Genomic DNA, 112,980 nt, shown 5'->3' with positions numbered 1-112,980 from the left:
TGTTCAAACCCAAAGCACGACACTCTCTGTGAAAGCCTTCGATGCCGCACAAGATGCCCTCCGCTCCGCACGCCTCCACCCTTTGTGATGCCCATGCTCTGCGCGAGGGCCGGATGGACCGACGAGAGTTCCTGAGCCGCGCGACCGCGCTTGGTCTCAGCGCAAGTGCCGCATATGCGCTGGGCGATCTTGCACGACCCGCCTTTGCCCAACCTGCCATCGCTCAGGGCGGCACGCTGCGCATTCAGCAAAATGTCAAACCGCTCACCGATCCGCGCAGTTATGACTGGAGCGAGCTTGGCAATCAGACCCGAGGCTTTCTTGAATACCTCGTCGAGTATCAAGGGGATGGTACATTTTCCGGAATGCTTCTGGACCACTGGGAGGTCAACGAGGACGCCACGAACTACCTCTTGTACCTGCGCGCGGGCGTGCGCTGGAACAACGGCGATGCCTTCACCGCACAAGATGTGGCGCACAATATAGCGCGGTGGTGTGACACTTCTGCTTTGGGCAATTCCATGGCCGGACGCTTTGCCGGGCTGATCGACCCCGACACCGGACAGGCCCGCACCGGGGCGATCACCGTGCGTGACAATCTCACTTTGGTGCTCAACCTGTCGCAACCCGATATCTCGGTGATCGCCAATATGGCGGATTATCCCGCCGCCATGGTGCATCAGAGCTATGAGGGCGGAGATCCGTTTCTGCACGGTATCGGCACCGGCCCGTTTCGCCCCGTCAGCCTCGTTCCGGGCGAGCATTGTATCCTCGAACGCCATCCTGATCACCACTGGTGGGGGACTGAGATTTTTGGCGGGCCGTGGCTCGACCGGGTAGAGTTCATCGACTTTGGCACCAACCCATCGGGCTGGCTGAGCGCGGCTGACCGTGGCGAGATTGATCTTTTATACGAAACCGTTGGCGATTTCGTTGATGCCATGGACGCCATCGGCTGGACGGGCACCCGCACTGAAACCGCGGCGACCACTGTAATCCGCGCCTCGCAAACCGCCCGCATGGTGGGCACCAATCCCTATCTCAACCGCACCATACGCCGGGCAATGGCACTGGCTGTTGACAATGAAATCTGCCTTGAACTGGGCTATGGCGGGCGCGGCACGGTCGCGGCCAATCACCATGTCAGCCCGATTCACCCCGCCTATGCCGACATCGGCCCCGCCCCCTATGATCCCGCCCGCGCCCGCGCGGATATTGAGGCCGCGGGCCTTTTGGGCTTTGAACACGAACTGGTCACTGTCGATGATGAGTGGCAGCGCAACACCGGGGATGCGGTGGCGGCACAGCTGCGCGACGCGGGCCTCAATGTGCGCCGCCGTATTCTTCCGGGGCCCGAGTTCTGGGCAAACTGGCGCGAGTTTCCCTTTTCAGCAACCCAGTGGAACCATCGCCCGCTTGATGTGCAAGTGCTTAGCCTTGCCTATCGCTCGAATGCCGCATGGAACGAAAGCGGGTTTGAAAACGAAGAATTCGACAAGCTGCTGGACGAGGCCAACCGCCTCAATGATCCCGACGGGCGCCGCGCTATCATGGCGCAACTGGAAACCATCCTGCGCGACGAGGGCGTGATCATTCAGCCCTATTGGCGCGCGCTCTACAATCATCACAATGGCACGCTGGTGAATGCCGAAAAACATCCCGCCAATGAAATCCATCTCTACAAGATCGGGTTCAAAGCCTGAGAACAGAACACTCAGCTTCCCAGAATGACCTTTACATAATTTCGGGTTTCGGTGAAGGGCGGTACGCCGCCGTATTTCTGCACCGCGCCCGGTCCCGCATTATAGGCCGCCAAGGCCAACCGCCACGACCCAAAGGTGCGATACTGCTCTGCCAGATAACGCGCGCCGCCCTCCAGGTTATCCTGCGGATCATGCGGATTGACACCCAGAGTCCGGGCCGTGTGCGGCATCAACTGAGCAAGACCAATCGCCCCCTTGTGCGACCGCGCATCAGCCCGCCATCCCGATTCCTGCTGAACCAGCCGCAGGAACAGATCCTCGGGCACCTGATAGCGCCGCGCCGCCTGCTTGGCCATATCAAGATAAGGACCGCGATAGACACCTCGAAAATCTGGCACCAGACCATCCCACATCGTAGGAGTCTTGACCTTCTGCGGCTGAAGACGCACCGAATTGTTGTATTGCTGCCGCGCCCGGGTATCCAGAACACTGGTTTGCGACTTGAAGAGGCTAACCCGGTTTTTGCTCGAGAGAACGTCCGCCTCCGCCATAACAGGCAAAATAAGGCCCAAGGCCACAAGCGCGCTTGCGATCCACTGCATCCCGGTACTGCCCCCATCCATGTCTCTGCAGCTGATTATATGGGGAATTATCGCAGATTTCGAGACCTTCTTTTGACGCTTTCCGTCGCATCGGCAGCTTTCACCGCTTTTATCGACAATTTTAACCTTTCCTTCATGCCGATGCAGTGGTGTAACCGACAAACCCGAACCAAGGCATGATTCAAGGAGGGCGCGATGTCCGGCTCTGTCAACAAGGTAATTCTCATCGGCAATCTGGGCCGCGACCCCGAGGTCCGGACATTTCAGAACGGTGGCAAGGTCTGTAACCTGCGCATCGCCACCTCTGAAACATGGAAAGACCGCAACACCGGCGAACGTCGTGAGCGCACAGAGTGGCACACGGTCGCGATCTTCTCCGAAGGTCTGGTGCGCGTGGCCGAACAATATCTGCGCAAAGGCTCTAAGGTCTATCTCGAAGGCAAACTGCAAACCCGCAAATGGCAGGATCAGTCAGGCCAGGACCGCTATTCCACCGAAATCGTGCTGCAGGGGTTTGACGCCACACTGGTGATGCTGGATGGCCGGAGCGAAGGCAGTTCTGGCGGCGGCGGAAGCTATGGCGGCGGTCAGGATCAGGGCTATGGCGGCGATTACGGTGGCGATTACGGCTCTGCTCCGGCCTCTGCCCCGGCCTCTGGCAGCAGCCGGCCCTCGCGCGATATGGATGACGAAATTCCGTTCTGAAACCGGGCGTCTTAACCTATCGTTCAAGGTCCATGCGCTTAACTGCGACGCATGGACCTTGAACTTACAAACCCTGCCCGACCGCCGGGCCTCGCCCCGCTGCACCAACAACCGGAATATGCCCGTGCTCTCATCGCCATGGGCGTCACCGTGCAGACCCTGCGCGCAATGCAGGCGGATCAAACCCTGGCGCAGGTTCAGGTGGTGCGCCGCCGCCTCGGTCCCCTGACCCTCAACTGGATGCCGCGCGGCCCGATCTGGGCGGCCGACTTGCCCACCCAAACCCGGCATGCAAGTCTCAGCGCTCTGCCCCATGCCCTGCCCGGCGGCCTTTGGCTCGCCAATGCCACAAACGCGGATGAGGGCGCGCGGCTCGCCGCTTTGGGCTACCGCGCGCTTTTCCCCGGTCAAACGCTGGCCGAACTGGATCTCTGCCCACCGCAGGCCACACGCCTTGCCGCTCAGCACGGAAAATGGCGCAACCGCCTGCGCCATGCGCAATCCGCCGGGCTAAAGATCAGCGAACGCGCCTTCGACCCCAACCATCATAACCGCCTCCTTGAACAAGAGAGCACGCAACGCCGCCTGCGCGGCTATCGCGCGTTGCCTCTGGCCTTCACCCTCGCCTATGGCGCCCAAAACCCCGGCGCGGCGCGGGTCTGGTCCGCGCATCACAAGGGCCAAAGCATCGCACATCTGCTGATCCTCACCCATGCGAACACCGCCACCTATCATATCGGCTGGACCGGCCCCGAGGGGCGCCGCCTCTCGGCGCATGCGCTCTTGCTCTGGCATGTCTCGAACGCTCTGGCGGACCGGGACTTCAAACGGATTGATCTCGGCCTTGCTGACTTTCACCGCTCCCCCGGCCTCGCGCGCTTCAAACTGGGCAGCGGTGCATTGGCACAACGCCTCGGCCCGAGTATGATAGCCTGGCCTCGTGCCGCGTATTTGTTCCCAAAGCGACACAAACACGCGGCATGATGCGGCCAATAAGGCGCTTTGCCTCTGGTCATTCCGCGCTGCGGCGTATAGGGCGCAGGCGAACAATATCAGGACACGTCCCCCATGGATCTGCGCAATATCGCCATCATCGCCCACGTTGACCACGGCAAAACCACGCTCGTTGACGAATTGCTGAAACAATCTGGCTCTTTCCGCGCCAATCAGTCCGTCGATGAACGCGCTATGGACAGCAACGATCTGGAGCGCGAGCGCGGCATCACGATTTTCGCGAAACCCACCAGCGTTCTCTACAAGAAGACCCGGATCAACATCGTCGACACCCCCGGTCACGCCGATTTCGGCGGCGAGGTGGAACGCATCCTGTCGATGGTCGATGGCGTCGTCCTGCTTGTCGATGCCGCCGAAGGTCCGATGCCGCAAACGAAATTCGTGACCGCCAAGGCGCTCCGCCTCGGGCTGCGCCCGATTGTCGTGCTCAACAAGGTCGACAAACCCGACGCCGAGCCGGATCGCGCGCTGAACGAATGCTTTGATCTCTTTGCCTCGCTCGATGCCAATGACGATCAGCTTGATTTCCCGCATATGTATGCCTCGGGCCGCTCTGGCTGGGCCGATCACGAGCTTGATGGCCCGCGCAAGGATCTGAGCGCGCTGTTCGATCTGATCGTCAACCATGTGCCCGCACCCAAGCAGCTCGCCCATATCGACGAGGATTTCCGCATGCTGGCCACCACGCTCGGCGCCGACCCGTTTGTCGGTCGCCTGCTGACGGGCCGCGTCGAATCAGGCCGCCTCAAGGTGGGTCAGACCGTGCAAGCCCTCAGCCGCATCGGCCAGAAAATCGAACAGTTCCGCGTCACCCGTATTCAGGCGTTTCGCGGACTGGCCAGCCAAGATATCGAAGAGGCAACCGCCGGTGACATCGTCAGCCTTGCAGGCATGTCCAAAGCGACGGTTGCCGATACGATTTGCGCCCTCGCCGTAGAGGAACCGATTGAGGCACAGCCGATTGATCCGCCCACGATCACCGTGACCTTTGGCATCAATGACAGCCCTCTCGCCGGTCGCGAAGGCAAAAAGGTCCAGAGCCGGGTCATCCGCGAACGCCTGATGAAAGAGGCAGAATCAAATGTCGCGATCAAAGTCACCGACACACCGGGCGGCGATGCCTTTGAAGTGGCCGGGCGCGGCGAATTGCAGATGGGCGTTCTGATCGAAAACATGCGGCGTGAGGGGTTTGAACTCAGCATTTCCCGCCCGCAAGTTCTCATGCGTGAAGGCGAGAAGGGCGAACGCCTCGAGCCCATCGAAGAGGTCACAATTGACGTTGACGATGAATACACCGGCGCCGTGATTGAGAAAATCACCGGGCCCCGGCGCGGCGATCTGGTCGAGATGAAGCCCTCGGGTGCCGGTAAAACCCGCATCATTGCCCATGTGCCCTCGCGTGGTCTGATTGGCTATCACGGCGAATTCCTCACCGATACGCGGGGCACCGGGGTTCTGAACCGCGTGTTCCACAGCTGGGCACCGCATCGCGGCCCGATCCCGGGACGGCGCGCCGGCGTGCTCATCTCGATGGAAAACGGCGAGGCTGTGGCCTATGCGCTGTGGAATCTCGAAGAACGTGGGCGTATGTTCCTTGGTGCACAGGCCAAGGTCTATACGGGCATGATCATCGGCGAACATAGCCGCGACAACGACCTAGAGGTGAACCCCCTCAAGGGTAAAAAGCTGACAAACGTCCGTGCCTCCGGCACCGACGAGGCCGTGCGCCTGACGACACCGATCACCATGAGCCTCGAAGAGGCCATCGCCTATGTCGATGATGACGAACTGGTCGAGGTGACACCGCTCTCGATCCGCCTGCGCAAGCGCTATCTCGACCCGCACGAGCGCAAGCGCATGTCAAAGAAAGATTGATCTTGCATCGCCCCGGCCCTGCGCCGGGGCGTTTTGCAGTCAGCGGCCGATCACGCATCGTTCAACGGGACACAGCCCCGCATGGCCCGCGTCTCTTGTCTGAGGACGCCCGGCCGCGCCCGGCCTGCCTATTCCGTGATCTCGACGATCACCAACTCGCGCTCGGATGCGCCGCGCGCATGATCCAGCGCGGCCTGATATTCGGGACTATGATAACAGCTCTCCGCCGCCTCGACGCTGGGAAACCGCGCCACCACATTGCGCGGTCGCTCCTTGCCCTCTAGCTGCACGAACCGCCCCCCGCGCGCGATGAATGCGCCGCCATGCTTGGCAATCGCAGGGCCAGCAAGCGCCGCATACCGGCCGTAGGCCTCGTTATCGGTCACGGTCACATGGGCAATCCAGAGCGCAGGCATAGGGGAACCTCCTTTTCGTTTTGAATCAGATACCGTCCACCAGGACGATATCGCGGTCACTGCTGTTCAGCGCGATGGGTAAAATCCGGCGGTATGTGTCAGAGCCATACCACTCCAGCGCTGCCGCCCGGTCGGGAAATACGATGATCACATGCCGGTCAGGGCAATTGCCCTCCAACACCTCCTGCGCACCGCCCTTGACCAGAAACCGCCCGCCGAATTTCTCAGCAGTAGCGACGGTCTGGCTGGCATAGGACTGATAATCTTGCGGGTTCGTCACCGTAATCCGGGCAATAATATAGGCGCTCATCCATCCTCCTCAGGCGGTTACGACCCTCTCGATGACAGCCGTGGCCGCCGCAATCGCCGCCTCGGCCCCGTCCATGCTCGTGCCGCCACCCTGCGCCATATCGGGGCGGCCCCCGCCGCCCTTGCCGCCCAGTTCAGCCACCGCCGCGCGCACCATCTCAACCGCTGAAATCTGCCCGGTCAAATCCTCGGTCACGCCCGCCGCTACCGCCACTTTGCCGCCGGTATCCGCAATAAGCAAGACCGCACCAGACCCCAGCCGCGCCTTATGCTCGTCAATGAGCGGCGGCAGATCCTTGCCCTGCACACCCGAGAGAACCTGCGCAATCAGCTTGACGCCACCGACGTCGCGCGCCTCTGCGCCGCCACCCTGCCCGGCACCGCCCGACATTGCCAATTCGCGACGCAATTGCGCCACCTCATTGGCCAGCGCGCGCCGCTCGTCCATCAGCGTCTTAACGCGCTCGGCCACATCCTCAGGCCGGGCTTTCAATTCCAAAGCCACCTGTCCCAGACGTCCTGCCTGTCCGCTCAGATAGTCGAACGCCGCCGCCCCGGTCAGCGCCTCGATCCGCCGCACCCCGGCGCTGGACGCTGAGTCACCCAATGCGACAAAGACACCGATATCGCCGGTGCGCCGGACATGCGTGCCGCCGCAAAGCTCGATCGAATAGGTTTTCCCGTCCGCACCCTTGCCAGAGCCATCTTCGATGCCCATCGACACGACCCGCACCTCGTCACCGTATTTCTCACCAAAGAGCGCCTGCGCGCCGAGCGCCCGCGCATCATCCGGCGCCATAATCCGTGTCTCAACCGGGGCATTCTGGCGGATATAGTCGTTTACCTCGCGCTCGACCTGCGCCAGTTCCGTCGCGCTCAGACCCTTGGTGTGGCTGAAATCGAACCGCAGACGATCATCGGCATTCAACGATCCGCGCTGCGCCACATGCGACCCAAGCGCCTTGCGCAGCGCCTCATGCAGCAAATGCGTCGCAGAATGGTTGGCCCGTATCGCGCTCCGACGGCTGTGATCCACTGCCAGCTGCGCCGCCTGTCCGGCCTTGACCTCACCCTTTTCCACCACGGCACTGTGCAGGAATACCCCCGCTACCTTCTTGGTATCGGTCACACGCACCCGGCCCGTTTCGGTCCGCAGCGTGCCACTATCCCCCACCTGGCCACCTGATTCCGCATAAAACGGCGTCTGGTTCAGCACGATCTGCACCGCGTCGCCCGCGCTGGCCCCGCTCACCTGCGCGCCATCGGCCACCACAGCAATGATCTGCCCCTCGGCGATCTCAGTGTCATAGCCCAGAAAATCGGTCGTGCCTTTTTCCTCGGCAATATCAAACCACACCGCCTGATCCGCCGCCTCGCCGGTACCGGCCCAAGCCGCCCGCGCCTTGGCCTTTTGCTCGGCCATAGCCGCGTCAAAGCCCGCGGTATCAACCTCGCGCCCCTTCTCACGCAGCGCGTCCTGCGTCAAATCCAGCGGAAACCCATAGGTGTCATAGAGCTTGAACGCCGTCGCCCCCGGCAGTGCCGCGCCCTCGTCAAGCCCGTCCAACTCGTCATCAAGCAGGCGCAATCCCCGCTCCAACGTCTGTTTGAACCGGGTCTCTTCCAGCCGCAGCGTTTCTTCGATCATCGCCTGCGCCCGGCCCAATTCCGGGAATGCCTGCCCCATCTGCGCCACCAGCGCCGGCACCAGCCGATGCATCACCGGGTCCTTGGCACCCAGCATATGGGCATGCCGCATCGCGCGCCGCATGATCCGTCGCAGCACATACCCCCGCCCCTCGTTGGACGGCATCACCCCATCGGCCATCAAAAACGAGGTCGAGCGCAAGTGATCCGCAATCACCCGGTGGTGCACCTTGCCGGGGCCATCCGGGTCTTGGCTCGTGGCATGTGCGCTCGCCTCGATCAGGCTGCGCATCAAATCGGTGTCGTAATTATCGTGCTTGCCCTGCAACAGCGCGCCGATCCGTTCCAACCCCATGCCGGTGTCGATCGACTGCATGTCGAGCGCCCGCATCGTGCCGTCCTCGAACCGCTCGTTCTGCATGAAAACAAGGTTCCAGATTTCGATGAACCGGTCGCCATCCTCCTCGGCGCTGCCCGGAGGACCGCCCCAGATGCTGTCCCCGTGGTCATAAAAAATCTCGGTGCAGGGACCGCACGGGCCGGTTGCCCCCATCGACCAGAAATTGTCATCGCTGGCGATGCGGATAATTCGGTCATCACTCAGCCCCGCGTATTTCTTCCAGATCGCCGCCGCTTCATCATCGGTATGATAGACCGTGACCAATAGCTTTGACTTGTCGATCCCGAAATCCTTGGTCAGCAGGTCCCAGGCATAGGGGATCGCCTGTTCCTTGAAATAATCGCCAAAGCTGAAATTACCCAGCATCTCAAAGAAAGTATGATGCCGTGCCGTATAACCGACATTGTCCAGATCGTTGTGCTTGCCACCTGCGCGCACACATTTCTGGCTGGTCGTGGCGCGCACGTAATCGCGATGTTCAACCCCGGTGAAACAGTTTTTAAACTGCACCATGCCGGAATTGGTGAACATCAGCGTCGGATCATTGCGCGGCACAAGCGGAGAGCTGTCGACAACGCGGTGATCGTTGCGCTCGAAAAAGCTTAAAAAGGTCGAACGGATTTCATTCAGCGTGGGCATGGGCATCTCTTTCCGGGGCGTATGTTTGGCCTGCGTCCTGCTGATTTAACGGTGCCGCCGGAGCATGTCCACCGCAAGAAAAAGGCCCGGTGCAATGCCCGGGCCTCAGGATGGTCCTGCAAGAGCCGATCAGGCCTCCATGACATCCTCGTCACCCGATCCCTCGGACATATGGAAATCCAAACCATGCGAGGCGCGAATCTTATCCTCAATCTCAAGCGCGACGGCCGAATTTTCGCGAAGATAGGTCTTGGCATTCTCACGCCCCTGCCCAATCCGCTCATCACCATAGCTGTACCAACTGCCGGATTTTTCAACGATTCCGGCTTTTACCCCCATGTCGATCAGCTCACCCGTCTTGCTGATCCCTTCTCCATACATGATGTCAAACTCAACCTGCTTGAAAGGCGGTGCCACCTTGTTTTTAACAACCTTGACACGGGTCGCATTCCCCACAATCTCTTCGCGATCCTTGATCGCCCCAATGCGGCGGATGTCCAAGCGGACAGAGCTGTAGAATTTCAAGGCATTGCCACCCGTCGTGGTCTCCGGGCTGCCAAACATCACGCCGATTTTCATGCGGATCTGATTGATAAAGATCACGGTGCAATTTGTCCGGCTGATCGATCCGGTCAATTTGCGCATCGCTTGGCTCATCAGTCGGGCATGCACACCGACGCTGCTGTCGCCCATTTCGCCTTCCAGTTCGGATTTCGGGGTAAGGGCCGCCACCGAGTCGACAACAATCATGCTGACTGCCCCCGAACGTACCAATGTGTCCACGATTTCCAGGCCTTGCTCGCCTGTGTCCGGCTGTGAGATCAGCAATTCATCCAGATCGACCCCCAGCTTGCGGGCATAGATCGGGTCCAAGGCATGTTCCGCATCGACAAAGGCGCACACGCCGCCCTTCTTTTGCTCTTCAGCCACGCAATGCAAGGTAAGGGTGGTCTTGCCCGAGCTTTCAGGTCCGTAAATCTCTACGATCCGGCCCTTCGGGATGCCCCCAATGCCAAGCGCGATATCCAAGCCAAGCGAGCCCGTTGAGGTCGCCTCGATGTCTTTCATCGCGTTGTTGCCGCCCATCTTCATGATAGAGCCTTTGCCGAACTGCCGTTCGATCTGCGCCAGCGCGCTGTCGAGCGCCTTTTGCTTGTCTGCGTTCCGCTTGTTATCCATTGAGAGAAGATCTGCCGTTGCCATTTGTCCGGTCCCTTATTCCACACCCTGTCTCGGGCGGCAATGATTGCCTGTGTTCACCTCTTGTTCCCATCAGGTATGAGGACAAAGCGGGAACATTTCAAGAAAATTCTGATGCCCCCACTTTCCAGTACAGCTATTAACAAGTAGTTTACGAACATAAGATCGGTCAAAACCTTCATCAAAGAGGCGCAAATGCTGGTGTTTTCCAAGGCTCGGCTTGTGCTCTTATCGGTGCCAAAGACCGGCAGCACCGCCTATGAGGCAGCACTTGCCCCGCACGCCGCGATTGCCGTCTCGGCCCCGCCAGAGCTCAAACATGCGCCGGTATTCCGCTACAATCGATTCTTTCGACCGATGATTGAGCGCTTTTTCGAGGGGACATTCGATGTGGCCGCCGTCATGCGCGAGCCGGTCGATTGGTTGGGCAGTTGGTATCGATACCGTCAGCGACCTGAAATGACCGGCCATGCCAACAGCACGCAAAATCTCAGCTTTGATGATTTCGTGACCGCCTATTGCACCGGCGAACCACCGGATTGCGCGCGGGTCGGCAGCCAGGCCAAGTTTCTGGAGCCGCAGCGCAACGGGGCCCGTGTCACCCATCTGTTCCGCTACGAGGACCAGCCCGGCTTGCGCGCGTTTCTGGAGACCCGCCTCGGCACCCGCGTGGCTCCGGAAACGCTCAATCGCTCTCCCGCGATGGCCCTCGCACTCTCGCCAAAGATCGAGGCACGACTGCGCCGCAAATTCGCTGCGGATTTCACACTTTGGTCAGGAATCGGCGCGCAAGGCCAGTACATCCCTCTGCCCGCCAAACCGAAACCCGAACCTGCAGACTGACAGAGCCCATCAATCGCACAGACCACAGATCGACGCCGTCAGACCAGCATCATTTGCCGTTGCACGACTTCCGTAAGCTCGTTCAACGAAAACGGCTTTGGCAGAAAAACCGAATTGGGAATGCGCGCTTGTGCATCGCCAAAAGTTTCTTCGGCATAGCCGGACATGAACACGACCCGTGCTGCAGGTCTTATGGCCAATGCGCGGCGCACCCAGCCGGGGCCATCAATCCCGGGCATGACCACATCGGTCACAAATACATCCACATGCAAGTCGACATCGGCGAGGATCTCAAGTGCGTCTTCTGCCGACTCAGCTTCCAGCACGGTGAATCCGCGCAACTGCAACGCCCGGCTGGCAAAGGCTCGGACAGGGGCCTCATCCTCAACCAACAAAACCACCCCGCTGCCCCGCGCCTCAGATACGACCTGTTGCGGGATTTGCGGGACGATCCTGTCCTCACCAAAATGCGCCGGAAACAACAACTGAAAGCAGGTGCCCTCCCCCAACTCACTGTCAGCAAAAATAAATCCACCCGTCTGCTTTACGATACCATACGCCGTCGATAACCCAAGCCCGGTGCCCTCTCCGGTGCGCTTGGTCGTAAAGAACGGCTCAAACACCTTATGCAATTTGTCAGGGGCAATCCCTGCCCCCCCGTCAATCACCTGCACCGAAACATAGCGCCCGGGCTGAACCACCGCACGGTCCCGGCTCAAGGGCTCGGTCAGTGTCAGATTTTGCGTGACGATCCGAATATCGCCGCCCTTTGGCATAGCATCTCGGGAATTCACCACCAGATTCATCAAAACCTGCTCCAACTGCCGTTTATCGGCCCGAATGGCCGCCAAGGTCGGATCATGGCTGAGCGAAAGTGAGACCTTCTCGCCGACCAGCCGATTGAGCAAATGCGTGAGATCCGACAAGATGTCGCGCAGATCGAGCACCTGCGGGCGGAGCGTTTGTTTGCGTGAATAGGCCAACAACTGGCTGACCAGCGCCGCCGCGCGATTGGCATTCTGATTGATCTGCATGAGATCGCTGTAATCGGAATCTCCTTGATCATGGCGCAGCAGCAGCAAATCACAATGTCCGGAAATCGCCGTCAGCAGATTATTGAAGTCATGCGCGATACCACCGGCCAGCTGGCCAATCGCCTGCATCTTCTGACTCTGGACAAACTGCGCTTCGAGCGATTTCAGTTCGGTCGCATCATTCAGCACCGCGATTAACACGACTGTATCCGCGTCCATGGCGCGGTTCAGCGTCACTTGCACGAACATCTCCCGATCTTCGCGCCGCACGCGCAAAAACTCTGAATGCAGCGTGCCGCGCCCGGCAGCCGCATCGCCGAGCCAATCCGTGATCGACCGCCCCAGCCCTTCCAGCGTGTCCCCAAGGCCAAGCCCGGCAATGCCCTCGACCCCGAGCAGGTCTCGCGCAGGCCGGTTCGACAACTCGATTGCGCCATTTGCCGCCAGTTTCAGCAAGGGAACCGGCAGATCGTCGAAAAACGCCCAACCATCCGGGGGCCATTCCCCCCCCTGCACCCCGGGCAACAAAAATACCTCGCGCCGTCCCGCCGCGCCCACGCGCTCGACCACCAGACAGGCCACCGGCCCGTCAGAGGTGACGATATCGTTGATCTGCCCGAACCGGATTGGCGGTGTCACGCAAAGCCGATCGAGTGAGCGCACACGCTCGCCCACCAGATCCCGCGCACCCGGGTTCATGAAGAGCACAGCATCCTTGCGCCCCACGGTCAGCATTGGCAGGGAGTGCGCCTCGGCCTCGCGAGGCGCGTGATCTGCGGATTTCTCGATCCGCCAGAGGAAATGCGCAGCACCGCTGCGATGCACGCTGATCCGCACATGCCCCGCCCGCGTCACCAGATCCTCGACCGCCGCCCCCTTGGCCAAGGCCCGCGTTTCCATCCGAAACAAAATAGCCCCGGGATTGGCCAATACCTGTCGCAGGGCCCCGGCCAGACTCGTCGCGCGATCCGCCTCCAGCACCCGTCGTGCCGCAGCATTCCCATAGATCAACCTTCCCTCGACCTCGGCCAGAACCAAAGGCACCGGATCCGCCTCGAGCATCTGCGCCGCGTGGTCCGACAATTCCTGCCGCGCGCCAAACGCACGCCGATTGATCACAACAACCCAGAGTGCCACAAGGCCCAAGGTCGCCCCCACCAACATCAAGAGCCACTGCGCCTGCCCCCGCGGGACAAAGAGCGAAGACACCCCGAACAATGCGGCCGCCACCCCCAGAACACCTGCACGCGGCCCAAGCCGCAGAGCCGCTTGATGAAATTGGCCACCCGAATAGGGGATAAACGCCACGCCGTGCCCTCGCATAACAATTCTTCCACATCTTTATGATGCGAAAGCCTTAAGCGAGACTTAACGACGGAGCCAATTTCCCGTCAAGGTTGCCAGATTACCTGGAAACCCTCGTGAGTTGCGCAAGGAAAAACCCATCGCCCTCATCAGAAATTGGCCAATGCCGCATTTCGATCAGACGCCAGTCTGAAAATTCACTCAAAAAACGATCTATAACACATTGATTTTCTTCATTTAGTACAGAGCATGTTGCATAGGCCAGTTTCCCTCCGGGTGCCACCAGCGCGGCCGCTTCGGACAGGATGTGCACTTGCACTTCGGTCAACTCTGCCAATCGGCCCGGCGTCAGTGCCCATTTTGCCTCTGGCGAGCGACGCCATGTGCCGCTACCGGAACAGGGCGCATCGCACAGCACGAGGTCAAACCGGCCTTCGGGACGCTCCATCGTTTGCACATCGACACCCGCACGTGCCGCGCGCACCGGCAGGTCTCGCATCCGCGCAGGTGCCACATCATGCGCAAAAAACTTGCCGTGCATCCGCGCCGCCAGCGCCAGAACCTTGCCGCCTCCACCCGCGCAATAATCCAGCACGCGGGCGCCTTGCGGTGCAACGATAGCCTCCATTGCCGCCTGACTGCTGCCATCCTGAAGCTCGATCCAGCCCTCTGCAAAGCTCAAGGATCCAGAAACCTTTCTTTCACCCTCAATAACTTGCAGGGCACTTTGGGCAATATCAACCGGTTGTGCCACGATGCCCTCATCCGCCAGCCGCGCAATGGCATCGTTTCGCGTGGCGCGCCGCAGATTGACCCGGAGCATAATCGGTGCCCGGGCACGCAACGCTTGTGCCGCGGCCTCTGCCGCGTCCCCAAGTGACGCCACAAAGCGCGCCCAGAGCCAATCCGGCAGATCCCGCACCGCTGCCGCGTCTGGCACAAAGGCCCCCCGCTCTGCTTCGGTCAAAATCTCTGGCGCATGGCCGTCCCCGGTAAAAAACGCCTCCGGATCCAGCCCTTGCTCTCGCAGCGCGCCGATCATCAGCGCCCGACCACTCTCGCCGCCACCGCGCGCAGCGCAGGACCGCCAGCAGCGCAGTACGCTAAATACGTGATCCCGAAGCGCGGCGCGATCCTTGGATCCGGCATAGCGCGCACCTCGCGCCCAATTGGTCAGCGCTTTTTCCGCAGGCATACCCGACCGGATCTTGTCCAGCACCTCAATCGCTGCGGCAACACGCGCGCCCGGCGTCACGCGATCACCTCAAGAGCGCCATACAACCCCATGATGTCTTTACCCAATCCTGTAATTGGGGCTCTCGCGGGTGATCTGCACGTCGTGCACATGGCTTTCCTTCAGGCCAGCCCCGGTGATGCGCACGAATGTGCAATTGCGACGCATCTCTTCGACCGTAGCACACCCGGTATAGCCCATTGCGGCGCGCAATCCTCCGACCAACTGATGGATCACACTGCCCGCCGCCCCTTTGTAAGGCACCTGTCCCTCGACGCCCTCGGGCACAAGCTTGTCGCTCGCCGCGTCTTTCTGGAAATACCGATCGGCAGAACCGCGCGCCATCGCACCAAGACTGCCCATGCCACGATACGCCTTGAACGACCGGCCCTGATAGAGGATCACCTCACCGGGGCTCTCATCGGTGCCTGCCAGCATGCTGCCGACCATGGCACAGGATGCTCCCGCCGCAATCGCCTTGGCGAAATCGCCCGAAAACTTTATCCCGCCATCGGCGATCACCGGCACGTCGCCTGCGGCCTGTGCACAGTCCATGACCGCCGTCAGCTGTGGCACACCGACACCTGCCACCATCCGCGTGGTGCAGATGCTGCCCGGCCCGATTCCCACCTTGATTGCATCGGCCCCGGCCCCGATCAGCGCGCGCGTGGCCTCACCGGTGGCGACATTACCGGCCACGACCTGCACCGAATTGGACAGCGCCTTGATCCGCTCGACCGCCCGCGCCACCCCCTCGGAATGGCCATGCGCCGTGTCGATCACCACCATATCGACGCCCGCGTCAATCAACGCCTGAGAGCGCTCGAAACCAGCATCGCCGACGGTCGAGGCCGCCGCCACCCGCAGGCGTCCCAACGCGTCCTTGCAGGCCGTCGGGTTCAGAACTGCCTGTTCGGTGTCGCGCAGCGTCAAGAGACCGGTCAGCTTGCCCGTCTTATCCGTAACCAACAGCTTTTCGATCCGCCGGGCCTTCATCAGGCTCTTGGCCTCGTCGCGATCGGCCGGTTCCTGCAGAATTGCCAGATCGTCACTGGTCATCATCACGCGCACCGGCGTGCGATCATCCTCGGCAAAGCGCATGTCACGGTTGGTGACGATGCCCACCACGCGGCCCGTTTCATCCACCACCGGAAAGCCGGTGACGTTATAGCGCTCCTGCAAGGCCTTGGCATCGGCCAATGTCTGATCGGGGCTGAGCGTGATCGGATTGTAGACGATCCCGCTCTCAAAGCGTTTCACCCGGCGCACTTCGCGGGCCTGCTCTTCGACGGTCAGATTGCGGTGGATCACCCCCATGCCGCCCGATTGCGCCATGGAAATCGCCATGCGCGCCTCGGTCACAGTGTCCATGGCAGAACTCAGCAGCGGAATGTTCAGCAGAATCGACTGCGTTACCCGGGTGCGTGTGTCAGCGGTGTTCGGCAACACATTGGATGCCGCTGGCACCAGCAGAACATCATCAAAGGTGAGGGCCTCGCGAATCTCCATTATGGTTCTCCATGGATATCTCGTTTGGCGCTTCCCTATTTCATGGATCAGCCCCGACGAAAAGGCCGATTCGTGCCTTGCCGACCGCGACATTTCCAGCCACCGTCGCACAACCTTATCAAACAGCGGGGGATCGCATGGCCGATCATGGGTATGAAAGCGGCAGGCTCGACCTGCCATTTGTCGGAATTTGCACCTTTGGCAAGCGCCCCTATGTCAGCGATTGGGGCGCGATCGACGCCGATGTGGCGATCCTTGGCGCGCCATTCGATTTCGGCACCCAGTGGCGGCCCGGCGCGCGGTTTGGCCCCCGCGGCGTGCGCGAGGCCTCGACTCTGTTCAGCTTTGGCCATGCCGGGGCCTATGACCATGAGGAAGACACACTCTACCTGCCCGGCGATGTGCGCATCGTCGATATTGGCGACGCCGATATCGTGCATACGGACACGTTGAAAAGCCATGCCAATATTGAGTCCGGCGTGCGCGCTATCCTCAGGGCTGGTGCCCTGCCCGTCACCATTGGCGGCGACCATTCAATCAATATTCCCTGCATCAACGCCTTTGATGATCAGGGCGATATCCATGTCCTGCAAATCGACGCCCATCTTGATTTCGTCGATGAACGCCACGGCGTGCGTTTTGGCCATGGCAACCCGATGCGCCGCGCCGCCGAAAAGCCCTATGTCACCGGCCTGACACAGCTTGGCATCCGCAACGTCAGCTCAACCGCAAAAGAAGGGTATGACGATGCCCGCGCGCGCGGCTCTGACATCCTGTCGGTGCGTCAGGTGCGCAACCTCGGCCCCGAGGCCACCGCCGCCCGCATTCCAAAGGGCGCGCGGGTCTATATCACCATCGACATTGACGCCTTTTGCCCCTCGATCGCACCGGGCACCGGCACACCGAGCCATGGCGGGTTTCTCTATTATGACGTGCTCGAAATCCTGCAAGAGGTTGCCAATCAGCACGAAATCGTCGGCATCGACCTTGTCGAGGTGGCTCCGGATTACGATCCCACCGGATCAACCACCACTCTGGCGGCGCAGGTTCTGTTGAATTTGCTGGGGTTCATCTTTCACGCCCGGCGCACGCGGGCTTAGGTATCGCTGCGGTCACGCTTTGGCTCTGGCACCGGATCGTGACCGCACGACCCCCATGGGTTACAGCGTCCGATCCGCCTGGCCGCCATCCAGCCGCCGCGCAGCCCGCCGTGCTTTTCAAGCGCCTCAAGGGCGTATTGGCTACAGGTCGGATAATAGCGGCAATGATACCCAACCCAAGGCGACAGGATCAGCCGATAGGCCCGAACGGGTAGCGACAACAGGCGCGCCAGCGGGGTCATGACGCCGGATGCAGCTTCTTGAGCGCATAGACAAGATCACCCTTGAGCGCTTCAAAGGGCCGCTCTGCCGTGACATCCGCGCGTCCGATCAGAACATAATCCCAGCCCTTTTGCCCACATTTAGACAAAACTTCATGTGCTGCGGCACGCAGGCGGCGTTTGGCGCGGTTGCGTGCCACGGCATTGCCAACCTTCTTGGAACAGGTGAACCCCACCCGCACCATGCCATCGCCATCACGCCGGTCGCGCGCCTGTACCATCATCGAACTGGTGCCTTGCCTGCGCGCCCGCGCGGCGGCCAGAAAATCAGACCGCTTGCGTAAAACACCCATCTTGACACCCGGACACGACGAAACCGCCGGTGGCACGATCCCCGCATCGCTGCTGGGGGCCTCCGGCGGTTTCATTGTCGTCACTTAATCGCGTGCGTTTAGGCGCAGAGCGATTTGCGGCCACGAGCGCGACGCGCATTCAGGATCTTGCGACCGGCCTTGGTGGCCATACGCGCACGAAACCCGTGGCGGTGCTTACGAACGAGGTTCGAGGGTTGAAAGGTGCGTTTCATCGCTCCGTCTCCGACTTTATTTGGCCACGCGTCTGAGGAATCGCGCAACGATCATTTATATCCGAAGCCCGGTCTATAGAGCCCCCAATTTCATGTGTCAAACCCCAGCCCCGGCTTTTGCAACAAAAACATGCGGCAGGTGGTGCGGAGTGTTACAACTTCCTGATAGCATGCCGCTGACGTCGCGCAAACCCATCACCCGTGATCACCCCATCGTGAGGCCTCTGGCGAAACCGCGCCGGGACGTGCAACTAGGGATCAGCCGTCCTGAAACAGAGTGAGACCATGGATCAAAGCCCCCCTGATACGCAACCGGCCAAATCCGCCTCATGGGCGCGTCATGCGCCATTGGCCATCATCCTGATTGTGGCGGTGGTGGGATTTGTCACCTTGCGTGATTTCCTGACCTTTGACACGCTCCGCGACAACCGCGAGGCGCTGATTGGCTACCGGGATGCACATTTCGGGCTAATGGCGCTGGCCTTTATCGCGGTCTATTTCGTCATTGTGGCCTTTTCCCTGCCCGGTGCTGCGGTGGCCTCGGTCACGGGCGGCTTTCTCTTCGGGCTGGTGCTTGGCACCGGGCTCAATGTCACCGCTGCCTCACTCGGCGCCTGCGCCATCTTTCTTGCGGCGCGCCTGGGTCTGGGCCGGACCTTGGCAGCCAAGATCGAAACCTCCGACGGCAGCCTGAAACGTCTGAAAAAGGGGCTGCATGAAAATGAAATCAGCGTGCTTTTCCTCATGCGCCTCGTGCCTGCGGTGCCGTTCTTTGTGGCCAATCTGCTGCCAGCCCTCGTCGGTGTGCGGTTTTTCAACTTTGCCTTCACCACGGTTCTGGGCATCATCCCCGGCGCCATCGTCTTTACCTGGATTGGCGTGGGCTTGGGCGAAGTGTTCGACCGAGGCCAGAACCCCGACCTTTCCCTGTTATGGGAACCACAGATCATCGGGCCAATTATCGGGCTTTGCGCTCTCGCGCTCCTGCCAATGATCCTCAAGGCCATTCGCGGCAAAAAGGAAATTTGAACATGACACGATTGAAAACCGATCTTCTGGTCATTGGGGCCGGATCAGGCGGACTGTCCATCGCGGCCGGCGCGGTCCAGATGGGGGCCAGCGTGATTTTGCTCGAAGGGCACAAGATGGGCGGCGACTGCCTCAATTTTGGCTGCGTGCCCTCCAAGGCGCTGATTGCCAGCGGCAAGGCGGCCTATGCCCAATCCCATGCCTCCCCCTACGGCGTGGCAGATCAGATCGCACAGGTGGACTATGCCGCCGCCAAGGATCACGTGGCAGACGTCATCGCCCAGATTGAACCCGTTGACAGTCAGGAACGGTTTGAAAAACTCGGTGTGCGCGTCATTCGGGACTATGGTGAATTCCTCTCTCCGACCGAGGTCAGGGCAGGCGCACACACCATCACCGCCCGCCGCATCGTGATCTCCACCGGCTCATCCCCCTTTGTGCCACCCATTCCGGGGCTGGAGAATGTGCCCTATGAAACCAACGAAACCCTCTTTGATCTGCGTGAGAAACCAGAGCATCTGCTCGTGGTCGGTGGCGGCCCCATCGGTATGGAAATGGCGCAGGCGCATCGGCGCTTGGGCTGCGCGGTGACGGTGATCGAAGGGGCCAAGGTTTTGGGCAATGACGATCCCGAAATGGCCGCCGTGGTGATTGACCAATTCCGCGCCGAAGGCATCCAGATCGAAGAAGGGGCCATGGCCTCCGAAATTCGCGGACAGGCCGGGGCAATAGAAATCGTCGCCAAGGATGGGCGCGTCTTCAAGGGCACGCATCTGCTGATGGCCGTGGGCCGCAAGAGCAATACCGCGCGTCTCAATCTCGGGGCAGCAGGCATCGAGACCACCAAACGCGGCATCAAGGTGGACGCCGCGATGCGGACCACCAACAAACGCGTCTATGCCATCGGGGATGTGGCGGGCGGGCTGCAATTCACCCATGTCGCGGGCTATCAGGCGGGGCTGATCATCCGTCAGGCGCTTCTGGGCCTCCCGGCTAAAAACCGCACCGATCATATCCCATGGGCCACCTATACCGATCCCGAACTGGCGCAGGTCGGCATGACCGAGGCACAGGCGCGTGCCGAACACGGCGGCAATCTCGAGGTGGTGCGCTTTCACTACAACCACAACGACCGCGCCATCGCAGAGCGCAAGACCGCGGGGCTGATCAAGGTCATGGTTGTGCGTGGTCGCCCTGTTGGCGTCTCCATCGCCGGGGCGCAGGCGGGCGAGCTGATCAATCTCTGGGCGCTGGTGCTCGCCAACCGGCTCAAGATGAAACATGTGGCCAATATGGTCGCTCCCTACCCCACCCTTGGTGAAATCAACAAACGCGCCGCCGGGGCCTATTTTTCCCCGCGTTTATTTGACAACGCAAACCTGAAACGTATCGTCGGTTTCGTGCAACGCTGGCTGCCCTAACAGCAGCCGCCCTCCGGAGGGGATATTTTGCTCAACTCACTTTCAGGACGTTTTTTGATCCTGACGGCCATATTCGTCATGCTGGCCGAGGTGCTTATCTTTGTCCCCTCGATCGCGCGATTTCGCGAAGACTACCTGATGACCCGTCTGGAACGGGCACAGATTGCGTCGCTCGTTCTTCTGGCCTCCGAAGAGGTGACCCCGGATTTGCAAGACGAACTCCTGCGCAACGCCGAGGTGTTCAATGTCGTTCTGCGCCGGAACGAGGCCCGCCAACTCATGCTGTCCTCGCCCGTCCCCCATCCCATCAGCCAGACCTTTGATCTGCGGGACGCGCCCGCCTTTACCCTGATCCATGATGCGATGCTGCGCCTTGTCACGCCCGAATCCCAGATCATCCGCGTCATCGGACAGCCGGTGCGCATGGGCGGGCTGCTGATCGAGATCACCCTCGAAACCACCGGGCTGCGCGTCGCAATGATCGACTACGGCTTGCGAATCCTCTGGCTCTCTCTGGTGATTTCCATCTTTACCGCCGTTCTGCTCTTTCTCGCGGTGCGTCTCACGCTGGTCAAACCGATCAAGCGCGTGGTCAGCGCGATGCAGGCCTACGCCGCTGCCCCCGAGGATGCCCGCCGTGTGATCCGCCCGACCTCAAGCGTCAAGGAACTGCGCGAGGCCGAAGACACGCTGCAATCGCTGCAAACCCAACTCACCGGCGCGCTCAAACAAAAGGAACATCTCGCGCAACTTGGCAGCGCCATGGCCAAGGTAAACCACGATCTGCGCAATATCCTGACATCGGCACAGCTCTTTACCGACCGGATCGAAACCAGCGACGACCCGACCGTCAAACGCCTCGCGCCAAAGCTCTTGAATTCCCTCACCCGCGCCGTGCATCTGTGCGAAGCCACGCTCGCCTATGGCAAGGCCGAAGAACCCGGCCCGACCCTTGCGCGGCTGCATCTGGCGGATGTCGTGGCCGATGTGATCGACGGTGAACGCCTCGCCGCAGGCGACGCCAATGTCAGCTTTGCCGAAGATGTGCCAAACGATCTTATCCTGCTTGCCGATGTCGAACAGCTCCACCGGATCATCGGCAATCTGGTGCGCAACGCCCGTCAGGCCATCGTCAACAGCGGTCGCCCCGGCGAGATCAGCGTCATGGCTGACGAAGACGCGGGCGAATGGATCATCCGCGTTGCGGACACCGGCCCCGGTCTGCCCGCGCGTGCGCGCGAACACCTCTTCAAACCATTTCAGGGCGGCACGACCAAGGGCGGCAGCGGTCTCGGGCTCTCCATCGCCGCAGAATTGGTGCGCGGCCATGGCGGCACCCTGTCGCTGGAACGCAGCGACGAAAATGGCACCTCCTTTTGCATCACCTTTCCCAAGGGAAATTTCGACTCCTCGATGTAATTTCTGCCAAAACGCCCTTGCAATGGTCTGCGCCAGAGTCTAGATGCTGGCCTCACGGACCGATAGCTCAGCTGGATAGAGTACTTGACTACGAATCAAGGGGTCGGGGGTTCGAATCCTCCTCGGTCCGCCACTTACCCCTTAAGATCAAGACGTTAGAAGGTGGCCGCGCAAGCGGCCCTTTTCATTTCCGCTCAGGGGTGGCGTTCGGGGCAACAGAATTACGCCGCAAACCGCGCCGCGAAAAATCGGGCGAATCTTCCAGCCCCCGATGACCCGACTCGCAACCACTCTGACATGAATATCTCTGAATGTGGCGCTCTCTGCGGACCGCCCGACCGCCCGAACCGATACGACCCGACAGCGCACGGGGCAAAGGCACATTCACGCAATGACCCGGTTTGCACGGCCCGGATTGCGACGCACAAAGGGGGCATATGCAACGTGAATTCCTACGCGCGGGATTTCAATATATGATCCGGCAGACCCCCTGCCTAACTCATGGAATGCCACCGATGCCCCTGCCCGTTTCCTCCATCCGCAACCTTGGTCCCGCCTCTGACGCAGGCTTTGCGCGTGCGGGCATCCATGACGCCGAGAGCCTGCGCGCAATGGGGGCCGACGCCGCCTATGCCGCGCTCTTGCGCGCGGGCACGCAGCCGCATTTCATCGGCTATTATGCTTTGGTGATGGGATTGCAGGGACGCCCATGGAACGACTGTCAGGGCGCGGAAAAAGCCGCCCTGCGCCTCCGGTTCGATGCGATCAAACGCCGCGTCGCCACAGAAACAGACACGGATACAGACGGGCCACACGCCGCCCTTGAGGCGATCCTGAACGAGATCGGGACAGGGTTGCGGCGCTAGATTTCGGCCCGCATACCCAAGCAGGGACAAGACGCGCCGCGCGCCACCTACCCCTCCAACGCCTGCGCCAGATCCGCGATCAGATCGCCCACATCCTCGATCCCCGCCGAGAATCGCAACAGCCCTTCGGGAATGCCGGTATGCGGCTCGATGGTGTGGCGATGCTCCACCAGACTCTCGACACCACCCAGCGATGTCGCCCGATGGAACAGCTGCAACCGCCCCGCCACGTCTAGTGCACGCTCACGCCCGCCCCGCACCACCGCCGACAAGAGATAGCCATAACCGCCACTCATCTGCCGCGTGGCGATACCGTGCCCGGCATAGCTGGCCAGCCCCGGATAATACACCGCCTCGATGTCGGCATGCGCCTCCAGATATTCGGCCAGCGTCATCGCATTCTGGCACATCCGCTCCATCCGGAGCGGCAGCGTGCGCATGCCCCGCATCAAGAGCCATGCCTCGAACGGCCCCATCACCGCGCCCGCGTCATGCCGGTCGGTCACAATCTCTTGCCACATTGCATTGCCCGGCTCGCGGCACGACAGCACCCCCGCCAGCACATCCGTATGCCCATTGAGCGCCTTGGTGCCCGAATGCATCACAATATCGGCCCCCAGATCCAGCGCCCGCGTCAGAACCGGCGTCGCCGCCGTCCCATCGACCACAAGGATCGCCCCCGCCTTATGCGCCATGCCCGCCGCCGTGGCGATATCCACCGTCTTGAGCCACGGGTTGGACGGCGTCTCGATCCACACCATATCCGCCGACGACCGGCAGGCCGCCGCCAATGCGCCGGGATCAGAGGCGTCGATTTCATCCAGCAAAATGGCCCGGCGCACACAATAGGCACGCACCCATTTCAGCGTACCCCAGTAGATGCCGTTCTGCATCACCACCCGCGCACCACTGGGCAGCGCCCGAAACACCGCCGCCACCGCCGCCATGCCCGAGGGAAACAGCAGCGTCGCCGCCGCCCCCTCCAACTGCCGGATCACCTCTTCGGCCTGCCGCACCGTGTCATTCTGATCGCGCCGATACATATTGTCAGGGCGCAGCAGCGCATAGTCGGCATCCCGTGCGTAGGTAGTGGCAAGCGAAATCCCCGGCACCACGCCACCCGTGGCGGTATCCGTGGCCCCCGCCGCCTGCGCAGCAATCGTCGCGGGCTTCAACTGATCATTCTTCATGCGTCTGTCTTTCCCTTGTCATATCTCAAAGAGCCGCCCCGGCCCCCATCCGCGCGCCCCAGCACCGGCAGAGCGCAGCATATCCCACAACAGTGCCTGATTCGACGTCACCACCGGCAGGCCCAATTCGGCCTCAACCGGCTCGATCACGCCGAATGTACGCAAATTGGTGCAACTGGCAAAGACCGCCTCGACCCCTGCAATGCGCCCCGCCTCCAGCATCGCGCGCCGCGTGCTCTCTTCGGTGATGCGCGCCACCGTCCAATCCTCTTTCTGACCGAAACTGACCGCATGCGCCACCTCGATCCCGGCCGCCGCCAGACTGGCCGCCATCGGCCCGCTGACCTCCGGCACATAGGGCGTGACCATGGCGATCCGGCTGACCCCAAGCGCATGCAGCGCGGTAATCACCGCGCGCAACGGGTTGGTGACCGGCGTGCCGGGATGCGCAAGCTGGACCAGACGCGCCACCTCATCCGACCCGATGATCGTCGCCCCAGAGGTGCAGGCATAGGCAACCGCCCCCAGATTTCGCGGCAAGAGCGCCGCCGTGCGCGTCATCTCTGGCGCCATGCTGGCCAGATCCTCGGGCGTCACATCGGCCCGCGCCGGAATGCGCGCATGCATCAGGTTGACATCGCGCCCCGCCAACACCTGACGCGCCTCATATTCCACGGTCTCATCAGTGCTGAGAACAATCATCCCCAGCCGCAGCCCCGCTCCCGCCCCCGCATCCAGATCATAATCCATCATGCCCCCTCCGGTCGACTGATCGTCCCGCCCGACACAGCGGCGCGCACCCCCGTGGTGCTGGCACAGGATGTGGGCAATCCCCGCGCCACACGCACCGCCAGATAGGCAAAGGCCTGCGCCTCTAACATATCGCCATCAAGGCCCACCGCCTCGACCGGCTCGACCGGGCAATCCAGTGCTGCGCGCAGCATCTGCATCATCACCCGGTTATGCCGCCCGCCCCCCGTCACCAGCAATCGCGCGGGCGGGCGCGGGCAATGCTCCATCCCCCGCAGCACCGCCGCCGCCGCCATGCCGGTTAGCGTGGCCACCGCATCGGCATCGCCCAGTTCTCCCACAAGCCCGATCATGTCGGCGAAAGTGTCACGATCCAGCGATTTCGGCGGCATCCGCAGGAAATAAGGCTCGTCAAGGAACAACTCCAGCGCGCCTTGCACCACCTGACCCTGCCGCGCCAGCGCGCCGTCACGATCATAGGGCGCGCCGCGCCGCGTCAGCATCAGATCATTGATCGGCGCATTGGCAGGCCCGGTGTCAAACGCCAAGAGCGCACCCGCATCCTCGGGCCGCGCATGGCCGGGATCAACCCATGTCAGATTGCCCACACCGCCAAGATTGAGAAACGCCACCGGCTCGGTTGCCTTGATCCACTTGGCACAGGCGAAATGAAAGAACGGCGCCAGCGGCGCCCCTTCGCCGCCCAGCCGGATATCGGCGCTGCGAAAATCCCACACCACAGGCAGACCCAGCCCCACGGCCAGCCGCGCCCCGTCGCCCAGTTGATGCGTGCCACGCCCCTGCGGCTCATGCGCCAGTGTCTGCCCGTGAAAGCCCACCAGCGCCGCGCCGTCAAAGCCGCTCAAAACCTCCAGATGCGTGGCCTCAACCAGCGCTTGCGCCGCCGTCAGATCCTCGCCCGGCCATTTCCCCAACGCCGCGGACAACACCGCCTGCTCCTCGGCAGAATACCCCCGATAAGCGGTTGGCCCAAAGGCGAAAATCGCCTCGCCATCGGTCTCGACCATGGCCGCATCCACCCCATCCAGAGAGGTGCCCGACATCGCCCCCAATGCCCAGAGGCGCTCTGCCTTCAACATGGCCTTTTCCTTTGCCCACCGACTGCATATACATGCCGCGCAAACCAAGCCGGGACAAGCCTTATGACCTATCACCCCAAATCCGATTTCCTGAACGTGATGATCGAGCGGGGCTATCTTGCCGACTGCACCGATTATCAGGGTTTGGACGAGGCGTTGAGTGCCGGAACCGTCACCGCTTATATCGGCTACGACGCCACGGCGAAATCCCTGCACGTCGGGCACCTCTTGAACATCATGATGCTGCGATGGCTGCAAAAGACCGGGCATCGCCCGATCACGCTGATGGGCGGCGGCACCACCAAAGTGGGCGATCCGTCGTTCCGCTCGGATGAACGCCCCTTGCTGTCACCCGCGCAGATCGACGAGAATATCGCGGGCATGAACCGCGTCTTTGCCCGCTACCTCGCTTACGGCGAGGGGCCGCAGGATGCGATGATGCTCAACAATGCCGAATGGCTCGATGGGCTAAATTACCTCGAATTCCTGCGTGACATCGGGCGGCATTTCTCGGTCAACCGGATGCTGTCGTTTGAATCGGTGAAATCGCGGCTCGACCGCGAGCAATCGCTTTCGTTCCTCGAATTCAACTACATGATCCTGCAAGCCTATGATTTTCTTGAACTGAACCGCCGCCATGGCTGTGTCCTGCAAATGGGCGGCTCGGATCAATGGGGCAATATCGTCAACGGGATCGACCTCACCCGCCGCGTCATCGACCATGAGGTGTTTGGCCTCACCTCGCCGCTCCTGACCACCTCGGACGGGCGCAAGATGGGCAAATCGGCGGGCGGTGCCGTGTGGCTTTCGGCCGACATGCTCAGCCCGTATGAATTCTGGCAGTTCTGGCGCAACACCACCGACGCCGATACCGGGCGCTTCCTCAAACTCTACACCGAACTGCCGATCGAAGAATGTGACCGTCTCGGTGCCTTGGAAGGCTCCGAAATCAACGCCGCCAAGATCATCCTCGCCAACGCGGTCACAACCCTCCTGCACGGGGCCGAGGCGGCGCAGGCGGCCGAGGCCACGGCGCGCGAGGTGTTCGAGCGTGGTGGCATCGGTGACGACCTGCCCACCGTCGAGGTGACAGCAGAGGAAGTGACCGACGGGATTTCCATCGTGCAACTCATCGTGCGCGCAGGTCTTGCCAAATCCGGCAAAGAGGCCAAGCGCCTGATCACCGAAAACGGCGCCCGGCTGGATGACGAACCGTTAACTGATGCCGGGTTGATGATCGACGCAAACGCGCTTGCCGCTCCGATCAAACTCTCCGCAGGCAAAAAGCGTCACGCGCTGATCAGGCTCGCAGAGTAAACGGGTCGTTTGATCCGTCGGGCCTTACAAAATCGCGCAGATTTTGTAAGGTCTGTAAGGGTCAGCCCCGCCCGCGCAACGCCTCACTCAGCACGTCACGCACCGCCTCCGGCGGCACATCCGAGGTGATGAATGCATCACCTATGCCGCGTGCGAGGATAAAGCGCAGCTTGCCATCGACCACTTTTTTATCCTGCCCCATGAGCGCGATCAGCCCATCAGCATTCGGCAATTCCCCTGCAATATCCGATAGATCAACCTTCATCTTCATGTCGCGAAAATGCGCCCGCACCCGGCTTGGGTCTTCTTGCGAGCACAGCCCCAACCGCGCCGACACCTCGAACGCGAGCGCACAGCCAATCGCCACACCCTCCCCATGCAAGAGCCGCGACCCATCATAGTGTGTGGCCGACTCCAACGCATGACAAAATGTATGCCCCAGATTGAGCAGCGCCCGGTCGCCCTGCTCGGTTTCATCGCGCATCACGATCTCGGCTTTCATCTCGACCGAGCGTTTCACCAGATGAATTCTAGCCGCCATATCGCCCGCCGCAGCACGTGAAGCATTGCTTTCAAGCCATTGAAAAAATGCACTATCTCCAAGCAATCCGTATTTGGCGACCTCACCATATCCGGCCAGATAATCGCGCTCCGTCAGCGTGGCCAAGACCTCGGTATCCGCCAGAACAAGGCTCGGTTGGTGGAACGCTCCGATCAGGTTCTTGCCTTGCGGCGCATTGATCCCCGTCTTGCCGCCCACAGAGCTATCGACCTGCGCCAGCAAACTGGTGGGAACCTGAACAAACCGCACGCCCCGCCGCAGCACTGCCGCCGCGAACCCCACAAGATCGCCGATCACGCCGCCGCCAAAGGCAACAACCACGTCATTTCGCTCGACTTTCTGCTCCAGCAACCACTCCACAACCCGCTCAAAATGCGGCCATGATTTGGTTGCCTCGCCTGCTGGAAGCGTCAAAGAAACCGAGGAAATCCCCATCGTTTCCAAACCCTTACAAAGCGTCTCCAAATGGAGGGGCCCGACCGTTGCATCGGTCACAATCGCTACGCGCGGCCTGCGCAACAGCGGGCTGATCAGCGCTCCCGCCTGCCGCAACAGGTCCGGCCCGATATGAATATCATACTCCCGCCCCGGCAGCCCCACATGCACGATCTCGGTCATTTAACCAACTCCAATACATCTTCCCGTTCTCTCAGCGCGTTAAGCACTTGCTCGGCCATCGCCTCGACACTGTATTCGGGCCGCGCGCGCACCCGGATTTCCGCCAGCGCATAGATCGGCACGCGGGCGTGATAAATCTCGGACAGGGTTTCATAAGGATGAGCTGTGCGCAGTAACGGTCTGGTATTCTTACCTTTTACCCGAGACCACAACAGCGGCAACGCCGCATCGAGCCAGACCGACACCCCCTTGCGCGATACCAGTTCGCGATTGCGCTCGGCCAAAAACGCACCGCCCCCGGTCGACAGAATCGCACTTGGCCCATCCAGCAAGCGGTCGATCACCTCGGTCTCCCGCGCCCGAAAGAAAGCCTCACCATCCCTTTGAAATATCTCGGAAATCGCCATATTGGCGGCCTTCTCTATCTCGGCATCCGAATCAACGAACGGCACACCGATACGTGCCGCCAGCGCCTTGCCCACGGCCGTCTTACCAGCACCCATCATCCCCACCAGCACGACGGTCTTGCCCAATTTCCAATGCCCCTTGGCCGGCACTTTCGGCGCTCCCTTGCCCATTCACAAAGTTTTTCACTCAATGACGTGATCTTGCGCGAAATGCCAGTTATAACTTGGGAAAAACAACAGACAAATCAGGCAGGGAATGATATGTTGCGATTGATCAAATGGCTGTTTTATCTGGCCATTCTGGGGTTTGTCGCCCTTTTGGCTTATGCCTATATCGGCCCATTTTTTGGCGCAGACTTCTCTCCCACCCAAAACGAGATTCGTCAGGACATCATTCTTGAAACGGATTAGCGCGGCTTTTTTCCTGGGGGTCTGTACGGCGGGCGCTGTCGGGGCGCAGCAACCTCTTTCCGCCATCGACTGGCTTGATCAGGCCAGCACCGCCGCAGTGACCACCGCCCCACGCACCATCCCGACAGAACCGCCCCCCGCAGAGACAGTGGATGTGCCCTCCGTGATCGTGACAGCGCTTGACGCCCCGCGCACCGATGCGGTCGGGCTACTGCCAAGCACCACCACCGGCCTGCCCGCATCTATCTGGGAAAAAAGCACAAATCAGAACCTCATCCGCGCCTTGGCCCGGCTAGAACCAGAGCCTCTGCCCGCCATTCAGGCGCTCTATTATACTCTCCTTCTGGCCGAGGCGAATGCGCCACTCGATGCCGGATCAAAGGCGGAATTCCTTCAGGCAAGGCTGTCCGCCCTGCGCGCCTTTGGTGCGATTGAGCCGGCGCTGGCCCTGGCAGAACGCGCGGGTCCCGCGACCCCCGCCTTGTTTGACCAGTGGTTAGACTTGGCGCTCTTGCTTGGCCAAGAGGATGCGGCTTGCGGGGCGCTCAGCCGTCAACCGCACCTGACCTCTGATATCAGCGCCCGGATTTATTGCGCCGCGCGCAACGGGGATTGGGATACCGCCGCGCTTACCTATCACAGCGCCGCCGCTCTTGGCACCCTGTCAGACACCGATGCGACCCTGCTTGCGCTCTATCTGGAGCCCGCGTTGATTGACGAAACAGAACCGCCCGAACCGCCGCAAAACCTTAGCGCATTACAATTTCGTCTGTTCGAGGCGATCGGCACAGCCCTGCCCACCCACAATCTGCCGCGCCCCTTCGCCATGGCGGATTTACGTGGCAATTCCGGCTGGAAGGCGGAGATCGAGGCGGCGGAACGCCTCGCGCGCACCGGGGCTGTGCCCGGATCGCGCCTGCTCGGTCTCTATACCGCACGCCGCCCTGCAGCCTCGGGCGGGGTCTGGGACCGGGTTGCGGCCGTGCAGGCGCTCGATCTGGCCCTGAGTGAGGGCGTGACCTCAGATCTGGCCGCAGCCTTGTCAGCAGCTTGGCGCGCCGCCCGCGATGAGCATCTCGAAGTGGTCTTCGCAGAACTGTTCGCCGCGCGCCTTGCATCGTTTGAAATTCCGATGAGCATTAGATCACAAGTCTTTGATTTAAGTATTCTTTCAGAAAGGTACGAACAGGCTGGAAACCTTGTATCAAACCCCAAGGCGGCCCAGAACTTCCTGATTGCGACGGCCAGCGGCACCCCCGCGCCAGAGACCGCACGCACCCCGCTCCAAAGCGCAATCGCCGCTGGCTTCGCCCGCGACCATCCGTCGCCGGACCATCAGGCGCTGATTGACGCGGGCCGCTTGGGCGAGGCAATCTTGGCCGCCGCCCGGCAAATCGGTCGTGGCGACGCGGCCCGTGACGATCTGACCGGCGCACTCGCCACTCTGCGCGCCCTCGGGCTAGAGGACACCGCTCGACGCGCAGCCCTGCAACTGCTCCTGCTGGAGCGGCGCGGATGACCCGCGATGCGGCGTGGGTCGATCTCTTTCTCGAGGCGCAATCGGCCGAGCTTGGGGCAGCGAAAAACACCATCCTGGCCTATGCGCGCGACCTGAGAGACTTTGCAGATTGGGTTAAAATTCAATGCCTTAACCTGTCTAACCTCATGCAATCTGATATTGAATCCTACCTCGTGCATTGCGATGCCCAAGGGCTGTCACGGGCCACGCGGGCCCGCAGGCTCTCCGCGATCCGGCAACTGTATCGCTTTGCCTTCGAGGAACGGCTGCGCGCCGACAACCCTGCCATCCGCATCAAGGGACCGGGCAAGGCGCAACGTCTGCCCAAGACCCTCTCCGAAGACGAGGTCAGCCGCCTGCTAGACGCGGCCCCGAACCACGGGCGCACCCCGTCCGAGCGTTGTCGCAACGCCTGCCTCATGGCGCTGCTCTATGCCACTGGCATGCGCGTGAGCGAGTTGGTGTCGCTCCCAACCGCTGCGGCGCGGGGCGATCCGCGAATGCTGCTGGTGCGCGGCAAAGGGGGCAAGGAACGGATGGTGCCGCTCTCTCCCCCTGCACGCACGGCGTTGGCTGACTGGCTGGCCCTGCGCGATGCCGACGAAACCGTGCGGCGCGCCAAAGGGCATGCCGCCTCGCCCTATCTCTTTGCGTCAAGCGGTGCGTCCGGGCATCTGACCCGCCACAGATTTTACCTTTTGATCAAAGAGATCTCAGTCAAAGCTCAGGTAGATCCTGATAAGGTTACACCCCATACGCTGCGCCATGCCTTTGCCACGCATCTCTTGGCCAATGGCGCCGATTTGCGGGTAATTCAGACACTTTTGGGCCATGCCGATGTGGCCACCACCGAAATTTACACCCACGTCCTGGAGGCGCGCTTGCAAGCCTTGGTGCTAGAGCATCACCCGTTGGCACAGGCCGCCCGGCGCAAGACCGGTGGCAACACATCCTCCGACGGCCAATAACCGCTCAGCAACGCGCGGTCATAGCCCTGTACCAGCCCGACCGCCTGCATCGCCGCATGCGCGGCGCAGTGATCATAGGGCAAGCGGTGGAATGCGATGCCGCGCGGTCCCAGCACGGCAAACCCGGTCTCGACCCGGCCATCATGCGGCGGCATGCCAATGGCCCCGGCATTGATCCAGTCCACCGTCCCGACCCGCCGCTGAAACATAAGCCCTGAATGCCCCGAGAACACCATATCAACCGGGCCCGCAACCTCTTGAATAAGCGCGATTTCTTCCACAAATACCGCCTCATCAGACACACGCCAGACAAACCGGCTCACATCCGACATACCGCCATGGATCACCGCCGCCCGCCGCCCCGAATGGGAAAAAAGCATCAGATCCGGCAGCCCCGCCATCCACTCCCGCGCCTCGGCCCCAACCGACCGATTGGCATGGCCATACCAGCCCCCCGACAACAGATCACAGTGCGTGCCCGCGTCAAACCCACAGCCACAATCCAGCGCGTTCCGCGCCAGTTGCCGCTCGCAATTGCCCGCAAGCACGGCACAGCCCGCAGCACGGATTGCTTCCACGGTTTGCGCGGGTTGCGCGCAATAGGCCACCACATCGCCGGTGCAAATCATCCGCTCGGGCGCAATCCCCAGTTCCTTGGCCCGCGCAAACAGCGCCTGCGTCGCCTGCAGATTGGAATAGGGCCCGCCAAAGACCAGGACTGGGCCGGTGATCTCTCCCAAATCCGCGATGCGCATCGCCTTTGCTCCCTTGAATGCGAAGGGCATAAACCCCATAACCCGATAAACTAAGAGGGACCGCTCAAAGATGGAAGCCGCGCCAAGCGCAATCGACCTGACATTTTGGATCACCTGCGGTGCGATCGTCGCCCTTCTCGTCATGTCCGCTTATTTCTCTGGCAGCGAAACGGCGCTCACCGCCGCCTCTCGTGGGAAATTGCGCGCTCAGGCCGAAAAGGGCTCGCGCGGGGCTGAAACCGCGCTGCGGATCACCGAGGACAACGAACGGCTGATCGGTTCGGTGCTCTTGGGCAACAACATGGTCAACATTCTGGCGGCGTCTTTGGCCACCGCCCTGTTCACCCGCCTCTTTGGCGAGAGCGGCGTGGCGCTGGCGACACTGGTGATGACCCTTCTGGTGCTGATCTTTGCCGAGGTACTGCCGAAAACCTATGCCATCACCAATGCCGAGGCCGCCGCCGCGCGCACCGCCCCGCTGATCGTCTGGGTGATCAAGATTTTTTCACCGATCGTCACCGCCGTGCGTTGGTTCGTGCGCCGGGTTCTGGCGCTCTTTGGCGTTCAGACCGATCCGGACAGTCATATCCTCGCGGTGCGTGAAGAAATCGCAGGCGCGCTTTATCTGGGGCAATCCGAAGGCGTGGTTGAGAAAGAAGACCGTGACCGAATCCTCGGCGCGCTTGATCTGGGCGAACGCGCGGTTGAGGAAATCATGCTCCATCGCTCCCGGATCGAGATGATCAATGCCGAGGCAGAGCCCGAAGCGATCCTCGATCAATGCCTCAAGAGCAATCACACCCGTTTGCCGCTGTATCGCGATGATCCCGACAACATCATCGGCGTGGTGCATGCCAAGGATCTCTTGCGCGCCATTCACAAGCAGATCACCTCATCCGAACAGGGGGTTGCAACCCTCAAGGATTTCGACGTGTGCAGCATCGCCCGCAAACCCTATTTCGTGCCGGAAACCACCACGCTTGACGATCAGATGCGGCAATTTCTGCGCATGCGCAGCCATTTTGCATTGGTCGTCGACGAATATGGCACGCTTCAGGGACTGATCACCCTCGAGGACATTCTTGAGGAAATCGTGGGCGAGATCACCGATGAATTTGACCCCGACGCAGAACATCCGATCCGCAAGACCGAGGACAATCAATTCCTCGTCGATGGGGCCATGACCATCCGCGATCTCAACCGCGCCAATGACTGGACCCTGCCCGACGATGCCGCCAATACCGTCGCAGGGCTGGTGATCCATGAGGCACAGATGATCCCCAAGGTGGATCAGGTCTTTATCTTTCACGGCTTTCGGTTTCAGGTCATGTCCCGCAAGGACAACCGCATCACCAAGCTCAAGGTGCGTAAACTCTAGCCGCGCGGTTCCTTGAACTTCAACGCATCGCGATCCACGCGCAACCTGATAAGAGGGCGCAGAAAATCGCGCAACAGGCTTGGGCGTGCGCCTTTAGCGGCGGTGGTGTCGCGCCGCAGACGCAGATCGTCCTGCAACATCGGCGCAAGGATGCCTTCACTCAAGATCCAGCGGCCTCGCCGCCCTTCGGCGCGGTCGGCCTCTTGAAATCCCAACCAATTCGACAGCTTGGTCTGACAGCGCAAAACATGCGCCGGATGAATAAGGTAGAACCCGCTGTTGACCCGCTGACAGATATTGTCGAGCACCCGCGCCACGCCGCGATAATCCGCCGGCACATGGCTCTTGGGCATATAATTGAACCGGGTCGGTTCGCCGTTGAAAAACACCGTCAGAGCGGTGCCAAGATCAATCTCGCGCTGCGCCATGACCCAGCCCAGAACCGGCTCAGCCTGCCGCGACCAGTCATAGGTTGCAGCCGCCTCGCGGAGTGCCGCAGGGGGTAGCGATCGCAAATGGTCGATCTGCTGTGCAACGGGGCTTGCGGACCAGTCAAACGGATCGGAATGTGGCATCGTTGACTCCGCAACAAACTCGAAAATTACAGGATGTTCCTCTGAGATCGGAAAGTGCGCTTTCTGCGGAACAACTGTGACACGATTTGGGCAACAGCGAAAATTTGCTTGGGAGCCGCCGGTTTAGCGGATATATTTGCCGCATGTTAAGCCGCATCCTGCATGCCTTTTCGGCACCCAAACCGGCGCCCTTACCAGAGCCAGATAACAAACTGGCCTTGGCCGCGCTCATGGTCCGGGTGGCGAAATCCGACCACCGCTACGAACTTGTGGAAATCAAACGAATCGACCGCCTTCTGGCGCGGCTTTATGGTCTTGGTCCGGTCGAGGCCGCAAAAATGCGCGCGCTTTCTGAACGGCTGGAACATGCGGCACCACAGACCGATCACTTTGGCCATATCATCCGCGAAACGGTTAGCCTCGAGGCCCGCCTTGGCGCGCTCGAGGCGCTGTGGGAGGTGGTTTTGTCCGACGGGGCGAGCCAACCCGAAGAGCTGCAAGTGATTGATGCCGCCCGCGAGGCAATGGGCCTCAGCCATGCCGACAGTGACGCCGCGCGCGCGCTGGCCGAAGCACAGTAATTCCCCATTGGCGCGCGTTACGCAGCGCCCTATACCTGAGCCATGTTTGCAGATTTCCTGAAGCGGCTGATCCAACCAGCCCCCGAGCCCTTGACCGGCGGCGATGCCCGTCTGGCGCTCTGTGCCCTCCTCGTGCGCGTCGCGCGCACCGACGGAAAATATTCCGCCTCCGAGATCATCCGGATCACCCGGATCATCTCGGCCCGCTACGGCCTGCCACAACCGCAGGCCGAAGCATTGCGCCAACAGGCGGAAACACTCGAGAGCCAGGCCCCCGACACGGTCCGCTTCACCCGCGCGGTCAAGGATGCGGTGCCGCACGAGGATCGCATGGGCGTGATCGAGGCTCTGTGGCAGGTGGCGCTGGCCGATGGCCATCGCGAAGCGGAAGAAGACGCGCTGTTGCGGCTGGTCTCCAGCCTCTTGGGGATCAGCGATCAGGACAGCGCCCGCGCGCGGCAACGCATCATGAGCCAAGAATGATTGTCAGCCTTCCGATGTATGACCGCCCCGAAACGGCGGCAGCCAATGATGCACTCTGGCAGGGCCTGCGCGCCGCGCTTGGTCAGGGGCCGGAAACCCTCAACCGCGACGGGGCGATCTGGGACCACTGGCTTAGCCCGGATCTCTTGCTGTCACAAACCTGCGGATATCCTTACCGCGCTCGGCTGCATGGCCACGTCACGCTGGTCGGCAGCCCGGTTCTGGCTCTGCCCGATTGTCCGCCGGGGCTATACTACAGCGTATTTGTCGTCCGTGCCGATGACCCGCGCGAGCGCCCCGAGGATTTCGCCACCGCGTGCCTTGCCTATAATGACGCGCTCTCGCAATCGGGCTGGGCCGCACCGCAAAACTGGGCCGCTGCGCGCGGTTTCGCCTTTGACAATCCGGTCCCTACCGGCGCGCACCGCGCCTCGGCCATCGCGGTGGCCGAAGGGCGCGCCGACATCGCCGCGCTCGACGCGCTCAGCTGGCAGATGATGCAGGCGTTTGACCCGTTCCCCAACCGCCTGCGTGTGTTGGGCCGGACCGATCCCACCCCGGCCCTGCCGTATATCACCGCACTCGGGCGCGACGCCGGGCACCTGCGCGCGGCGCTGAACGATGCGATCACCGCGCTCCCCGCCCCCTTGCGCACCATCCTTGGGTTGGCCGGCATCACCCATATCCCGGAACAGGATTACCTTGCTCTGCCCAATCCCGCGCCACCACCTGTACCACGGCCTTCGAAATGATCTGACGGCGCGTCAAATTGCACAAACCGCACCCCAATCGCCCGTTTTGCAAGTTGCATCAGCCCGTTTTTTCGGCCCTATTGTCACTGAACCGCCAAAACTCCTCCAAAACGGAAGCAGCCCTTGTCTGAGACACCCCCGGTCATAGAGATCCGCAATCTGCACAAGGCATACGGCGCGCTTGAGGTTATCAAGGGGGTCGATATTGCCGCCAGACGGGGCGATGTCGTCTCGCTCATCGGTTCTTCCGGCTCTGGCAAATCCACAATTCTGCGCTGCGCCAACCTGCTAGAGGACAGCCAACAGGGCGATATCCTCTTCAAGGGCGAGCCGGTGCAGTGGAAAGGCGAGGGTCTCAACCGCCATCCGGCCGATCCTGCGCAGGTGCTGCGCATTCGCACCAACCTGAGCATGGTGTTTCAACAATTCAATCTCTGGTCGCACATGACCATCCTGCAAAATGTGATGGAGGCCCCGGTAACCGTTCTGGGACTTGACAGAGCCAAGGTCGAGGCCTCCGCGCGCAAGCATCTCGACAAGGTGGGGATTGGCGATAAATGTGATGCCTTTCCTGCGCAACTCTCGGGTGGCCAGCAACAGCGCGCCGCCATCGCCCGCGCCCTGTGCATGGAACCAGAGGCCCTGCTGTTTGACGAACCCACTTCGGCGCTTGATCCGGAACTGGAACAAGAGGTGATCCGCGTCATCAAGGATCTGGCCAATGAGGGCCGCACCATGATGATCGTCACCCATGATATGAAAATGGCCGCTGACGTCAGCGACCATGTCGTGTTCCTGCATCAGGGGCTGATCGAGGAACAGGGCCCGCCCGACACCCTCTTTGGCGCTCCAAAATCCGAACGCCTGCAACAATTCCTCAGCTCGACCAATCCGGGCTGAGGCGACCAACCAACCAAGGGAGACAACAATGAATAAACTGCTACTCACAACCGCCGCTCTCGCCCTCTCGACCGGCTTTGCCATGGCCGACACCGTCCGTCTGGGTACCGAAGGCGCCTACCCTCCGTATAACTTCATCAACGACAAGGGCGAGGTTGATGGCTTTGAGCGGGAACTTGGCGACGAGCTGTGCAAACGCGCGGAACTGACCTGTGAATGGGTCACCAACGATTGGGACAGCATCATTCCCAACCTCGTTTCCGGCAACTATGACGTGATCATCGCCGGTATGTCGATCACCGATGAGCGCGATCAGGTCATCGACTTTACGCAGAACTATACCCTGCCCGACCCCTCGGCCTATTTGGCCACCTCGGCAGATGTTGACGTGAAAACAGCCGTGATCGCCGCACAGACCGGTACGATTCAGGCCTCGTTTGTTGCCGCAAGCGGTGCCACTCTGGTGGAATACGCAACCCCGGAAGAGACCGTCGCCGCCGTGCGCAACGGCGAGGCTGATGCGGTTCTGGCCGACCGCGCCTTTCTTCTCCCAATCGCGCAGGAAGATGCCGGTCTCGAAATGCTTGAACAGATGGAAGTGATCGGTGGCGGCGTTGGTCTGGGTGTGCGCGAGAGCGACGCCGAGCTGAAAGCCACGCTTGATGCCGCGATCCAGTCGATGAAAGACGATGGCACCCTGAACGCCATGATCGAGAAATGGGAAATCGGTCTGACCTTCTGATCACGTCCTGCGGCGGGGCCATAGCCGGCCCCGCCCTTTCCCGATAAGGCCAGATGCAATGTTTTCAATCTGCACTGATCCTGCTGCCCTTGACGGGCTGAATTGGCTGTCGTGCTATTTGACGACGACCAAGCATATGCAGCTCTATTATGCGGTGGCGACGGTTCTGTTGCTGTTGGGGATCACCGCTCCGGCGGCCTTGGCGTTCGGCTTTGGCGGGGCGATGGCGGCGCGCTCGCACCTCTTGCCGGTCCGCTGGTTTGGCAAATCCTATATTTCGGTGGTGCGCGGCGTGCCCGACATCGCCTTTTTCCTGTTTTTCGTCATCGCGCTGGATCAGGCGTTTGAATGGATGCGCCATCAGGTGCTCTGCCCCGACTGGGATCAACCGATCCGGCAGGGCAATGATTTCGTGGTCTGTCAGGCGGCCAAATTGCCGCTAGGGACCGCGCCGCAATGGGTGCATGAAACCTATGGGTTTTTCCTTGCGGTTCTGACTTTTGCGATCGTGTTCGGGGCTTTTGCCGCCAATGTACTCTTTGGTGCCATGCGCGCAGTGCCGCGCGCCCAGATCGAAACCGCCGAGGCTTACGGCATGACCCGCCGCCAGAGCTTTTGGCGCATCCTCGTGCCGCAAATGTGGGTCTACGCCCTGCCCGGTCTTGGCAATCTCTGGATGGTGCTGATCAAGGCCACACCTTTGCTCTTTCTTCTGGGGGTCGAGGATATCGTCTATTGGGCCCGAGAACTTGGGGCCACCGCCAATCCGCGCTTTACCGACTACCCGCATGGCGACTGGCGCATGTGGTATTTTCTGGGGCTGATGGTGTTTTATCTCGGCTTTACCAAGGTCTCCGAAGTTTTCCTTGAAAAGCTGATGCTCAAGCTCAGCCATGGGCAGGCCACCACAGGCGGCGAAGCCCAGAGAAAGGCCAAGGCATGAGCTGCTTGCAAACCATTCAGGATTACGGGCTGCGCGCCATCGGCATCGGCGAGCGGCTCTTGCCGCGCGACAATTTCACCCTCTGCGAACAGGTCACCCTGATCGGCTCGGGTATGATCTGGAACGTGTATTTTGGCGCTCTCGCGCTATTGTCCGGCTTTGTGCTCGCCACCGCCGTGGCCGTTGGCAAAGGCGCATCCAACCCGTTTTTGCGCAAACCCTCGGAATGGTTCATCTTTGTCTTTCGGGGCTCGCCCTTGTTTATCCAGTTCTTCTTTGCCTATTTCCTGTTTCTCTCTCTCAAGGGGCTCAGCCCGTTTTTTGACGTGCTCACCTCGGCCTTTCTGGGCGCGCTGATTGTGCTGTTTCTCAACACCGCCGCCTACTCCGGCGAGATTTTCTATGGTGCGCTGCGCTCGATCCCCAAGGGCGATGTCGAGGCCGCCGATGCCTATGGCTTTACCGGTATTGCGCGGTTCCGGCGGATCATCTGGCCCACTATGCTGCGGCTGGCCTGGCCTGCCTACACCAACGAGGCGATCTTTCTCTTTCACGCCACGACGCTGGTGTTCTTTTCCGGCTTTCCGGTTTGGCAACAGCGCGGCGATGCGCTCTATTACGCCAAGTATTTCGCGGATAAGACCTTCAACCCCTTCGTGCCTTACCCGATCCTCGCGGGCTATTTCATCCTGCTCACATTGACCGTGATCGGCATCTTCGGCCTGATCAACCGCCGCCTCAACCGGCATTTGCCGCAGGAATACCGCCGCAAGCTCAGCCTGCGGATGAACCTGATCCGCTGATGCGGCGGCTGGCGATCCTGATCCCTGCGGCCGGGGCTTCAACGCGGATGCGCGGGACGGACAAGCTCTTGCAAGAGGTGCGCGGCCAACCACTCCTGCGCGACCGCGTGGCGCTTGCGCTTGCGACCGGCTGCGATGTGGCGGTGACAATGCCGCCCGATGCCACAGCCCGCCGTGCGGCCTTGGACGGGCTCAACGTCACCCTCCTGCCCGTGCCCGACGCGGCAACCGGCCTGTCCGCTTCGCTGCGCGCGGGCGCGGCTTGGGCCATGGCGCAAGAGGCCGCAGCCCTCATGGTCCTGCTCCCCGACCTGCCGGACCTGACCGCACCTGACCTGCAAACCCTGCTGCAGGCCAATGATTTTGAAACCATCTTTCGCGCCTGTGATACGACCGGCGCCCCCGGCCATCCGGTCATCCTGCCTGCAAGGCTCTTGCCGGACCTGAGCCACGTCACCGGCGATACCGGCGCACGCGACCTCCTGCGCACCCATTCTGTGACACCGGTCGCCCTGCCTGACCAACATGCCACAACCGACCTCGACACGCCCGAGGCTTGGGCGGCATGGCGCGCAGCGCAAACTTAGGCTGCGTCGCGTCCCATATGCTCGGCAATTCGCCGGTTGAGCCATGCAAGCCCCGCCAGCGACAGGCCGAGCCCAAGAAAGGACGCAACCCGCACCAGCCCCGCCAATCCCGACATATCGACCACAAACACCTTGGCCACAGTCAGCGCGACCCCCGCCATCGCCACCCGGCGCAACATCTCGGACCGCCGCACCAGCGCCAGCGCCAAGAGCAGCACCGAGACCAGAATCAACGCCACCGTGTAGCTGTAAAGCTCGCCATCGCTCACCCCCGGCACGCTCAGATCATCCCCCTGCCACAGTCGCCGGATCTCAAGCCCGGCATACCATGCAACATAGCCGCCCCCCGCGACGCCAAACAGCAACCGCAGCAAACGCGCCACATGATCCAGCTTCCACGCCGCCAGCCCAAAGACCACGGCCACCGGCAAATAAGCCGCCGCCAGCGTATCCAGCACCGGCGGCCCGCTCACAAACTCCTTGCGCCAGAGCACCGGCAACAGCGGATTGGTCAGCACCGCCTGTGCCACAAGCGTCACCAGTGCCACCGCGCCCATGGCGACGGCCAATACCAGCCGCAGCACGCGCTGCATGCGCCCCCCGGCCCGCAAGCGCCAAAGCTGCACCATGCCGGACGCAAGCCAGACCACCGCCGTCAGCCCCAATCCCGCATGCCCCATCGCGCCCGGCGCGCCCAGCCAGCGCTGCAAGAGGACGCTGAGGAAAATGGCCACAATGCTCCAGACGGCGCTTTCGATCACCACCCGTGTCGCCCCACCGGCCCGCGCTGCCATTACGGCCCACGCCGCACCGATCAGAACCAGCGGCCCCAGATGCGACAAGAGCATATCGCCCAGCCCCGCCTCGCGCACCGCCCAGCCCAGACCGGGATCAATCACCAAACGGTAGCCAATGACCGCCACGCCCACCTGCGCCAACCCGCCCAAGAGTGGCAGATCGAATCGTCGGTCAATCAGCGCCGTGGCCAGCACCATTACCCCGAGCGCTACCGTCAACGCCGCTTTGCTCAACACCACGAACAGCGCAAGCGTGATCAGCACAAGCGCCGCCCCGGCAAAAAGCGCCGCGCTTAGCCGCGCCTCCGGTCCCCGCGCGCGGACCGCGAACCATACCATCAGCCCGGCCAGCATCATCACCTGCAAGGCCCAGGCATAGGCCCCGATCACCGCCGCCGGGGTCCAGAGCAATTCCAGAATCAGCGCCAACCCCGGTGCCATCACCGCCGCACTCAGACTCCACAGAATCACCGGCACCGCCTCCGTCGCATGTCTTTCGCGGATTGTGAACAGAATCGAAATCACCGCCCCACCAGCCAAAAGCGCACTCGCCGCAAGCGGCATCCGTACCTCTGGCAACCGCGCGGCCCCCGCCATGAAGCCTTGCCAAACAGGCCCCTGTCCGAGCCCCTCCAACACCACCAGCGCCAGCGCCGCCAAGGTCGGGGCCAGCGCCACATCCTCCAGCGCCACGGCCCGCCACGTCCCCAGAACCAGCACCGCCAGCATGCCCGACAAAAGGCCAAGCGCCGCCCAGACCACCAACGCCTCGCGCGCCTCACTTGTCAGCCACAGCGCGGCAAGGCTGGCCAGCCCCGCCACCACCCAGACCAACCGCACCGGGAAATCGGGATACGCCCCTCCAGCCAAAATCCGGCGCAACAGCGTATTGCCCGCATGCTGCGGCACCAGCCGCGCCTCGGGCACCAGCACCGTCAGCACCACCAGCACGGCCCAGAACGCAAGATACGGCAGCGCCCCGGCGCCCCCCAGATAGAGCAGCGTCGCGCCGCCAATACCAACCGCCAGCGCCAATACCGAAATCCACGCCCAGCGGCGCGCGGCGTCCACCGCCAGCCCGACCGCTGCCAGCACCGCATAATAACCATAGAAAAATTCCGCCGCGTCAGACCGCCCGCCGACCACAAACGGGGCCACGCCTGCGCCCATCAGGCCCAAGGCGGTCAGAACCGGTCCATGGAACCAGCCGAGGATCACCGCCCCAGCACCGACCCCCACCAACCCCGCCAAGGCCACACCCGGCCCGATCAGATCATAAAGCCCGCGCGCGGCCAGCACTCCCGCAAAGAGCGCGATCACCCCTGCCCCCGACAGAACCGAGGGCAGACCCGTCACCGCCCCGGCATCCTCGTCGCCATACCGCCGTCGCAGCACCTCGCCCGCCGCAATCAGAGCCGCGCCAAGCACCAGCGCGCCGATCACCCGCCAGACCGGCGTGAGCAACCCTTGCTCGACGCCGTATTGCACCATAAAAACGCCCGCCAAGGCCAGCGACACCCCCGCCACCGCCAGCGCCCAGTTGGTCTTGAACCAAACAATTCCCGCCGCGACCCTGTCGCCCCGCAGCACAAAGGCACGCGGCGGCGCGACCTCAAGCGCTGCCTCAGGCTCGGGCACAAATTCGGGCATAAATTCGGGCACAGGCGCCGCCGCCCAAGGCCCGGTTTGTGCCTGACCTTCAGCGTCCACAGCCTCCGGCCCGCCCCCGGTCAACCTCTCCTCCAGCCGCGCCACCCGCGCCTTCAGCCGCGCATGCGACACCAGCAAAAATGGCACGCCCCCCAGCACCAGCGCCAACATCCCAATCCCGATCAGTACCACCAGAGCGTCCATCCTTACCCCTGCCCGAATAACCCGGTCAGCGCACGCCGCACCAACCCTGTCACCGAAGGCCGGCGCCCGCGCTGAAACGGCAGCGGGCGACAGACTTCGATCGCAGCCACGCCCACCCGTGCCGTCAGCGCGCCATTGACCACACCCTCGCCAAACCGCCGCGACACTTTCGACAGAACCCCACCGCCCGCCACGCTGCTGATCAGGTCATCGCCCACCGCCACGGCCCCCGTGGCCAAGAGATGCGCCATCACCGCCCGAGCCAGCCGCCAACTGCCCAAGGCCCCCGCGCGCCCGCCATATATTTCGGCCACCGCCCGGATCATCCGCAGATTGGCCACCAAGGCCCCCACTACATCCGCCAGCGCCAGAGGCACCAACGCCGTGACCATCGCCACCTGCCGTGCCGCGGCTTCCACCTCGCGCACCGCAAGCGCATCGAGCGGGGCCAGAACCTCGACCTCCGCCAGCCCCAACAAGGCCTCGGCGTCAAACTGCTCCGCCTCGCGCTCCGCCAGCCGCTCCAGACCCCACGCGGCCTCGGGCCGCACCGCATAAAGCGCGCGCAGCCGTGTCACGACGCCCCGCGCCGCCTCCAGATTTCCCTGCATCAACGCCTCCCCGGCCGCCCGCCGCAAGGCATCGAGCCGCCCCAACCGGGCAAACCCCGCCACCTCCCGCAAGGCGATCATTGCGGCCACAACCAGCAACCCCAACCCCATCGCCGCCACGCCATAGCCCAGCACCGGCACCCGCGCGATCATACGGGCGGCGAAATCCCACGCCGCCACCGACACCGCAGCCCCCATCAACCCAAGCGCCAGTGACCAAAAAAGCCGCCCCAACCAAGACCGCCCTCCCCGCGCGCCCTGTGCAATCACCGCCCGCATCGCCCGCCCCTCGGGTGCTGCGGCAGGCTCGGGTACAGGCGGCGCACGATCCGGGCCCTCTGCGGCGGCCTCGTCCAACTCGATCAGAACCGGCCCCTTGGCCTTGTTGCCCCTCATGCGCCCTCTCCCTCACCAAACCAGACCATCAGGATATCCGGCAACCCCTCGTCATTGCCCAGTCCAACACTGCGCGCCACCTCGGCAAACCCGTGCCGCGCATAAAACCGCAGCGCTGCTGCATTGGCCTCAAGCACCCAGAGACGCAGCACGCCCGCCTCAGACTTGGCCTCGGACAAGAGCACCCGGCCAAGGCCGCCCCCCCGCAGCGCCGGATGCACGTAAAGCGCGTGCAACACCTCGCCATCACGCACACAAAACCCGGCCACCCGGCCATTCTGATGGATCACGCGCACCCAGCCTCGCCAGATCACACGCGCCAAAACCCGCAAATCCTCGCGGCGGCTGCGCACCTGTGGCAACCATGGCGTGACGCGGGTGAACCCCCAGAGGATCACCGCTAGACGCGGCAGATGCCAGACCCGCGCCCGCGCCGTTCTCATAGCTTGTCACCAATCAGAAACTGCGCTGCCCGGTCCAGCCGGATATGCGGAGGCCCCTCGCCGGGCCGCAGGTTAAGCGGTGCCGGTGCAAACCGCATCACCTCATAATCCTGCCCCAGCCATTCGCTCGCCCCGGCCCGCGCAGGACCAAGCAATTGCCCCGGATCCTCGGGCAGATCACCCGCGTAAAACGCCGCCTGTCGCCCGGTATCGAGCAATCGCCCCCGCACACAGTCAAGCATTTCGCCGTGGTGGTTGACCCGCTCTTCGACCGTCGCGCGCCAGGCGGCCAGCGCCATAGACTGCGTCGTGGCCCCCGCAAATTCCGCCCTATCCCGCGCCTCCCGTAACAGCGCGGCCATGATCCCGGTCAAACGCCCATGCTGTGCATGATGCAAATGGTCCGCCTTGGTCGCGGCAAACAGAATGCGCTCCACCCGCCGCCCCAGCAGCAATTGCGTGAGCAAGGCATTGCGGCCGGGCCGGAACGCACCCAGAATATCCGCCATCGCCCGGCGCATATCCTCCACCGCTTGCGGACCCTTGTGAATCGCATCCAGCGCGTCGACCAAAACCACCTGCCGGTCGATCCGGGCGAAATGATCGCGAAAGAATGGCTTGACCACCTCGCGCTTATAGGCGTCATAGCGCCGCGCCATCTCGGCGCGCAGACTGCCGCGACCGGCCTTGCCCTCGGGCAGCGGCGCGAATGTCACCACCGGCGACCCGGCCAGATCCCCCGGCAGAATGAACCGCCCCGGCGTGCAGTCATAATACCCCGCCTGCCGCGCTGCGTGCAGATAGCCGGTAAAGCTCGCCGCCAAGGCCTGCGCCACCGGCTCTTCCAGCCGTGCGGTGCCATCCACCTGCCGCAGTTGCCCCAAATAGGCCGCCGCTTCGGCCCGATCCTCAAGACGCCCCAGGACCTCAGCCGCCCATTGATCATAGCTCTTGTCCATCAGAGCCAGATCAAGCAACCACTCTCCCGGATAATCCACGATATCCAGATGCACGACACGCGGCCCCGTCACCCCGGCCAACAGCCCCGCAGGCCGCACCCTGAGTGACAGGCGCAACTCCGAGACCGACCGCGTGCTCTCAGGCCAATGCGGCGCGGGGCCGGTCAGCGCGGCCAGATGCGCCTCATACTCGAATCGTGGCAGGGTGACATCCGGTTGCGGTTGCAGATAAGCCGCTAGAATGCGCCCCTCGCTCTGTGCCAAGAGGCCCGGCATCCGCCCCCTGTCCATCAGATTCGCAACGAGCGAGGTGATGAACACCGTCTTGCCCGCCCGCGCAAGCCCCGTCACCCCCACGCGGATCACCGGCTCAAAGAACGCCTGCCCGACGCGGTCACTCAGGCCCTCGAAGCCACGCACCACACCTTCTGCCAGACCTGCAATTGCCAAAAACCGCCCCTTTTCCTGTTACCACCAAGATAGAGACCGACCCAACGGGTTGCTAGGGGCATTTGCACCCCAACCTCCCCCGCAGAGCATAGCTCTCTTTGGCGAATTTGCGGATTTCCCCCAAGAAGACAGCCACGCCACCGCCACTCAACACAATGGTCAAAGCTGTCTTTCCGCGCTATAGGGGCAAAAATCTATCAGGAGCGCCCCAATGGCCGAAACCGAGCAGCCGCAGATTTATCTCATTACCCCGCCCGAGTTTGAACTGAGTGTCTTTCCAGAGACCCTCGCCCGCGTTCTCGACAGCCATCCTGTTGCCTGCGTGCGCCTCGAACTCGCCAGCCGCGACGAAGACCGCATTGCACGTGCCGCCGATGCCTGCCGTGAAGTGACCCACGCCCGCGATGTGGCTCTCGTGATCGACAGCCACCTGATGCTGGTTGAACCGCACGGCCTTGATGGTGTGCACCTGCCCGACGCCGCCCGTTCGGTGCGGGCCGCGCGCAAGGCATTGGGAGAGGACGCCATTGTTGGCTGTTTCTGTGGCACCTCACGCCACGACGGCATGACCGCAGGCGAGGCCGGCGCCGATTACATCAGTTTTGGGCCGATTGGGGCGACCCCGCTGAACGACGGCAACTGCGTGGACCTAGAGGTGTTCGACTGGTGGTCGAAAGTGATCGAATTGCCGGTGGTGGCCGAAGGTGCGCTTGATGAAAGCCTCGTCGCTCAACTGGCAGCGATCACCGATTTCCTCGCCTTCGGTAACGAGATCTGGCGTGAGGAAGATCCAGCCGCAGCCTTGGGGCGTTTCATCGCCGCCATGGGTTAACGTGACTGGGCCGGTGGTGTGGACACAATGCGCGTACACCCTGTACGCCTTGTACACATTCACCGGCCCTGACGGTCCTCCGGCATTCCGCCCCTGACCTGATCCTCCGCCCATGCGGCCAACGCTTTGCGATTGCCAAATTCATCCACCTTTACAAAAGGATGATAGATAACCCTCACCTTGCCATGCCGCCGCACCGCCAGAACCCGCATCAAATGCCCGCCAAAGGTCATATCCCCCCACCAGCCATAGAATCGTGAATCCTCCCCAACGGGTGCCTCATAGATCACCGAAACCGGCTGAACATGAATTTCATGCTGTAGTTTTTTGCTAAAGAACGCCTGAAAAAGCGTTGATTTAAAAGGTAAAACACGCATCCCGTCGGTTGAGCTTCCCTCAGGAAAGAACAAGAGCTTGTGCCCCGCCAGCAACCGGGCTTCAAAGATTTCCGTTTGCGCCTTTGCCTCTTTCGGATCACGCGTGATAAATACCGTGCCCACCAGCTTGGCCAGAGCGCCAATTCCCGGCCAGCTTGCCACCTCTGATTTCGAGACAAAATACACGCGCTTGCGCGCATTGAGCGCGAAAATATCAAGCCATGACGCATGGTTAGCGACCACAGCTCCAGCGGCAGGCATCGGGACCCCCACCACCTCATGCCGCATGCCCAGAATCAAAAATACGCCCCGGCAAACCCACTGAGTGATATAAGGCGTCCAAGGACGATTCAGCCCATGCAAGGGCCGCTCCATCAGTCGCAATCCCACCGAGACCATAACACCCAGAAAAAGAACGCTAAAAATCAACGCCCCACGCCAAAGGAGGCGCATCATCCCTGCTGCGGTAAGCCTGAACTCTGGCGCTGGCACATCAGACTGCCATCTGAGCTTCACGTCACAATACCTTGTTGATAAATACTTTTTTGTTTTTCCGTCAAACGATCCGTATCAAGAATCAAACATACATCCGTAGTGTTGAACTCATGATCAACAAAGGCCCCGTCGCCCACATACCCCCCAAGCCGCAGATAGGCTTTGATCAGGGCAGGCACTTGTCGCATCGCGCTGCGGACATCAAGATTATCCTTTGAAATCAAGTCCATCTTCTGAAAATGTTCATTCCGTGCCCGCACACGCAACGCCTCAGGCGCGAGGTGCCGGTCATGCAACAGGCTTAATGGTTGCGCCAACTGGGCAATATCCGTTCCGTGGAAACTCGCCACCCCGAACAGGATTTCTATTTTATAATCCGTAACATAGCGCCCTAAACCATTCCAGAGATGGAACATGCCCGGCCCACCTCGATAGGGTTTTGCAAGACAGGATCGCCCCAGTTCCATCAACCGCCGCCCAGTGGTTTTGAGTGCCGTCAGGTCGTATTCATCCTCGGAATAGAATTGTCCTGCCCTTGCGGCCTGATCGTCCCGAAGAAGCCTGTAAACACCTGCAACACAACTATTTTTTGAGTCATCAAGAAGTAGAAGGTGATCAAAAAATGGGTCAAACCGGTCGCATTCGAGCCGCGCCGCGTGGTCAACCAGAGGTCCATCGCCCCCCAGTTCTTCGACAAACACCTCATAGCGCAACCGTTGCGCGGCCCGCAACTCCTCAGGCGTTTCAGCCAGTTTCACACGAAATATAGGGGCGCTGGCAGTCATTGGCCTCGACTCTGTGATCTGGGCGCGTTGTAGGCAAGAGCACAGCCAAGTGCAACGATCCGGCTGGTCGCAGACGCAGGCGGCTGTTAACCTTTTACTAACCTGGATCAGGGATCAAGGACAGGTATCAGCTCGACCCGCGAGCCATCAATCACCACTTTACCCTCTTCGCGAAAGTTAACGGTAATCCGCCCACCTATGTTCGATTGCACTTGTCCTGTTCCCCAATCCGGCCGTTGCGGATGCACCACCAGCATTCCCGGCTCCAGTATCGAATTCATATCCGTCATGCCATTTCCCGCCTAGGACGCCCCAATGACACAACATAGCCAGCCTCTCGGCCCTTTGATAGCCTCGCGTATCTGCCACGATCTTGTCAGCCCCTTGGGAGCTATCGCCAATGGCTTGGAATTGTTACAACTTTCCGGCGCTCCAGACAGCGCAGAAATGGCCTTGATCAGGACGTCTGCGGCTCAGGCTCTGGCGCGGATGCGGCTCTTTCGGCTGGCTTTTGGTCCTACAGAGGCGGATCAGATCATCCGCGCGCAAGACATTCAAGACATCCTTGACGCTGTGCATGCAGAGGGACGGATCACCCTTGATCTGCACCTCACCAAGGACATACCCAGCCCCGTGGCGCAGGCGCTCTTGTTAACCATTCTCTGCGTCGAACAGGCCTTGCCCTATGGGGGAACGCTCACCGTGTCCCATCCACACGACAGCTGGCAGATCACCGCCACCTCTTCGCGCCTGATGCCCGATCACGCGCTATGGGATGCACTCTCCGGTGTTGTATCATGGCCAGAGACCATACCCTCTCAGATCCACTTTATGGTTCTAGAACAATGCCTTAAATCTCTAGAATCACAAATCGAAAAGCACCTGACAGAGACCGAGTTGCGTGTCAGCTTCTGATTGAACCATCGCCTTCGACGATATACTTGAAACTGGTCAGCTGCGCCGCTCCTACCGGACCACGGGCATGCATTTTGCCAGTGGCGATGCCGATTTCGGCCCCCATACCAAATTCACCGCCATCGGCAAACTGGGTAGAGGCGTTGCGCATCAGGATCGCACTGTCGAGGCGGGCAAAAAAACGTGCCGCCGCCGCGTCGTCTTCGGTGACAATACAATCGGTGTGGTTTGAGCCATAGCGTCGAATATGCGCGATGGCTTCGTCAATGTTTTCAACCACTTTCACGGCGATGATGCTGTCGAGATACTCGCGCCCCCAATCGTCATCGCCAGCCGTCACCGTGCCCGCGATCGCTTGCAGCGTTGCATCGACGCGCACCTCGACCCCTGCATCAATCAGGGCACGCACCACGCCCTGACCAATATCATCGACGATATCGCGGTGGATAAGAAGACATTCTGCGGCCCCGCAAATCCCCGTTCGCCGGGTCTTGGCGTTGAGAACAACCCGAAGCGCCTTGGCCGGGTCCGCGTTAACATCCAGATAGATATGCACAATTCCTTCAAGATGGGCAAAAACCGGCACCCGTGCCTCGCGCTGTACGAGACCCACAAGCCCTTTGCCTCCGCGCGGAATGATGACATCAATCGTGTCGGTCATGGTCAGCATAACCTCGACCGCCGCCCGGTCCCGCGTCGGCACCAACTGGATCGCATCCTCAGGCAGCCCCGCCGCCCTGAGACCCGCCACGAGACAGGCATGGATCGCACCCGATGAATGAAAACTCTCTGAACCACCGCGCAGGATCACCGCATTGCCGGATTTTACGCAAAGCGCGCCAGCATCCGCGGTCACGTTGGGGCGGCTTTCATAAATCACCCCGATAACTCCTAAGGGCGTGCGCACCCGGCGGATATGCAAACCACTTGGCCGGTCCCATTCGGCCAAAACCTCGCCCACAGGATCATCCTGAGCCGCCACAGCCCGCAGCCCATCCACAATTCCTTGGATACGGCCTTCATCCAGCGCCAGACGGTCCATCATCGCGTCTGACAGCCCTTTGTCGCGCCCATAGGCCAGATCACGCGCATTTGCAGCCATGATGTCAGCGCGCCCAGCCCAAACGGCATCAGCCGCCGCCTCGAGCGCCATGCGCTTGGTCGCGGCATCCGCAATCGCGAGGTCCGCCGCCGCCATCCGCGCGCGCGTGCCAATCTCGGCCATCAGCGCGGTAATCTCTGTCTGGTCCTTCATCCGCTGCCCTCCCGCGTGTCAGAATGCCATATCGTCGCGATGCATCAAGGGCCCGCGTGCAGGATAACCCAGAACTGCCTCGATCTGATCCGACCGCAGCCGCTTGATCCGGTCTGCATCCTGCGCGTCATAGCGCGTCAGGCCTTGCCCGAGACTGCGCCCGTCCTCGTCTACAACCTCGACCGGGTCCCCCCGGCCAAAACGCCCCGTGACACCCGTTACCCCGGCCGAGAGCAGGCTGCTGCCCGCCGACAGGGCGCGCGCAGCCCCCGCATCGACGATGACCCGCCCCTTGGGTTTCATCGCTGCAATCCAGGCCTTGCGCTTTTGCTGCGGATCGCCTTGGGCCAGAAACCAAGTGGCTGCCGCGCCCTCGGTCAACGCCCGGATCGGATGCAACACATCGCCCTGGGTGATCGCCATCACACAACCACCTGCTGTGGCGGTTTTAGCCGCCAGCAGCTTGGTTTTCATGCCGCCCTTGCTCAGGCCGGACACCGCATCACCGGCCATCGCCTCGATCTCGGGGGTGATCGCCGCAACCACATCGAACCGGCGCGCGGTCGCATCCTGGGCGGGATTGGCGGAATAGAATCCGTCCACATCACTGAGCAGGATCAACTGATCCGCGCCCGCTGTAACCGCCACCTGCGCCGCCAGCCGATCATTGTCACCATAGCGGATTTCGTCGGTGGCGACGGTGTCATTCTCATTGACGATTGGCACCGCCCCAAGCCGCAACAGCTGCTCCAGCGTGGCGCGGGAATTGAGATAGCGACGGCGGTCAGTGCTGTCTTCCAGCGTCACGAGAACCTGTGCTGCCGTCAGCCCATGCGCCCCAAGCGCCGCATCATAGGCCCCGGCCAGCCGGATTTGCCCAACAGCCGCAGCCGCCTGCGATTGCTCCAGCGTCAACTCGCTTTGCGGCAAGCCCAAAACCCGCCGCCCGAGCGCAATAGACCCGGATGAGACAAGGATCACATCTATGCCGCGTTGCCTCAGACCAACAACATCTTCAATCAGAGCGGCCAGCCAATCGGCGCGAAGAGCGCCCGTGACCCGGTCCACCAATAGGGCCGAGCCGATCTTGACCACCAGCCGTTTCGCGTCAGTTACGGTTGCCACGGTGCGTCTTCTTCGTCCTCGTCACTTACCTTGTGGCGCAGGCGGTCGGCGTCGATACGAGCGCGTAGCGCACGCAGCACTTCCGTCACGCCCTCGCCGGAAACACCTGACATCAACAACACCGGCGTGCCACAAACCGCTTCCAGCTCTTCGCGTAAAAACTCGCGCTCTTCGGCGTCCAACGTGTCTACCTTGTTGAGCACCGTTACCCGAGGTTTCTCGGCGAGGCCGCCACCATAGGCCTCCAATTCAGTGATGATGGTCTGATAGTCACCCACCAGATCGCCAGAACTGCCATCGACCAGATGCAACAGCACCGCGCAACGCTCTACATGACCCAGAAAGAGATCCCCAAGGCCGCGCCCCTCGGATGCACCTTCGATGAGGCCCGGAATGTCGGCTACCACGAATTCCACATTGTCCACACCCACAACGCCCAGATTGGGATGCAGCGTGGTAAAGGGGTAATCCGCAATCTTGGGGCGCGCATTGGAAGTTGCGGCAAGAAACGTGGATTTGCCCGCATTGGGCAGCCCTAGAAGACCGACATCGGCAATCAGCTTGAGCCGCAGCCATATCGTGCGCTCGACACCCTCTTGGCCCGGATTGGCGCGCCGTGGGGCCTGATTGGTCGAGGTCTTGAAATGAAGGTTACCCCAGCCACCGTTGCCACCCTGCGCCAGCAACACGCGCTGCCCGACCTCGGTCATGTCGGCGATCACCGTTTCCATATCCTCGTCGAGGATTTCGGTGCCCACCGGTACGCGCAACACGATGTTGTCACCGCTGGCGCCTGTGCGCTGACGGCCCATGCCAGGCGTGCCGCTATTGGCAAAGAAATGCTGCTGATAGCGGAAATCAATCAATGTATTGAGCCCATCTACGGCTTCCGCCCAGACAGAGCCACCATTGCCACCGTCACCCCCATCGGGTCCACCGTATTCGATGAACTTTTCCCGGCGAAAGCTGACACAGCCTGCACCCCCGCCGCCAGAGCGGATATAGACCTTTGCGAGATCGAGAAATTTCATATGCCGTCCTTACGCAAAGGCCCCGTCGGGCCTCAGATCATTTTTTTGCTATATGTCCAGGTCGGCACCTTGGAACCGCGCGCGACGCTATACGCCTCGGCATCCCCCAGATACTGAAACCCACAATTCGTCAAGACCCGTGCCGAGGCGGCGTTGTCCTGAAACACCGAGGCAAAGATCGTGCGCGCACTGTGCGGATTGGCCGCGAGCAGTGCTTCTACTGCCGCCGAGGCAACGCCAGTATTCCAATAGGCCGGGACCACCCAATAGGATATCTCGGACTGCCCGGCATCCACCCGCTCAAGGCGGATCAACCCCATCACCTCAGAGCCCCCCGCCTTGGTGCCATCAATTGCCCATATGTCCTCAGCCCGATCCTCGGACAGCGCGCGCGCGATCATCCCTTCGGTTGCGCCGGGCGGCAGCGGATGCGGAATGCTGCGGGTGAAACGCGCCACGCGCTCGTCCCCGGCATTCAGGCCAATCAGCCCCGCGTCAGATACCCGCAGCGGTCGCAGATCGAACCGTTCCGCCACAATCACTGGCTGCTTCAGGATCATTTCATATTTCATGCGCCTACTCCTCCGATCAGCGCCCACGTCATGGCAAGTAGATGGGCTCTCCCTACCACAGCACAACGGCACGCTCGCGCGATTGTGCAACTCGGTCACCAGAATTTTGCTCCGACAGAGACAAAATCGAAAAAAGGGACCGGCGATGTCGCCGATCCCCTTGTTTTACAAAACCCTCAGGACGGCTTATTCAGCGGCCTCCGCCACTGGCAGAACCGAAATAAAGGTGCGGCCCTTGAGGCCCTTGTGGAACTTTACGGCGCCTTCCGCGACAGCAAACAGGGTGTGATCCTTGCCTTCGCCAACATTCAGGCCCGGCCAGAATTTGTTCCCGCGCTGACGCACAAGGATATTCCCAGAAACGACAGCTTCGCCGCCATATTTCTTTACACCAAGACGACGACCATCAGAGTCGCGCCCGTTACGGGATGAACCGCCTGCTTTTTTATGTGCCATTTGGTCTCTCCTTAGCCTTTAGCCAGCTCTTTGGCCTGTTCGATCCAGCCTTCACGCTCGATACGGCCCTTGAACGACAGTTTCTCGTCCATAGCAGCAACATCGGCTTCCGTCCATGCCGCGACTTGGGCAAAGGTGGTCACACCGGCCTCAAGCAGCTTCTTCTCAAGCGCGGGGCCCACGCCCGACAGACGCTTGAGATCATCGCCACCAGCCGCCGCTTTGGCGCTAGATTTCTTGGCCGGCTTGGCGACGGCAACAGGGGCTGCCGATCCGGTTCCGACAGCTGCTTTCACGCCAGTTGCATCCGCGCCGCTCTCAAGGATTTCGGTCACGCGCAGCAACGTCAATTGCTGACGGTGACCACGGGTACGCTGCGAGCCGTGCTTACGGCGACGCTTCACAAAATTGATGACCTTGTCGCCCTTGACCTGATCGACCACTTCGGCCTGCACGGCAGCACCTGCAACAAAGGGCGCACCGATCACCGGTGCGTCGCCGCCCAGCATCAGAATCTCGTTGAATTGAACTTTCTCACCGGCGTCCGCTGCAAGTTTCTCAACACGAAGCATGTCGCCTGACGACACCTTGTATTGCTTGCCACCGGTCTTGAGGACCGCAAACATGGGCTCTTCCTTTTCTCTCCGCGCTCTGTGGTCCCCGGATATTCCGGGTGTTCTCGGCCCTTGGGCCACCTCGAACTGCGCCCCTTTTGGGGTGTATATCAAAGACAAACCCGGCAAGATCATCCCGCCGGGTTGCGCGCTATTGCCAAACTCCGCCCTCAGAGTCAAGGGCAAGCCCGGCAAAACCACGCCAAACCGCCTATAAATCCTCGCCTTCCATCGCCAAAGCGGTGGCCCGACCCAATTGATAGGACAACTCTTCATACATCGCATCAAACGCGGCGAAAAGCGCGTGATTCAACTGCCTGCCCGCAGGGCTGCGGTAGAGCGCGATATAGGCGTCCAGCACCTCTTGGGACAACGGTTGATAGGCCATCGTCAGATAGGCCTGCATCCAGTCGCGTGTCTCGTCACGCATTTCGGTTTCCTGCGCCCATATCTCGGCCAGCATTTCGTCTTCGCTGAGGGTCAGTCCACCGCCATCCGCCAATCCGCGATAGAATACCAGATTGGCATTTAGCGCCCCCGCGACATTGCGCTCGATCAGATCGCTTTCGGCGATCAGCGTGGTGACCTTGTCCACCAGCGGCGCACCATCGGCGGCCAGTTCGGCATAGCGCGCCTTTGCCACGGCAGCGGTGGCATCATCCAGCAGCGCGCGCCGCCCGGCAATTTCCAGCGCCACGACCTCAGCCCCCTGCCCCTCAAAGAACCCAAGCAGAGGGGCGGTATCTGTCTCCTCCATCGCCTCGGCAAACCGGGTCTGCACCCGGACGAGCATCCGCTCGACATCATAGACACGGTCCACCACCCGGTCCCAGCGGGCGCGCTCCGCCTCGCTCAGCATCTCATCACCGACACCGCCGCCATAGCGCAGCCCTTCAGCGCGCATGATCTCGACGGTCTCGGCAAACTTCAACGCCACCATCAACCGGTCAATCTCGCCAGCCCGCAGCGGAGAAGCCAGCAGCATGAGCGCCACACAGCCCGCCCAGATCGCCCGCACCCTTACAACTCCTGCGCTGGCGTCATGCCCTGCATCCGCGTCGCCAGAACCTCAAAGCGGTTGGCCATGATCTCGTATTGGACGGCATTCATCAATTCGTACACCCGCGCCATGGTCGGATGCTCCAGCGCCGCTACATAAGCCCGCAAATCCTCAGTCGACAGGGTCTGATAGGTATAGGCGGCATTAGCCAGTGCCGAGGCTTGCAAACTTTCGCGCAACTCCGTTTCGCTCTCTGCCAGCATCGCGCGCAGCATCTCCTCGTCGATTTCATTCGCCAGCACCCCGGCATAAGAAGCCGCCATCAGGAACCGCACCTGAATTTCCTGCACCGCACGCACCCCCGAGCCCGCACTGTCCACTGCCACATTCATCTCGCGTAGCACCTCGACACGCTCGGCCCCCATCTGCGCCAAGAGCGCCTCGCCCTCGGCCCGCTTGGCGTCATCATCCTCATGCAGATGCGCCGCGTTCTCGACGTCAACCAGATCCTGCCCAAGATCAGAGGCATAAAACTCCGCAGCATGGCCCAACATCTCGTCATCCATCGCAACGCCCAGAATCTCGAGCCCCATTTCGCGCATCTTCTCCGGCGCAAACACCTCACCCGCAAGCGCCGTCCACCCCAGCCCGAAATCGCTGGCCGAAAGGCCCAGCATCGCCGGTGCACCAGCGGCCGAGAGCGCGATGCTGTCCAGCGCCACGCCAAACCCGGTGACCTCCAGAAACGCCTCCAGACGTTCGCGATCCGCCGCGCGGGTCGGCGCGGCGACCAGCGCCACCCCGATCAAGGTCATCAGGCCCAGCACAACGCCGCGCGCATATGACCGCAAGGGCATCCCCACCATGACAAGCCGTCCTTTCCGATCTGCCTTGCCCCAACCTAGGCAAATTATCCGACGAAACAATGCAAATCCCCCTTGCCCCCCCAGTCAAAGGCAATTACACGCCTCCCTCACCAGACCCCCGCGGAGAGGTGCCGGAGTGGTCGAACGGGGCGGTCTCGAAAACCGTTGTGGGGGCAACTCCACCCAGGGTTCGAATCCCTGTCTCTCCGCCACTTAAAATTTACAAGCATATGTTTGGTGATGATCAAATCCATATCATTGGATGGCTAAACCACATTTTCAACCACATCGTTGTTGGGCTTAGATTTCTGAATCTTCCCATCCGTAAGGCGCTGTGTAGTAAGTGGGCGCAAGGCCGGTGACCTGAGCCGGGAATAATGTGGTTCAACTGGTTTGTGGCCCTGATCCTATCCGGATATGCAATATATCAGGCCGCGTTCGGAAAGGTTTGCCGGGGAACCTGAGGTCATAACTCCGGCGAGTGGGAGCGGAGGAGCGGCATTCTCGGCCTTGGCAGGCTCCGATTGCGTGGCCCATGCGGTGCAAATGAAGAGCTCCTCTTCGCCGCAACCGCCCAAAACCTCTGAAAATCAACCAATACCTTTCCTGCAACGCAGCAAACGTGCAAAGCCTAACAGAAAAGGCGCTCGTGCTCAGCTTAGAACCTTAACTTCTGCACCAGCAACACGTTGTTCTTCAACAGCATCGGCGGGAAGGAGACATTCGCCACACAGCAAAGTAGAGCTTTGGCCCCCTGAAGTAGCGGACATTCACTCCGAGACTTGGTTCTGGGTATAGCGCATCAACAAGATCGGCGGAAAGCTCCCCCCTTTGAGCAGTTTAAGACAGCGAATTTGTCAAAGACGTTATCCATGCTTGATCATAGTCGTCCGGGTTTCTGCTCCGTCATTCAGAAATGTTCCAAAATTTGAGCAATTTCCTGAAGAGGGCCACTCATTCCACGCAGTTTTCAAATTTTCACTGCCTGCCGCTTGAAGTCGTCATAGCAATGGCGAATCTGAATGCCATGGGTACAAAGCTTACAATTGTCGTTGTCGAAGAAGACCGGGACCGCGCGATCGCCATCGTCGATGCCTTAAAAGAGGCCACCGATTGCGACGTGGTCGTCATCGGGAACAGCAGTGCTTTGGCCCGGCGCATCGCGGCGCATGAACCCGACGTCGTTCTGATCGATATCGACAGCCCCACCCGCGATATGCTTGAGGAATTGACGTTGGCGTCGGGCCCGCTCGAACGTCCGGTGGCGATGTTCGTTTCGAATTCTGCGGGTGGGCTCGCGCAGGCGGCAATCGAGGCCGGTGTTTCCGCCTACGTGGTGGACGGCCTCGCGCCACAGCGGATCAAGCCGGTCATCGACACAGCCCTCGCGCGCTTCAGGATGGTGCGCCAGATGCGCACAGAACTGGCCGAAACGCGCCGCGCGCTCGAAGAGCGCAAAGTGATCGACCGGGCCAAAGGCTTGCTGATGAAGGCCAAGGGCATCGACGAGGATGCGGCATATGCATTGCTGCGCAAAACCGCGATGGATCAGGGTCGTCGGCTGGTCGAGGTGGCCGAAGCACTGGTCACAGCGTCGGAGCTTTTGCGATGAAGACCGTCACTCTGCCTGTCGCCTATATGCCGCTGGTCGATGCGGCCCCGCTGATTGTGGCGCAAGAAATGGGTTTTGCCGAGACCGAGGGGATCGCGCTTGATCTGATTGCGGCGCCGTCCTGGTCGTCGGTGCGCGACATGCTGGCGTTCGGACGCGTCGATGCGGCGCACATGCTGTCACTTGTGCCGGTGGCCATGGCTTTGGGATTGGGCGGCGTATCGACTCCTGTCTCTGCCGTCATGGTGACATCGGTCAACGGCGACGTGATCGGCGTGAACCGAGCGTTGGAGGCGCGGTTACGCGCACAGGGATACGGATTCGACTTCTCCGATCCGCGCACGGCAGCTCGGGCGCTCGCGCTGGCTGCCGACGGCCCGCTGGTGTTTGGCGTTCCGTTTCCGTTTTCGATGCATGTGGAGCTTCTGCACTATTGGTTTGACGGCACTGATCTGGCGGGCGCCAAAGTCACCATTCGCACGGTCCCACCGCCTCTGATGGCCGAAGCTCTGGCAGCAGGCGACATCAACGCCTTCTGCGTGGGCGAGCCGTGGGGATCGGTCGCCGTCGATCAGGGCGCGGGCGCATTGCTGCTGCCGGCAAACGCGATCTGGGCTTTCGCGCCCGAAAAAGTGTTGGCCGTGCGCACCGACTGGGCCGAAACCGAACCGCTTTTGTTGCGGCGCCTGATGCGTGCGGTCTGGCGGGCGGACCAATGGCTGGCGCGGTCCGACACCCATACAACCGCCGCAGAAATCCTGTCGCGCAAAACATATCTGGACATGCCTGCCGAGTTGATCGACCGCGCGCTGCGAGGCCGGTTCACCATTTCCTGCCGGGCCGAGCAGCGAGAGGTCGCCCGGTTTATCGAATTCCACCATGGCGCCGCTAGTTTCCCTTGGCGCAGTCAGGCCAAGTGGATGGCCAGCCGCCTTGCGCTGCGACACGGTTTGGACACCTCTGACAGTATGGCGCGTGCGGCAGCAACCTATCGCAGCGATCTGTTCCGCGCGCACATGCCTGTCGAAGTCGATTTGCCCGGCGCGTCAGAGAAGATCGAAGGGGCGATTCTGCGCGAAACCGCAGTTGCCTCGCAGAAAGGACGGCTGACCCTTTTGGCGGATTCGTTCTTTGACGGCTGCATTTTTGATCCGGACGCGACGGGCTGACCAAAAAACAGGCGGATTTTCCGGAAAACTGATTTTCTTGCCGCACTGCAGCGATAACCCTTGGCGTTCGCAGGCCGTCTTTGCGAATGTTGCAGTGTCGGCTCGCAATGGCGCGGATCGACCCGAATTCCCTCCCAATGACTGGGACACCCAGAGCAGAGCCGCTCACTCTCCGCCCCTTCCTCCCGGCGGTTAGTGACGGCTCTTTTTGCGTTTTGCCTGACGACCTGTCGGGCACATGGAAAGGACACGAGATGAAAAAGTTTCTGTTGGGCCTTGCAGCCACCACCGCGCTGACAAGCCCGGCCTTGGCCGAAATGCTGGCACTGGAAAAGGACGAACTGACCTTCGGCTTTATCAAGCTGACCGACATGGCGCCGCTCGCTGTAGCCTATGAACAGGGCTATTTCCTGGACGAAGGGCTGTTTGTGACGCTTGAGGCGCAGGCCAACTGGAAGGTGCTGCTGGACGGTGTGATCGACGGCAAGCTGGACGGCGCACATATGCTGGCGGGCCAGCCACTGGCCGCCACCATCGGGTTTGGCACCAAAGCACACATCATCACACCCTTCTCGATGGACCTGAACGGCAACGGCATCACCGTGTCGAACGAGGTTTGGGAAAAGATGCTGCCGCACATTCCCAAGATGGACGATGGCCGCCCGCAGCACCCGATCTCGGCCTCAGCGCTGGCGCCAGTGGTCGAGGAATTCGAGGCCGAGGGCAAGCCGTTCAATATGGGTATGGTGTTCCCCGTGTCGACCCACAACTACGAACTGCGTTACTGGTTGGCCGCTGGCGGTCTGCATCCGGGGTATTACTCGCCCGAAAATGTGACCGGCCAGATCGGCGCTGATGTCTTTCTATCTGTTACCCCGCCGCCGCAGATGCCTGCGACGCTGGAGGCCGGCACGATCTATGGCTATAGCGTGGGCGAGCCGTGGAACCAACAAGCCGTGTTCAAGGGCATCGGTGTGCCGGTCATCACCGACTACCAGCTGTGGAAGAACAACCCCGAAAAGGTGTTCGGCATCACCGCCGAGTTCGCCGAGCAGTACCCCAACACCACTTTGGCCGTGACCAAGGCGCTAATCCGCGCGGCCATGTGGCTGGATGAAAACGACAACGCCAACCGCCCACAGGCAGTCGAGATCCTCAGCCGCCCGGAATACGTGGGCGCGGATCAGGAAGTAATCGCCAACTCAATGACCGGGTTTTTCGAATTCGAGAAGGGTGACAAGCGCGACATCCCCGATTTCAACGTGTTCTTCCGCTACAACGCGACCTATCCGTTCTATTCGGACGCGGTCTGGTATCTGACCCAGATGCGCCGCTGGGGACAGATTGCCGAACCCAAATCGGACGCGTGGTTCGATGAGGTGGCCCGCAAGGTCTACAAACCCGACATCTACCTGCAAGCCGCCCGCCTGCTGGTCGATGAAGGTTTGTCAAACGAAGCCGACTTCCCCTGGGACAGCGACGGTTACAAGGCAGCGACCCCTGCTGCCGATGTGATCGACGGCATTCCCTACGATGGCAAGGCGCCAAACGCCTACCTCGAAAGCCTGCCGATTGGACTGAAGGACGACCAGACGGTCGTTGGCCCCGAGGTCAAAGGGTAACGGCGCGATAAGACACGCATCAATCGCTGCCCCCTCAATTTGCAAGGACGCTCCCATGACAACCGTCGATCCGAATTTCACCGTTACCGCCGAGCGAGAAGCGCGTCGTGCGCGCCTCTTCACCCGCATCAACTCTGCCGACAATTGGTTTCAGGTGCTTGGCCTTGCGTGGATCACCCCGATCCTCAAGGCAGCTGCCGGGGACAACCCGCGCGCACAGATGCAGGAAATCTGGCGCCTGCTGGCCGTGCCTTTGCTGGCCATCGCCGCCTTTCTGATGCTTTGGGGTGTGCTTGCGCCCAAGGTGCAGACCTCGCTGGGCGCCGTGCCCGGCCCCGCACAGGTCTGGGAAGAAACGGTGAACCTGCATCAGGATGCAATCGCCAAGGCCGACCAGCGCGCCAAGTTCGAGATCAAGGTCGCACAGCTGAACGAACGGCTGATCGCGCAGGGCAAGGAGCCCAAGGAACGCGCCTACACCGGCGCGCCAACCTATTACCAACAGATTTGGACCTCGATCCAGACGGTGTTCTTCGGCTTTGTGCTGGCCACGCTGATCGCCGTGCCCTTGGGCATTCTGGCGGGCCTGTCGCCCACCGCCAACGCGGGTCTCAACCCGCTGATCCAGATTTTCAAGCCGGTCTCGCCGCTGGCATGGCTGCCCATCGTCACCATGATCGTCTCGGCCCTTGCGGCGACCGAAGGGGGCCTGCTGCCCAAAAGCTTCATCATCTCAGCCGTCACGGTCACGCTGTGTTCGCTGTGGCCGACGCTGATCAACACCGCCCTGGGTGTGGCGTCGATCGACAAGGATCTGGTCAACGTATCCAAGGTTCTGAAGATGAACACATGGACCAAGATCACCAAACTGGTCCTGCCCTCGGCCCTGCCGCTGATCTTCACCGGTCTGCGCCTCAGCCTCGGTGTGGGCTGGATGGTTCTGATCGCCGCCGAAATGCTGGCGCAGAACCCTGGCCTTGGCAAATTCGTCTGGGACGAATTCCAGAACGGCTCTTCGTCGAGCCTCGCCAAGATCATGGTCGCGGTGCTGACCATCGGCATCATCGGCTTCTTGCTGGATCGGGTGATGTACGCGCTGCAATCGCTCTTCACCTTTACCAATAATCGGTGAGCGTTATGAGCATTCTCAAACTCGACAACGTCAGCCAAAGCTTCGGCACCGGCCTGCACGCCACCCATGTTCTGAAGAACATCAACCTGGATGTGCAGGAAGGCGAGTTTCTGGTTCTGCTGGGCTTCTCCGGCACCGGCAAGACGACGCTGATCAACCTGATGGCGGGGCTTGAACGCCCCACCAAAGGCACGGTCACCTTCAAAGACATGCCAATCACCGAACCCAGCCCGGAACGCGGTGTGATCTTCCAAAGCTATTCGCTGATGCCCTGGCTGACGGTGAACGGCAACGTCGGGCTGGCGGTGGACACGGTGTTCCCACAGCTCAGCAAGGCGAAAAAGGCCGACAAGGTCGCGCATTACGTTAATATGGTGGGCCTGTCCCACGCCGCCACGCGTCGCCCGGCAGAGCTGTCAGGCGGGATGCGCCAGCGGGTAAACGTGGCGCGTGCGCTGGCGATGAACCCGGAAATGTTGTTGCTGGACGAACCACTGTCGGCACTGGATGCGCTGACCCGTGCCAATCTGGCAGACGAGATAGAGCGCATCTGGGAAGCCGATAAGAAGACTTGCGTGTTGATAACCAATGACGTGGACGAGGCGATCATTCTGGCCGACCGCATCATCGCGCTGAACCCCGACGGCACTTTGGGGCAGGAGTTTAAGGTCACGATCCCGCGCCCGCGCGCCCGGATGGCGATGAACACGAACGACACGTTCAAGAAGCTGCGCGGCGACGTGACCAAGTACCTGATGGACGTGGGAATAGAAGCCAAGGTCGAAGGCAGCCGCCTTTTGCCCGACGTGACCCCGATCCATGGCGTTCCTGCGGCAGTGAAGGAAGCCCAGCAGGGGTTGATCAACGATCGCTTCCTCGATTTCAGCCAGTTGCACAAGATCTACCCGACGCCCAAAGGCCCGCTGACCGTAGTCGAGGATTTCGACCTCAAGATCGATCGGGGCGAGTTCATTTCACTGATCGGCCATTCGGGCTGTGGCAAATCCACGGTGCTGACAATGGCTGCCGGTCTGAACAGCATCTCTAAGGGCGCGATCAAACTGGACGGGCGCCATGTTGTTGGCGCCGATCCGGAACGCGCCGTGGTGTTCCAGTCGCCCAACCTCTTCCCATGGCTTACCGCGCGGGAAAACTGCGCCATCGGTGTGGACAAGGTCTATCCGCGTGCGTCGCGGACCGAGCGACAGGACGTGGTGGAGTACTATCTGGAACGCGTCGGGCTGGCCGATGCGATGGACAAGCCCGCCTCTGACATGTCCAACGGCATGCAACAGCGCGTCGGCATCGCACGGGCCTTTGCCCTGTCTCCGAAACTGCTGCTGCTGGATGAACCTTTTGGCATGCTCGACAGTCTCACCCGGTGGGAGCTGCAAGAGGTTCTGATGGAGGTCTGGAGCCGCACCAAAGTCACTGCAATCTGCGTGACGCATGATGTGGACGAGGCGATCCTGCTGGCCGACCGCGTGGTCATGATGACCAACGGCCCACAGGCCACCATCGGCAAGATCACCAAGGTTGACCTGCCACGTCCACGCACCCGCAAGGAGCTGTTGGCGCATTCCGACTACTACGCCTACCGCCAGGAGGTGCTTGATTTTCTTGAAGAATACGAACACGGCGCCAAGGCGAAACCCACCGCGTTATCCCCCAAAGCCATGGCAGCGGAGTAAGCCCATGACACAGAAACTCATTATCATCGGGGCGGGTATGGCCTCGGGCCGGATGATCGAACATCTGGTCGAACAGGCGCCCGGCGCCTACGACATCACCCTGTTCAACGCCGAGCCGCGCGGAAATTACAACCGCATCATGCTGTCGCCGGTGCTGGCAGGGGACAAGACGTACGAGGAAATCGTCACCCATGACGACACCTTCTATGCGGCGCACGGGATCACCTGCCGGTTTGGCGAGAAGGTTGCGGCGATTGATACCGCGGCCAAGACGGTCACGTCCGGGACCGGCGAGGTGCTGGCCTATGACAAGCTGGTGTTCGGCACCGGATCGACCCCGTTCATCATACCGCTGCCGGGGCACGATCTGGATGGTGTGATTGCCTATCGCGATCTGGAAGACACGCAGGCGATGATGGCACTGGGTGCGGGCAAAAAGGCCATTGTGATCGGCGGCGGCCTTCTGGGACTTGAAGCAGCGGCCGGTATGGCTGCGCGCGGTGTCGAAGTGACCGTGGTGCACATCATGGGCCACCTGATGGAGCGTCAGTTGGACGAAGCGGCCGGTTATCTGCTGAAGAAATCGCTTGAGGACAAGGGCATCTCGATCCGTCTGCAAGCCAACTCCAAGGCGATCCTTGGCGAAGGCGGCAATGTCCGCGCCTTGCTGCTGGACGATGGCACGGAACTACCCTGCGATCTACTGGTCATGGCCGTGGGCATCCGCCCCAACGTGGCGCTGGGTCGGCAGGCCGGGCTGGAGGTCGGCCGGGGCATCCATGTGGATGATCAGATGATCACCTCTCAGCCAGACATCCTGGCGGTTGGCGAGTGCGTTGAACATGATGGCGCAATCTTTGGCCTTGTCGCGCCTTTGTATGATCAGGCGAAGGTCGCCGCGCAGACCCTGATGGGGGATGATGCGACCTATGTGCAAAAGACCCTGTCGACCAAGCTTAAGGTCACCGGTTGTGATCTGTTCAGCGCGGGCGATTTTGCCAATAGCGAAGGGCGCGAAGACATCGTCTTCCGCGATCCGGCGCGCGGCATCTACAAGCGCCTCGTCATCGAGGGCAACAAGCTGGTCGGCGCCGTGATGTATGGCGACACCGCTGACGGCAACTGGTTCTTCGGCCTGATCAAGGAGGCGAGCTGCATCGAAGAGATGCGCGAGACGCTGATTTTTGGCCCGGCTTATCAGGGGGGGGCCACCGTGGACCCTCTGTCAGCCGTTGCAGCATTGCCGCGTGACGCGGAGATTTGCGGCTGCAACGGCATTTGCAAAGGCACTATTGTGGACGCCATCGCGGGTGGCGCAACCGTTCTCGGCGCGGTCAAGGCACAAACCAAGGCCAGCGCGTCCTGCGGCACCTGCACCGGGCTGGTGGAACAGCTGTTGCAGGTCACCCTGGGTGACGACTTCCAGATGCCCACGTCGCAGCCGATCTGCGGCTGCTGTGACCTGACGCACGAAGACGTGCGGCGGTTGATCAAATCGCAGGAGCTGAAGTCGCAAGAGGCGGTCTGGCAGGAACTGGGCTGGAAAACCCGCAACGGCTGCCATGTCTGCCGCCCTGCGGTGAACTTCTACCTGCTGGCGGACTGGCCGCTTGAGTACAAGGACGATCCGCAAAGCCGGTTCGTCAACGAACGCAAACACGCCAACATCCAGAAGGACGGCACTTTCAGCGTCGTGCCTCGCATGTGGGGCGGCATCACCAACCCAACCGAGTTGCGCGCCATCGCCGACGCGGCGGACAAGTACAACGTGCCAACCGTTAAGGTGACCGGCGGCCAGCGTATCGACCTCTTGGGCGTCAGGGGGGAGGACCTGCCGCATATCTGGGCCGACCTGAACAAGGCCGGGCTGGTGTCGGGACACGCCTACTCCAAGGGCCTGCGCACGGTGAAAACCTGCGTCGGCAGCGACCATTGCCGGTTCGGCACGCAGGATTCCACCGGACTTGGAATCAAGCTGGAACAGGCGCTCTGGGGGTCCTGGACCCCGCACAAAGTCAAGCTGGCGGTCTCGGGCTGCCCGCGCAACTGCGCCGAAGCCACCTGCAAGGACGTCGGCATCATCTGTGTCGACAGCGGCTATCAGGTGGGTGTCGCGGGTGCGGCGGGCATGGACCTCAAGGAAACCGAACGGCTTGCCGACACGAAGACCGAACAAGAGGCCATCGACCTGACCGTCGCCTTTGTCCAACTCTATCGCGAGAACGCCAAATACCTCGACCGGCCCTACAAATGGGTCGCCAAGGTGGGCCTCGATTGGGTCAAGGAACGCATCGTCGACGACCTCGAAGAACGCGCACGCCTCATCGCGGCGTTTGAGTTGAGCCAGTCCATCTACCGCAAGGACCCGTGGGCTGAACATGCTGCAAAGGCCGAGCGGTTCCAGCCGCTGGCCGATCTGACCCTGGAGGCCGCGGAATGAACTGGATCGACATTTGCCCCATCGACGACATCCCCCTGCGCGGGGCCCGCAAACTGAAAACCGTCTTGGGTTGCGTCGCGGTGTTTCGCACTGCCGAGGACGAGGTTTATGCCGCCGCAGACTTGTGCCCGCACAAGGGCGGACCACTGTCCGAAGGCATCGTGCACGGCCAATCCGTCACATGCCCGTTGCACAACTGGGTGTTTGACCTGAACACCGGGCAAGCCAAAGGCGAAGACACCCGTATCGCGACATATCCGGCTCGGGTCGAGGGAGGACGCGTGCTGCTGGACGGTCAGGCCGTCGGCAAACGGAGTGCCGCGTGATGGACGGCGGCGCCTTCCCCGAGACACGCTCGACGTGCCCCTATTGCGGCGTTGGGTGCGGTGTCTTGCTGCGCGCCAATGGCCAGGGCGGTCTGGACGTGCGGGGTGATCCGGATCACCCGGCCAACCGCGGTCGGCTTTGTTCCAAGGGGTCTGCACTGGCGGAAACCGTGGGTCTTGACGGGCGCCTTTTGACGCCGCGCATCGGCGGGACTGAGGCATCGTGGACCGATGCTTTGACGCTGGTCGCGGACAAATTCCGCACCACAATCGACCAAAATGGCCCCGACAGCGTCGCGTTTTATGTCTCCGGCCAACTTTTGACTGAGGATTACTACATCGCCAACAAGCTGATGAAGGGCTTTATTGGGTCGGCCAATATCGACACGAACTCAAGGCTTTGCATGGCCTCAACTGTGGCGGGCCACAAACGCGCCTTCGGGACCGATACCGTGCCCGGCACCTACGAGGATCTGGAAGAGGCGGATCTGGTGGTGCTGGTCGGCTCGAACCTTGCCTGGTGCCATCCGGTGCTGCATCAGCGCGTGCTGGCCGCAAAAAAAGCGCGCGGAACCAAGATCGTCGTAATCGACCCGCGCCATACGGCCACCTGCGACGGTGCCGATATGCATCTGGCCCTGCAACCGGGCAGTGACGTGGCCTTGTTCAACCGGTTGCTGGTTACGCTCTTCGAAGGCGGCGCGCTGGACACGGGCTTCCTGCGGCACACCGATGGTTTTGATGCCGCGCTCAGGGCCGCGTTCGCCGATGACCCGAACGTCACAGGGCTGACTGAGGCGCAGATCGACGCTTTCAGCAAGCTGTGGATGATGACGGAAAAGGTTGTCACCGTTTTTAGTCAGGGTGTGAACCAGTCCTCTTCAGGCAGTGACAAAGTGAACGCGATCCTGAATTGCCATTTGGCAACCGGGCGCATCGGCAAGCCCGGTATGGGGCCACTTTCAGTCACCGGCCAGCCCAACGCCATGGGCGGTCGCGAAGTGGGCGGGCTTGCTAACATGCTGGCCTGTCATCTGGATATCGAAAACCCCGATCACCGCGCTGCGGTAAAAGACTTCTGGCAGTCGCCCGCCGTACCAGACGCGCCGGGACTGAAGGCAGTGGACATGTTCCGCGCCGTGGGCGACGGCCGGATCAAGGCGCTCTGGATCATCCACACCAATCCTGCGGTCTCGATGCCCGATGCCGATTCCGTCCGTGATGCGATCGGGGACTGCGACTTCACCGTGGTCAGCGACATCACGGCTGCAACCGATACGGCGCGGCTAGCGGATGTATTGCTACCTGCGACCGCGTGGGGCGAAAAGGATGGAACCGTCACCAATTCCGACCGCACCATCAGCCGTCAACGTGCAATTCTGCCTGCCCCCGGCCAGACGCGACCGGACTGGGCCATCCTCGCAGAGGTCGGGCAACGCATGGGGTTTGCCAAAGCATTCGATTATGCAAATCCGGCCGAGATTTTCCGCGAATACGCGGCGCTCTCGGGGATAGCGGGTCAGTTCGGCCGGGACTTCGACATTTCGGGACTCAAGCAGCTAAGCGATGCGGGATATGGGTGCCTGATGCCGACCCGCTGGCCCGTAACGGAAGTTCGGCAGGGCGGGCGGTTCTTTGCGGATGGGCAGTTCTTTCATACTGACGGCAAGGCACGTTTGCTGCCTGTGACCTATCGCGCTCCCGCTGCCAAGACCGGACCACGTTTTCCATTTCGCCTGAACACGGGCCGGGTCCGTGATCAGTGGCATACGATGACCCGCACCGGCCTGAGCCCGCGTCTGTCCGCGCATCTGGCAGAACCGTTTCTGGAAATTCACCCGCAGGATGCCCGTGCGCAGGGCATCGCCCCGGCGAATCTGGTCACCGTGAGCAGCCCCAACGGACAGGCCATCCTACGGATCCGGATCACGGATACGGTGCAGCCGGGGCAGGTCTTTGCACCCATGCACTGGACAGGAGAAACAGCCCCCGCTGCGCGGATTGACGCGTTGGTCGCGCCGATCACCGATCCGGTCTCGGGTCAGCCGGAAAGCAAGGCCAGTGTGGTCTCGGTTCAATCGTTCAAAGCGGCGTGGTATGGCTTCGCGGTGTCGAGAGGCGATTTGTGCCCGGATGCAACGTATTGGGCCCGGATGCGCACCCGCACGGGCTGGCGGGCCGAATTGGCGGGGCATGTGACCCCGAATGACTGGGAGACCGAGGCGCGGCGACTGTTCAACCTGCCGGACGCCGAGATCATGATCATTTCCGATGTGGCGCGCAACAGTGCCCGCGTGGCCCTGTTCACTGCGGGGCGTTTGCAGGCGGCGCTGTTCGTCGCTCCCGAACCCGTCGCGGTGATGCGCGACTATCTGGCAACCTTGCCCGGCCAAGACGCCGAAGGCGTTCTGTCAGGACGCCCCCCCGCAGATATTCCCGATCCCGGCCCGGTACTGTGTTCGTGTTTCAACGTTGGCGTAAACACCATTCTGCGCGCCGTTGAATGCGATGGATTGGCCAGCGTTGATGCCATCGGACGCGCCCTGCAGGCCGGTACAAATTGCGGGTCTTGCAAGCCGGAGATCGCGGCGTTGCTGAAGGCGGCGGGTCCGAACGTTATCCCGCCAAAGACGTCACCGCCTTTGGTCTTCGCGACGGCACGCCGTGGAAACGCATCCTGCCCACCCATATCGACGAAGCGCGTCGATTGACCGACACCGAAATCGTGTTCGGCACGGCCAAACTCGCCCTTTACACGCTTGGGCATGGTTACGCCCGCGCCCTTGCGACGCGCTTGTGATCCTTCGGCCCTCACAACAACGCAGCCTGAAAGGGGGCCCATCATGAAAGCCTTTCCAATGTTCATCCGCACAAGCGGTCGCCGTGTGATCATCGTCGGCGGCGGGGAGCAAGCCGCTCAGAAAGCGCGTTTGATACTGAAAACAGACGCCGACATCGTTTTGGTGTCTGACCGGTTGGATGACGAATTACGGGGGCTGGTCGACGCCGGTCGGGCGCAACACGAAACCTCGCTGTCCGTCTCGTGCATGGAAGGGGCCGCCATGGCCTTTGTCGCGACGGGATGCCCTGGGTTCGACGCAGCAGCGCATGGGCTGGCACAGGCGGCCCTCTGCCCGGTCAATGTCGTCGACCGGCCTGAACTGTGCGACATCACCACGCCCGCCATCGTGGACCGCGATCCGGTTGTCGTGGCCATCGGCAGCGAAGGTACGGCACCTGTCTTGGCGCGTGAGATCAAGACACGTTTGGAGCAAATCCTTCCCTCCAATCTTGGTGGCCTTGCGGCACTGGCCGGGCGTTTGCGCCACAGCGTGGCAGTCGGCGTTCCCCATACAAAACGGCGCGCGCTATGGGCGTGGGTCTTCAAAGGCGAGCCACGCGCCCTTTGGACACAAAGGCACGAGAGGCAAGCCGCCTGCATGATCAAGGCGGCGATCGCCGATGGTGGCGCGCCCAGGCACCAGAATGTCGGTCAGATCACGCTTGTCGGCGCCGGTCCCGGCGCGCGCGATCTGCTGACCCTGCGCGCCGTGGAACGCCTGCAGGAGGCCGACGTGATCTTTTATGACCGGCTGGTTGACCAAGACATTCTGGAACTGGCCCGACGTGACGCAGAACGAGTCTTTGTCGGCAAACATGTCGGTGCGCATTCATGGCCGCAAAATCGCATCAATCGCGTCATCGTTGCCGAGGCGCTCAAGGGGCGGCGGGTCGTGCGTTTGAAATCTGGTGATCCGGGCATTTTTGGCCGGGCCGGAGAAGAAATCGAAGCGGCCCGGTCCGCAGGCGTCTGCGTAGAGATCGTTCCCGGAGTCATGGCAGTTTCAGCGGCAGGCGCCGCGATGGGGTGGTCGCTGACGGAACGCGGCGTTTCAAGCACACTGACGACGGACAGGTCGCATGACGCTGGAGCGTGGAGATCCTGAAGGAAATGCACGACACGTCACGGTCAAAAAAACCGAACTTGCTTGCGCAGCCGCTGAAACGGGTCAATTTACCATGAAAGCCATTGTCCAACAGCTCTCGTTATCACTGAGGGACGACCGGGGACATGTCAGTTGCAATCGTCAACAAAAGGTAAGACGAGAAAGATGAAATGTCAGCTGAAGATAAGCAACATCGAAATTCGGGTCCCATGTCCAAATGAAGGCGTCCACAGAACGGGCACCATCCGGACGTTACTTTCAACGCATATCGATGTCGTTGGAAAGAAAGTTGTCGACCTAGGCGCCGGCCCTTGCATCTTCTCGAGGATTGCGCGCCACGCAGGCGCACATGTCACCGCTGTGGACGGACGGGTGGACCGTCTCCCTGACAAAGAAATTCTCGGTTCGATCGAGTTTATTCAATCCGATGTGCGTGATTTTGATACGCGTGATTTTGATGTCAAGTTTGTGTTCGGACTGCTCTATCACCTTGAATTTGAGGATCAGGTAAAGCTTCTCGAGAACTGCGCGCAGTCAGGAATTACAATCATTGACACGCAAGTCCACAGAGAAAACCTGATTGCCAGCTATCCTCAAGACCCGTGGCAATACGTCTTACACAAGCGGGGGGATCTCAATGGGATTGAATTTCTAGAGGGCACCAACACAATGGCCTCAATTGGAAATCGAACTTCATTTTGGCCAACGGAAGAGAGTCTTATTGAAATGATTAGAGCCGCGGGATTCCGTCAATTGACCATTGTTGATCCAGCGTATGTCTCCAAATACGGCGTAAGACGCTTTATGATATGTAGTCAATTTTGACTCTGGGAAAGTATCGTCGAAGAAGACACCCTGCAAGTGCTGGAACCCCTTGGGAACCCCGGATAAGGCTCAAGTTAAAGGCGGGACTCTTTAGCCCGACATCCACAAAAAACGTCCCCGGCCACGACCGGGGACGTCTCGTTAACTCAGGCCGACAGGCTCAGCAGCAACCGCGCCTCAATGGGCCACAGCGCCCCTGCCCTCAACCCCGGATTTCAGCGCGGCCTCAGTGGCGGCGGCCTCTTCGGCCTCCTCGTCCCATTCCACCGGCTCGGGGGCACGCACCAAAGCCAGCTTCAGAACGTCGCGCACATGATCGACCGGGATGATTTCCAAGCCCTCTTTCACATTGTCCGGGATCTCGACCAGATCCTTTTCATTCTCACGCGGAATGATCACCGTCTTGATGCCGCCACGCAACGCCGCCAGCAGCTTTTCCTTGAGCCCGCCAATCGGCAGCGCATTGCCGCGCAGCGTGACCTCGCCGGTCATCGCGATATCCTTGCGGATTGGAATGCCGGTCAGCACAGACACGATGGATGTCACCATCGCAAGGCCTGCCGATGGCCCGTCTTTGGGCGTGGCACCTTCGGGAACGTGGACGTGAATGTCCCATTTCTCGAACTTGGGCGGCTTGACCCCCAATTCCGGCGCAACCGAGCGAACATAGCTTGAAGCGGCGTCAATCGACTCCTTCATCACATCGCCCAGCTTGCCGGTGGTCTTCATCCGGCCCTTGCCCGGCAGGCGCAGCGCTTCGATGTTCAAGAGTTCGCCACCGACCGATGTATAGGCCAGCCCGGTGACAACGCCCACCTGATCGCTCTCTTCGGCCAGACCGAATTTGTATTTCCGCACGCCCAGGAAATCATCGATGTTCTCAGAAGTGACGGTGATCGCCTTATCCTCGCCCTTGATGATCCGCGTCACCGCTTTGCGTGCCAGCTTGGCAATCTCGCGTTCAAGGTTCCGCACCCCGGCTTCGCGGGTGTAATAACGCACGATATCGGTAAGCGCGCCATCGGTCAGGGTGAACTCGCCCTTCTTCAGGCCATTGTTCTTGACTTGTTTGGCCACCAGATGTTGCTTGGCAATCTCGCGTTTTTCATCCTCGGTATAGCCCGCCAGCGGAATGATCTCCATCCGGTCCAAGAGCGGCCCCGGCATGTTATAGCTGTTGGCCGTGGTCAGGAACATCACGTTCGAGAGGTCATATTCCACCTCGAGATAGTGATCGACAAAGGTCGAATTCTGTTCCGGATCGAGCACCTCAAGCATTGCCGACGCCGGATCACCGCGGAAATCCTGCCCCATCTTGTCGATTTCATCGAGCAGAATCAGCGGATTGGTGGTCTTGGCTTTTTTCAAGGCCTGAATGATCTTGCCCGGCATTGACCCGATATAGGTCCGCCGGTGGCCGCGAATTTCGGATTCGTCGCGCACGCCCCCCAAGGAAATCCGGATGAATTCCCGCCCAGTGGCCCGCGCCACACTCTTGCCCAGAGACGTCTTGCCCACACCCGGAGGGCCGACAAGGCACATGATCGGACCCTTCAGCTTTTGGCTGCGTTGCTGCACTGCCAGATACTCGACGATCCGCTCCTTGACCTTTTCCAGCCCATAGTGATCGGCATCGAGGATTTCTTGAGCTTTGTGCAGATCCTTCTTGGTGCGGCTTTTCACACCCCACGGAATACTCAGCATCCAGTCGAGGTAGTTGCGCACAACTGTCGCCTCGGCGCTCATCGGGCTCATGCTCTTGAGCTTTTTCAACTCGGTTTCAGCCTTCTCGCGCGCTTCTTTGCTCAACTTGGTGGCATTGATCCGCTCTTCTAGCTCAGCGATTTCGCCCGCACCTTCCTCGCCGTCACCCAATTCCTTCTGAATGGCCTTCATCTGCTCATTCAGATAGTACTCGCGCTGCGTCCGTTCCATCTGGCTCTTGACGCGGGTCTTGATCTTTTTCTCCACCTGCAGAACGCTCATTTCGCCCTGCATCAGGCCATATACCTTCTCAAGGCGCTCGCTCACGCTCAGCGTCTCAAGAAGTTCCTGCTTGCGGCCCACCTCGATTCCCAGATGACCCGCCACCAGATCGGCCAACTTCGCCGGCTCTTCGGAATCGGTAACAGCGGCCATCGCTTCGTCAGGGATGTTCTTCTTGACCTTGGCATAGCGCGCGAATTCATCGCCCACGGTGCGCAAAAGCGCCTCGATGGTGGTGGCATCGCCGGGGATCTCGCTGAGATACTCGGCCTTCGCCTCAAAGAAATCGGAATTCGCCAGATAATCAGTGATCCGCACCCGCGCCACGCCTTCGACCAGCACCTTTACGGTGCCATCGGGCAGCTTCAGCAATTGCAGCACATTGGCCAGCACACCAACGCGGTAAATACCGTCCTCGGTGGGATCGTCATCAGCCGGATCAATCTGGCTCGACAGCAGGATTTGCTTGTCATCGGCCATGACCTCTTCAAGTGCGCGCACTGACTTTTCACGCCCCACAAAAAGCGGCACGATCATGTGCGGAAATACCACGATATCGCGCAGCGGCAGCACCGGGTAGGAGGCGTTAAGGGGATCTTGCATGCTCGTATTCCTGTTCTTGGCAAGAGGGCACCGGCCCCGCGCGGCGGCAACCACGACCCTCTCCGTTACGTTAGACCTAATTTGGGGCGCGCCCGGTCAGGTTTCAACAGATTCGGCAAACTTTGCCCTCTCATCCAGGCAGGCACAAGGGCGCATTGCATGCGATGCGTGGTTTGCCGTCCCGCTTATGCCGCCAGACTTTGATCCCGAAGGAGCGGGGTCACCGCCTCTTGCACACGTTCAAGCGCATCACTGACCTCATCGTGAAATCGGTCCAACTGATCCAGAATGGATTGCAGCCCGTACAGACGCTCGCGCAGGATGCCTGCCTCGACCCGCAGCACGACACGCACCATCGCCAGCCCGGTGACCATACGCCGGATCATCTCGGCATCCGCCGAGAGCTGCTGAACAGCCCGGTAGCCATCTTGCATGGCACGCTCCCGCAACTCCGCAAACACCGACATCTCGGCGCCTGCTCCCTCATTCTCGTCGCTTGCCGATTCTGCGCTGAAGAAAGCAGCCATCTCGTCCATGAGATCGGCCACAATGATCATGAACACCGATCTCGCCTCGTCGTTCACGTCCCAAGTGCTGTAGTCTTTCCGCAGGGTCTGAACCACGCGGGGATGATTGCGGATATCGCGCATCATCTGCTCGTAACTCTTCGCGATCTCGTTGATCGGCCCGCGACCCGACTTCAGCTTGCAGGCCTGAATCTTCATATTCGTCGTGATGAGTTCCGCCTTTTTCAGATTGTCGCAGAGCACCCGCAGTTCCTGCTCGATCTCTTGTTTGACATCAAAGAGCTGACCCGAAGCGGTCAAGGCTGACGTGACCACACGCTCGCGCGCCGCGTCGCGCGACGCATGTTCTCGGCGCAACGCCTCAATCTGAAAGACACCGTAATTGGCAAAACCCGCTCCAACCAGATCAGCCTCGATCGCCGCTGCGCTCTGCTCTGGCGTCAGACCATTGGTCCGCTCACGCTCAAGCGCACCGGCATAAACCTCCTTGACCGCTGCAAAGAGCGGGCTTGATGGCTTCAACCGCACGGACAGATAGCCACCATCAGTCGGAGACACCACCGCGAAGACCCAGTAATACCGCCCGTCGTGCGCCCGGTTCTTGACATAAGCACCCACCGAATGGCCGCGTTTCAACCCATCCCACAATAGCCAGAACACACCTTTGGGCATGTCCGGATGACGGATCAACTTATGCGGTGCGCCTGTCAGTTCCTCTGCCGCATAGCCCGCAATGCGCGAAAACACCGAGTTGAATGCCTGGATCACCCCGCGCGTATCGGTGCGCGAGAAAAACAGCTCGTCTATGCCAAAAGGAACCTCTTGGTCGATCAGGATCTTATCGGCCTTGCGACCGGCAGCGTTCGGATTTTCCTTCATCCAAATTTCTCCAAAACTCAGACGCCATACGACGCGACGCGGCATGCGCCGCAGATTAGGAATTTCGTCTCATCCTGTAAGAGCGGCAGATGTCACGTTGCACAAATCGGGCCAATCGCTAGCAATTACATCACCCGGTCCATCAAGGCCGGCGGCAGATCAAGCAGGTCTGCCACCTTGCCGCCCATGCGCTGCGGCGTGCCAATCATCGTGTTGGTGCCGATATAGGGCTTGTCGGCCTCCTTCCAGGCACGAAAACCGCCCGCCAGATGCGCCGCCACGCCGGATCCGCCGTCCAGCATCTCGCGCGCGCAATGCTCCGAACGCAGCCCCTCACCGCAATAGAGCACAATCTGCTTTTCCGAGAGCATCGGCAGATATTGCGCCTTGAAATAGGGCATCGGCAAAAGCAGCGCCCCGGCGATATGCTCAAAGACGTATTCCTGCGGCGTGCGCACGTCGATCAGCACGATCTCGCCCCGCGAAAAGGCACCCGCCACCTCATCCGGCGTCCAATTTTGGATTTCGCCGGTCTCAATTGTCTCAATGTCCATGTGCCATCCTGTCCTTGCACCGCTACCATCGGAGCAACGACCAAAAGACAGGTTTGTTTAGACCGAAACGCTCAGAGCGGCGCGATATCGCCCCCGGCACGCCCGGCGTGGAAGTCCGCCTCCCACGCCGCGAACCGTCCCTCCGCGATGGCCGTGCGCATACCTGCCATTATATCCTGAAAATAATGCAGGTTGTGCCAGGTCAGCAGCATCGAGCTGATGATTTCCTGAGAGCGAAACACATGATGCAGATAGGCCCTGCTGTAATTCCGGCAGGCCGGACAGGTGCAGGCCTCATCCAGCGGTCTCGGGTCGTCCTGATGCCGTGCATTCTTGATATTGACCACGCCGTGACGGGTAAACACCTGTCCCGTGCGCCCTGACCGGCTGGGCAGCACGCAATCCATCATGTCGATGCCGCGTTTAACTGCCCCCACAATATCATCCGGCTTGCCCACGCCCATCAGATAGCGCGGACGATCCTCAGGCAGGAACCCCGGCGCATAATCCAGCACGCCAAACATCGCCTCCTGCCCCTCGCCCACTGCGAGACCGCCCACGGCATAGCCGTCAAAGCCGATGGCCTTCAGCGCGGCGGCGCTCTCCTCGCGCAATTCGGGCGTCACCCCACCCTGCATGATGCCAAAGAGCGCGTGACCGGGCCGGTCGCCAAAGGCGTCCTTCGAGCGCGCGGCCCACCGCATGCTCAGCCGCATACTCTCGGCCACGGCCTTGTCCGTCGCCGGAAGGGCGGGACATTCATCAAAACACATTACGATGTCAGACCCCAGAAGGCGCTGAATTTCCATCGACCGCTCTGGTGTCAGCTCATGCTTGGACCCATCGATATGGCTCTTGAAGGTCACACCCTGCTCGGTGAGCTTGCGCAACCCGGCAAGGCTCATCACCTGAAACCCGCCCGAATCTGTCAAAATCGGCCGATCCCAGTTCATGAATTTATGCAGCCCGCCCAGCCGGTCGATCCGCTCGGCACCAGGCCGCAACATCAGGTGATAGGTGTTGCCCAACAGGATATCCGCCCCCGTGGCGCGCACATTTTCGGGCATCATCGCCTTGACCGTCGCCGCCGTTCCCACCGGCATGAACGCGGGCGTGCGAATTTCACCGCGCGGCGTGGAAATCACCCCAACCCGCGCCGCACCGTCCTGCGCCAGCTTCTCGAACCCGAACCGCATGCCTGCCACCTCTATCGCTTTTCACCTTTTGCCCCCCTTTAAAGCGGTTTACCCTGCCTTGTAAAACACCGTCTTGGCCGCCATTTGTGAGAGTTCCCATGACCGAAGAAATCATCCTTGAACTGATTTCCACCAATCTAGTCTGGCTCCTGATCGCGCTTCTGGGGATCATCGTGATTTTTCGCGGGGTCAAGATCGTCCCGCAATCCGAACAATTCGTGGTCGAACGCTTTGGCAAACTGCACAAGGTGCTGGGCCCCGGCATCAACCTGATCGTACCCTTTCTTGACGTGGTACGGCACAAGATTTCGATCCTTGAACGCCAGTTGCCTAACGCCAGTCAGGACGCAATCACCCGCGACAACGTGCTGGTGCAGGTCGAAACCTCAGTGTTCTACCGTATCCTTTACCCCGAAAAGACCGTCTACCGCATCCGCGAGGTGGACGGTGCGATTGCCACCACCGTGGCTGGCATCGTGCGCGCCGAGATCGGCAAGATGGATCTGGACGAGGTGCAATCCAACCGCTCTCAGCTCATCACCACGATCAAGTCTCTGGTCGAAGATGCGGTCGATGACTGGGGTATCGAAGTGACCCGCGCCGAAATCCTCGATGTCAATCTCGATCAGGCGACCCGCGCCGCCATGCTGCAACAACTCAACGCCGAACGCGCCCGCCGCGCTCAGGTGACAGAGGCCGAGGGGCATAAACGCGCCGTGGAACTTCAGGCCGACGCCGAGCTTTACGCTGCCGAACAGGGTGCCAAGGCCCGCCGCATCGAGGCCGACGCCGAGGCCTACGCCACAGGTGTTGTGGCCTCTGCCATCGCCGCCAACGGGCTGGAGGCCGCGCAATATCAGGTCGCGTTGAAACAGGTTGAGGCGCTGAACGCGCTTGGCAACAGTCCCTCCTCCAATACAATCCTCGTGCCCGCGCAGGCGCTGGAAGCGTTCGGCAATGCCTTCAACATGCTCAAGGGGCGCGGCTGATGGAAACGGTGTTCTGGCAACTTTGGTGGGTCTGGCTCGCAGCAGCACTCGGACTTTCCATCCTCGAAATTCTCGTGCCCGGTTTTATTTTCCTTGGCTTCGCCGTTGGCGCGGCCCTTATGGCGCTTTTGGTTCTGCTGCCGCTCGGTCTGGGCTTGGCCGCCCTTCTCGCGATATTCGCGATCCTTTCGCTACTTGCATGGGTGATCCTGCGCCGGGTCTTCCGCGCCCCCGATGACCAGAGCCGCATCATCCGCGAGGACATCAACAAGTAACGCACCCGTCCGGTTCCTTGCATCCTCACGGCCATCCCAAGTAGAGAGACCGCACATGAGCCCGACCCGCGACTCAACCAACAGGATCCGCCCCGATGACCGACACCCCCGACGCCCCCCAGCCCCTGCAATTCGGCTGGGAGGAATGGGTGAGCCTGCCCGATCTCGGCGTGCCCGCGATCAAGGCCAAGGTCGACACCGGCGCGCGCACCAGTGCCCTGCATGCCTTTGACATTGAAACCTTCGGGCCCTCTGCACGCCCCAAGGTGCGTTTTACCGTCCACCCAATTCCGGGACGTGACGACCTTATCATCCCCTGCTCTGCCCCGATCATCGACCGGCGCGATGTCACCTCCTCGAATGGCGAGCGGGAATTGCGCTATGTCATCGCCTCCAAACTCTCGGTCAATGGCGACACATGGCCGATCGAGATCACGCTGACCAACCGCTCCAGCATGACCTCGCGCATGCTGTTGGGGCGGCAGGCGCTCAAGGATCATATCTCGATCGTCGCCACCGACCGCTTCCTGCAACCCGAACTCAACTATGATGTCTATCACACCGCGCGCGTTCGCACCGCCCAGCCAAATCGCGCCCTGCGCATCGCCGTGTTGTCGCGCGAAGACAACTATTCCACCCGCCGCATCGTCGAGGAAGGCGAGGCGCGCGGCCACACCGTCGAGGTGATCGACACCACCCGTTGTTACATGGCCATCAATGCGCTCGCCCCAGAGGTGCATTACGACGGTAAACGCCTGCCCCGCTATGACGCAGTCATTCCGCGCATCGGCGCATCCGTCACCGCATACGGCGCAGCAGTGATCCGCCAGTTCGAAACCATCGGCACCTTCTGCGTCAATCCCTCCGCCGGCATCATCGCCAGCCGTGACAAGCTCTATGCCCATCAACTGATGGCGCGCGCACAGGTCGGCATGCCCAACACCGCCTTTGCCGCCTCCCCCAAGGACACCGCAAACCTGATGGGCCTCGTCGGCACCGCGCCGTTGATCGTGAAACTGCTGGAATCCACCCAAGGCAAAGGCGTCGTGCTGGCGGAAACCAAGAAGGCCGCAGAATCGGTAATTGATGCCTTTCGCGGACTAAAAGCCAATTTTCTCGTGCAGGATTTCGTGCGAGAGGCGGCGGGCGAGGATATCCGCTGCCTCGTGATCGGCGGCAAGGTGGTGGCGTCAATGAAGCGCACCGGCGCCGAAGGTGATTTCCGCTCCAACCTGCATCGCGGCGGCACCGCCAAGACTATCCGCATCACCAAGGCCGAACGGGATACCGCCATCCGCGCCGCGCGCGTGTTTGATCTCAACATGGCGGGTGTGGACCTCTTGCGCTCTGACACCGGCCCCAAGGTGCTCGAGGTCAACTCCTCGCCCGGATTTGAAGGCATTGAGGGCTCAACCGGCAAGAACATCACCGGTGCGCTCTATGACATGATCGAAACCCGTGTGCGCCCGGTGCCGGTGCCGCGCCGCAAATCCGCAAGCAAAGCGGGTTGAGACGCATCGCCCCTGTCTTTTGGCTCCCCTCTGGACGCGGGCTCAGATAAATCCTATATGTTTGGTCAGGATAACCGCCAGGATACGATGATGATGAACAGCTCAGAGCCGCTCGAAGGGGCTCCATTGATCGCCCCCTCCAGCACGGATCACCCGCTCTACGATCAGGTCGTCGAGGCTTGTCGTACCGTTTATGATCCCGAAATTCCCGTCAACATCTACGATCTTGGCCTGATCTATACGATTGATATTGACGCCGAAAACACGGTGGCAATCACCATGACCCTGACCGCCCCCGGCTGCCCCGTTGCGGGCGAGATGCCCGGCTGGGTGGCCGAGGCGATCGAGCCGCTGGCTGGCATCAAGCAGGTTGATGTCAATCTCGTCTGGGAACCGCCGTGGGGCATGGACATGATGAGCGATGAAGCCAAACTTGAACTTGGCTTTATGTGAACAAATCCAAATGACTGGAAGGCTAAATTGATGTTTGGCATACCCGGAAAGCAAGCTGTCACCATGACCCCTGCAGCAGCGGCGCAGATCACCCGCCTGATGCAACGCGACGGCCATCAGGGCCTGCGGATTGGCGTCAAGAAAGGGGGCTGCGCCGGTATGGAATACACGATGGACTATGTGACCGAGATCGACCCCCATGACGAGCAGGTCGAACAGGATGGCGCACGTGTGATGATCGCGCCAATGGCGCAGATGTTCCTCTTTGGCACCGAGATTGACTACAAGACGTCCCTGCTTGAATCGGGTTTTGTGTTCAACAATCCCAATGTGACCGAAGCCTGCGGCTGCGGCGAGTCGATCAAGTTTGCAGATATGTAAGCTTTGCCTTACAAGACTCTGATGAATAACAAAAAATAACGGAGATGTGCAGAGCATGAAACGCAAGCTCGCGGCAGGCAACTGGAAAATGAACGGCACCAATGCCAACCTGATCGAGCTTCAGACTCTTCTAGCCGCGCATCCTGATCCGCAGGTTGATATCCTCATCTGTCCCCCGGCCACGCTGATTGTGCCCGCCACACGCCTCAGTGCCGACAGCCCGCTGATGATCGGCGCTCAGGATTGCCACAGCGCCTCATCCGGGGCCCATACCGGTGATATTTCCGCCCCGATGCTGGCCGATGCAGGGGCCGCCGCCGTCATCTTGGGTCATTCTGAACGCCGTCAGGATCACGGCGAATCCAGCACAACCGTCGCGGCCAAGGCCGCCGCCGCCCATGCCGCCAATCTTACAGCAGTCATTTGCCTTGGCGAATCTCTGACAGAACGCGAGGCGGCTCAAACCCTTGATGTGATCGCGGATCAGCTCCGCCACTCATTGCCAGAGAGTGTCACCGCGGCCAACACAGTCATTGCTTATGAACCAATCTGGGCTATCGGCACCGGCCTCACCCCCAGCACCGCCCAGATCGCCGAGGTGCATGATTTCATCCGCGCGCGCCTGTGCGACTGCATCGGCCCCGAGGCGGCCCAAGCGGTCCGTCTGCTCTACGGCGGCTCTGTAAAACCCGCCAACGCCGCCGAGATCTTTGCCATCCCCAATGTCGACGGCGCACTTGTCGGTGGCGCGAGCCTGACCGCGCGCGACTTCTCTCCGATCATTACGGCGCTCGAAAACGCCCGTTAACCTGCTGTTATTCTTAGCAGAGCACTCCGGAACTGTCCGCCGCAGGCGGACAGGAGCGCCGCGCCCCATCCCCGCTCAGAGCGGGAGCATCGTGGTCGACTTGATCTCTTCCATAGACAAGAGCGCGGTGACATTATGCACCTTCACCTCTGAAATCAGCGCCTGATAGAACACGTCATAGGCCCGCGCATTGGCGACCCGCACCTTGAGGATATAGTCAATATCCCCCGCCAATCGGTGCGCTTCCTGCACCTCGGGCCGCTCATTCAGCGCTTTCAGAAACTGCGCCTGCCATCCCGCATCATGCTCTGACGTACGGATCAATACAAAGAAACATGCCTCAAATCCAAGCGCTTCGGGGTCAAGCAGGTAGGTCTGCTGCCGGATCACCCCCGCCTCTCGCATCTTGCGAATCCGGTTCCAGACAGGGGTCTTGGAACTGCCCACATTCTTGGCAATATCGTCCAGCGACTGCCCCCCATCCTCTTGCAACTGAATGAGGATTTTCCGATCAAGATCATCAAGGCGAACAGCCATTCTCAATTTTTCCCTTTGTCGAAACGTTCCATCCAAGCCCGAACCGAAATGGAACATATGTCCTTATCTTCGCCAGCATATAGCGTTTAACCGGGAATATTTCCTATATTAGCAAAGAAGTCAAACCGTTCCCGGGGCGCGCCAGATGAAGCACTTTCCGATTTTCCTCGCCGTAGAGGGCCGCCGCATCGTCCTGTCGGGCGGTGGCGAGGCGGCCTTGGCCAAGCTGCGGCTTCTGCGCAAGACAGAGGCGCATCTCACCGTCTTTGCCCGGCACCCCGCGCCCGAGATCGAACAATGGGCCGCTGAGGGTAATTTGCGCCTTGTCCGCCGCGCATTTCAGCCCGGCGATGCGCTCTGTGCCGTACTTTTTTATGCCGCAGATGAAGATACGGTCGAGGATGCCCGCACCTCAGCCCTTGCGCGCGCCGATGGTGCACTGGTGAATATCGTCGATAATCTGATGGATAGTCAGTTCATCACCCCCGCCATTGTCGACCGTGATCCGGTCACCGTCGCCATCGGCACCGAGGGTGCCGCACCGGTTCTGGCCCGCGCCATCAAGGCCGATCTTGAGGCACGCCTGCCCGCCACCCTCGGCCCCCTTGCCCGGATCGGTAAGGCTTTTCGCAAGGCGGCCGATGTGCTGCCCATGGGCCGCCGCCGCCGCGATTTCTGGGCCGATTACTATTTCAACACCGGTCCCCGCGCGATGGATCAGGGCGGCGAGGATCACGTCAAGACTGCCCTGCAGGCCAGCCTTGAAAAACATCAGAATGAACACCCGCGCGAAGGTCATGTGGCCTTTGTCGGCGCCGGTCCCGGTGACCCCGAGCTTTTGACCCTCAAGGCGCGCAAGGCGCTTGATACCGCCGATGTGGTGATCCACGATCGACTGGTCACACCCGAAATTCTCGAGCTTGCCCGCCGCGAGGCGATCCTGATCGACGCCGGCAAAGAAGGCTTTGGGGCCTCCATGTCGCAGGAGGCCATCAACGCGCTTATCGTCGAACATGCCGCCGCCGGCGCGCAGGTCGTGCGCCTCAAGGGCGGTGATCCTACTGTTTTTGGCCGCCTTGACGAGGAAATCGAGGCGGTTACCGCCTCCGGTATCTCTTGGCATGTGGTCCCTGGTATCACCGCCGCTTCGGCTTCGGTCGCCAGCATCGGCCAAAGCCTCACCAAACGCGGCCGCAACGCCTCTGTGCGGTTCCTGACCGGCCATGACATGAAGGGCTTTGCCGATCATGACTGGCACGCGCTGGCCCGTCCCGGCGAGGTAGCGGCAATTTACATGGGCAAGAAATCCGCCCGCTTCATTCAGGGTCGCCTGATCATGCACGGTGCCGACCGCGCAACCCCCGTGACTGTGATCGAGAATGTCAGCCGTCCCGATCAACGCGTCCTCGCCACCACCCTCGACCGCCTGCCCGCCGATCTGACCGAGGCCGATCTCACCGGCCCCGCCCTCACCTTCCTTGGTCTCAGCCCGCGTGCGGCAGAGGCGCAATTAGATCATTCAAAACAGGAGCTTGCCTGACATGGCCCGCGAATTCACCCCCAAGGTCGTCACCGCGAATGCCCTGATCGAGGGCGATGTGGTCTACCTCACCACCGCCGACACATGGGCGCGCGATCTGGCAGAGGCAGAGGTGTTGACCGACGAGGCCGATGCCGATCTGCGTCTGCTCCAGGCGCAGGCCCGCGTGGGCGAGATTGTCGGTGCCTATCTGGCCGAGGTCAATCCCGGCCCGAATGGTCCTGAACCCACCCATTTCCGCGAGGATTTTCGCCGCAAGGGCCCCTCGAACCTCTTTCACGGCAAACAGGCCGATAGCCTGAATCACGCCTGACCCACGCGACACGCGCAGGAGACAAAAATGTACCAATACAATGACTTCGATGCCGCTTTTGTCGCGGAACGCAACCGCCAGTTCCGCGCTCAGGTGGACCGCCGCATCACCGGTAACCTGACCGAAGACGAGTTCAGGCCGCTGCGCCTGATGAATGGGCTCTACCTGCAACTGCACGCCTATATGCTGCGCGTGGCCATCCCCTACGGCTCGCTCGACGCCGCAAAACTGCGCCAGCTTGCCTATCTCGCGGAACGTTGGGACAAGGGCTATGGCCATTTCACCACCCGCACCAATATTCAATACAACTGGCCGCAACTCAGCGATGTCCCCGACATGCTCGATGCTCTGGCAGAGGTGGGGATGCACGCGATTCAGACCTCCGGTAACACCATCCGCAACGTGACCTCAGACCATTTCGCAGGTGCCGCCGCGGATGAGATCGAAGACCCGCGCCCGGTGGCCGAACTGGTCCGGCAATGGTCCACCGACCATCCCGAATTTCAGTTCCTGCCGCGTAAATTCAAGATCGCAGTGATCGCCTCCGACACCGACCGCGCGGTGATGAAGAGCCACGACATCGGTCTCAAGATCATTGAGCGCGACGGCGCGCGGGGCTTTGAGGTTTGGGTGGGTGGCGGCATGGGCCGCACGCCGATGGTGGCCAAACGCTTGCGCGATTTCCTGCCGCGCGCCGACCTTCTGCCCTATCTGGAATCGGTGCTGGCCACCTACAACCGCATCGGGCGGCGGGATAACAAATACAAGGCGCGGATCAAGATCACCGTGCATGAAAACGGCCTCGATGAAATCCGCAATCTGGTCGAGGCGGAATTCCCGCACCGCCGCGCCGCCTTCACCGGCGTCGATCAGGACTGGCTTGCGCAGATCAACGCGGCCTTTGTCACGCCCACCCTGCCCGAGCGCGACGCCGCCGCCTATTATACCGCCCGCGACACCAATCCGGTATTCCGCGCGTGGTCTGATACCAACGTGACAGCGCACAAACACGCCGATCACGGCATTGTCACCATCAGCCTCAAGGCGCATGGGGCCACACCCGGCGACGCCTCCGCCGATCAGATGCGACTCGTGGCCGATCTGGCAGAGCGTTATGGCCACAATGACATCCGAGCCAGCCACGCGCAGAACCTCGTGCTGCCGCATGTGGCCTTGGCCGATATTCCCGCCGTGCATGCCGCGCTGAAAACCGCAGGGCTGGCCACTGGCAACATCGGCCTTGCCTCGGATATCATCGCCTGCCCCGGCATGGATTACTGCGCGCTGGCGACCGCCCGCTCGATCCCCGTGGCCCAAGGCATTGCCACCCGCCTCGAAGAACTCAAGATCGAGCATGAGGTGGGCCATCTCCAGATCAAGATCTCGGGCTGCATCAACGCCTGCGGCCATCACCATGTCGGCCATATCGGCATTCTCGGTCTCGACCGGGCGGGGGTAGAAAACTACCAGATCACTCTTGGCGGCGATCCGTCCGAGACCACGGTGATCGGCACCCGCACCGGACCGGGCTTTGCCTATGACGAGATTGTGCCGGCGGTGGAGCGTCTGATCTTTGCCTATCTTGATCTGCGCGAGGGTCCCGATGAAACCTTCCTCGAGACCTACAACCGCTTTGGCATGGCTCCTTTCAAATCCGCGCTCTACGATCAAGAGGCCCGCGCCCATGCCGCAGAGTGACCTGACCGCACGGGTTCACGCGCTCAATGACCGATACCGCCATCACTCGGCGGTATCGGTGCTGGAGCATGCGTTGCGCGACCCGCAAGCGGGGCAACTGGCGCTCGTGTCCAGCTTTGGCGCGGAATCTGTGGTGCTCTTGCACATGGTCTCTGTCACCCGCCGCGCGACGCCGGTGATCTTCATCGACACGGCCATGCTCTTTGCCGAAACGCTGGTCTACCAACAGGAACTGGCAGAGCGCCTCAATCTGCGTGACCTGCGGATCATCCGCGCAGCCCCCTCTGCCGTGGCCACCACCGACCCGCACGGCACGCTGAATCAACGCGATACGGACGCCTGCTGCGCCCTGCGCAAGACGGAACCGCTGCAACGTGCGCTCGATGGCTTTGACGGCTGGATTACCGGGCGCAAACGCTATCAATCGGGCACCCGCGCCACGCTCGACTTTTTCGAAGTCGAGGACGGCACCGGTCGGATCAAGGTCAATCCGCTGGCGCATTGGGCGCCCGAGGATATCCGCACCTATATGGACGAAAACCGCCTGCCCCGGCATCCGCTGGTGGCGCGCGGCTATCCCTCCATCGGCTGTATGCCCTGCACCACGCCCGTCAAACCGGGCGAAGACCCACGATCGGGCCGTTGGCGCGATCAGGATAAAACCGAATGTGGCATCCATTTTGTCAATGGCAAGATGGTGCGAAGAGGAGTTTCCGCATGACTGTCATCGTCACCGACCGGGGCTTTGGCTCCGACGATTGGACCGCCCCCATCACCCCCATTTCCGAGGCCGACACAAGTGCCACGGCACTCGATCTGCCCAATGACACCCACCCCGCAACGCTGGCCGGGCGGCTGGATGGCCTGACCATGATCCGCGTGGATTTCCCCTCCGCCGCAGACGGGCGCGGCTTTTCCATCGCACGGCAATTGCGCCTGATGGGTTACCGGGGCCGCTTGCGTGCCCGCGGTCACGTGATTGCCGACCAATACGCCATGGCGCGGCGCGCTGGCTTTGACGAGGTGGAAATTTCCGACGCACTTGCCGCGCGTCAACCCGAAGCCGATTGGCTTTTCCGGGCCGATTGGCAGGGCCATGACTATCAGGCGCGCCTGCGCGGCTGATTATCGCCTTCACCTGACCTGAATCAAAGATTAGAAGAGGATGTCGGTTTAACTCACCGGCAGTTGACACCATGAACGAGATGACCGCCGTGCCCCAAGCGACCGCAAAAGCGCCCAAAACCCTTGCGATTCCCGATGCGCAGACTGTGACAGAGGTGAAACACTGGACCGACCGGTTGTTTTCCTTCCGGGTGACGCGGCCTGCCTCTCTGCGCTTTCGTTCCGGCGAATTCGTGATGATCGGCCTCATGCAAACCGATGAGAAAACCGGCAAGGAAAAGCCGCTCTTGCGCGCCTATTCCATCGCCTCACCCTCTTGGGATGACGAGCTGGAATTCTATTCGATCAAGGTTCAGGATGGCCCGCTGACCAGCCGCCTGCAACATATCGAGGTGGGCGACGAAATCATCCTGCGACCCAAACCTGTGGGCACACTGGTGCATGACGCCCTGTTGCCCGGTAAACGCATTTGGTTCTTTGCCACCGGCACCGGCTTTGCACCCTTTGCCTCGCTCCTGCGTGATCCGCAGACCTATAGCGATTATGACGAGGTGATCATCACCCACACCTGCCGCGAAGTAGGAGAGTTGCAATACGGCGCCAATCTGATCGAGAGCATCCGCAACGACGAAATGCTGGCTGAACTCATCGGTGAGGGTTTTGCCGACAAACTGCGCTATTACCCCACCACGACCCGTGAAGAGAGCCCCAAGATGGGCCGCATCACCGATCTGATGCGCTCGGGCGAGGCGTTCTCCGATCTCGGCGTGACCCCTTTGGCCCCCGAAACCGACCGCGCCATGGTCTGCGGCAACCTCGCCTTCAACCTTGAGATCAAGGACATGCTCGAAGGCTACGGGTTGCGCGAAGGCGCCAATTCCGACCCCAAGGAATATGTGGTGGAAAAGGCGTTTCTGGACTGAGATACGCAATCGTTAGAAATAAAAAAAACCCGCGCAGGGCCAATACCTTGCGCGGGTTTATTCATGTGATTTCAGCGCTCAATAGCCAAGCGCCGCACGCGCCGCCTCCAGCGCCGCTTTCAGCAACTCGGGATTGTCCTGCGCGGCCTTGATGCCTTCCAGCAGAACCGTCTTTTGCAACATCCCCAGATCAGAGCCTTCAAGCAGGGTCTGAACTTGCCCCATGTCAAATCCCTCGACCGTCAATGCCTCGGGCGCAACCTCTGCCGCCGTTGCGGGCTGATCAACGGCCGCCGACACAGCGTCTGCCGCCGCTTCGGTAGCAACATCCTGCGCCGCCTCGACCGCCTCTACGGCGCTTTCCTCTGCGACTGTCGCGGCCTCGGTCGCAGTGTCTGCCGCCTCGGTTGCCGCCTCTGTCGCAGCCTCAACTGCGGTCTCGGCCGCTTCGGCGGCACTCTCCACGGCCCCGGTCGTGGCTTCGCTGGCCTCTGTCGCCGTCTCCGTCACAGCCTCGACCACATCAGACGCGGCCTCGGTCGCAGCCTCGGAAACCGCCGCAGCTGTATCGGTCGCGGTTTCGGCGGCCGCCTCGGCCGCCTCGCCAACCGAAGCCGCCGCATCCTCCAAGGCTGCCGGGGCTTCGACCTCAGTGGCGCTCTCGCTCACGCTATCGACGACCTCAGTGACCGACTTGCCGCTGAACAACAAATAGCCGCCCCCCAGAACCACGGCCGCAACCAAAATCCAAATCAGGTTTTTCATAACCGTCTCCCAAAATCTCTCGGGCCCTTGCGCTTGCCGCATCGCCCTTTGCACCTCCCTTCCAGATGTAGACACAAAAGGAAAGGCACAAGGGGGAATTGACTGGCTTTCGGCTCAGATCGGCCGATTTGCAGCTTGAAAGCGCGCTCCTCCGCGTTTAACTTGCAGCGTCGAATTCACCCTTTTGCACAAACGATCGAAGGAACAAAGCCATAGCCCGCAGACCCCACAACGCGCCTCCGACGCGCGAAACCGGCCCCCGTATCAATGACCGCATTCGCTGTGATGAAATCCGCCTGATCGGCGCAGATGGCGAAAACGTCGGGGTTGTCACCCCTCAACGTGCGCTCGAAATGGCCGAAGAGGCGGGGCTTGATCTGGTTGAAATCTCACCGAGCGCAGAGCCGCCGGTATGCAAGATCATGGATTTCGGCAAGTACAAATACGAACAGCAAAAACGCGAGGCCGAAGCGCGCAAAAAGCAAAAGGTGATCGAGGTTAAGGAAATCAAATTCCGACCCGGCACCGACACGCATGACTATCAGGTCAAAATGCGCAGCGTTGTGAAATTCCTCGAAGGCGGTGACAAGGTCAAGATTACCCTGCGCTTCCGCGGTCGCGAGATGGCGCATCAGGACTTGGGTCGCCAACTGCTCGAACGCATCGCCGAGGATATCAAAGAGGTCGGCCGGATCGAGAATATGCCCAAGATGGAAGGTCGCCAGATGATCATGGTGATCGGACCCGGACCGAAATAACCCGCGTCCCGTCCTGTCCAGTGTCGAAACCCCGGATCATTGGTCCGGGGTTTCGTGTTTCGCTTGCACCCATGGCCCAGTCGCGTAGGATATGGCGCCTGCACCAGACCGGAGCCGTTATGCCTGTTTACGAATACAAGGTCCTGCCCGCCCCGACACGCGGTCGCAAGGCCCCCGGTGTCAAAACCCCCGAGGCGCGGTTTGCTCTGGGCGTCGAGGATCTGCTCAATGACATGGCCCGCACGGGGTGGGAGTATTTACGCACCGATATCCTGCCCAGCGAAGAACGGCAGGGCCTCACCTCAACCCATACCGTCTATCGCTCGATCTCGGTCTTTCGCCGCGAGGTGTTGGCACCCGCCACTGTCACAACCCCCGCAGCGCCCCCCAAGACCCCGCCCATCGTCAGACCCGAAACCGACCCATCAGAGACCTGATAACGGGCCCGCGCCGCGCCAACCCACCCGCTTCGGGAAACACGAAAACACCACTGTCAAGGACTGATCCTACCTGTTCACCCCGGAATATTTTTCCGTCTGCCCCTTCAATTCGCCGCGTTTTGGCATAAACTCTCGTCTCCGACTCGCAAAGGTTTGCCCTATGTCCAAATCAGATCCCTTCGGTTTCGATATGTCCGTGTCTTCGGCCAAAAAGAAAAACCCGCGTGGTCGGCGCGGCATGTCCGGTGCATCCGAGACATCAACACGGCTTTGCGATCACGAAGGCTGTCAGGAGGCGGGCAAATACCGTGCGCCCAAGGCCCCGGATGTGCTCGACGACTATTTCTGGTTCTGCCAGCAGCATGTGCGTGACTATAATCTGAAATGGAATTTCTTTGACGGCACCACAGAGGCCGAATTGAACGCGCAAATGTCCAAGGACAAGGTTTGGGAGCGGGAAACCCGCCGCATCACCGATCCCGAGGCCCGCGCTTGGGCCCGGCTGGGCATTGAGGACCCGCATCAGGTGCTTGGCGTCAACGCCACCCAGAATCCCGGCAAGAAAAAGGGTGGCACCCGTAAACTGCCCCCCACCGAGCGCCGCGCCATCGAGATTCTCGAAGCCGAGGACACCTGGACCAAGGCCGAACTGCGCAAGGCCTACAAATCTCTGATCAAGGTGCTGCATCCCGACATTAACGGCGGCGACCGCAGCCAGGAAGAACAGTTGCAACAGGTCGTCTGGGCTTGGGAGCAAATCAAAGAGAGCCGCAACTTCAAATAATAACCGCTTCTTTGTGACCAGATCACAGACACTGGTGCGTGCGGCATGATATTATTTTGACATACTTCCGGGCTATTCCGGCCCCACATGTCAAAGGTGTATCAATGCTCAAGAAAAATGTCGGTTCCATCGATCGTGCCCTGCGCATCATTCTCGGTCTCACGCTTCTGGCTGGGCTTTTCCTCAATAGCAACGGGACCTACAGCTGGCTTTACCTGATCGGTGTCATTCCGCTGTTCACAGGCCTAATGGCATACTGCCCGCTCTATTCGATCCTTGGCTTGTCCACCTGTTCGCTCAAGAAATAACGGCGGGCTTTCGCCTATGCCCCCTGCTCGGCCTTGGAACCGGGCGGGGTTAACCCCATGTGCTTTCGCAGATACGAAAGGACAGGCCATGAAACGTATACTAACCCTTTTTGTGATGGGCATCGCCTTGGGCGGGTCCCCTGCCTTCGCCGGGGGCAACGATTGCCCGCCCGGTCTTGCGAAGAAACACAATGGCTGCCAGCCTCCCGGTCAGGCCAAAAAACATGGCTATTACCGCATCGGAGACCGGATTGGCGATGACTACATCATTCTGCGCAATCCCGAGCGCTACGGCCTCGACCGCAACGAAACCTACTACCGGGTCGGCGATCAGGTGTACCGCGTTAACCGTGAAACCCGCGAAATTCTGGACCTGATTGGCGCAGCTGCAGCGGTGCTGAACTGATCAAATCTCAGAGAAATCCAAGAAATCTTTCGGATTGAAGCGCCGATATCCCCATCAATCAAAGCGTTCTCAGTCTTCCATGAAACTCAAAGACGCCCTTGCATCATGGCGGGATAGGCGCGCTCTGCCTATTCCTGCCACCCCTCGCGCAGCATCCGCGAATATTCCACGCCGCTTAGCCCCGTTACAGCGCGGCGTGGAACCTCAGCGCGCTTTTTGAGCACCTCAAGCGGCACAGCGCCCGCATCCGGCAATACGCCCAAATCATACAGATAGCCCGGCAGACGGCCCGACAAGATCACCCGTGGATCAAACACCACCCGATCCGACACCCCCCGCACAAGCCGGTAAGGCATCGTGGTGCAATTGGTCCACAGCGTGTGATACCAGCGCGGCTCTTGCGCCAGAGCGTTGCCATAGTCCAGAAACGCCAGAAATAACGCACTCCGCTGCGCCGCCGACATTGCGACGGGATAGAGCGAAACCGTCTCTCCTCGCGCATCGGTCCGCAGATGAACGATGTCGCGCTCGTCAGCGGCGATCAAAACCAACTCATATTTCTTGAAAAACCCACCAAGAGTCGAGAATTCCTCGCCCACCTCTTTGCGAATCTCACCCGAAAAAACGATGTGCCGCCCGTCAGCAAATCCGAAACTGACCAGCGTATGGGCAATCTCCGGGCTGTCCCAAATCGACATGATTATATCAACCGACCGGAGCGTCGCTGGATCTAGGTCTAGATCGTACCACTCCTCAACCGCCTCGGTCGGGCCAGACCATCGAAAGCTTCGGACATTGCGGACGCGAACCAGATCACCGACACCCTGCTCGGAGGTGACACCGCGCGCGACCTCCGCCATCCAGTTTCGATCCTGACGCGGCGCAATATTCATCCACCACATTGACCAGATCAGCAGCACCGTTGCGCTCAGTCCCCAGACCCGCCCCCATTGCCCACGCAGAATGAACCGTGCCGCCACAAGGCAGCAGAGCGCCAAGGCAGTATAGAGCAGATAGACGAGCGGGGCAGCGATCTGAAAATGCAGACTAAGGCCGATCCAGAGTGCGAGACATAAAAGGAGCGTAAAACGTACGGTTCTCCCGCACAACCGTACGGCCCGGCCCACCAACCTACTCCGCCGCGACCCGGCGCGCGGCGAGAATTTCCTTGAGATACCGCCCCGTATGGCTGCGTGGTTCCTCCGCCACCTCTTCCGGTGTCCCAAGCGCCACAATCTCACCCCCGCCATCCCCGCCTTCGGGGCCAATGTCGATGATATGATCGGCGGTCTTGATGACGTCGAGATTGTGCTCGATCACTACGACAGAATTGCCCTGATCAACCAATTCATGCAGTACTTCCAATAGCTTATTGACGTCCTCAAAGTGTAGACCCGTGGTCGGTTCATCAAGAATATAGAGCGTGCGCCCCGTCGAACGCTTGCTCAGTTCCTTGCTCAGCTTGACGCGCTGCGCCTCACCACCCGAGAGCGTCGTCGCCTGCTGACCCACCTTGATGTACCCCAGCCCGACCCGCATCAGCGCATCCATCTTTTCACGGATCGACGGCACCGCCTTGAAAAACTCTTGGGCCTCTTCAACCGTCATATCAAGAACACCAGCTATGCTCTTGCCTTTAAAGTGAATTTCCAAGGTCTCGCGATTATAGCGCGCGCCCTTGCAAGTCTCACATTCCACATAGACATCCGGCAGAAAATGCATCTCGATCTTGATCACACCGTCGCCCTGACACGCCTCACAGCGCCCGCCTTTAACGTTAAAGCTAAAGCGTCCCGGCTTGTAACCCCGTGCCTTGGCCTCTGGTAGTCCGGCGAACCAGTCCCGGATCGGCGTGAATGCCCCGGTGTAAGTGGCTGGATTCGAACGCGGAGTCCGTCCAATGGGACGCTGGTCAATGTCGATAACCTTGTCCAGATGCTCCAGCCCCTTGATTGTTTCGCACGGAGCCGGGGTCTGACGCGCGCCGTTCAGACGCATCGAGGCTGTCTTGAACAAGGTCTCGATGGTCAAGGTGGATTTCCCCCCCCCCGAAACACCGGTGACGCAGACGAATTTTCCCAACGGAAAGTCCGCCGATACCGCTTTAAGATTGTTCCCTGTCGCGTTGATAACACTCACCTTTTTCTTATTTCCCTTGCGTCGCACCGCAGGCACCGCAATCTCGCGCGCCCCTGACAAATACTGTCCGGTCAGCGACGCCGGATCATGGGTGACCTCTTCGGGCGTTCCGTGGCTGACCACCCGACCACCATGCACACCGGCGCCGGGCCCGATATCAAAGACATAATCAGCGGTGCGAATAGCCTCTTCATCATGCTCAACGACGATCACCGTATTACCCTGATCCCGCAGATTGCGCAGCGTCTGCAAGAGCCGCCCATTGTCCCGTTGATGCAGTCCGATAGACGGTTCATCCAGCACATAGAGCACACCTGTCAGGCCGGAACCGATCTGGCTCGCCAATCTGATCCGCTGACTCTCGCCGCCCGACAAGGTGCCTGCATTGCGGCTAAGCGTCAGGTAATCAAGGCCGACATTATTCAAAAACCCTAACCGTTCCCGGATTTCCTTGAGAATGGCACGGGCGATTTCATTCTTCTGCTTGCCCAAATGCTCCGGTACCGTGACGCACCAATCGAGCGCCTCCCGGATCGACATTTGCACCACCTGCCCCACATGCAGCCCGGCAATACGCACGGCAAGTGCCTCAGCCCGAAGGCGAAATCCGCCACAGGCCCCGCAAGGGCGGTTGTTCTGATAGCGTTCGAATTCCTCGCGCACCCAGTTTGAATCTGTCTCTCGATAGCGCCGCTCCATATTTGGAATGACACCCTCGAACACGCGGCTGACCTGATAGACGCGGCCCCCTTCATCGTAACGGAACGGGATTTCTTCCTCACCAGAGCCATGTAAAAAAACCTGTTTTACATGCGCGGGCAGGTCTTTCCACGGTGTGTTCTTGTCGAACTCATAGTGCTTGGCAATCGAATTGATGGTTTGGGTGAAATATGGGCTCTTGCCCTTGCGCCAAGGCGCAATCGCCCCATCGGCCACCTTGAGCGCCTCATCGGGCACGACCAGCCGTTCGTCAAAGAACAACTCGGCCCCCAGACCATCGCACTCAGGACAGGCCCCGAACGGCGCGTTGAACGAAAACAGGCGGGGTTCGATCTCGGGGATCGTAAATCCACTGACCGGACAGGCAAATTTCTCACTAAAGGTAATGCGCTCTGGCTCGCCGTCCTTGGGCGCGGTTTCCAGAACGGCGATCCCGTCGGCCAGATCAAGCGCGGTGCGAAAACTGTCGGCAAGCCGGGTCTCAAGCCCCGCCTTCACCACCAACCGATCGACCACCACGTCGATATCGTGGCGGAATTTCTTGTCGAGTGTGGGCGGTTCGTCCAACTCGTAGAATTCGCCATCGACCTTGACCCGCTGAAAGCCGGATTTTCGCAGCTCCAGGAACTCCTTGCGATACTCGCCCTTGCGGTCGCGCACGATAGGGGCAAGCAAATAGGCGCGCGTGCCTTCCTCCATCGCCATGACTCGATCAACCATATCCTGCACCTGCTGCGCCTCAATAGGCAGGCCGGTCGCAGGGCTATACGGCGTGCCGACGCGGGCAAACAGCAGACGCATGTAGTCGTAGATTTCGGTCACGGTGCCGACGGTTGATCGCGGATTCTTGCTCGTTGTTTTTTGCTCAATGGAAATCGCCGGGCTGAGGCCACTGATGTGATCGACATCCGGCTTTTCCATCATATCGAGGAACTGCCGGGCGTAGGCACTGAGCGATTCCACATAACGACGTTGCCCTTCGGCATAGATCGTATCAAAGGCGAGCGATGATTTACCCGAACCTGAAAGTCCGGTGATCACAACCAATTGGTCGCGCGGGATGTCCACGTCAATGTTCTTGAGGTTATGTTCGCGCGCACCGCGCACTTCGATATACTTCAGATCGGCCATTCTGACACCCCGGACTCACCTCTCCCACACATAGGCGAGACAGGCCCCGCTTCCAAGATAATTCTGAGAACAGAGCGGGAACACGCGGTTTTCTGCGTCAAGCAGTCGGAAGGGGTTAGGAATTTGGCTATGTGTGTTGCTTGTGCGGATCAGAATTCTGACCGCTTATCCCACTGCGACGCCGCGCCGCCCCGCCAGATCGGTAAAATACTGCCAGGCGACCCGACCCGAACGCGCACCGCGCGTGGCCTGCCATTCGATTGCCTCTGCCCGCAAGGTTTCATCGTCGATCACTACACCGTAGGCATCGCAATAGCCCCGGATCATGCTCAGATATTGGTCCTGATCGCAGGGATGAAAGCCCAGCCAAAGACCAAAGCGATCCGAGAGCGACACCTTTTCCTCAACCGCCTCAGAGGGATTGATAGAGGATGAACGCTCATTCTCGATCATGTCCCGTGGCATAAGGTGGCGACGGTTTGACGTGGCGTAGAACACCACGTTATCGGGACGCCCTTCGATGCCACCATCCAAGACCGCCTTGAGTGATTTGTAATGTTGGTCATCGTGGCTAAAGCTGAGATCGTCACAAAACAACAGAAACCGGGCTTTGCTACCGCGCAGCAGATTGAGCAACCGGCTCACCGAAGGCAAGTCCTCGCGTTGCAGCTCCACGATCTTGAGCGGCAGGGATTGTGCGCGAACAGCCGCATGCACCGCCTTGACAAGGCTTGATTTCCCCATGCCGCGCGCGCCCCAGAGAAGGGCATTGTTTGCAGGCAATCCACGGGCGAATTGCAGCGTATTCTGCAAAAGCGTGTCACGCGAGCGATCGACGCCGACCAAGAGATCCATATCAACCCGACTGACCTGTGTCACAGGTTCCAGCCGATCCGGGGCCACATGCCAGACAAAGGCATCGGCAACGTCGAAATCTGGGGCCGACAGCGGTGCCGGTGCCATCCGCTCCAGCGCGGCGGCGATACGGTCCAATGGATCAACGCTCATTCAGATCTTGCCCTTGTCCTCGGTCGTAGTGGTCAGAGCGCCGTCCTCGTCCGCTGCCACATCGGCATCCGCCTCTTCTTCTTCCTCAAACCACAGCCCCTCGGCGCGCAATGTAGCTTCGCGTTTCTTTTCAACGCGACTGACAAGCTGGATCGAAATCTCATAGAGACCGTAGACCACCACAAAAAGAATGATCTGCGTAACCACATCCGGCGGCGTCACCAGAGCCGCGAGGATCAAAATGCCGACGACGGCATATTTGCGCACCGAACGAAGCCCATCGGCGCTGACCAGCCCCGCCTTGCCCATCAAAGTCAGAAGCACAGGAAGCTGAAAACACAAACCAAAGGCCACGATGAATTTGATGGTCAGGTTCAGATATTCCTGAGCTGAGCCCTGAAATACGACCGAAAGCGGCGCAGCCCCAGTGCCACCCTCAACAGCCTCACCTTGGCCGCCAAATTGCTGGAACCCTAGAAAGAAGTCGTAGGCCAGCGGTGTGACCACATAAAACGCAAAAGCGGCCCCGAGAAAAAACATGAACGGCGAGGCAACGAGAAAAGGCAGGAACGCGCCTTTTTCGGATTTGTAGAGCCCCGGTGCCACAAATCGCCAGAGCTGGTTGGCAATATAGGGAAACGCTAGGATGAACCCGCCCAAGAGCGACACCTTGATCGCAACAAAGAAGCCTTCTTGAGGGCTGATAAAGATCAGGTCACAATCCTGTCCGCGATCGGCAAGCACCGAACAGAGCGGCGCAGTCAGGTAATTAAAGATCGGTGTCGCAACGGTAAAGCAAATCACCATGCCGATAATGAAGGCCACTACGGAATGGATCAGGCGCGTGCGCAGTTCGGCCAAATGCTCGATCAGGGGCGCGCTGCTATCGTCGATCTCGTCGCGCGGACTCATGCCTGATCCTCTGCCTTGGTCTTTTTCTTGGGCTTGGGTTTCGCTACGGGTGCAGCGACCTTAGCGGCAGGCGCAGCCTTAGGCTTGGCTGCGGCCTTAGGCTTGGTGTTAGCCGTGGCAGCAGGTGCGGCTTCCGCCTTGGTAACCTTGCGGGCTTCGGCCAGTTCTGCAGTCTTTTCTCGCGCCTTTTCAGCGGCGGCCTTTTGCTCTACGGTGAGCTCTGGCTTGGTCGCCTCCTTGAGATCACGCGTGACGCTGTCGGTGGTCTTGCGCACCTCATCCATCGCGGTTTTCATGGGGTTTGACGCGGTTTTAAAGGTCTTTTGAATGTCGCTCACGCCGGACTGATCGGCCGCGTCATTCATAGCGCGGCTAAACTCGCGCGCCATGCCCTTTGCCTTGCCGACAAACTTGCCGACCGCCTGAAACATTCCAGGCAAGTCCTTGGGCCCCACCACGATCAAGGCCACGATGCCGATGAGCAATAGCTCCGTCCAGCCTAGATCGAACATTTAGGGATCAGACCTTGTCTTTGTCTTCGGCCGGGGTGACGTCACGCGCGACATCGGCAGAATCCTTGCTTGCGTCATCCAACTCTTTGTTGCCCTCAGAGACCCCTCGCTTGAAGGAGGTGATGCCTTTGCCCACCTCACCCATCAGCGACGAAATCTTGCCGCGCCCAAACAGCACGAGCACAACGACCGCGATCAGAAGAAGCCCCGGAAGGCCAATATTGTTCAGCATTTCAATCTCTCCCTTTCTCGGAGGAGCGGTTGCTGTCCCCCGGGAATTTCATTTGCATTATTTAGTCGCTCACAACAGCAGTTGGAAGCAACAAAGCGGCAAGACCCCATAGATTCCACCGCATTTTTCCCAACTGCACCCTAAGCAGTCGCGCCATGCCGGGTCAATCGCTCCCCTGTGCTTCGGCGCGGCTCTTTCCGCTGACGTTCATGGCAAGCGTGGCTGCCATGAACTCATCCAAGTCACCGTCGAGCACCCCCTTGGTGTCCGATGTCTCAACCCCCGTGCGCAGATCCTTGACCATCTGATAGGGCTGCAACACATACGATCGGATCTGATTGCCCCAGCCCGCATCGCCCTTGGCGTCATGCGCCTCGTTGATGGCGGCGTTACGACGGTCAAGCTCTTGCTGGTAGAGCCGCGATTTCAACGCCTTCATGGCGATATCGCGGTTTTGATGCTGCGACTTCTGGCTGCTCGTGACAACAATGCCTGTGGGGATATGCGTGATCCGAACCGCCGAGTCGGTGGTGTTAACGTGCTGCCCGCCCGCACCTGAACTGCGATAGGTGTCGATACGAATATCCGACGGGTTCACCTCGATCTCGATATTGTCGTCCACGACCGGATAGACCCAGACCGAGCTAAACGAGGTGTGCCGCTTGGCCGCAGAGTCAAACGGTGAAATACGCACCAGACGATGCACGCCTGATTCGGACTTGAGCCAGCCATAGGCATTGTGACCGCTGATCTTGTAGGCGGCGGATTTGATCCCCGCCTCGTCACCAGCCGATTCCGACTGCAATTCCACCGTATAGCCGCGCTTCTCGGCCCAGCGGACATACATCCGCGCCAACATTGACGCCCAATCGCAGCTCTCTGTGCCGCCCGCACCCGCGTTGATTTCGAGAAAGGTGTCGTTGGCATCCGCCTCGCCATCCAGCAGCGCCTCAAGCTCCTTGGCGGCAGCCACCTTGGCCAGAGCCTTGATCGCAGCTTCAGCGTCGGACACGACTTCGGTGTCATTCTCCATCTCGCCCAGTTCAATCAGGCCAAGATTGTCCTCAAGCTCTTGTTTAATGCTGTCATGGGTTTCAAGCGCATCAACAAGCGCCTGCCGCTCACGCATCAGCGCCTGCGCCCGCGCGGGATCGTCCCAAAGGGTCGGGTCCTCGACCCGGGCATTGAACTCTTCCAGCCGGTGTCGCGCAGTTTCCCATCCAAGACGCTGACGCAACAGCTCCAACGACTTTTCAATCTCGGCCACGAGGTTCTGGGTTTCTGCACGCATCGGGATGTCCTTGTCTGGTCAGGTGCGGGTGATAGCGCAGCGCGCCGTGCCGGGCAAGAGAGGCCTAGTACAAGCCACCCGAACTCATCGAGCCAAAGCTGGCTTTGCCACCCACCTGCGCCTTTTCTCCCGTCGAGGTTGTCACCTCCTGAACCGCTTCGCGCTCGCCCGAGGAGAACAGCTCAAGATCATTGCCCATAGCAAAACCACCGTCAAACATCAGGCCAAACACCGGCTCTTCGCCATCGCGGAAATACTCGGCCACAACAAAATCGCCTTCGGCATCATCGGATAGCCGTGCGCCAGAAAACCGGTCAATCTTGATGAAATGGCCGCCGGGCGGCACTTCAAAAGGCCCACCGCCGTATTTCTTGACCGCCTCCGTCATGAATTCCTGAAACACCGGGCCACAGAGCGACGATCCATAGGCCGACCGGCCCAGGCCGCGCGGTTGGTCATGGCCGATGTAACAGCCCGCTGCGATATTGCTGGTAAAGCCTACGAACCACACATCGCGCGCATCATTGGTGGTCCCGGTCTTGCCCGCCACTGGCACCGGCAGGTTAATCGCGCCAGACGCCGTGCCACGATCCACCACGCCCTTGAGCATCGACGTGAGCTGATAGGCGGTGACGGCATTCATGACCCGCTCACGATCCGACACGATGCGCGGCCCTCGATTTTCAGGAATATTGGGATCGGCACAATCGACGCAGTCGCGGCGGTCATGACGATAAATCGTCTTGCCATAGCGGTCTTGGACCCGGTCCACCAGCGTGGGACGCACCCGTTCACCGCCATTGGCGAACATCGCATAGGCGGCCACCATGTTGTAAAGCGTGGTTTCCTCGGACCCTAGCGAGTTGGCCAGAAACTGACCCATGTTGTCGTAAACTCCGAACCGCTCTGCATAGTTGGCAATCACATCCATTCCCACCTCTTGTGCAAGGCGGATGGTCATTAGGTTGCGCGATTGTTCAATTCCGGTGCGCAGCGGCGTGGGGCCATAGAACTTGTTAGAGGAATTGCGCGGTCGCCACAGCCCCTGCGGCGTGTTGATTTCGATCGGCGCGTCGATCACGATGGTCGCGGGCGAATACCCGCTGTCGAGGGCGGCGGCATAGACAAAGGGCTTAAAGCTCGACCCCGGTTGGCGCAGCGCCTGTGTCGCACGGTTGAACACCGACGCCTGATAGGAAAACCCACCTTGCATGGAAATCACCCGGCCGGTCGTGACGTCCATTGCCATGAACCCGCCCTGTACCTCTGGCACCTGCCGCAAGGACCAGTTGCGAAACGCCCCATCCTCGGCCATGTCGCGGCGCACATGCACCACGTCTCCGACGTCAAACGCCGCATCGAAGTCACCGGGCAGCCATTTGATATCGCTGCGCGGCACCTCTTGGATGCCTTCCACGCCCTCGATACCGACACGCATCGCTTGACCACCGATTTCAAGAACGACAGCAGGGTACCATTGCCCGTCCAGATCAATATCGCGCGGCACGGTCAATTGGCCGAGCGCCTCTTGCCAGTCCGCCTCAGTACCCAGCACCTCTGCAGGCAGGCTCTGTCCCGTACCGTGCCACCGTCCCTGCCCCCGGTCATACAGTTCAAGTTGACGGCGCAGCGCGCGCGCCGCAAACACCTGCATTTCGGGATCAATTGTGGCGCGTACCGACAAACCGCCGGTAAAGAACTCGCCTTCGCCGAAATTGTCGCTCAACTGACGGCGAATCTCATCGGTAAAGTAATCACGTGGCGGCAGTTCAGCGCTGAACGGCGCAAAATCTCCATTCTGCACGCTGCGCAGAGGTTGGGCGCGTTCTTGGTCATATTCGGCCTGCGTCAGATAGCCATTTTCCCACATTTCCTTGAGCACAAAGTTGCGCCTCTCGATCAGCCGCTCCTTTTCGCGCACCGGATGATAGTCGCTCGGCGCCTTGGGCATCGAGGCAATGGTTGCCGCCTCATGCGGTGCCAACTCGCGCAGGGTCTTGTTGAAATAGGTCTGTGCGGCGGCAGCCACGCCATAGCTGTTCTGACCAAGGAAAATCTCGTTAAGATAGAGCTCCAGAATCTGGTTCTTGCTCAATGTTTCCTCGATCCGCGTGGCAAGGATGATCTCCTTGATCTTGCGCTCCATTTGACGGTCGCCCGACAGCAGGAAATTCTTCATCACCTGCTGGGTGATGGTAGAGGCGCCGCGCACATTGCGCCCGCGCGACTTGACCGCATCAACCACCGCAGAGGCGATCCCCACCGCGTCATAGCCGCCATGTATATAGAAGTTCTTGTCCTCCGCGCTGATGAATGCCTGTTTCACCAGATCGGGGATATCATCGGCAGGTGTGAACAGACGACGCTCGCGCGCGAATTCGTCGATGATGCGCCCCTCCCCCGAATAGATGCGGCTGATGGTCGGCGGCGTATAATTGGCAAGCGACTCGTGGCTCGGTAAATCTTGGCCATAGATATGCAGCACAGCACCGATGCTCAGCCCGAGAACCACCACAACAAGGGTGATCAGGCTGAATACAGTGCCAAAGAGGCTTAGAATCGAACGAAACACCACGGCCCTCGCATGCTTGGTGCGCCCGATATAGGCATCGACGGCGCCCGGGTCAAAAGGGAATGGTCACAAGTCTTGCCACTTTCCGCCGTAGCCCCCCTGCAAAGGCAGGTCACTGACGCACCAGACCGGCACGTGCGGCGTCTGCATCCCGCCATGCAGAGAGCGCGACACGCAACGCCTTGGCGATGCGCGCGCGCCCTTCTGCATCCCGTAATCGCGCCAGATCACGCGGGCTCGACAAAAACCCCAACTCGACAAGCACCGAAGGAATATCCGGAGCCTTCAGCACCGAAAACCCGGCATGGCGCAATGGACGAGACAAAAGTGGCAGATCATGATCGGCAAAGCTCTCGATCAGGGTATCGGCCAGATGTTCTGTGCGCGGTCTTGTCTCAATCCGGGCCAGATCCATCAGAACATCGGCAACGATATCATCCTTGCCTCTCAGGTCGACGCCCGCCAACATATCCGCACGGTCATGCCGCTCCGCCAAGGCCGCACTCGCCTCGTCCGAAGCGCTCTCAGACAGGGTATAGACCGAGATTCCACGAGCCTGCGCCCCAGAGAGCGCATCCGCATGCAGCGACAGGAAAACATCCGCTTGCGCCCAATGCGCAAAGGCAACCCGGCGTTCAAGGCTGACGAACTCGTCGCTATCGCGTGTCATGACCACGTCGAATCCACCCGCGCGCAACAACTCGTCACGCAACTCCTGTGCGAATTGGAGCATCAGCGCCTTTTCGGTCAACTCGCCCTCTTGCGCCCCCGGATCAATCCCACCATGCCCCGGATCCAGGACCACCACCAATGGCCCCTCGCCCGGCCGCCGAACCGGTGCCGCCACAAGAGCTGTTTGCGGATCGGGCAAGTCCCAGCCGGGCAGTTCTGGCGTGCCAACCGTCGCGGCAAATCGCACGGCATCCGCCGCCGCCAGACTGACATGCAATTCCGCGACCCCAGTTTCATGGTTGATGTCCAGCCCGGCCCGTTCGAGCGGATAGGACGCATCAAGATCGGCCACCATGCGCGACCATCCGGGCCTGATCTGCCCAAGACGCAGCCCCCTTACGCGCATCCCCTTGATCAGCTGGGCGGCCCCAGCCCCCTGCCAGTCAACCTCTTTGAAATCAAGGACTAGACGCGCGGGATCAGCGAGGGTGTAAACCCGGTATGGCACCCCCTGACTAAGGCTCAGACGAAAATCCACGCCATGCTGCGTATCGGTGATCGCACTGGCGGCGACATCCAGCCGCGCAAGACCGCTAAACGCCCCGCCCTGCGCGCGCGCGCCACCAAGATCGCCCCAAGCCAAAGCCAAGAAGGCCAACACTATTCCAATGATCCTGCTCATACACCGTTTCCCGGTCTGTTCTTTGGGCAAAGATACACCAGCGCGCCCCCGCGCGACAGCCCCTTTACCGTCCTCATATCCAAACTGCGACTGTGTCCATGCGATCACAGGCTGCCCCTAAACCGCCTCATCTCCTTGGCACAGGCGGCGCGGGGAACTGCGCCGAACCTTGGGTTTGATCACATGACACCCCCCTCCAAAATTCCGCCGCTCGTACCAATTATATAATCAATCGTGGTTTTTTATCTCACAATTCCAGTCTATAGAATCGGCATGACAGAACAGCCTACTCTCTCAAGAACGTCCACATCGCCGCCTGACGCAACGACCGTGTTCGAGATTTTCGTGCAGAACCGGTTCTGCGACCTTGAGCTTGCATCGGTTGTTCACACCTTGCAAACAGCGAATTTGGTGCATGGAACACCGCAGTTTGTCTGGCGAATTATCTCGGACAATCCGGGCTTCGTCCAAGGATCCGGGGCGTGTCTCGTGCGGGCCGAACCGGTCATTCCGGATCACTGTCTTGCAGACTATCTTATCGTGATCTCTTCAAAAACGGCGGATCCTTCCATCTGGATGGCGCGTGTTCGCAGCATGCGGCGCCTTGGCAACGCGGTGATCCTGCTCGCGGATGCCGCGACGACCTTTATTTCCCGGACCCAGGTCACCACCGGCGCCGTCACAACCCATTGGGCGGATGCCGTGCTCCTGCGAGAGACCCGAGATCTGCCGCGCCTGACCGAAAGCCTGTCCGAACTGTCCAACGGGATCATCACCGCGGCAGGCCGGGCCGCCACGGCAGAGTTGGTGATTGGCCTTTTGGCCAAGAAACTACCCGTATCCGAAATCACCGATATTGGCCGACACCTTTTGTTGCCAAGCATCCGCACAAGCTCCAGCACGCAGCCCTTCGCACCGGCAGCGTTTCATAAATTCTATGACAAGGCTGTGTCAGACGCCTTGGCGATCATGGAAGAGAACCTGTCAGAGCCCCTCTCGATCGCAGAGATTTCCGATGAGGTCGACACCTCACAGCGCTGTCTTGAACGGCGGTTTCGGGCGGTGTTTGAAACCTCGCCGGGTCATTATTACAAACAGTTGCGCGTCCGACGGGCGCATCACTTGATCCAGAACACAAATCTGCCGCTGATCGATATTGCCACCGCTACCGGATTTGGATCGACGGGCACACTGTCGACGGCCTTCAAGAAATTCTACGGGATGACCCCCTCTGATTTCCGGGGCAAGCACAGGGAACGGGTGTTGGATTATTCCGACGAGGTTTGAGGCCAAGACGGCACCGCTCATTTAGGCCCGGCCAGCACCCTCGCAACCACCTGCGCCGCAGCAGTCCAATCACCAAGCCGGGAGGCCGCACGTTTCGCTTGCGCGGCGCAGCCCGCGCGCAATGCGGCATCAGTCAACATTCTGCGCAACGCCTCGGCAAAGGCCTCTGGATCATCAGGGGGAACAAGACACCCTGCACCCGGCGCAACCGTTTCCGGCACAGCGCCTGACGTGGTGCTAATGATCGGCAAGCCATGCCCCATCGCCTCGTCAAAGACGATGCCATAGCCCTCGTACCGCGTGGCCAAGGCAAAGAGGGTCGCGCGACCATAGAGCGCATCAAGCGCCGGCTGCGCAATCTCGCCTGCGATATCGACCCTAGTGCTCAGACCCAGGTCAGACTGCAAGGCGTATAGCAAGCGGACGGTCCCGGGTTCGTGGAGGCGTCCGACAATGGTCGCACGCCAGTCCAGATCAACGAGTTTTGCCAAAGCGCGCAACAAAACGTCATGCCCCTTGCGCTGCGCCAACAGGCCCACGGACAGGATGAGGGGCGGTGTGTCCGCCACCTCCTGCCCCCGTGGCGGGACAAACCCGGGACGCGCAATACTGATCCGGTCCGCCGCCACACCGTAGGCCTCGCGCAGCAGGCCAGCGATATGGGAACTGGTCACCACGATGTGCCGCGCCATGCCAAGATTGGCCTTCTCGCGATCCGCCATGGCGCGCGCCTGGGCGATACTCAACCCCGGCTCTAGCGCCAGCGGATGATGCACCAGCGCCACCAGAGGCGCACGCACCCGCGCCAGTCCCTCAGGCGCAAGGGCACCATAGGCCAAACCATCCACCAACGCCGGGCAGTCCGGCGGCAAGGCTTCGAGTTGCGCCAGAGCATCCTGCATGTCGCGTACGTTCGGGTGCGGAAAACTGTCGCCAAGGCGCAAGAACCGCACGGCGATGCCAAGCGCCACGAGCGCTGCGGCCAGCCGTCGATCATAGAGATAGCCGCCGGTCGTGGTTTCAACATCGCCCGGCACGGCAAAGGCCATCATGCCCGCCTCAGCCCCCATACCGCACCCGGTGGCAGAGCGTGCCCGGCGCATCGAGAATCGCCGCATAGTCACGCGGCAAATCCTCAAACCGGCACTCGCCCGAAATGAGCGCATCAAGCACCGGGTCGGACAAGAGCCGCAACGCCGTCTCCAACCGCCGTCGATAGGTCCAGCGCGCGGCATGACTGGCAGGAATTCGCCCCACCTGAGAGGCAACAAGACGCAGCCGTCGTTGGTGGAACACCCCCCCAAGGGCAACCGACGTCCGACCAGCGCCATACCAGCTTGCCTCGATCACCGTCGCCTCACACCCGGCCAGGGCCAATGCGGTCCCAAGACCCGCCTCACTCGCAGACGCGTGGATCACCACATCCGCATCCGCCCCGCCAACTGCCCGATCCGATGTGGCAAACCGGCATCCGAACCGCGCCGCGAGATCAGCACGCCCCTCATCCACGTCGATCAGACAGACGTCCGTGCCCGGCACACGCGCCGCGAGATAGCCGACCAGCGCCCCCACCGTTCCAGCCCCGACAACCGCCACGCGGTCACCGGGCAGCACCCGTGCGTCCCACATGATGTTGAGCGCGGTTTCCATATTGGCCGCCAGCACTGCCCGCTCTGGCGGCACCGCATCGGGCAGCGGAACCGCAGCATCGGGCGGACAGCAAAACCGCGTCTGATGCGGAGAAAGCGCAAAGATCACCTGTCCGGCCTGCGGCCCAACGCTCACCCGCCCCACGGCGCTATAGCCATATTTCACCGGAAAAGAGAAATTGCCTTCCTGAAAAGGCGCGCGCATGGTCTCGTGCTCGCTCTCGGGCACGCGCCCTTGAAAAACCAGCCGCTCTGTGCCCCGGCTGATGCCGGTAAAGAGCGTCTCAATCACCAAATGCCCCGGCTTTGCATCCAAGGGCGCCCGCGCCAGTTCGGCATGGAGTGGTGCCGTGATCCAGAGCGCGCGAACATCCTGCGACATGTCCGTCATCCTTGCCACACGGCGGCCTGTTCGGCATGCGGCCAAATCCGCGCCTGCGCCCGCGCCCCCATCAGACAATCAAACAGCACATCCGACCCCAGCCCGTAGATCTGCGTTTCCGGGCGTCGCGCCTGCGACAGCTTGGTCACAGGTTGGATCGTCAGCCCCTGCGGTCCGGCCCCGATCAAGAGCGGCGACACCGCCACATGCAATCGGCTCAAGAGACCTGCCTCAATGAACTGTGCGATGGTAATGGCTCCGCCCTCAACCATCAGATGTTCAAGCCCTGCTTTACGCAAAGCAGTCACGATCGCCGTGGGGGAAATCCAGTCTTTTCGCGGCAGCCGGATCACTTCGACTCCGGGCGCGCGTGGCTTGTCCACTTCCTGAATGGCAATCCGGCGCGCGCCGTCATCGGCAAAAAGTCGCGCATTATTGGGCAATCGACCCGATGGGTCGATCACTACCCTCGCCGGATTTGGCCCCGGCACCAACCGCACGGTCAGACGCGGATCATCCTGCAACGCGGTCTTGACCCCTACGATCACGGCATCCACGAGCGCCCGCATCCGGTGCAGATGGGCCAGGCCGTCCGGACCGGATACATCCGCGGCATCGCCTGTCACGGTCGCGACCCGGCCATCAAGGGATTGCCCGATCTGCGCCACCACATGCGATGTTCCGGGGGCTGCAATCATCGAGCCGTAAAGGGCAATCGCAGCCCGTTCCCCCACCGCCCAATCGCCGCAGCACAGGCATGATCTGCCCGCGCGCGCCGCGAGAATTCGATCCCAAACCTTGGGCGTTACATCAGCGGTTTGCATCCGGGCCTCCAATTGGGGTCTTGCCGTGGTCAATGGCGCAGTCTGCTGGACGGCATCATCACGGTCCTATCAGAGATAGCTGCATTTTCCAAAATGTCACCCGTGCCGGGCATCCCCGGCCTGACCGGGCGGCAAAGCCAACAAATCGCTGTGACCAATCTCGACCAGACCCTGCCCGAGACGCTGCTCACGCCGCCTGAACCAGCCTTCGGTTGCCCCATGCCCCATTTCCCCGGCAGCCTGCGCAATGCCGCCCAAAAGAGCACGCTGCAACTCAGTCTGCTCACCTCCAAGCCGCCAGAAACTCGGGGCGATACTGACATCATAGCCGTGCGCAATTAGGATCTCAGCGGCGCATACCGTGGCGTTTGGCCCAAGGGCTGGACCAAAGCCTTTGTCGCTGCGTTGATGCCTGTTGAAGCACTCGGTAATTCCGGCATCCTCTGGATCATCCGGTGTCCAGCGCATGACCCCGTCGTAACTGAGGGCCGCATAGAGGGCGACATTCTCTTTTGCCAGCCGCGCCACAAAACGGCCCAGCCAGTCGCGCGACACCAAGTCAAGCAATGCCGACGCCGTCACGAGCGACACCCCCGCAATCGGTAGCCTGTCGATAACTGCAAGATTACCCCGGCACATCTCCGCCTGCGGATGCCGGTCAGCGGCACAGGCCAAAAGCTGCGGGTCATTGTCAAAAAACCGCCAGCGGATTTCGCTTGCCCCCACGCTCTGAAACGCGCGCGCCGTAGCCCCGGTGCCGCATCCCAGATCAAGCACAGTAGCCGTAGCCCCGGCATGCTTCACCGCGCGCGCCAGCAGAGAAGGATCGCGCGCGCCAGCATCCGCCGGTTCGCGCAACGTCAACCACTCTGCGTCAAACCCCATCTCAGATGTCAGCCTCGTACCAACCGCGCGCGACATGGCTTTCGTGCAGCATCACCCGGAGTTTACGCAACCGCCCCTGATCCCCCAGACCTTCGGCCTTGGCGATATTGCGCAACCCGATCCAGATGTGGTGGCACAGGAATTCAGTCGTGGTGAACTTGCCGTTGAACTCGGGCTTATCGTCAAGATTGCCATATCGCAGCGGTGCCAGAACCCGCGCCAGCGCCTCTGACGCAAGCCCGATATCCACCACCAGCCCATGCGCGTCGATATCTTCTGTATAAAACGCAGCATCGACCACAAACGTCGCGCCATGAACCCCTTGAGCGGGCCCAAAAACCGCATCAGGCAGGGAATGGGCAATCATGATGTGATCGCGGACTTCGACGGCAAACATGGCGGCTTCCTTTATTCTGCGACCCATGACACCTAACACGCGCCCTCACTACGTCAAGCCGCACCCCAGCATCGGCAATTCGCCGCATGATCCCGAAAAATTCATTGGACCTGAAGACCTGCCGCCATATCTTTATCACATACCAAAACATGCAGATGCGCAGATATGTGAAGCACCGCAGACTGATCGCAGGGAGAGACCGTGACGGACACAAGAACCGGGCCCCAGTCCCCGTCAGACGTGGCGCCGCTGCCGCTTTGCGCTCGGCCCGCGCCCTCATTGACCGCGCGCCGCCGCCTTGTGCTGGGGCTCAATCTGATGACCGTTCTGGCGCTCTTTGCAGCAATGTTTGCGCTCTTTGCGCCGTCTGGCATCACGTCCGCAGAAGGGGCCATGCTTGGGGCGTTTCTACTCAGCTTGCCGTGGCTTTCTATCGGTCTGTGGAACAGCGTTTTGGGCTTGCTGCTTGATTTGCGTTTCGGCGCACGGGCCGCCACGCATGTGACCCCGGCACTTGACCGTATTCGCGGTGACGAGGCGATCACGGCCCGCGTGGCCGTGGTCATGCCGCTGCGCAACGAAGATCCTGACGCCTCTATCGCGCGCCTGCGAAATTTAGAGTCCGAAATCGCACGCAGCCCTTGGGCGGGGCGATTTTCCTTCCACGTGCTCAGCGATACGGACGACGCCCTGATCGCCTTGAAAGAGGAGGCACGGATCGCGCAATGGCGCAGCGCCCGCCCCCACGCCGCAATCCACTATCGCCGACGGACCGACAACACCGGCTATAAAGCGGGCAATATCGCTGAATTCCTGCACAGTGCCGAGGGGCAAAGCGATCTGTTCCTGCCGCTGGATGCGGATAGCGAAATGGGCGCAGACACCGTCTTGCGGATGATCCGCATCATGCAGGCCAGCCCCGAGATCGGCATGCTGCAAAGCCTTGTCACCGGCTTGCCGTCGCGCAGTTTTTTTACCCGCGCCTTTCAATTCGGCATGCGCCACGGCATGCGCTCCTATACCCTCGGCTCCGCGTGGTGGCAGGGGGATTGCGGCCCGAACTGGGGGCATAATATCGTGATCCGCACCGCACCGTTCCGCGCGCATTGCATGCTGCCGGACCTGCCCGGACGCGGGCCTCTCTCGGGGTCCATCCTCAGCCACGATCAGGTCGAGGCCGTGCTGATCCGTCGCGCGGGCTATGAGGTGCGCGTTCTGGCCGAAGAAAGCGAAAGCTATGAGGAGAATCCACCCAGCCTTGTGGATTTCATCCGCCGCGAATTGCGCTGGATGAATGGCAACCTGCAATATTTCCATTTGCTCGGCATGCCCGGACTCAAACCCGTCAGTCGCATTCAACTGGGGCTTGCGATCCTGATGTATCTCAGCGCCCCCGCATGGATCGCCTTTATCCTCATCGGTGCAGGCCTTGCCGGAACCGTGGATCACATGAACGCCGTACCACTGGGGCCCGGCCTTACCCTGTTCGCCGTGCTGATGACCCTCAGCCTCAGCCCCAAAATCATGGGATTGGCCCAGGTTCTGGCCTCGCGCGATCGCAGTTTAACCTATGGCGGACGTTTGCGGGTGTGTCTGGGTGGCGTCGCAGAACTCTTGTTCTCGATGCTCACCTCTCCGGTTGTCGCGGTGGCACTCACGCGGTTCGCCATGGGGCTGCTGATTGGTCAACGCATCGGCTGGACCGCACAACAACGCAGCCGGGATCGTTTGGGCTGGGATGAGGCAGCGCAGGTGCTCTGGCCACAAACCCTCTTAGGTCTGGCCCTGTGCCTCTGGCTTGGGATCAACGCCCCTTGGGCGCTTACCTTCGGGGCGCCCGTGCTCTTGGCCCTTATCCTCTCAATCCCGATTGCCGTGCTCTCAACCTTGCCGCGTCTGAGCCGCTGGTCCATGACAACCGGTCTTTTTGACATTCCCGAGGACCGTTTTCCATCCTCCGAACAGAGGGGCATTCACGCCCACACCGCCTGACATGGGAGAAACCGCATGACCACCCTCAGATTGACCACGATCGGCACGACCGTCGTCTTGGGCCTTGTTCCACCCGCTCAGGCAGCCCCCGCAACATGGCAGATTGATCCAGACCATGCCGTTGTGGCCTTTACCATCCTGCATGCTGGCTATGCCAAAGTGCTTGGTCGCTTTTCCCAGATCGAGGGCAGCTTTGTCTATGATCCGGACACGCAGGAATTGGGCACGGTGGCGGCCAGAATCGGCGCCCAAAGCGTCGATACCGCCCATGAAAAGCGTGATACTCACGTCCGCTCGGGGGATTTTCTGGATGCTGCGGCGCATCCGATGATCACCTTCGCTGCCGACGGCGGCACGCCAACCTCAGCGACCACCGGCACCGTCACCGGCGATCTGACGATTCGCGGCGTGACTCAGCCGGTGACACTTGACGTGACGCTCAACAAACGCGCCCTGTATCCCTGCTGTCATGCCAAAGAGACCTTGGGCATATCCGCAACGGCCGACATCCTGCGCAGCACGTTCGGCAGTACCTACGCCCTGCCCGATTTCGTGGGCGACACGGTCAGCATCATCCTCGAGTTCGAGGCGATCCGCACCGACTGACCTCCTGCCCCTCACCGAGCCCAAGCCCGAACAATCACAGCAATCATTTCGATGCAGAGTCCGATTTAAGACCCTCTTTGTCCGAAATAGATATTACATCTCGGTTACTTTTCTCCGAAATTGGGGCAAAGGAGTCGGATATCATGCGTTATTCAGGTTTCAAGGTCATCAAGGAGGCCCTGACAGGGCACCGGGGCTGGGGTCCCGCATGGCGCGATGCAGCGCCCAAGGCATCCTATGATTATGTGATCATCGGCGGTGGCGGGCACGGCCTTGCAACAGCTTACTATCTGGCCAAGCAATTCGGTCAGGCCCGCATCGCAGTGCTGGAAAAAGGCTGGATTGGCGGCGGCAACGTTGGCCGCAATACCACCATCATCCGCTCCAACTATCTGCTCGATGGCAACGAGCCGTTCTATGAGTTTTCGCTCAAGCTCTGGGAAGGGCTGGAACAGGATCTGAACTATAACGCGATGGTAAGCCAGCGCGGCATCCTTAACCTGATTCACACCGACGCACAGCGCGATGCCTTTATCCGGCGCGGCAATGCGATGATGCTGAACGGCGCTGATGCTGACCTGCTGACCACCGCGCAGATCGTTGCCCGCTACCCGTTCCTCAATGTGAATGACGCGCGTTTTCCGATCAAGGGCGGTCTGGCCCAGCATCGCGGCGGCACCGTGCGCCATGATGCGGTGGCTTGGGGCTATGCCCGCGCCGCTGATCAGCGCGGGGTGGACATCATCCAGAATTGCGAGGTCACCGGCTTTCGCATCGAGAACGGCAAATGTCTGGGCGTCGAGACCTCGCGCGGTTTTATCGGTGCGAAAAAGGTCGGGGCCTGCGTTGCGGGGTCCTCTTCGCGCCTCATGTCACACGCGGGCATGCGCCTGCCGATTGAAAGCCACGTGTTGCAGGCGTTTGTGTCCGAGGGCCTCAAACCCGTCCTGCCCGGCGTCATTACCTTTGGTGCGGGCCATTTCTATTGCAGCCAGTCCGACAAGGGCGGTCTCGTGTTTGGGGGCGATATCGACGGCTACAACTCTTACGCTCAGCGCGGCAATCTTCCGGTGGTCGAGGACGTGTGCGAAGGCGGCATGGCGATCTTTCCAATGCTGGGTCGCGCCCGCCTGCTGCGGATGTGGGGCGGCATCATGGATATGAGCATGGACGGCTCGCCCATCATCGACCGCACCCATATCGACGGGCTCTATTTCAACGGTGGCTGGTGTTATGGCGGATTCAAGGCGACGCCCGCCTCGGGCTTTGCCTATGCGCATCTGCTCGCCACGGACAGGCCACATGCCACCGCCAAAGCCTATCGTTTTGATCGCTTCGCCAAGGGGCGGATGATCGACGAAAAGGGCATGGGCAACCAGCCCAACCTGCACTGAGGGAAACCGCGCCATGCTGATCAATCATCCTATTCTCGGTCCCCGCGACGCCAGCGAATTTGTTTACAAAGGCGACGCCGCCCTCATCAACCGCCCCGCCCCTGACGCACCCGACGCGCTGGAGCAGTTCATCGACTACGGTTATTTGCGTGACAACCCCGCCGGGGCGCATCGCGAGTTGTGGTTTCACGAACAGGGCGACCGAAGCTGGCTGGTCGTGACCCGCAACACCCTGACCCATGAAATCACCGATGTGGAATTGGCCCGCGACGTGGCCCGCCGGGAAGGACGCTCCAAATGACGCAAGTGAACCGTTTGCCGGGCGGTCTGATTGACCGCAGCCAGACCATTTCCTTCAGCTTTGACGGTCGCTCGATGAAGGGGCATCCGGGCGACACGCTCGCCTCTGCCCTTCTGGCCAATGGCGTGCGCCTGATGGGCCGGTCGTTCAAATACCACCGCCCGCGCGGCCCGCTCTCGGCCGGGTCCGAGGAACCCAATGCCATTGTGGAACTGCGCGACGGCGCGCGACGCGAACCCAACACCCGCGCCACCACCGCCGAACTGTTCGACGGCCTCACCGCGCAATCGCAAAACCGCTGGCCTTCGCTTGCCTTCGATGCCCTGTCGATCAACGACCGGCTGTCCAACTTCTTTGCCGCCGGATTCTATTACAAAACCTTCATGTGGCCCGCCGCCTTCTGGGAAAAGCTCTACGAGCCGATGATCCGTCGCGCTGCGGGTCTGGGCTCACTCAGCCTGCAACCCGACCCCGACAGCTATGACAAGGGCTATCTGCATTGCGATCTGCTGGTGATCGGCGCAGGCCCAGCAGGGCTTGCGGCGGCGCTCACGGCGGGCGAATCCGGCCTCAACGTCATTCTCGCGGACGAAGGCCCCCTGCCCGCTGGCCGCCTCA

Annotated in this window: 111 protein-coding genes and 2 tRNA genes; 60 read left to right on the top strand and 53 right to left on the bottom strand. The window is 60.8% G+C overall.

The window, feature by feature from the left end; genetic code table 11:
- The first annotated feature begins 41 nt into the window (after positions 1-41).
- A complete protein-coding gene (locus tag ACN0SW_RS08830) occupies positions 42-1,703 on the top strand; it encodes an ABC transporter substrate-binding protein (protein ID WP_417727550.1) in 1,662 nt (553 codons plus the stop codon).
- A gap of 11 nt (positions 1,704-1,714) precedes the next feature.
- Here the strand turns inward: ACN0SW_RS08830 and ACN0SW_RS08825 are convergent, their stop codons facing one another.
- Entirely contained in the window at positions 1,715-2,305 is a 591-nt protein-coding gene (locus ACN0SW_RS08825; protein ID WP_417727549.1) for a lytic transglycosylase domain-containing protein, read from the bottom strand.
- Between the two features lie 195 nt (positions 2,306-2,500).
- Between ACN0SW_RS08825 and ACN0SW_RS08820 the strand changes: the two genes are divergently transcribed.
- The 3 genes from ACN0SW_RS08820 to typA all read left to right on the top strand — a co-directional run bounded on the left by ACN0SW_RS08820 (position 2,501) and on the right by typA (position 5,899).
- Positions 2,501-3,010 (top strand): single-stranded DNA-binding protein, encoded by a 510-nt coding sequence (locus ACN0SW_RS08820; RefSeq protein WP_417727548.1) that lies wholly within the window; start codon positions 2,501-2,503, stop codon positions 3,008-3,010.
- 51 nt (positions 3,011-3,061) lie between these two features.
- Positions 3,062-3,994, top strand: coding sequence for a GNAT family N-acetyltransferase (locus ACN0SW_RS08815; RefSeq protein WP_417727547.1), 933 nt, complete (start codon positions 3,062-3,064; stop codon positions 3,992-3,994).
- A gap of 84 nt (positions 3,995-4,078) precedes the next feature.
- Positions 4,079-5,899 carry a translational GTPase TypA gene (gene typA / locus ACN0SW_RS08810; protein ID WP_417727546.1) on the top strand — a complete coding sequence of 607 codons (1,821 nt, stop codon included), beginning with the start codon at positions 4,079-4,081 and terminating at the stop codon, positions 5,897-5,899.
- Positions 5,900-6,027: 128 nt separating this feature from the next.
- Here the strand turns inward: typA and ACN0SW_RS08805 are convergent, their stop codons facing one another.
- The 4 genes from ACN0SW_RS08805 to recA all read right to left on the bottom strand — a co-directional run bounded on the left by ACN0SW_RS08805 (position 6,028) and on the right by recA (position 10,513).
- Positions 6,028-6,315, bottom strand: coding sequence for a DUF1330 domain-containing protein (locus ACN0SW_RS08805; protein ID WP_417727545.1), 288 nt, complete (start codon positions 6,313-6,315; stop codon positions 6,028-6,030).
- A gap of 25 nt (positions 6,316-6,340) precedes the next feature.
- Complete coding sequence (locus ACN0SW_RS08800; RefSeq protein ID WP_417727544.1) at positions 6,341-6,625, bottom strand: DUF1330 domain-containing protein; 285 nt, start codon at positions 6,623-6,625, stop codon at positions 6,341-6,343.
- 9 nt (positions 6,626-6,634) lie between these two features.
- Positions 6,635-9,310, bottom strand: a complete 2,676-nt coding sequence (gene alaS / locus ACN0SW_RS08795; protein ID WP_417727543.1) for an alanine--tRNA ligase — start codon at positions 9,308-9,310, stop codon at positions 6,635-6,637.
- A 129-nt stretch (positions 9,311-9,439) separates the two neighbouring features.
- Positions 9,440-10,513: a recombinase RecA gene (gene recA / locus ACN0SW_RS08790; RefSeq protein ID WP_417727542.1), complete on the bottom strand. Its 1,074-nt coding sequence runs from the start codon at positions 10,511-10,513 to the stop codon at positions 9,440-9,442.
- 192 nt (positions 10,514-10,705) lie between these two features.
- Between recA and ACN0SW_RS08785 the strand changes: the two genes are divergently transcribed.
- A complete protein-coding gene (locus tag ACN0SW_RS08785) occupies positions 10,706-11,353 on the top strand; it encodes a gamma-glutamyl kinase (protein ID WP_417727541.1) in 648 nt (215 codons plus the stop codon).
- A gap of 38 nt (positions 11,354-11,391) precedes the next feature.
- On the opposite strand, the gene ACN0SW_RS08780 is transcribed toward ACN0SW_RS08785, so the two are convergent.
- The 3 genes from ACN0SW_RS08780 to guaB all read right to left on the bottom strand — a co-directional run bounded on the left by ACN0SW_RS08780 (position 11,392) and on the right by guaB (position 16,435).
- Positions 11,392-13,710 (bottom strand): ATP-binding protein, encoded by a 2,319-nt coding sequence (locus ACN0SW_RS08780; protein ID WP_417727540.1) that lies wholly within the window; start codon positions 13,708-13,710, stop codon positions 11,392-11,394.
- A gap of 82 nt (positions 13,711-13,792) precedes the next feature.
- Positions 13,793-14,947, bottom strand: a complete 1,155-nt coding sequence (locus tag ACN0SW_RS08775; RefSeq protein ID WP_417727539.1) for an RsmB/NOP family class I SAM-dependent RNA methyltransferase — start codon at positions 14,945-14,947, stop codon at positions 13,793-13,795.
- Positions 14,948-14,986: 39 nt separating this feature from the next.
- Entirely contained in the window at positions 14,987-16,435 is a 1,449-nt protein-coding gene (guaB, locus tag ACN0SW_RS08770) for an IMP dehydrogenase (RefSeq protein WP_417727538.1), read from the bottom strand.
- A 137-nt stretch (positions 16,436-16,572) separates the two neighbouring features.
- Between guaB and speB the strand changes: the two genes are divergently transcribed.
- Positions 16,573-17,535, top strand: a complete 963-nt coding sequence (gene speB, locus ACN0SW_RS08765) for an agmatinase (protein ID WP_417727537.1) — start codon at positions 16,573-16,575, stop codon at positions 17,533-17,535.
- Here the strand turns inward: speB and yidD are convergent.
- From yidD to rpmH, 3 genes are read right to left on the bottom strand one after another with little or no spacing between them, the layout of a single operon-like run.
- Entirely contained in the window at positions 17,532-17,777 is a 246-nt protein-coding gene (yidD, locus tag ACN0SW_RS08760; RefSeq protein ID WP_417727536.1) for a membrane protein insertion efficiency factor YidD, read from the bottom strand. The two genes, speB and yidD, sit on opposite strands and share 4 nt — an antisense overlap.
- Positions 17,774-18,184 (bottom strand): ribonuclease P protein component, encoded by a 411-nt coding sequence (rnpA, locus tag ACN0SW_RS08755; protein WP_417727535.1) that lies wholly within the window; start codon positions 18,182-18,184, stop codon positions 17,774-17,776. Before rnpA ends, yidD begins: the two co-directional genes overlap by 4 nt.
- Positions 18,185-18,207: 23 nt before the next feature.
- Complete coding sequence (rpmH, locus tag ACN0SW_RS08750; RefSeq protein ID WP_008281032.1) at positions 18,208-18,342, bottom strand: 50S ribosomal protein L34; 135 nt, start codon at positions 18,340-18,342, stop codon at positions 18,208-18,210.
- Positions 18,343-18,627: 285 nt separating this feature from the next.
- On the opposite strand from rpmH, the gene ACN0SW_RS08745 reads away from it, so the two are divergent.
- The 5 genes from ACN0SW_RS08745 to ACN0SW_RS08725 all read left to right on the top strand — a co-directional run bounded on the left by ACN0SW_RS08745 (position 18,628) and on the right by ACN0SW_RS08725 (position 23,077).
- Positions 18,628-19,371 carry a TVP38/TMEM64 family protein gene (locus tag ACN0SW_RS08745; protein ID WP_417727534.1) on the top strand — a complete coding sequence of 248 codons (744 nt, stop codon included), beginning with the start codon at positions 18,628-18,630 and terminating at the stop codon, positions 19,369-19,371.
- 2 nt (positions 19,372-19,373) lie between these two features.
- Positions 19,374-20,792 carry a dihydrolipoyl dehydrogenase family protein gene (locus ACN0SW_RS08740; RefSeq protein ID WP_417727533.1) on the top strand — a complete coding sequence of 473 codons (1,419 nt, stop codon included), beginning with the start codon at positions 19,374-19,376 and terminating at the stop codon, positions 20,790-20,792.
- 27 nt (positions 20,793-20,819) lie between these two features.
- Positions 20,820-22,211, top strand: a complete 1,392-nt coding sequence (locus tag ACN0SW_RS08735; RefSeq protein ID WP_417727532.1) for a sensor histidine kinase — start codon at positions 20,820-20,822, stop codon at positions 22,209-22,211.
- A 56-nt stretch (positions 22,212-22,267) separates the two neighbouring features.
- A tRNA-Arg gene (locus ACN0SW_RS08730) sits at positions 22,268-22,344 on the top strand.
- A 382-nt stretch (positions 22,345-22,726) separates the two neighbouring features.
- Positions 22,727-23,077 (top strand): TfoX/Sxy family DNA transformation protein, encoded by a 351-nt coding sequence (locus ACN0SW_RS08725; RefSeq protein WP_417727531.1) that lies wholly within the window; start codon positions 22,727-22,729, stop codon positions 23,075-23,077.
- 47 nt (positions 23,078-23,124) lie between these two features.
- Here ACN0SW_RS08725 and ACN0SW_RS08720 read toward each other — a convergent pair whose 3' ends face one another.
- The 3 genes from ACN0SW_RS08720 to ACN0SW_RS08710 are packed head-to-tail and all read right to left on the bottom strand — an operon-like array spanning position 23,125 to position 26,117.
- The gene (locus ACN0SW_RS08720) at positions 23,125-24,267 is read right to left on the bottom strand and encodes a trans-sulfuration enzyme family protein (protein WP_417727530.1); all 1,143 of its coding nucleotides are present in this window, start codon (positions 24,265-24,267) and stop codon (positions 23,125-23,127) included.
- 18 nt (positions 24,268-24,285) lie between these two features.
- Positions 24,286-25,020 (bottom strand): Asp/Glu racemase, encoded by a 735-nt coding sequence (locus tag ACN0SW_RS08715; protein ID WP_417727529.1) that lies wholly within the window; start codon positions 25,018-25,020, stop codon positions 24,286-24,288.
- Positions 25,017-26,117: an anhydro-N-acetylmuramic acid kinase gene (locus tag ACN0SW_RS08710; RefSeq protein ID WP_417727528.1), complete on the bottom strand. Its 1,101-nt coding sequence runs from the start codon at positions 26,115-26,117 to the stop codon at positions 25,017-25,019. The genes ACN0SW_RS08715 and ACN0SW_RS08710 overlap by 4 nt, the downstream gene beginning before the upstream one ends.
- Before the next feature lie 63 nt (positions 26,118-26,180).
- Between ACN0SW_RS08710 and tyrS the strand changes: the two genes are divergently transcribed.
- Positions 26,181-27,434: a tyrosine--tRNA ligase gene (gene tyrS / locus ACN0SW_RS08705; protein WP_417727527.1), complete on the top strand. Its 1,254-nt coding sequence runs from the start codon at positions 26,181-26,183 to the stop codon at positions 27,432-27,434.
- A 61-nt stretch (positions 27,435-27,495) separates the two neighbouring features.
- Here the strand turns inward: tyrS and aroB are convergent, their stop codons facing one another.
- Together aroB and ACN0SW_RS08695 are read right to left on the bottom strand one after the other, a co-directional pair.
- Complete coding sequence (gene aroB / locus ACN0SW_RS08700) at positions 27,496-28,614, bottom strand: 3-dehydroquinate synthase (protein WP_417727526.1); 1,119 nt, start codon at positions 28,612-28,614, stop codon at positions 27,496-27,498.
- Complete coding sequence (locus ACN0SW_RS08695; RefSeq protein ID WP_417727525.1) at positions 28,611-29,192, bottom strand: shikimate kinase; 582 nt, start codon at positions 29,190-29,192, stop codon at positions 28,611-28,613. The genes aroB and ACN0SW_RS08695 overlap by 4 nt, the downstream gene beginning before the upstream one ends.
- Before the next feature lie 90 nt (positions 29,193-29,282).
- Between ACN0SW_RS08695 and ACN0SW_RS08690 the strand changes: the two genes are divergently transcribed.
- Genes ACN0SW_RS08690 through ACN0SW_RS08680 form a run of 3 tightly spaced genes read left to right on the top strand, consistent with a single transcriptional unit; the run spans position 29,283 to position 31,919 of the window.
- The gene (locus ACN0SW_RS08690) at positions 29,283-29,432 is read left to right on the top strand and encodes a hypothetical protein (RefSeq protein WP_417727524.1); all 150 of its coding nucleotides are present in this window, start codon (positions 29,283-29,285) and stop codon (positions 29,430-29,432) included.
- Entirely contained in the window at positions 29,419-30,951 is a 1,533-nt protein-coding gene (locus tag ACN0SW_RS08685; protein ID WP_417727523.1) for a hypothetical protein, read from the top strand. Before ACN0SW_RS08690 ends, ACN0SW_RS08685 begins: the two co-directional genes overlap by 14 nt.
- Positions 30,948-31,919, top strand: a complete 972-nt coding sequence (locus ACN0SW_RS08680) for a site-specific tyrosine recombinase XerD (protein ID WP_417727522.1) — start codon at positions 30,948-30,950, stop codon at positions 31,917-31,919. Before ACN0SW_RS08685 ends, ACN0SW_RS08680 begins: the two co-directional genes overlap by 4 nt.
- Here ACN0SW_RS08680 and ACN0SW_RS08675 read toward each other — a convergent pair.
- On the bottom strand, positions 31,856-32,674 hold the full coding sequence (locus ACN0SW_RS08675) for a metallophosphoesterase family protein (protein WP_417727521.1): 819 nt from the start codon (positions 32,672-32,674) through the stop codon (positions 31,856-31,858). The genes ACN0SW_RS08680 and ACN0SW_RS08675 overlap by 64 nt on opposite strands.
- Positions 32,675-32,744: 70 nt before the next feature.
- Here ACN0SW_RS08675 and ACN0SW_RS08670 point away from each other — a divergent pair, with 70 nt between their 5' ends.
- Positions 32,745-34,052 (top strand): HlyC/CorC family transporter, encoded by a 1,308-nt coding sequence (locus ACN0SW_RS08670; RefSeq protein WP_417727520.1) that lies wholly within the window; start codon positions 32,745-32,747, stop codon positions 34,050-34,052.
- On the opposite strand, the gene ACN0SW_RS08665 is transcribed toward ACN0SW_RS08670, so the two are convergent.
- Positions 34,049-34,627: a hypothetical protein gene (locus ACN0SW_RS08665; RefSeq protein WP_417727519.1), complete on the bottom strand. Its 579-nt coding sequence runs from the start codon at positions 34,625-34,627 to the stop codon at positions 34,049-34,051. The genes ACN0SW_RS08670 and ACN0SW_RS08665 overlap by 4 nt on opposite strands.
- Positions 34,628-34,770: 143 nt before the next feature.
- Here ACN0SW_RS08665 and ACN0SW_RS08660 point away from each other — a divergent pair, with 143 nt between their 5' ends.
- From ACN0SW_RS08660 to ACN0SW_RS08625, 8 genes are all read left to right on the top strand, one after another.
- Entirely contained in the window at positions 34,771-35,208 is a 438-nt protein-coding gene (locus tag ACN0SW_RS08660; protein ID WP_417727518.1) for a TerB family tellurite resistance protein, read from the top strand.
- A 42-nt stretch (positions 35,209-35,250) separates the two neighbouring features.
- Positions 35,251-35,691, top strand: a complete 441-nt coding sequence (locus tag ACN0SW_RS08655) for a TerB family tellurite resistance protein (RefSeq protein WP_417727517.1) — start codon at positions 35,251-35,253, stop codon at positions 35,689-35,691.
- Positions 35,688-36,443: a phosphate/phosphite/phosphonate ABC transporter substrate-binding protein gene (locus ACN0SW_RS08650; protein WP_417727516.1), complete on the top strand. Its 756-nt coding sequence runs from the start codon at positions 35,688-35,690 to the stop codon at positions 36,441-36,443. Before ACN0SW_RS08655 ends, ACN0SW_RS08650 begins: the two co-directional genes overlap by 4 nt.
- A 123-nt stretch (positions 36,444-36,566) precedes the next feature.
- Entirely contained in the window at positions 36,567-37,343 is a 777-nt protein-coding gene (locus ACN0SW_RS08645) for an ABC transporter ATP-binding protein (protein WP_417727515.1), read from the top strand.
- 28 nt (positions 37,344-37,371) lie between these two features.
- Complete coding sequence (locus tag ACN0SW_RS08640) at positions 37,372-38,085, top strand: transporter substrate-binding domain-containing protein (RefSeq protein WP_417727514.1); 714 nt, start codon at positions 37,372-37,374, stop codon at positions 38,083-38,085.
- 58 nt (positions 38,086-38,143) lie between these two features.
- Positions 38,144-39,028, top strand: a complete 885-nt coding sequence (locus tag ACN0SW_RS08635) for an ABC transporter permease (protein WP_417727513.1) — start codon at positions 38,144-38,146, stop codon at positions 39,026-39,028.
- Positions 39,025-39,831, top strand: a complete 807-nt coding sequence (locus ACN0SW_RS08630; protein WP_417727512.1) for an ABC transporter permease — start codon at positions 39,025-39,027, stop codon at positions 39,829-39,831. The genes ACN0SW_RS08635 and ACN0SW_RS08630 overlap by 4 nt, the downstream gene beginning before the upstream one ends.
- Positions 39,831-40,418: a nucleotidyltransferase family protein gene (locus ACN0SW_RS08625; RefSeq protein ID WP_417727511.1), complete on the top strand. Its 588-nt coding sequence runs from the start codon at positions 39,831-39,833 to the stop codon at positions 40,416-40,418. Before ACN0SW_RS08630 ends, ACN0SW_RS08625 begins: the two co-directional genes overlap by 1 nt.
- Here ACN0SW_RS08625 and ACN0SW_RS08620 read toward each other — a convergent pair.
- From ACN0SW_RS08620 to ACN0SW_RS08605, 4 genes are read right to left on the bottom strand one after another with little or no spacing between them, the layout of a single operon-like run.
- Positions 40,415-43,069, bottom strand: coding sequence for a DUF2339 domain-containing protein (locus tag ACN0SW_RS08620; RefSeq protein WP_417727510.1), 2,655 nt, complete (start codon positions 43,067-43,069; stop codon positions 40,415-40,417). The genes ACN0SW_RS08625 and ACN0SW_RS08620 overlap by 4 nt on opposite strands.
- A 2-nt stretch (positions 43,070-43,071) precedes the next feature.
- The gene (locus tag ACN0SW_RS08615; RefSeq protein WP_417727509.1) at positions 43,072-44,076 is read right to left on the bottom strand and encodes a YcjF family protein; all 1,005 of its coding nucleotides are present in this window, start codon (positions 44,074-44,076) and stop codon (positions 43,072-43,074) included.
- The gene (locus ACN0SW_RS08610; RefSeq protein WP_417727508.1) at positions 44,073-44,519 is read right to left on the bottom strand and encodes a GNAT family N-acetyltransferase; all 447 of its coding nucleotides are present in this window, start codon (positions 44,517-44,519) and stop codon (positions 44,073-44,075) included. The genes ACN0SW_RS08615 and ACN0SW_RS08610 overlap by 4 nt, the downstream gene beginning before the upstream one ends.
- Complete coding sequence (locus ACN0SW_RS08605; protein WP_417727507.1) at positions 44,516-45,928, bottom strand: YcjX family protein; 1,413 nt, start codon at positions 45,926-45,928, stop codon at positions 44,516-44,518. The genes ACN0SW_RS08610 and ACN0SW_RS08605 overlap by 4 nt, the downstream gene beginning before the upstream one ends.
- A gap of 211 nt (positions 45,929-46,139) precedes the next feature.
- On the opposite strand from ACN0SW_RS08605, the gene ACN0SW_RS08600 reads away from it, so the two are divergent.
- On the top strand, positions 46,140-46,760 hold the full coding sequence (locus ACN0SW_RS08600; RefSeq protein ID WP_417727506.1) for a thiamine phosphate synthase: 621 nt from the start codon (positions 46,140-46,142) through the stop codon (positions 46,758-46,760).
- Between the two features lie 59 nt (positions 46,761-46,819).
- On the opposite strand, the gene ACN0SW_RS08595 is transcribed toward ACN0SW_RS08600, so the two are convergent.
- From ACN0SW_RS08595 to ACN0SW_RS08585, 3 genes are all read right to left on the bottom strand, one after another.
- Positions 46,820-47,593, bottom strand: a complete 774-nt coding sequence (locus tag ACN0SW_RS08595) for a lysophospholipid acyltransferase family protein (RefSeq protein WP_417727505.1) — start codon at positions 47,591-47,593, stop codon at positions 46,820-46,822.
- A gap of 56 nt (positions 47,594-47,649) precedes the next feature.
- Complete coding sequence (locus ACN0SW_RS08590; RefSeq protein ID WP_417727504.1) at positions 47,650-48,417, bottom strand: GNAT family N-acetyltransferase; 768 nt, start codon at positions 48,415-48,417, stop codon at positions 47,650-47,652.
- A 107-nt stretch (positions 48,418-48,524) separates the two neighbouring features.
- The gene (locus ACN0SW_RS08585) at positions 48,525-48,707 is read right to left on the bottom strand and encodes a DUF3553 domain-containing protein (RefSeq protein WP_417727503.1); all 183 of its coding nucleotides are present in this window, start codon (positions 48,705-48,707) and stop codon (positions 48,525-48,527) included.
- A gap of 25 nt (positions 48,708-48,732) precedes the next feature.
- Here ACN0SW_RS08585 and ACN0SW_RS08580 point away from each other — a divergent pair, with 25 nt between their 5' ends.
- Positions 48,733-49,332, top strand: a complete 600-nt coding sequence (locus ACN0SW_RS08580; protein ID WP_417727502.1) for a histidine phosphotransferase family protein — start codon at positions 48,733-48,735, stop codon at positions 49,330-49,332.
- Here ACN0SW_RS08580 and ACN0SW_RS08575 read toward each other — a convergent pair.
- The 8 genes from ACN0SW_RS08575 to ACN0SW_RS08540 all read right to left on the bottom strand — a co-directional run bounded on the left by ACN0SW_RS08575 (position 49,322) and on the right by ACN0SW_RS08540 (position 56,251).
- Positions 49,322-50,587, bottom strand: coding sequence for a glutamate-5-semialdehyde dehydrogenase (locus tag ACN0SW_RS08575; protein WP_417727501.1), 1,266 nt, complete (start codon positions 50,585-50,587; stop codon positions 49,322-49,324). The genes ACN0SW_RS08580 and ACN0SW_RS08575 overlap by 11 nt on opposite strands.
- 18 nt (positions 50,588-50,605) lie before the next feature.
- The gene (gene proB, locus ACN0SW_RS08570) at positions 50,606-51,712 is read right to left on the bottom strand and encodes a glutamate 5-kinase (protein WP_417727500.1); all 1,107 of its coding nucleotides are present in this window, start codon (positions 51,710-51,712) and stop codon (positions 50,606-50,608) included.
- Entirely contained in the window at positions 51,700-52,743 is a 1,044-nt protein-coding gene (gene obgE / locus ACN0SW_RS08565; RefSeq protein WP_417727499.1) for a GTPase ObgE, read from the bottom strand. Before obgE ends, proB begins: the two co-directional genes overlap by 13 nt.
- 32 nt (positions 52,744-52,775) lie before the next feature.
- The gene (locus ACN0SW_RS08560) at positions 52,776-53,315 is read right to left on the bottom strand and encodes a GNAT family N-acetyltransferase (protein WP_417727498.1); all 540 of its coding nucleotides are present in this window, start codon (positions 53,313-53,315) and stop codon (positions 52,776-52,778) included.
- 186 nt (positions 53,316-53,501) lie between these two features.
- Positions 53,502-53,771 carry a 50S ribosomal protein L27 gene (gene rpmA / locus ACN0SW_RS08555; protein ID WP_417727497.1) on the bottom strand — a complete coding sequence of 90 codons (270 nt, stop codon included), beginning with the start codon at positions 53,769-53,771 and terminating at the stop codon, positions 53,502-53,504.
- 11 nt (positions 53,772-53,782) lie between these two features.
- Positions 53,783-54,397, bottom strand: coding sequence for a 50S ribosomal protein L21 (locus ACN0SW_RS08550; RefSeq protein ID WP_417727496.1), 615 nt, complete (start codon positions 54,395-54,397; stop codon positions 53,783-53,785).
- Positions 54,398-54,596: 199 nt separating this feature from the next.
- Entirely contained in the window at positions 54,597-55,403 is an 807-nt protein-coding gene (locus ACN0SW_RS08545) for a DUF2059 domain-containing protein (RefSeq protein ID WP_417727495.1), read from the bottom strand.
- 2 nt (positions 55,404-55,405) lie between these two features.
- A complete protein-coding gene (locus tag ACN0SW_RS08540; protein ID WP_417727494.1) occupies positions 55,406-56,251 on the bottom strand; it encodes a DUF2059 domain-containing protein in 846 nt (281 codons plus the stop codon).
- Positions 56,252-56,373: 122 nt separating this feature from the next.
- On the opposite strand from ACN0SW_RS08540, the gene ACN0SW_RS08535 reads away from it, so the two are divergent.
- From ACN0SW_RS08535 to ACN0SW_RS08485, 11 genes are all read left to right on the top strand, one after another.
- Positions 56,374-56,463 (top strand) — tRNA-Ser (locus ACN0SW_RS08535).
- An 815-nt stretch (positions 56,464-57,278) separates the two neighbouring features.
- A complete protein-coding gene (locus ACN0SW_RS08530) occupies positions 57,279-57,863 on the top strand; it encodes an ANTAR domain-containing response regulator (RefSeq protein WP_417727686.1) in 585 nt (194 codons plus the stop codon).
- Positions 57,860-59,032: an ABC transporter substrate-binding protein gene (locus ACN0SW_RS08525; protein ID WP_417727493.1), complete on the top strand. Its 1,173-nt coding sequence runs from the start codon at positions 57,860-57,862 to the stop codon at positions 59,030-59,032. The genes ACN0SW_RS08530 and ACN0SW_RS08525 overlap by 4 nt, the downstream gene beginning before the upstream one ends.
- Positions 59,033-59,286: 254 nt before the next feature.
- Positions 59,287-60,654 carry a CmpA/NrtA family ABC transporter substrate-binding protein gene (locus ACN0SW_RS08520; protein WP_417727492.1) on the top strand — a complete coding sequence of 456 codons (1,368 nt, stop codon included), beginning with the start codon at positions 59,287-59,289 and terminating at the stop codon, positions 60,652-60,654.
- 55 nt (positions 60,655-60,709) lie between these two features.
- Positions 60,710-61,786, top strand: coding sequence for an ABC transporter permease (locus ACN0SW_RS08515; protein ID WP_417727491.1), 1,077 nt, complete (start codon positions 60,710-60,712; stop codon positions 61,784-61,786).
- 5 nt (positions 61,787-61,791) lie between these two features.
- Positions 61,792-63,477: an ABC transporter ATP-binding protein gene (locus ACN0SW_RS08510; protein ID WP_417727490.1), complete on the top strand. Its 1,686-nt coding sequence runs from the start codon at positions 61,792-61,794 to the stop codon at positions 63,475-63,477.
- A gap of 4 nt (positions 63,478-63,481) precedes the next feature.
- Positions 63,482-65,917, top strand: coding sequence for a nitrite reductase large subunit NirB (gene nirB, locus ACN0SW_RS08505; RefSeq protein ID WP_417727489.1), 2,436 nt, complete (start codon positions 63,482-63,484; stop codon positions 65,915-65,917).
- A complete protein-coding gene (gene nirD / locus ACN0SW_RS08500; protein WP_417727488.1) occupies positions 65,914-66,243 on the top strand; it encodes a nitrite reductase small subunit NirD in 330 nt (109 codons plus the stop codon). Before nirB ends, nirD begins: the two co-directional genes overlap by 4 nt.
- Entirely contained in the window at positions 66,243-68,954 is a 2,712-nt protein-coding gene (locus ACN0SW_RS08495; RefSeq protein WP_417727685.1) for a molybdopterin-dependent oxidoreductase, read from the top strand. The genes nirD and ACN0SW_RS08495 overlap by 1 nt, the downstream gene beginning before the upstream one ends.
- A gap of 132 nt (positions 68,955-69,086) precedes the next feature.
- The gene (cysG, locus tag ACN0SW_RS08490; protein WP_417727487.1) at positions 69,087-70,190 is read left to right on the top strand and encodes a siroheme synthase CysG; all 1,104 of its coding nucleotides are present in this window, start codon (positions 69,087-69,089) and stop codon (positions 70,188-70,190) included.
- 165 nt (positions 70,191-70,355) lie between these two features.
- Complete coding sequence (locus ACN0SW_RS08485; protein WP_417727486.1) at positions 70,356-71,015, top strand: SAM-dependent methyltransferase; 660 nt, start codon at positions 70,356-70,358, stop codon at positions 71,013-71,015.
- Positions 71,016-71,192: 177 nt separating this feature from the next.
- Here ACN0SW_RS08485 and lon read toward each other — a convergent pair whose 3' ends face one another.
- The 4 genes from lon to tgt all read right to left on the bottom strand — a co-directional run bounded on the left by lon (position 71,193) and on the right by tgt (position 76,760).
- Positions 71,193-73,604, bottom strand: a complete 2,412-nt coding sequence (lon, locus tag ACN0SW_RS08480) for an endopeptidase La (RefSeq protein WP_417727485.1) — start codon at positions 73,602-73,604, stop codon at positions 71,193-71,195.
- A gap of 185 nt (positions 73,605-73,789) precedes the next feature.
- A complete protein-coding gene (locus ACN0SW_RS08475; RefSeq protein ID WP_417727484.1) occupies positions 73,790-75,010 on the bottom strand; it encodes a PAS domain-containing protein in 1,221 nt (406 codons plus the stop codon).
- Between the two features lie 125 nt (positions 75,011-75,135).
- Positions 75,136-75,564 (bottom strand): rhodanese-like domain-containing protein, encoded by a 429-nt coding sequence (locus tag ACN0SW_RS08470; RefSeq protein WP_417727483.1) that lies wholly within the window; start codon positions 75,562-75,564, stop codon positions 75,136-75,138.
- A 71-nt stretch (positions 75,565-75,635) separates the two neighbouring features.
- Positions 75,636-76,760, bottom strand: coding sequence for a tRNA guanosine(34) transglycosylase Tgt (gene tgt, locus ACN0SW_RS08465; protein ID WP_417727482.1), 1,125 nt, complete (start codon positions 76,758-76,760; stop codon positions 75,636-75,638).
- Between the two features lie 98 nt (positions 76,761-76,858).
- On the opposite strand from tgt, the gene ACN0SW_RS08460 reads away from it, so the two are divergent.
- The 6 genes from ACN0SW_RS08460 (at position 76,859) to tpiA (ending at position 81,177) form a co-directional block, all read left to right on the top strand.
- Positions 76,859-77,749 (top strand): SPFH domain-containing protein, encoded by an 891-nt coding sequence (locus tag ACN0SW_RS08460; RefSeq protein WP_417727481.1) that lies wholly within the window; start codon positions 76,859-76,861, stop codon positions 77,747-77,749.
- Positions 77,749-78,024, top strand: a complete 276-nt coding sequence (locus ACN0SW_RS08455) for an NfeD family protein (RefSeq protein ID WP_417727480.1) — start codon at positions 77,749-77,751, stop codon at positions 78,022-78,024. The genes ACN0SW_RS08460 and ACN0SW_RS08455 overlap by 1 nt, the downstream gene beginning before the upstream one ends.
- A gap of 95 nt (positions 78,025-78,119) precedes the next feature.
- Positions 78,120-79,535, top strand: a complete 1,416-nt coding sequence (rimK, locus tag ACN0SW_RS08450) for a 30S ribosomal protein S6--L-glutamate ligase (protein ID WP_417727479.1) — start codon at positions 78,120-78,122, stop codon at positions 79,533-79,535.
- Between the two features lie 90 nt (positions 79,536-79,625).
- A complete protein-coding gene (locus ACN0SW_RS08445; RefSeq protein ID WP_417727478.1) occupies positions 79,626-79,988 on the top strand; it encodes an SUF system Fe-S cluster assembly protein in 363 nt (120 codons plus the stop codon).
- Positions 79,989-80,018: 30 nt separating this feature from the next.
- A complete protein-coding gene (locus ACN0SW_RS08440) occupies positions 80,019-80,369 on the top strand; it encodes a HesB/IscA family protein (RefSeq protein WP_417727477.1) in 351 nt (116 codons plus the stop codon).
- Positions 80,370-80,424: 55 nt separating this feature from the next.
- Positions 80,425-81,177 (top strand): triose-phosphate isomerase, encoded by a 753-nt coding sequence (tpiA, locus tag ACN0SW_RS08435; RefSeq protein ID WP_417727476.1) that lies wholly within the window; start codon positions 80,425-80,427, stop codon positions 81,175-81,177.
- Between the two features lie 75 nt (positions 81,178-81,252).
- Here tpiA and ACN0SW_RS08430 read toward each other — a convergent pair whose 3' ends face one another.
- Positions 81,253-81,714: an Lrp/AsnC family transcriptional regulator gene (locus tag ACN0SW_RS08430; RefSeq protein ID WP_417727475.1), complete on the bottom strand. Its 462-nt coding sequence runs from the start codon at positions 81,712-81,714 to the stop codon at positions 81,253-81,255.
- Positions 81,715-81,859: 145 nt separating this feature from the next.
- Here ACN0SW_RS08430 and cysG (ACN0SW_RS08425) point away from each other — a divergent pair, with 145 nt between their 5' ends.
- The 6 genes from cysG (ACN0SW_RS08425) (at position 81,860) to ACN0SW_RS08400 (ending at position 87,313) form a co-directional block, all read left to right on the top strand.
- The gene (cysG, locus tag ACN0SW_RS08425) at positions 81,860-83,254 is read left to right on the top strand and encodes a siroheme synthase CysG (RefSeq protein ID WP_417727474.1); all 1,395 of its coding nucleotides are present in this window, start codon (positions 81,860-81,862) and stop codon (positions 83,252-83,254) included.
- A 1-nt stretch (position 83,255) separates the two neighbouring features.
- Positions 83,256-83,567, top strand: coding sequence for a DUF2849 domain-containing protein (locus ACN0SW_RS08420; RefSeq protein WP_417727473.1), 312 nt, complete (start codon positions 83,256-83,258; stop codon positions 83,565-83,567).
- A gap of 27 nt (positions 83,568-83,594) precedes the next feature.
- On the top strand, positions 83,595-85,265 hold the full coding sequence (locus tag ACN0SW_RS08415; RefSeq protein ID WP_417727472.1) for a nitrite/sulfite reductase: 1,671 nt from the start codon (positions 83,595-83,597) through the stop codon (positions 85,263-85,265).
- Positions 85,252-85,986 (top strand): phosphoadenylyl-sulfate reductase, encoded by a 735-nt coding sequence (locus tag ACN0SW_RS08410; RefSeq protein WP_417727471.1) that lies wholly within the window; start codon positions 85,252-85,254, stop codon positions 85,984-85,986. Before ACN0SW_RS08415 ends, ACN0SW_RS08410 begins: the two co-directional genes overlap by 14 nt.
- On the top strand, positions 85,983-86,390 hold the full coding sequence (locus tag ACN0SW_RS08405; protein WP_417727470.1) for a DUF934 domain-containing protein: 408 nt from the start codon (positions 85,983-85,985) through the stop codon (positions 86,388-86,390). Before ACN0SW_RS08410 ends, ACN0SW_RS08405 begins: the two co-directional genes overlap by 4 nt.
- A gap of 71 nt (positions 86,391-86,461) precedes the next feature.
- Positions 86,462-87,313: a ferredoxin--NADP reductase gene (locus ACN0SW_RS08400; RefSeq protein ID WP_417727469.1), complete on the top strand. Its 852-nt coding sequence runs from the start codon at positions 86,462-86,464 to the stop codon at positions 87,311-87,313.
- 78 nt (positions 87,314-87,391) lie between these two features.
- Here ACN0SW_RS08400 and ACN0SW_RS08395 read toward each other — a convergent pair whose 3' ends face one another.
- Positions 87,392-88,078 (bottom strand): translation initiation factor 3, encoded by a 687-nt coding sequence (locus ACN0SW_RS08395; RefSeq protein WP_417727468.1) that lies wholly within the window; start codon positions 88,076-88,078, stop codon positions 87,392-87,394.
- Positions 88,079-88,290: 212 nt separating this feature from the next.
- Between ACN0SW_RS08395 and infC the strand changes: the two genes are divergently transcribed.
- The 5 genes from infC (at position 88,291) to ACN0SW_RS08370 (ending at position 90,774) form a co-directional block, all read left to right on the top strand.
- Entirely contained in the window at positions 88,291-88,836 is a 546-nt protein-coding gene (infC, locus tag ACN0SW_RS08390; RefSeq protein ID WP_417727684.1) for a translation initiation factor IF-3, read from the top strand.
- Positions 88,837-88,955: 119 nt separating this feature from the next.
- Positions 88,956-89,273: a hypothetical protein gene (locus ACN0SW_RS08385; protein ID WP_417727467.1), complete on the top strand. Its 318-nt coding sequence runs from the start codon at positions 88,956-88,958 to the stop codon at positions 89,271-89,273.
- Positions 89,274-89,436: 163 nt separating this feature from the next.
- The gene (locus ACN0SW_RS08380) at positions 89,437-90,060 is read left to right on the top strand and encodes a DnaJ domain-containing protein (protein WP_417727466.1); all 624 of its coding nucleotides are present in this window, start codon (positions 89,437-89,439) and stop codon (positions 90,058-90,060) included.
- A 104-nt stretch (positions 90,061-90,164) separates the two neighbouring features.
- Positions 90,165-90,368 (top strand): DUF2892 domain-containing protein, encoded by a 204-nt coding sequence (locus ACN0SW_RS08375; protein WP_417727465.1) that lies wholly within the window; start codon positions 90,165-90,167, stop codon positions 90,366-90,368.
- 88 nt (positions 90,369-90,456) lie between these two features.
- The gene (locus ACN0SW_RS08370; RefSeq protein WP_417727464.1) at positions 90,457-90,774 is read left to right on the top strand and encodes an excinuclease ABC subunit A; all 318 of its coding nucleotides are present in this window, start codon (positions 90,457-90,459) and stop codon (positions 90,772-90,774) included.
- A 128-nt stretch (positions 90,775-90,902) separates the two neighbouring features.
- Here the strand turns inward: ACN0SW_RS08370 and ACN0SW_RS08365 are convergent, their stop codons facing one another.
- The 9 genes from ACN0SW_RS08365 to ACN0SW_RS08325 form a co-directional block, all read right to left on the bottom strand.
- On the bottom strand, positions 90,903-91,901 hold the full coding sequence (locus tag ACN0SW_RS08365) for a DUF4105 domain-containing protein (RefSeq protein WP_417727463.1): 999 nt from the start codon (positions 91,899-91,901) through the stop codon (positions 90,903-90,905).
- A gap of 4 nt (positions 91,902-91,905) precedes the next feature.
- On the bottom strand, positions 91,906-94,764 hold the full coding sequence (gene uvrA, locus ACN0SW_RS08360; protein ID WP_417727462.1) for an excinuclease ABC subunit UvrA: 2,859 nt from the start codon (positions 94,762-94,764) through the stop codon (positions 91,906-91,908).
- Between the two features lie 165 nt (positions 94,765-94,929).
- Positions 94,930-95,772 carry an ATP-binding protein gene (locus ACN0SW_RS08355; protein WP_417727461.1) on the bottom strand — a complete coding sequence of 281 codons (843 nt, stop codon included), beginning with the start codon at positions 95,770-95,772 and terminating at the stop codon, positions 94,930-94,932.
- Positions 95,773-96,684 carry a twin-arginine translocase subunit TatC gene (gene tatC, locus ACN0SW_RS08350; protein WP_417727460.1) on the bottom strand — a complete coding sequence of 304 codons (912 nt, stop codon included), beginning with the start codon at positions 96,682-96,684 and terminating at the stop codon, positions 95,773-95,775. It abuts the gene before it with no gap.
- Positions 96,681-97,196 carry a Sec-independent protein translocase protein TatB gene (gene tatB, locus ACN0SW_RS08345; RefSeq protein WP_417727459.1) on the bottom strand — a complete coding sequence of 172 codons (516 nt, stop codon included), beginning with the start codon at positions 97,194-97,196 and terminating at the stop codon, positions 96,681-96,683. The genes tatC and tatB overlap by 4 nt, the downstream gene beginning before the upstream one ends.
- Positions 97,197-97,203: 7 nt before the next feature.
- Complete coding sequence (locus ACN0SW_RS08340; protein WP_417727458.1) at positions 97,204-97,428, bottom strand: twin-arginine translocase TatA/TatE family subunit; 225 nt, start codon at positions 97,426-97,428, stop codon at positions 97,204-97,206.
- A 163-nt stretch (positions 97,429-97,591) separates the two neighbouring features.
- Positions 97,592-98,719 (bottom strand): peptide chain release factor 2, encoded by a 1,128-nt coding sequence (gene prfB, locus ACN0SW_RS08335; protein ID WP_417727457.1) that lies wholly within the window; start codon positions 98,717-98,719, stop codon positions 97,592-97,594.
- Positions 98,720-98,783: 64 nt separating this feature from the next.
- Positions 98,784-101,291 carry a penicillin-binding protein 1A gene (locus ACN0SW_RS08330; protein WP_417727456.1) on the bottom strand — a complete coding sequence of 836 codons (2,508 nt, stop codon included), beginning with the start codon at positions 101,289-101,291 and terminating at the stop codon, positions 98,784-98,786.
- Positions 101,292-101,403: 112 nt separating this feature from the next.
- The gene (locus tag ACN0SW_RS08325) at positions 101,404-102,645 is read right to left on the bottom strand and encodes an N-acetylmuramoyl-L-alanine amidase (protein ID WP_417727455.1); all 1,242 of its coding nucleotides are present in this window, start codon (positions 102,643-102,645) and stop codon (positions 101,404-101,406) included.
- Between the two features lie 330 nt (positions 102,646-102,975).
- Between ACN0SW_RS08325 and ACN0SW_RS08320 the strand changes: the two genes are divergently transcribed.
- A complete protein-coding gene (locus tag ACN0SW_RS08320; protein WP_417727454.1) occupies positions 102,976-103,932 on the top strand; it encodes a GlxA family transcriptional regulator in 957 nt (318 codons plus the stop codon).
- Positions 103,933-103,949: 17 nt separating this feature from the next.
- Here ACN0SW_RS08320 and ACN0SW_RS08315 read toward each other — a convergent pair whose 3' ends face one another.
- The 5 genes from ACN0SW_RS08315 to ACN0SW_RS08295 all read right to left on the bottom strand — a co-directional run bounded on the left by ACN0SW_RS08315 (position 103,950) and on the right by ACN0SW_RS08295 (position 108,069).
- Complete coding sequence (locus ACN0SW_RS08315) at positions 103,950-105,050, bottom strand: glycosyltransferase family 4 protein (RefSeq protein ID WP_417727683.1); 1,101 nt, start codon at positions 105,048-105,050, stop codon at positions 103,950-103,952.
- The gene (locus ACN0SW_RS08310; RefSeq protein ID WP_417727453.1) at positions 104,992-105,963 is read right to left on the bottom strand and encodes a zinc-dependent alcohol dehydrogenase; all 972 of its coding nucleotides are present in this window, start codon (positions 105,961-105,963) and stop codon (positions 104,992-104,994) included. The genes ACN0SW_RS08315 and ACN0SW_RS08310 overlap by 59 nt, the downstream gene beginning before the upstream one ends.
- 5 nt (positions 105,964-105,968) lie before the next feature.
- A complete protein-coding gene (locus tag ACN0SW_RS08305) occupies positions 105,969-106,787 on the bottom strand; it encodes a RibD family protein (RefSeq protein WP_417727452.1) in 819 nt (272 codons plus the stop codon).
- A 96-nt stretch (positions 106,788-106,883) separates the two neighbouring features.
- The gene (locus tag ACN0SW_RS08300) at positions 106,884-107,672 is read right to left on the bottom strand and encodes a methyltransferase domain-containing protein (RefSeq protein ID WP_417727451.1); all 789 of its coding nucleotides are present in this window, start codon (positions 107,670-107,672) and stop codon (positions 106,884-106,886) included.
- 1 nt (position 107,673) lies between these two features.
- Positions 107,674-108,069 (bottom strand): 6-pyruvoyl trahydropterin synthase family protein, encoded by a 396-nt coding sequence (locus tag ACN0SW_RS08295; RefSeq protein ID WP_417727450.1) that lies wholly within the window; start codon positions 108,067-108,069, stop codon positions 107,674-107,676.
- 201 nt (positions 108,070-108,270) lie between these two features.
- Here ACN0SW_RS08295 and mdoH point away from each other — a divergent pair, with 201 nt between their 5' ends.
- From mdoH to ACN0SW_RS08270, 5 genes are all read left to right on the top strand, one after another.
- Positions 108,271-110,061, top strand: a complete 1,791-nt coding sequence (mdoH, locus tag ACN0SW_RS08290; RefSeq protein ID WP_417727449.1) for a glucans biosynthesis glucosyltransferase MdoH — start codon at positions 108,271-108,273, stop codon at positions 110,059-110,061.
- A 15-nt stretch (positions 110,062-110,076) separates the two neighbouring features.
- Positions 110,077-110,667, top strand: coding sequence for a YceI family protein (locus tag ACN0SW_RS08285; RefSeq protein ID WP_417727448.1), 591 nt, complete (start codon positions 110,077-110,079; stop codon positions 110,665-110,667).
- 143 nt (positions 110,668-110,810) lie between these two features.
- The gene (locus ACN0SW_RS08280; protein ID WP_417727447.1) at positions 110,811-112,061 is read left to right on the top strand and encodes a sarcosine oxidase subunit beta family protein; all 1,251 of its coding nucleotides are present in this window, start codon (positions 110,811-110,813) and stop codon (positions 112,059-112,061) included.
- 13 nt (positions 112,062-112,074) lie between these two features.
- Positions 112,075-112,362 (top strand): sarcosine oxidase subunit delta, encoded by a 288-nt coding sequence (locus ACN0SW_RS08275; protein WP_417727446.1) that lies wholly within the window; start codon positions 112,075-112,077, stop codon positions 112,360-112,362.
- On the top strand, positions 112,359-112,980 hold a 622-nt coding region (locus ACN0SW_RS08270; RefSeq protein ID WP_417727445.1), incomplete at its 3' end, for a 2Fe-2S iron-sulfur cluster-binding protein. The genes ACN0SW_RS08275 and ACN0SW_RS08270, both read left to right, overlap by 4 nt.

The sequence above is a fragment of the Roseovarius sp. genome (assembly GCF_048262375.1).
Lineage (GTDB): Bacteria > Pseudomonadota > Alphaproteobacteria > Rhodobacterales > Rhodobacteraceae > Roseovarius.
This window is presented reverse-complemented; position numbering and strand designations above follow the sequence as displayed.

Excerpts from the sequence above, each read along its gene's own strand:
- ACN0SW_RS08550 (WP_417727496.1), bottom strand. The coding sequence starts at position 54,397 with ATGTTTGCGGTCCTCAAGACCGGTGGCAAGCAATACAAGGTGTCGTCA.
- ACN0SW_RS08575 (WP_417727501.1), bottom strand. The coding sequence starts at position 50,587 with ATGAAGGACCAGACAGAGATTACCGCGCTGATGGCCGAGATTGGCACG.
- ACN0SW_RS08395 (WP_417727468.1), bottom strand. The coding sequence starts at position 88,078 with ATGAAAAACCTGATTTGGATTTTGGTTGCGGCCGTGGTTCTGGGGGGC.
- ACN0SW_RS08275 (WP_417727446.1), top strand. The coding sequence starts at position 112,075 with ATGCTGATCAATCATCCTATTCTCGGTCCCCGCGACGCCAGCGAATTT.
- guaB (WP_417727538.1), bottom strand. The coding sequence starts at position 16,435 with ATGGAGATTCGCGAGGCCCTCACCTTTGATGATGTTCTGCTGGTGCCA.
- speB (WP_417727537.1), top strand. The coding sequence starts at position 16,573 with ATGGCCGATCATGGGTATGAAAGCGGCAGGCTCGACCTGCCATTTGTC.
- lon (WP_417727485.1), bottom strand. The coding sequence starts at position 73,604 with ATGCAAGATCCCCTTAACGCCTCCTACCCGGTGCTGCCGCTGCGCGAT.
- ACN0SW_RS08595 (WP_417727505.1), bottom strand. The coding sequence starts at position 47,593 with ATGATGCGCCTCCTTTGGCGTGGGGCGTTGATTTTTAGCGTTCTTTTT.
- ACN0SW_RS08690 (WP_417727524.1), top strand. The coding sequence starts at position 29,283 with ATGTTGCGATTGATCAAATGGCTGTTTTATCTGGCCATTCTGGGGTTT.
- ACN0SW_RS08370 (WP_417727464.1), top strand. The coding sequence starts at position 90,457 with ATGAAACGTATACTAACCCTTTTTGTGATGGGCATCGCCTTGGGCGGG.
- cysG (WP_417727487.1), top strand. The coding sequence starts at position 69,087 with ATGAAAGCCTTTCCAATGTTCATCCGCACAAGCGGTCGCCGTGTGATC.
- ACN0SW_RS08710 (WP_417727528.1), bottom strand. The coding sequence starts at position 26,117 with ATGTTGAAGGCAGAGCGCCTCTGGGCATTGGGGGCGATGTCGGGCACC.
- typA (WP_417727546.1), top strand. The coding sequence starts at position 4,079 with ATGGATCTGCGCAATATCGCCATCATCGCCCACGTTGACCACGGCAAA.
- ACN0SW_RS08380 (WP_417727466.1), top strand. The coding sequence starts at position 89,437 with ATGTCCAAATCAGATCCCTTCGGTTTCGATATGTCCGTGTCTTCGGCC.
- ACN0SW_RS08340 (WP_417727458.1), bottom strand. The coding sequence starts at position 97,428 with ATGCTGAACAATATTGGCCTTCCGGGGCTTCTTCTGATCGCGGTCGTT.
- alaS (WP_417727543.1), bottom strand. The coding sequence starts at position 9,310 with ATGCCCACGCTGAATGAAATCCGTTCGACCTTTTTAAGCTTTTTCGAG.
- ACN0SW_RS08415 (WP_417727472.1), top strand. The coding sequence starts at position 83,595 with ATGTACCAATACAATGACTTCGATGCCGCTTTTGTCGCGGAACGCAAC.
- ACN0SW_RS08475 (WP_417727484.1), bottom strand. The coding sequence starts at position 75,010 with ATGAAGGAAAATCCGAACGCTGCCGGTCGCAAGGCCGATAAGATCCTG.
- ACN0SW_RS08600 (WP_417727506.1), top strand. The coding sequence starts at position 46,140 with ATGGCCGAAACCGAGCAGCCGCAGATTTATCTCATTACCCCGCCCGAG.
- tgt (WP_417727482.1), bottom strand. The coding sequence starts at position 76,760 with ATGCGGTTCGGGTTCGAGAAGCTGGCGCAGGACGGTGCGGCGCGGGTT.
- ACN0SW_RS08455 (WP_417727480.1), top strand. The coding sequence starts at position 77,749 with ATGGAAACGGTGTTCTGGCAACTTTGGTGGGTCTGGCTCGCAGCAGCA.
- ACN0SW_RS08830 (WP_417727550.1), top strand. The coding sequence starts at position 42 with ATGCCGCACAAGATGCCCTCCGCTCCGCACGCCTCCACCCTTTGTGAT.
- tatC (WP_417727460.1), bottom strand. The coding sequence starts at position 96,684 with ATGAGTCCGCGCGACGAGATCGACGATAGCAGCGCGCCCCTGATCGAG.
- ACN0SW_RS08300 (WP_417727451.1), bottom strand. The coding sequence starts at position 107,672 with ATGGGGTTTGACGCAGAGTGGTTGACGTTGCGCGAACCGGCGGATGCT.
- ACN0SW_RS08740 (WP_417727533.1), top strand. The coding sequence starts at position 19,374 with ATGACACGATTGAAAACCGATCTTCTGGTCATTGGGGCCGGATCAGGC.
- ACN0SW_RS08720 (WP_417727530.1), bottom strand. The coding sequence starts at position 24,267 with ATGAAGAATGATCAGTTGAAGCCCGCGACGATTGCTGCGCAGGCGGCG.
- ACN0SW_RS08510 (WP_417727490.1), top strand. The coding sequence starts at position 61,792 with ATGAGCATTCTCAAACTCGACAACGTCAGCCAAAGCTTCGGCACCGGC.
- rnpA (WP_417727535.1), bottom strand. The coding sequence starts at position 18,184 with ATGAAACCGCCGGAGGCCCCCAGCAGCGATGCGGGGATCGTGCCACCG.
- ACN0SW_RS08525 (WP_417727493.1), top strand. The coding sequence starts at position 57,860 with ATGAAGACCGTCACTCTGCCTGTCGCCTATATGCCGCTGGTCGATGCG.
- ACN0SW_RS08805 (WP_417727545.1), bottom strand. The coding sequence starts at position 6,315 with ATGCCTGCGCTCTGGATTGCCCATGTGACCGTGACCGATAACGAGGCC.
- ACN0SW_RS08585 (WP_417727503.1), bottom strand. The coding sequence starts at position 48,707 with ATGACGGATATGAATTCGATACTGGAGCCGGGAATGCTGGTGGTGCAT.
- ACN0SW_RS08635 (WP_417727513.1), top strand. The coding sequence starts at position 38,144 with ATGTTTTCAATCTGCACTGATCCTGCTGCCCTTGACGGGCTGAATTGG.
- ACN0SW_RS08440 (WP_417727477.1), top strand. The coding sequence starts at position 80,019 with ATGTTTGGCATACCCGGAAAGCAAGCTGTCACCATGACCCCTGCAGCA.
- ACN0SW_RS08725 (WP_417727531.1), top strand. The coding sequence starts at position 22,727 with ATGCCCCTGCCCGTTTCCTCCATCCGCAACCTTGGTCCCGCCTCTGAC.
- ACN0SW_RS08825 (WP_417727549.1), bottom strand. The coding sequence starts at position 2,305 with ATGCAGTGGATCGCAAGCGCGCTTGTGGCCTTGGGCCTTATTTTGCCT.
- ACN0SW_RS08640 (WP_417727514.1), top strand. The coding sequence starts at position 37,372 with ATGAATAAACTGCTACTCACAACCGCCGCTCTCGCCCTCTCGACCGGC.
- cysG (WP_417727474.1), top strand. The coding sequence starts at position 81,860 with ATGAAGCACTTTCCGATTTTCCTCGCCGTAGAGGGCCGCCGCATCGTC.
- ACN0SW_RS08540 (WP_417727494.1), bottom strand. The coding sequence starts at position 56,251 with ATGGTGGGGATGCCCTTGCGGTCATATGCGCGCGGCGTTGTGCTGGGC.
- ACN0SW_RS08620 (WP_417727510.1), bottom strand. The coding sequence starts at position 43,069 with ATGGACGCTCTGGTGGTACTGATCGGGATTGGGATGTTGGCGCTGGTG.
- ACN0SW_RS08625 (WP_417727511.1), top strand. The coding sequence starts at position 39,831 with ATGCGGCGGCTGGCGATCCTGATCCCTGCGGCCGGGGCTTCAACGCGG.
- ACN0SW_RS08430 (WP_417727475.1), bottom strand. The coding sequence starts at position 81,714 with ATGGCTGTTCGCCTTGATGATCTTGATCGGAAAATCCTCATTCAGTTG.
- ACN0SW_RS08715 (WP_417727529.1), bottom strand. The coding sequence starts at position 25,020 with ATGATGGATTATGATCTGGATGCGGGGGCGGGAGCGGGGCTGCGGCTG.
- rpmH (WP_008281032.1), bottom strand. The coding sequence starts at position 18,342 with ATGAAACGCACCTTTCAACCCTCGAACCTCGTTCGTAAGCACCGCCAC.
- ACN0SW_RS08445 (WP_417727478.1), top strand. The coding sequence starts at position 79,626 with ATGATGAACAGCTCAGAGCCGCTCGAAGGGGCTCCATTGATCGCCCCC.
- ACN0SW_RS08675 (WP_417727521.1), bottom strand. The coding sequence starts at position 32,674 with ATGCGCATCGCGGATTTGGGAGAGATCACCGGCCCAGTCCTGGTCTTT.
- ACN0SW_RS08515 (WP_417727491.1), top strand. The coding sequence starts at position 60,710 with ATGACAACCGTCGATCCGAATTTCACCGTTACCGCCGAGCGAGAAGCG.
- ACN0SW_RS08820 (WP_417727548.1), top strand. The coding sequence starts at position 2,501 with ATGTCCGGCTCTGTCAACAAGGTAATTCTCATCGGCAATCTGGGCCGC.
- rpmA (WP_417727497.1), bottom strand. The coding sequence starts at position 53,771 with ATGGCACATAAAAAAGCAGGCGGTTCATCCCGTAACGGGCGCGACTCT.
- ACN0SW_RS08590 (WP_417727504.1), bottom strand. The coding sequence starts at position 48,417 with ATGACTGCCAGCGCCCCTATATTTCGTGTGAAACTGGCTGAAACGCCT.
- ACN0SW_RS08420 (WP_417727473.1), top strand. The coding sequence starts at position 83,256 with ATGGCCCGCGAATTCACCCCCAAGGTCGTCACCGCGAATGCCCTGATC.
- ACN0SW_RS08630 (WP_417727512.1), top strand. The coding sequence starts at position 39,025 with ATGAGCTGCTTGCAAACCATTCAGGATTACGGGCTGCGCGCCATCGGC.
- ACN0SW_RS08280 (WP_417727447.1), top strand. The coding sequence starts at position 110,811 with ATGCGTTATTCAGGTTTCAAGGTCATCAAGGAGGCCCTGACAGGGCAC.
- ACN0SW_RS08530 (WP_417727686.1), top strand. The coding sequence starts at position 57,279 with ATGGGTACAAAGCTTACAATTGTCGTTGTCGAAGAAGACCGGGACCGC.
- rimK (WP_417727479.1), top strand. The coding sequence starts at position 78,120 with ATGACCGACACCCCCGACGCCCCCCAGCCCCTGCAATTCGGCTGGGAG.
- uvrA (WP_417727462.1), bottom strand. The coding sequence starts at position 94,764 with ATGGCCGATCTGAAGTATATCGAAGTGCGCGGTGCGCGCGAACATAAC.
- nirB (WP_417727489.1), top strand. The coding sequence starts at position 63,482 with ATGACACAGAAACTCATTATCATCGGGGCGGGTATGGCCTCGGGCCGG.
- ACN0SW_RS08355 (WP_417727461.1), bottom strand. The coding sequence starts at position 95,772 with ATGAGCGTTGATCCATTGGACCGTATCGCCGCCGCGCTGGAGCGGATG.
- ACN0SW_RS08815 (WP_417727547.1), top strand. The coding sequence starts at position 3,062 with ATGGACCTTGAACTTACAAACCCTGCCCGACCGCCGGGCCTCGCCCCG.
- ACN0SW_RS08470 (WP_417727483.1), bottom strand. The coding sequence starts at position 75,564 with ATGGACATTGAGACAATTGAGACCGGCGAAATCCAAAATTGGACGCCG.
- tpiA (WP_417727476.1), top strand. The coding sequence starts at position 80,425 with ATGAAACGCAAGCTCGCGGCAGGCAACTGGAAAATGAACGGCACCAAT.
- ACN0SW_RS08660 (WP_417727518.1), top strand. The coding sequence starts at position 34,771 with ATGTTAAGCCGCATCCTGCATGCCTTTTCGGCACCCAAACCGGCGCCC.
- yidD (WP_417727536.1), bottom strand. The coding sequence starts at position 17,777 with ATGACCCCGCTGGCGCGCCTGTTGTCGCTACCCGTTCGGGCCTATCGG.
- ACN0SW_RS08495 (WP_417727685.1), top strand. The coding sequence starts at position 66,243 with ATGGACGGCGGCGCCTTCCCCGAGACACGCTCGACGTGCCCCTATTGC.
- ACN0SW_RS08785 (WP_417727541.1), top strand. The coding sequence starts at position 10,706 with ATGCTGGTGTTTTCCAAGGCTCGGCTTGTGCTCTTATCGGTGCCAAAG.
- ACN0SW_RS08615 (WP_417727509.1), bottom strand. The coding sequence starts at position 44,076 with ATGAGGGGCAACAAGGCCAAGGGGCCGGTTCTGATCGAGTTGGACGAG.
- ACN0SW_RS08375 (WP_417727465.1), top strand. The coding sequence starts at position 90,165 with ATGCTCAAGAAAAATGTCGGTTCCATCGATCGTGCCCTGCGCATCATT.
- ACN0SW_RS08305 (WP_417727452.1), bottom strand. The coding sequence starts at position 106,787 with ATGCAAACCGCTGATGTAACGCCCAAGGTTTGGGATCGAATTCTCGCG.
- recA (WP_417727542.1), bottom strand. The coding sequence starts at position 10,513 with ATGGCAACGGCAGATCTTCTCTCAATGGATAACAAGCGGAACGCAGAC.
- ACN0SW_RS08650 (WP_417727516.1), top strand. The coding sequence starts at position 35,688 with ATGATTGTCAGCCTTCCGATGTATGACCGCCCCGAAACGGCGGCAGCC.
- tatB (WP_417727459.1), bottom strand. The coding sequence starts at position 97,196 with ATGTTCGATCTAGGCTGGACGGAGCTATTGCTCATCGGCATCGTGGCC.
- ACN0SW_RS08695 (WP_417727525.1), bottom strand. The coding sequence starts at position 29,192 with ATGGGCAAGGGAGCGCCGAAAGTGCCGGCCAAGGGGCATTGGAAATTG.
- ACN0SW_RS08780 (WP_417727540.1), bottom strand. The coding sequence starts at position 13,710 with ATGCGAGGGCACGGCGTGGCGTTTATCCCCTATTCGGGTGGCCAATTT.
- ACN0SW_RS08410 (WP_417727471.1), top strand. The coding sequence starts at position 85,252 with ATGCCGCAGAGTGACCTGACCGCACGGGTTCACGCGCTCAATGACCGA.
- obgE (WP_417727499.1), bottom strand. The coding sequence starts at position 52,743 with ATGAAATTTCTCGATCTCGCAAAGGTCTATATCCGCTCTGGCGGCGGG.
- nirD (WP_417727488.1), top strand. The coding sequence starts at position 65,914 with ATGAACTGGATCGACATTTGCCCCATCGACGACATCCCCCTGCGCGGG.
- ACN0SW_RS08580 (WP_417727502.1), top strand. The coding sequence starts at position 48,733 with ATGACACAACATAGCCAGCCTCTCGGCCCTTTGATAGCCTCGCGTATC.
- ACN0SW_RS08745 (WP_417727534.1), top strand. The coding sequence starts at position 18,628 with ATGGATCAAAGCCCCCCTGATACGCAACCGGCCAAATCCGCCTCATGG.
- ACN0SW_RS08460 (WP_417727481.1), top strand. The coding sequence starts at position 76,859 with ATGACCGAAGAAATCATCCTTGAACTGATTTCCACCAATCTAGTCTGG.
- ACN0SW_RS08485 (WP_417727486.1), top strand. The coding sequence starts at position 70,356 with ATGAAATGTCAGCTGAAGATAAGCAACATCGAAATTCGGGTCCCATGT.
- aroB (WP_417727526.1), bottom strand. The coding sequence starts at position 28,614 with ATGACCGAGATCGTGCATGTGGGGCTGCCGGGGCGGGAGTATGATATT.
- ACN0SW_RS08315 (WP_417727683.1), bottom strand. The coding sequence starts at position 105,050 with ATGCGGCGATTCTCGATGCGCCGGGCACGCTCTGCCACCGGGTGCGGT.
- ACN0SW_RS08520 (WP_417727492.1), top strand. The coding sequence starts at position 59,287 with ATGAAAAAGTTTCTGTTGGGCCTTGCAGCCACCACCGCGCTGACAAGC.
- tyrS (WP_417727527.1), top strand. The coding sequence starts at position 26,181 with ATGACCTATCACCCCAAATCCGATTTCCTGAACGTGATGATCGAGCGG.
- ACN0SW_RS08310 (WP_417727453.1), bottom strand. The coding sequence starts at position 105,963 with ATGTCGCAGGATGTTCGCGCGCTCTGGATCACGGCACCACTCCATGCC.
- ACN0SW_RS08665 (WP_417727519.1), bottom strand. The coding sequence starts at position 34,627 with ATGCCACATTCCGATCCGTTTGACTGGTCCGCAAGCCCCGTTGCACAG.
- ACN0SW_RS08800 (WP_417727544.1), bottom strand. The coding sequence starts at position 6,625 with ATGAGCGCCTATATTATTGCCCGGATTACGGTGACGAACCCGCAAGAT.
- ACN0SW_RS08680 (WP_417727522.1), top strand. The coding sequence starts at position 30,948 with ATGACCCGCGATGCGGCGTGGGTCGATCTCTTTCTCGAGGCGCAATCG.
- ACN0SW_RS08285 (WP_417727448.1), top strand. The coding sequence starts at position 110,077 with ATGACCACCCTCAGATTGACCACGATCGGCACGACCGTCGTCTTGGGC.
- ACN0SW_RS08560 (WP_417727498.1), bottom strand. The coding sequence starts at position 53,315 with ATGAAATATGAAATGATCCTGAAGCAGCCAGTGATTGTGGCGGAACGG.
- ACN0SW_RS08385 (WP_417727467.1), top strand. The coding sequence starts at position 88,956 with ATGCCTGTTTACGAATACAAGGTCCTGCCCGCCCCGACACGCGGTCGC.
- ACN0SW_RS08670 (WP_417727520.1), top strand. The coding sequence starts at position 32,745 with ATGGAAGCCGCGCCAAGCGCAATCGACCTGACATTTTGGATCACCTGC.
- prfB (WP_417727457.1), bottom strand. The coding sequence starts at position 98,719 with ATGCGTGCAGAAACCCAGAACCTCGTGGCCGAGATTGAAAAGTCGTTG.
- ACN0SW_RS08295 (WP_417727450.1), bottom strand. The coding sequence starts at position 108,069 with ATGTTTGCCGTCGAAGTCCGCGATCACATCATGATTGCCCATTCCCTG.
- ACN0SW_RS08655 (WP_417727517.1), top strand. The coding sequence starts at position 35,251 with ATGTTTGCAGATTTCCTGAAGCGGCTGATCCAACCAGCCCCCGAGCCC.
- ACN0SW_RS08405 (WP_417727470.1), top strand. The coding sequence starts at position 85,983 with ATGACTGTCATCGTCACCGACCGGGGCTTTGGCTCCGACGATTGGACC.
- ACN0SW_RS08400 (WP_417727469.1), top strand. The coding sequence starts at position 86,462 with ATGAACGAGATGACCGCCGTGCCCCAAGCGACCGCAAAAGCGCCCAAA.
- ACN0SW_RS08610 (WP_417727508.1), bottom strand. The coding sequence starts at position 44,519 with ATGAGAACGGCGCGGGCGCGGGTCTGGCATCTGCCGCGTCTAGCGGTG.
- ACN0SW_RS08325 (WP_417727455.1), bottom strand. The coding sequence starts at position 102,645 with ATGAGCAGGATCATTGGAATAGTGTTGGCCTTCTTGGCTTTGGCTTGG.